Origin of the sequence: Algoriphagus sp. (assembly GCF_024305035.1) — a bacterium.
In the GTDB taxonomy this organism is placed as follows: domain Bacteria; phylum Bacteroidota; class Bacteroidia; order Cytophagales; family Cyclobacteriaceae; genus Algoriphagus.
In genome coordinates this window covers 1-105,519 of sequence record NZ_JAMWZB010000019.1, presented here as the reverse complement: position 1 = coordinate 105,519, position 105,519 = coordinate 1, and the positions used below count along the sequence as shown (strand labels likewise).

Annotated in this window: 87 protein-coding genes, 1 tRNA gene and 1 pseudogene; 45 read left to right on the top strand and 44 right to left on the bottom strand. The window is 42.5% G+C overall.

The genetic code is table 11. The features are described from left to right. Nucleotides 1-283 precede the first annotated feature (283 nt). From Q0L00_RS12365 to Q0L00_RS12325, 9 genes are all read left to right on the top strand, one after another. Complete coding sequence (locus tag Q0L00_RS12365) at nt 284-910, top strand: hypothetical protein (RefSeq protein WP_297337192.1); 627 nt, start codon at nt 284-286, stop codon at nt 908-910. A gap of 71 nt (nt 911-981) precedes the next feature. Beyond that, the gene (locus tag Q0L00_RS12360) at nt 982-3,408 is read left to right on the top strand and encodes a heavy metal translocating P-type ATPase metal-binding domain-containing protein (RefSeq protein WP_297337191.1); all 2,427 of its coding nucleotides are present in this window, start codon (nt 982-984) and stop codon (nt 3,406-3,408) included. 1 nt (nt 3,409) lies between these two features. After that, complete coding sequence (gene ccoS / locus Q0L00_RS12355; RefSeq protein WP_297337190.1) at nt 3,410-3,598, top strand: cbb3-type cytochrome oxidase assembly protein CcoS; 189 nt, start codon at nt 3,410-3,412, stop codon at nt 3,596-3,598. Then, nucleotides 3,591-5,717 carry a cytochrome-c oxidase, cbb3-type subunit I gene (ccoN, locus tag Q0L00_RS12350; RefSeq protein WP_297337189.1) on the top strand — a complete coding sequence of 709 codons (2,127 nt, stop codon included), beginning with the start codon at nt 3,591-3,593 and terminating at the stop codon, nt 5,715-5,717. Before ccoS ends, ccoN begins: the two co-directional genes overlap by 8 nt. Nucleotides 5,718-5,729: 12 nt before the next feature. After that, a complete protein-coding gene (locus Q0L00_RS12345; RefSeq protein ID WP_297337188.1) occupies nt 5,730-5,915 on the top strand; it encodes a cbb3-type cytochrome c oxidase subunit 3 in 186 nt (61 codons plus the stop codon). Continuing rightward, a complete protein-coding gene (locus tag Q0L00_RS12340) occupies nt 5,912-6,844 on the top strand; it encodes a cbb3-type cytochrome c oxidase N-terminal domain-containing protein (RefSeq protein ID WP_297337187.1) in 933 nt (310 codons plus the stop codon). The genes Q0L00_RS12345 and Q0L00_RS12340 overlap by 4 nt, the downstream gene beginning before the upstream one ends. Nucleotides 6,845-6,896: 52 nt before the next feature. Continuing rightward, entirely contained in the window at nt 6,897-8,312 is a 1,416-nt protein-coding gene (gene ccoG, locus Q0L00_RS12335; protein WP_297337186.1) for a cytochrome c oxidase accessory protein CcoG, read from the top strand. A gap of 11 nt (nt 8,313-8,323) precedes the next feature. Next, on the top strand, nt 8,324-8,749 hold the full coding sequence (locus Q0L00_RS12330; protein ID WP_297337185.1) for a FixH family protein: 426 nt from the start codon (nt 8,324-8,326) through the stop codon (nt 8,747-8,749). Further along, complete coding sequence (locus tag Q0L00_RS12325) at nt 8,749-9,456, top strand: sulfite exporter TauE/SafE family protein (RefSeq protein WP_363318544.1); 708 nt, start codon at nt 8,749-8,751, stop codon at nt 9,454-9,456. Before Q0L00_RS12330 ends, Q0L00_RS12325 begins: the two co-directional genes overlap by 1 nt. Nucleotides 9,457-9,500: 44 nt before the next feature. Here the strand turns inward: Q0L00_RS12325 and hemN are convergent, their stop codons facing one another. The 4 genes from hemN to Q0L00_RS12305 form a co-directional block, all read right to left on the bottom strand. Further along, entirely contained in the window at nt 9,501-10,859 is a 1,359-nt protein-coding gene (gene hemN / locus Q0L00_RS12320) for an oxygen-independent coproporphyrinogen III oxidase (protein ID WP_297337184.1), read from the bottom strand. Between the two features lie 170 nt (nt 10,860-11,029). Then, nucleotides 11,030-12,073: a VWA domain-containing protein gene (locus Q0L00_RS12315; protein ID WP_297337183.1), complete on the bottom strand. Its 1,044-nt coding sequence runs from the start codon at nt 12,071-12,073 to the stop codon at nt 11,030-11,032. Then, nucleotides 12,070-12,954, bottom strand: coding sequence for a hypothetical protein (locus tag Q0L00_RS12310; RefSeq protein WP_297337182.1), 885 nt, complete (start codon nt 12,952-12,954; stop codon nt 12,070-12,072). The genes Q0L00_RS12315 and Q0L00_RS12310 overlap by 4 nt, the downstream gene beginning before the upstream one ends. Continuing rightward, nucleotides 12,947-13,825: a DUF58 domain-containing protein gene (locus Q0L00_RS12305; protein WP_297337181.1), complete on the bottom strand. Its 879-nt coding sequence runs from the start codon at nt 13,823-13,825 to the stop codon at nt 12,947-12,949. The genes Q0L00_RS12310 and Q0L00_RS12305 overlap by 8 nt, the downstream gene beginning before the upstream one ends. Nucleotides 13,826-13,932: 107 nt before the next feature. On the opposite strand from Q0L00_RS12305, the gene Q0L00_RS12300 reads away from it, so the two are divergent. After that, complete coding sequence (locus Q0L00_RS12300) at nt 13,933-14,283, top strand: DUF4296 domain-containing protein (protein ID WP_297337180.1); 351 nt, start codon at nt 13,933-13,935, stop codon at nt 14,281-14,283. Beyond that, nucleotides 14,283-16,670 carry a Smr/MutS family protein gene (locus tag Q0L00_RS12295; RefSeq protein WP_297337179.1) on the top strand — a complete coding sequence of 796 codons (2,388 nt, stop codon included), beginning with the start codon at nt 14,283-14,285 and terminating at the stop codon, nt 16,668-16,670. Before Q0L00_RS12300 ends, Q0L00_RS12295 begins: the two co-directional genes overlap by 1 nt. Before the next feature lie 48 nt (nt 16,671-16,718). Here Q0L00_RS12295 and Q0L00_RS12290 read toward each other — a convergent pair whose 3' ends face one another. From Q0L00_RS12290 to Q0L00_RS12265, 6 genes are read right to left on the bottom strand one after another with little or no spacing between them, the layout of a single operon-like run. Further along, entirely contained in the window at nt 16,719-17,204 is a 486-nt protein-coding gene (locus tag Q0L00_RS12290; RefSeq protein ID WP_297337178.1) for a hypothetical protein, read from the bottom strand. Between the two features lie 58 nt (nt 17,205-17,262). Further along, the gene (locus Q0L00_RS12285; RefSeq protein WP_297337177.1) at nt 17,263-17,883 is read right to left on the bottom strand and encodes an ATP-binding cassette domain-containing protein; all 621 of its coding nucleotides are present in this window, start codon (nt 17,881-17,883) and stop codon (nt 17,263-17,265) included. A 2-nt stretch (nt 17,884-17,885) separates the two neighbouring features. Next, nucleotides 17,886-18,665 (bottom strand): acyl-ACP--UDP-N-acetylglucosamine O-acyltransferase, encoded by a 780-nt coding sequence (gene lpxA / locus Q0L00_RS12280; RefSeq protein ID WP_297337176.1) that lies wholly within the window; start codon nt 18,663-18,665, stop codon nt 17,886-17,888. Continuing rightward, nucleotides 18,662-20,056, bottom strand: coding sequence for a bifunctional UDP-3-O-[3-hydroxymyristoyl] N-acetylglucosamine deacetylase/3-hydroxyacyl-ACP dehydratase (locus Q0L00_RS12275; RefSeq protein WP_297337175.1), 1,395 nt, complete (start codon nt 20,054-20,056; stop codon nt 18,662-18,664). The genes lpxA and Q0L00_RS12275 overlap by 4 nt, the downstream gene beginning before the upstream one ends. Nucleotides 20,057-20,094: 38 nt before the next feature. Continuing rightward, nucleotides 20,095-21,117 (bottom strand): UDP-3-O-(3-hydroxymyristoyl)glucosamine N-acyltransferase, encoded by a 1,023-nt coding sequence (lpxD, locus tag Q0L00_RS12270; protein ID WP_297337174.1) that lies wholly within the window; start codon nt 21,115-21,117, stop codon nt 20,095-20,097. Between the two features lie 16 nt (nt 21,118-21,133). Then, nucleotides 21,134-22,366 carry an HD domain-containing protein gene (locus Q0L00_RS12265; RefSeq protein WP_297337173.1) on the bottom strand — a complete coding sequence of 411 codons (1,233 nt, stop codon included), beginning with the start codon at nt 22,364-22,366 and terminating at the stop codon, nt 21,134-21,136. A gap of 60 nt (nt 22,367-22,426) precedes the next feature. On the opposite strand from Q0L00_RS12265, the gene Q0L00_RS12260 reads away from it, so the two are divergent. The 3 genes from Q0L00_RS12260 to Q0L00_RS12250 are packed head-to-tail and all read left to right on the top strand — an operon-like array spanning nt 22,427 to nt 25,624. Continuing rightward, nucleotides 22,427-23,983 (top strand): bifunctional response regulator/alkaline phosphatase family protein, encoded by a 1,557-nt coding sequence (locus tag Q0L00_RS12260; protein ID WP_297337172.1) that lies wholly within the window; start codon nt 22,427-22,429, stop codon nt 23,981-23,983. Between the two features lie 8 nt (nt 23,984-23,991). Beyond that, nucleotides 23,992-24,432: a tRNA (adenosine(37)-N6)-threonylcarbamoyltransferase complex ATPase subunit type 1 TsaE gene (gene tsaE, locus Q0L00_RS12255; RefSeq protein ID WP_297337171.1), complete on the top strand. Its 441-nt coding sequence runs from the start codon at nt 23,992-23,994 to the stop codon at nt 24,430-24,432. Further along, nucleotides 24,413-25,624, top strand: coding sequence for an alanine dehydrogenase (locus Q0L00_RS12250; RefSeq protein WP_297337170.1), 1,212 nt, complete (start codon nt 24,413-24,415; stop codon nt 25,622-25,624). Before tsaE ends, Q0L00_RS12250 begins: the two co-directional genes overlap by 20 nt. A 1-nt stretch (nt 25,625) precedes the next feature. On the opposite strand, the gene Q0L00_RS12245 is transcribed toward Q0L00_RS12250, so the two are convergent. Beyond that, a complete protein-coding gene (locus Q0L00_RS12245; RefSeq protein ID WP_297337169.1) occupies nt 25,626-26,099 on the bottom strand; it encodes a response regulator in 474 nt (157 codons plus the stop codon). Nucleotides 26,100-26,300: 201 nt separating this feature from the next. On the opposite strand from Q0L00_RS12245, the gene Q0L00_RS12240 reads away from it, so the two are divergent. The 5 genes from Q0L00_RS12240 (at nt 26,301) to Q0L00_RS12220 (ending at nt 33,047) form a co-directional block, all read left to right on the top strand. Further along, nucleotides 26,301-28,568, top strand: coding sequence for an Rv1355c family protein (locus Q0L00_RS12240; protein WP_297337168.1), 2,268 nt, complete (start codon nt 26,301-26,303; stop codon nt 28,566-28,568). A gap of 4 nt (nt 28,569-28,572) precedes the next feature. Beyond that, nucleotides 28,573-29,259, top strand: a complete 687-nt coding sequence (locus Q0L00_RS12235; RefSeq protein WP_297337167.1) for a hypothetical protein — start codon at nt 28,573-28,575, stop codon at nt 29,257-29,259. Beyond that, nucleotides 29,256-31,355 (top strand): 7TM diverse intracellular signaling domain-containing protein, encoded by a 2,100-nt coding sequence (locus Q0L00_RS12230; protein ID WP_297337166.1) that lies wholly within the window; start codon nt 29,256-29,258, stop codon nt 31,353-31,355. Before Q0L00_RS12235 ends, Q0L00_RS12230 begins: the two co-directional genes overlap by 4 nt. After that, nucleotides 31,348-32,433, top strand: coding sequence for a hybrid sensor histidine kinase/response regulator (locus Q0L00_RS12225; protein ID WP_297337165.1), 1,086 nt, complete (start codon nt 31,348-31,350; stop codon nt 32,431-32,433). Before Q0L00_RS12230 ends, Q0L00_RS12225 begins: the two co-directional genes overlap by 8 nt. Before the next feature lie 74 nt (nt 32,434-32,507). Further along, nucleotides 32,508-33,047 carry an inorganic diphosphatase gene (locus Q0L00_RS12220; RefSeq protein ID WP_297337164.1) on the top strand — a complete coding sequence of 180 codons (540 nt, stop codon included), beginning with the start codon at nt 32,508-32,510 and terminating at the stop codon, nt 33,045-33,047. 16 nt (nt 33,048-33,063) lie between these two features. Here the strand turns inward: Q0L00_RS12220 and Q0L00_RS12215 are convergent, their stop codons facing one another. Then, entirely contained in the window at nt 33,064-33,522 is a 459-nt protein-coding gene (locus Q0L00_RS12215; protein WP_297337163.1) for a hypothetical protein, read from the bottom strand. Continuing rightward, nucleotides 33,509-34,114 carry an ACP phosphodiesterase gene (locus Q0L00_RS12210; protein ID WP_297337162.1) on the bottom strand — a complete coding sequence of 202 codons (606 nt, stop codon included), beginning with the start codon at nt 34,112-34,114 and terminating at the stop codon, nt 33,509-33,511. Before Q0L00_RS12210 ends, Q0L00_RS12215 begins: the two co-directional genes overlap by 14 nt. A gap of 62 nt (nt 34,115-34,176) precedes the next feature. Here Q0L00_RS12210 and Q0L00_RS12205 point away from each other — a divergent pair, with 62 nt between their 5' ends. Further along, the gene (locus tag Q0L00_RS12205) at nt 34,177-36,105 is read left to right on the top strand and encodes an AAA domain-containing protein (RefSeq protein WP_297337161.1); all 1,929 of its coding nucleotides are present in this window, start codon (nt 34,177-34,179) and stop codon (nt 36,103-36,105) included. A 76-nt stretch (nt 36,106-36,181) separates the two neighbouring features. On the opposite strand, the gene Q0L00_RS12200 is transcribed toward Q0L00_RS12205, so the two are convergent. Continuing rightward, nucleotides 36,182-36,718 (bottom strand): DUF4924 family protein, encoded by a 537-nt coding sequence (locus Q0L00_RS12200; protein ID WP_297337160.1) that lies wholly within the window; start codon nt 36,716-36,718, stop codon nt 36,182-36,184. 190 nt (nt 36,719-36,908) lie between these two features. Between Q0L00_RS12200 and lepA the strand changes: the two genes are divergently transcribed. From lepA to Q0L00_RS12155, 9 genes are all read left to right on the top strand, one after another. Continuing rightward, nucleotides 36,909-38,696, top strand: coding sequence for a translation elongation factor 4 (gene lepA / locus Q0L00_RS12195; protein WP_297337159.1), 1,788 nt, complete (start codon nt 36,909-36,911; stop codon nt 38,694-38,696). 291 nt (nt 38,697-38,987) lie between these two features. Continuing rightward, nucleotides 38,988-39,869: a tetrahydrofolate dehydrogenase/cyclohydrolase catalytic domain-containing protein gene (locus tag Q0L00_RS12190; protein ID WP_297337158.1), complete on the top strand. Its 882-nt coding sequence runs from the start codon at nt 38,988-38,990 to the stop codon at nt 39,867-39,869. A 78-nt stretch (nt 39,870-39,947) separates the two neighbouring features. Next, nucleotides 39,948-40,029 (top strand) — tRNA-Leu (locus tag Q0L00_RS12185). Nucleotides 40,030-40,125: 96 nt separating this feature from the next. Beyond that, nucleotides 40,126-40,665: a DsrE family protein gene (locus Q0L00_RS12180; protein ID WP_297337157.1), complete on the top strand. Its 540-nt coding sequence runs from the start codon at nt 40,126-40,128 to the stop codon at nt 40,663-40,665. Between the two features lie 136 nt (nt 40,666-40,801). Then, on the top strand, nt 40,802-42,685 hold the full coding sequence (locus tag Q0L00_RS12175) for an amidophosphoribosyltransferase (RefSeq protein ID WP_297337156.1): 1,884 nt from the start codon (nt 40,802-40,804) through the stop codon (nt 42,683-42,685). Nucleotides 42,686-42,803: 118 nt separating this feature from the next. Continuing rightward, on the top strand, nt 42,804-43,856 hold the full coding sequence (locus Q0L00_RS12170) for a M42 family metallopeptidase (protein WP_297337155.1): 1,053 nt from the start codon (nt 42,804-42,806) through the stop codon (nt 43,854-43,856). Nucleotides 43,857-43,935: 79 nt separating this feature from the next. Beyond that, nucleotides 43,936-44,892, top strand: a complete 957-nt coding sequence (locus Q0L00_RS12165; RefSeq protein WP_297337154.1) for a phosphatase domain-containing protein — start codon at nt 43,936-43,938, stop codon at nt 44,890-44,892. After that, nucleotides 44,889-45,761, top strand: coding sequence for a diacylglycerol kinase family protein (locus Q0L00_RS12160; protein WP_297337153.1), 873 nt, complete (start codon nt 44,889-44,891; stop codon nt 45,759-45,761). Before Q0L00_RS12165 ends, Q0L00_RS12160 begins: the two co-directional genes overlap by 4 nt. A 141-nt stretch (nt 45,762-45,902) precedes the next feature. Continuing rightward, nucleotides 45,903-46,628, top strand: a complete 726-nt coding sequence (locus Q0L00_RS12155) for a DUF1080 domain-containing protein (protein WP_297337152.1) — start codon at nt 45,903-45,905, stop codon at nt 46,626-46,628. 802 nt (nt 46,629-47,430) lie between these two features. Here the strand turns inward: Q0L00_RS12155 and Q0L00_RS12150 are convergent. The 4 genes from Q0L00_RS12150 to Q0L00_RS12135 all read right to left on the bottom strand — a co-directional run bounded on the left by Q0L00_RS12150 (nt 47,431) and on the right by Q0L00_RS12135 (nt 56,868). Beyond that, a complete protein-coding gene (locus Q0L00_RS12150) occupies nt 47,431-50,064 on the bottom strand; it encodes a valine--tRNA ligase (RefSeq protein ID WP_297337151.1) in 2,634 nt (877 codons plus the stop codon). A gap of 263 nt (nt 50,065-50,327) precedes the next feature. Continuing rightward, on the bottom strand, nt 50,328-51,707 hold the full coding sequence (locus Q0L00_RS12145) for a RagB/SusD family nutrient uptake outer membrane protein (protein WP_297337150.1): 1,380 nt from the start codon (nt 51,705-51,707) through the stop codon (nt 50,328-50,330). Nucleotides 51,708-51,719: 12 nt separating this feature from the next. Then, entirely contained in the window at nt 51,720-54,698 is a 2,979-nt protein-coding gene (locus tag Q0L00_RS12140; RefSeq protein WP_297337149.1) for a SusC/RagA family TonB-linked outer membrane protein, read from the bottom strand. A 280-nt stretch (nt 54,699-54,978) separates the two neighbouring features. Further along, complete coding sequence (locus Q0L00_RS12135; RefSeq protein ID WP_297337148.1) at nt 54,979-56,868, bottom strand: CocE/NonD family hydrolase; 1,890 nt, start codon at nt 56,866-56,868, stop codon at nt 54,979-54,981. 235 nt (nt 56,869-57,103) lie between these two features. Between Q0L00_RS12135 and fahA the strand changes: the two genes are divergently transcribed. After that, complete coding sequence (gene fahA, locus Q0L00_RS12130) at nt 57,104-58,375, top strand: fumarylacetoacetase (RefSeq protein WP_297337147.1); 1,272 nt, start codon at nt 57,104-57,106, stop codon at nt 58,373-58,375. Nucleotides 58,376-58,444: 69 nt separating this feature from the next. Here the strand turns inward: fahA and Q0L00_RS12125 are convergent, their stop codons facing one another. Both Q0L00_RS12125 and Q0L00_RS12120 read right to left on the bottom strand, forming a co-directional pair. Continuing rightward, entirely contained in the window at nt 58,445-59,224 is a 780-nt protein-coding gene (locus tag Q0L00_RS12125; protein WP_297337146.1) for a glycerophosphodiester phosphodiesterase family protein, read from the bottom strand. 210 nt (nt 59,225-59,434) lie between these two features. Then, nucleotides 59,435-60,004, bottom strand: coding sequence for a flavodoxin family protein (locus Q0L00_RS12120; RefSeq protein WP_297337145.1), 570 nt, complete (start codon nt 60,002-60,004; stop codon nt 59,435-59,437). A 114-nt stretch (nt 60,005-60,118) separates the two neighbouring features. On the opposite strand from Q0L00_RS12120, the gene Q0L00_RS12115 reads away from it, so the two are divergent. Then, complete coding sequence (locus tag Q0L00_RS12115; RefSeq protein WP_297337144.1) at nt 60,119-60,784, top strand: FAD-binding oxidoreductase; 666 nt, start codon at nt 60,119-60,121, stop codon at nt 60,782-60,784. Nucleotides 60,785-60,854: 70 nt separating this feature from the next. On the opposite strand, the gene Q0L00_RS12110 is transcribed toward Q0L00_RS12115, so the two are convergent. From Q0L00_RS12110 to Q0L00_RS12085, 6 genes are all read right to left on the bottom strand, one after another. Continuing rightward, the gene (locus Q0L00_RS12110) at nt 60,855-61,766 is read right to left on the bottom strand and encodes a sugar phosphate isomerase/epimerase (RefSeq protein WP_297337143.1); all 912 of its coding nucleotides are present in this window, start codon (nt 61,764-61,766) and stop codon (nt 60,855-60,857) included. A 141-nt stretch (nt 61,767-61,907) separates the two neighbouring features. Next, complete coding sequence (locus tag Q0L00_RS12105; protein WP_297337142.1) at nt 61,908-63,146, bottom strand: DUF4153 domain-containing protein; 1,239 nt, start codon at nt 63,144-63,146, stop codon at nt 61,908-61,910. Between the two features lie 89 nt (nt 63,147-63,235). Further along, nucleotides 63,236-63,961, bottom strand: a complete 726-nt coding sequence (locus Q0L00_RS12100; protein WP_297337141.1) for a DoxX family protein — start codon at nt 63,959-63,961, stop codon at nt 63,236-63,238. Between the two features lie 59 nt (nt 63,962-64,020). Continuing rightward, the gene (locus Q0L00_RS12095) at nt 64,021-64,344 is read right to left on the bottom strand and encodes a hypothetical protein (protein WP_297337140.1); all 324 of its coding nucleotides are present in this window, start codon (nt 64,342-64,344) and stop codon (nt 64,021-64,023) included. Nucleotides 64,345-64,416: 72 nt separating this feature from the next. Further along, nucleotides 64,417-64,710 (bottom strand): transcriptional regulator, encoded by a 294-nt coding sequence (locus Q0L00_RS12090; RefSeq protein WP_297337139.1) that lies wholly within the window; start codon nt 64,708-64,710, stop codon nt 64,417-64,419. 1 nt (nt 64,711) lies between these two features. After that, on the bottom strand, nt 64,712-65,326 hold the full coding sequence (locus Q0L00_RS12085) for a hypothetical protein (RefSeq protein ID WP_297337138.1): 615 nt from the start codon (nt 65,324-65,326) through the stop codon (nt 64,712-64,714). A gap of 200 nt (nt 65,327-65,526) precedes the next feature. Between Q0L00_RS12085 and Q0L00_RS12080 the strand changes: the two genes are divergently transcribed. After that, nucleotides 65,527-66,186, top strand: a complete 660-nt coding sequence (locus tag Q0L00_RS12080) for a hypothetical protein (protein WP_297337137.1) — start codon at nt 65,527-65,529, stop codon at nt 66,184-66,186. Between the two features lie 32 nt (nt 66,187-66,218). On the opposite strand, the gene Q0L00_RS12075 is transcribed toward Q0L00_RS12080, so the two are convergent. The 4 genes and pseudogenes from Q0L00_RS12075 to Q0L00_RS12060 all read right to left on the bottom strand — a co-directional run bounded on the left by Q0L00_RS12075 (nt 66,219) and on the right by Q0L00_RS12060 (nt 70,436). Next, the gene (locus Q0L00_RS12075) at nt 66,219-66,572 is read right to left on the bottom strand and encodes a DUF4260 domain-containing protein (protein ID WP_297337136.1); all 354 of its coding nucleotides are present in this window, start codon (nt 66,570-66,572) and stop codon (nt 66,219-66,221) included. Between the two features lie 129 nt (nt 66,573-66,701). Next, a complete protein-coding gene (locus Q0L00_RS12070; RefSeq protein WP_297337135.1) occupies nt 66,702-67,895 on the bottom strand; it encodes an esterase in 1,194 nt (397 codons plus the stop codon). Between the two features lie 86 nt (nt 67,896-67,981). Continuing rightward, nucleotides 67,982-69,817 (bottom strand): annotated as a pseudogene (locus tag Q0L00_RS12065) (alpha/beta hydrolase-fold protein). Between the two features lie 136 nt (nt 69,818-69,953). Then, nucleotides 69,954-70,436: a DCC1-like thiol-disulfide oxidoreductase family protein gene (locus Q0L00_RS12060; RefSeq protein WP_297337134.1), complete on the bottom strand. Its 483-nt coding sequence runs from the start codon at nt 70,434-70,436 to the stop codon at nt 69,954-69,956. A gap of 195 nt (nt 70,437-70,631) precedes the next feature. Here Q0L00_RS12060 and Q0L00_RS12055 point away from each other — a divergent pair, with 195 nt between their 5' ends. The 4 genes from Q0L00_RS12055 (at nt 70,632) to Q0L00_RS12040 (ending at nt 74,105) form a co-directional block, all read left to right on the top strand. Continuing rightward, on the top strand, nt 70,632-71,342 hold the full coding sequence (locus Q0L00_RS12055; protein ID WP_297337133.1) for a metallophosphoesterase: 711 nt from the start codon (nt 70,632-70,634) through the stop codon (nt 71,340-71,342). Nucleotides 71,343-71,414: 72 nt separating this feature from the next. Further along, nucleotides 71,415-72,761, top strand: a complete 1,347-nt coding sequence (locus Q0L00_RS12050) for an amidohydrolase family protein (RefSeq protein WP_297337132.1) — start codon at nt 71,415-71,417, stop codon at nt 72,759-72,761. Between the two features lie 472 nt (nt 72,762-73,233). Beyond that, nucleotides 73,234-73,572, top strand: a complete 339-nt coding sequence (locus Q0L00_RS12045; protein WP_297337131.1) for a hypothetical protein — start codon at nt 73,234-73,236, stop codon at nt 73,570-73,572. Then, a complete protein-coding gene (locus Q0L00_RS12040) occupies nt 73,542-74,105 on the top strand; it encodes a hypothetical protein (protein ID WP_297337130.1) in 564 nt (187 codons plus the stop codon). Before Q0L00_RS12045 ends, Q0L00_RS12040 begins: the two co-directional genes overlap by 31 nt. Nucleotides 74,106-74,642: 537 nt before the next feature. Here Q0L00_RS12040 and Q0L00_RS19705 read toward each other — a convergent pair. Continuing rightward, entirely contained in the window at nt 74,643-74,924 is a 282-nt protein-coding gene (locus Q0L00_RS19705; RefSeq protein WP_363318543.1) for a DUF4160 domain-containing protein, read from the bottom strand. A gap of 113 nt (nt 74,925-75,037) precedes the next feature. On the opposite strand from Q0L00_RS19705, the gene Q0L00_RS12035 reads away from it, so the two are divergent. From Q0L00_RS12035 to Q0L00_RS12000, 8 genes are all read left to right on the top strand, one after another. Further along, the gene (locus Q0L00_RS12035) at nt 75,038-75,913 is read left to right on the top strand and encodes a carbon-nitrogen hydrolase (RefSeq protein ID WP_297337129.1); all 876 of its coding nucleotides are present in this window, start codon (nt 75,038-75,040) and stop codon (nt 75,911-75,913) included. A gap of 4 nt (nt 75,914-75,917) precedes the next feature. Next, entirely contained in the window at nt 75,918-76,991 is a 1,074-nt protein-coding gene (locus tag Q0L00_RS12030; RefSeq protein WP_297337194.1) for an agmatine deiminase family protein, read from the top strand. A 613-nt stretch (nt 76,992-77,604) separates the two neighbouring features. Further along, the gene (locus Q0L00_RS12025; protein WP_297337128.1) at nt 77,605-77,802 is read left to right on the top strand and encodes a hypothetical protein; all 198 of its coding nucleotides are present in this window, start codon (nt 77,605-77,607) and stop codon (nt 77,800-77,802) included. A 108-nt stretch (nt 77,803-77,910) separates the two neighbouring features. Beyond that, nucleotides 77,911-79,140, top strand: a complete 1,230-nt coding sequence (locus tag Q0L00_RS12020) for a carboxypeptidase-like regulatory domain-containing protein (protein WP_297337127.1) — start codon at nt 77,911-77,913, stop codon at nt 79,138-79,140. Nucleotides 79,141-79,144: 4 nt separating this feature from the next. Continuing rightward, nucleotides 79,145-79,798 carry a hypothetical protein gene (locus Q0L00_RS12015; protein WP_297337126.1) on the top strand — a complete coding sequence of 218 codons (654 nt, stop codon included), beginning with the start codon at nt 79,145-79,147 and terminating at the stop codon, nt 79,796-79,798. Between the two features lie 22 nt (nt 79,799-79,820). Beyond that, nucleotides 79,821-80,351, top strand: coding sequence for a redoxin domain-containing protein (locus Q0L00_RS12010; protein WP_297337125.1), 531 nt, complete (start codon nt 79,821-79,823; stop codon nt 80,349-80,351). Next, nucleotides 80,335-82,491, top strand: coding sequence for a peptidase domain-containing ABC transporter (locus Q0L00_RS12005; RefSeq protein WP_297337124.1), 2,157 nt, complete (start codon nt 80,335-80,337; stop codon nt 82,489-82,491). The genes Q0L00_RS12010 and Q0L00_RS12005 overlap by 17 nt, the downstream gene beginning before the upstream one ends. A gap of 774 nt (nt 82,492-83,265) precedes the next feature. Then, on the top strand, nt 83,266-84,396 hold the full coding sequence (locus Q0L00_RS12000) for a 6-bladed beta-propeller (RefSeq protein ID WP_297337123.1): 1,131 nt from the start codon (nt 83,266-83,268) through the stop codon (nt 84,394-84,396). Between the two features lie 156 nt (nt 84,397-84,552). On the opposite strand, the gene Q0L00_RS11995 is transcribed toward Q0L00_RS12000, so the two are convergent. Genes Q0L00_RS11995 through Q0L00_RS11980 form a run of 4 tightly spaced genes read right to left on the bottom strand, consistent with a single transcriptional unit; the run spans nt 84,553 to nt 88,806 of the window. After that, a complete protein-coding gene (locus Q0L00_RS11995; RefSeq protein ID WP_297337122.1) occupies nt 84,553-85,755 on the bottom strand; it encodes a serine hydrolase domain-containing protein in 1,203 nt (400 codons plus the stop codon). A 23-nt stretch (nt 85,756-85,778) separates the two neighbouring features. After that, on the bottom strand, nt 85,779-86,468 hold the full coding sequence (locus tag Q0L00_RS11990; protein WP_297337121.1) for an ABC transporter ATP-binding protein: 690 nt from the start codon (nt 86,466-86,468) through the stop codon (nt 85,779-85,781). Next, on the bottom strand, nt 86,465-87,721 hold the full coding sequence (locus Q0L00_RS11985) for an FtsX-like permease family protein (RefSeq protein ID WP_297337193.1): 1,257 nt from the start codon (nt 87,719-87,721) through the stop codon (nt 86,465-86,467). The genes Q0L00_RS11990 and Q0L00_RS11985 overlap by 4 nt, the downstream gene beginning before the upstream one ends. Before the next feature lie 2 nt (nt 87,722-87,723). Further along, a complete protein-coding gene (locus Q0L00_RS11980) occupies nt 87,724-88,806 on the bottom strand; it encodes an efflux RND transporter periplasmic adaptor subunit (protein ID WP_297337120.1) in 1,083 nt (360 codons plus the stop codon). A 120-nt stretch (nt 88,807-88,926) separates the two neighbouring features. On the opposite strand from Q0L00_RS11980, the gene Q0L00_RS11975 reads away from it, so the two are divergent. Further along, nucleotides 88,927-89,826, top strand: a complete 900-nt coding sequence (locus Q0L00_RS11975) for an alpha/beta hydrolase (RefSeq protein ID WP_297337119.1) — start codon at nt 88,927-88,929, stop codon at nt 89,824-89,826. Nucleotides 89,827-90,438: 612 nt separating this feature from the next. Here Q0L00_RS11975 and priA read toward each other — a convergent pair. From priA to Q0L00_RS11930, 9 genes are all read right to left on the bottom strand, one after another. Then, nucleotides 90,439-92,958: a primosomal protein N' gene (gene priA / locus Q0L00_RS11970; protein ID WP_297337118.1), complete on the bottom strand. Its 2,520-nt coding sequence runs from the start codon at nt 92,956-92,958 to the stop codon at nt 90,439-90,441. A gap of 4 nt (nt 92,959-92,962) precedes the next feature. After that, the gene (locus Q0L00_RS11965; protein WP_297337117.1) at nt 92,963-94,990 is read right to left on the bottom strand and encodes a thioredoxin domain-containing protein; all 2,028 of its coding nucleotides are present in this window, start codon (nt 94,988-94,990) and stop codon (nt 92,963-92,965) included. A gap of 29 nt (nt 94,991-95,019) precedes the next feature. Continuing rightward, complete coding sequence (locus Q0L00_RS11960; protein WP_297337116.1) at nt 95,020-96,033, bottom strand: GSCFA domain-containing protein; 1,014 nt, start codon at nt 96,031-96,033, stop codon at nt 95,020-95,022. Nucleotides 96,034-96,067: 34 nt separating this feature from the next. Further along, nucleotides 96,068-96,493 carry a DUF1801 domain-containing protein gene (locus tag Q0L00_RS11955; RefSeq protein WP_297337115.1) on the bottom strand — a complete coding sequence of 142 codons (426 nt, stop codon included), beginning with the start codon at nt 96,491-96,493 and terminating at the stop codon, nt 96,068-96,070. Nucleotides 96,494-96,496: 3 nt separating this feature from the next. Next, a complete protein-coding gene (locus Q0L00_RS11950; protein ID WP_297337114.1) occupies nt 96,497-98,563 on the bottom strand; it encodes a prolyl oligopeptidase family serine peptidase in 2,067 nt (688 codons plus the stop codon). Nucleotides 98,564-98,678: 115 nt separating this feature from the next. Continuing rightward, a complete protein-coding gene (locus Q0L00_RS11945; protein ID WP_297337113.1) occupies nt 98,679-99,155 on the bottom strand; it encodes a DUF1016 N-terminal domain-containing protein in 477 nt (158 codons plus the stop codon). A gap of 3 nt (nt 99,156-99,158) precedes the next feature. Then, a complete protein-coding gene (locus tag Q0L00_RS11940; protein ID WP_297337112.1) occupies nt 99,159-100,457 on the bottom strand; it encodes a D-alanyl-D-alanine carboxypeptidase in 1,299 nt (432 codons plus the stop codon). Nucleotides 100,458-100,516: 59 nt separating this feature from the next. Then, nucleotides 100,517-101,929, bottom strand: a complete 1,413-nt coding sequence (locus tag Q0L00_RS11935; protein ID WP_297337111.1) for a SusD/RagB family nutrient-binding outer membrane lipoprotein — start codon at nt 101,927-101,929, stop codon at nt 100,517-100,519. 21 nt (nt 101,930-101,950) lie between these two features. Next, nucleotides 101,951-105,043 (bottom strand): SusC/RagA family TonB-linked outer membrane protein, encoded by a 3,093-nt coding sequence (locus Q0L00_RS11930; protein ID WP_297337110.1) that lies wholly within the window; start codon nt 105,041-105,043, stop codon nt 101,951-101,953. Nucleotides 105,044-105,519: the final 476 nt, after the last annotated feature.

Here is a 105,519-nt window from a genome sequence, read left to right as displayed (position 1 = left end):
ACTGGGGTTACACCCGGGAGAGTAGGTCGCCGCCACATTATTAAAAAGCCAACAGCAATGTTGGCTTTTGGTGTTTTAAATCCAAAGACAAAAGCATCATAGAACCAAAAACCAGTCGCTGTCTTCTTGGAAAAAAGATGCTGGGTATTCATTATTTTTTCATGGAAATGGATTCGGTTGGTTCTAGTTTTTTTTAATTACCTGATTTTTATCAGTTTTTCTGCTGGATTTAGTCAGGCCCTATGAAATGGCTTCCTGGTAGTTTTGGATCAAAATTACTGCCATGGAGATCAAAACCTCGTACGCTGCTCAATTCCATCTTCCCGAAGAAATTTTAACTGAATATTACTGTCCTCAGTTAGCGGTTGATTTTTTTCCGAAAGCCAAGGAAAAAGCTTTTTGCAGTACAGAGCGAAATCCATTCTTAATTAGTGTAGATCTTTATAAGGTCCTAGATTGGCTTCATGGGAGTGATTTACCCAAACCTTTGGAAAAAGAGGTTTGTACTATTCCTGTTTTGCTATATGTCCCCGATTTTTCAAGCCAGCACCTGCTTTTCCATTATGATGGGACGCCAGAATCCGCTCATCTGATCAAAAAATTCATTCACCTTTTTGCAAACCTAATCCAACAGAGTAAAGCCACTATTATTTCCCCGAGTTTTATTCCTAAATCCAAGATCAGGGAAGAACAAGAAATTATCCAACTTGTTTCTCAGGCCACTCAGGAGACCAGTTTTATTAAATTTAATTTTACCCGGATTGGAGACTTTTGGTCTTATGCCGTGAAGCACAGTTGTACCCTTTTGGTTACTACTAAAAATTACCAAGCAGATTTGGCAAAAGTGCTTTTTCATTTTTATAAAGGGAGTATGTGGAGTGCTAAGCTTTCCTTCTATCTCTCAGTTTAAATATCCTTTTGTATGACTTTCATCATGTTTTTCATGCGTTTTATACCCTAATTTTAAAAAAAAGGAATCCAATGCCAACTACCACACAAAAATCCGAACTCAAATGTTACCACTGTGGTGAACAGTGTGAGCAGGATAGCCTGGCGATAGGTGAGAAGATTTTTTGCTGTCAAGGATGCAAGCTTGTCTTTGAGGTATTGGCTGAAAATAATCTTTGTACCTATTACGATCTTGAGTCTTTTCCGGGCGAAAGCCAAAAATCCAAAACGTCTAGGGCAAACCGCTTTGATTATTTAGAAGACCAAAGTACGGTAGATCAACTTTTGGATTTTAAGAATGAAAGAGAAAGTCATGTTAGCTTTTATATTCCCCTGATTCATTGTGCATCTTGCATTTGGCTTCTTGAAAATCTTTATCAGGTGCATCAAGGGATAATTTCAAGCCGTGTAGACTTTATCAAAAAGAAAGTCCAAGTCAAGTTTTTAAATGAAGGAATAAGCCTTAAGGAATTGGTGGGGTTGCTCTCCATGCTCGGCTATGAACCTAAAATCAGCTTGGCGGCCATTGACCAGAAGAAAACATCAACGGTAGACCGCCGAACGGTGAAACGGCTGGCTGTGGCAGGCTTCTGTTTTGGAAATATGATGTTATTTAGTATCCCTGAGTATTTTTCTGAAGCCGAATTGATAGCTGAAAATTTCCGAGGACTATTCAATTACTTAAATGTGATTTTGGCTTTGCCAGTGGTTCTTTATTCGGCCAGTGACTATTATTTATCTGCCTGGAATGCCTTTAAACAGCGACAGATTAACATGGATGTACCCATCGTATTGGGAATTATTGCCTTATTTTTTTATTCCCTATGGGAAATATTTGCATTAGGAAATGGCGGATACATGGATAGTCTTGGAGGACTATTGTTTTTTCTTCTTTTGGGAAAAGTTTATCAGCAAAAAACATTTGCCACACTGGAATTTGACCGGGACTATAAATCCTATTTTCCCATCGCGGTGACCAGATTAGTACAGGACAGAGAAGAGGTTATCCCGGTGACCAAGCTAGAGGTGGGAGATTTGATTTTAGTACGAGATGAAGAACTAATTCCCGCCGATTCTCTTTTGATGAGTTCCTCTGCCTCAATTGATTACAGTTTTGTGACCGGTGAGGAAGTCCCCGTTTTAAAAAGGAAGGGTGAGTTGATCTATGCAGGGGGAAAGCAAAAAGGGGAAGCGGTGATCCTGACAGTTCAAAAGTCTCCTTCTCAGGGTTATCTGACAGATCTCTGGAATAATGAGGCATTTGAAAAGGGGAAAGAGAAACTTCTGGAACCTCTTTCTAACCGGATTTCCGGTGTTTTCACTTGGACCGTTTTGATCATAGCTACTGGGGCTTTCGGGTTTTGGGCAAGTTCAGATATGCCTTTGGCGGTAAAGGCATTTACCTCAGTTTTGATTGTAGCTTGCCCCTGTGCCTTAGCGATGTCCACGCCATTCACGTTGGGAAATTCCCTTCGGATTTTTGGCAGGAGCAAATTTTACTTGAAAAATGCCAGTGTGGTGGAGCGAATGGCGCTGATTGATACGGTTGTTTTTGACAAAACCGGGACACTGACCGACCCTAAAAGAGCGAAGGTTGATTATCAGGGTGACCCCTTGTCGGAGGAAACAAAATCGATCTTGAAATCTTTGGTTTCCCGATCCAGCCATCCCTTGAGTCATCGAATCAACTTTTGGTTAGGAGAAATCCCCTCGCTCAACTTGGATGGAGCCGAGGAACAAAAGGGGAAGGGGATTCAGGCGTATTACAAGGGTCAATTAATCAGATTGGGATCTGCAGCCTTCACCGGCTTCTCTTCCAGTCATTCTAAAGAAATAGGCAACTATGTTTACCTGGTGATTGAAGGGTTTGAAATAGGCTATTTCCGAATTCTATCCGGATTGAGGGCAGAGGCTGGTCAGGTAGTGAAATCGCTCGACCCAGCTTATGAACTACATTTACTTTCAGGAGATCATCCTCATGAACAGGCTTCTTTAAAAGAGAAGCTTGGCCCCTCGATTCATTTTAATTTTCTCCAAAGCCCAAGTGATAAACTCGATTATTTGGGAAAATTGAATCAATTCGGTCGACAGACGTTGATGGTCGGAGATGGGTTGAATGACGCCGGAGCGATACAGAAAAGTAGGGTTGGGGTTGCCCTGACTGACACCATTACCCATTTTTCCCCAGCCAGCGATGCGATCTTGGATGCTACTGCTTTTCATCTAATTCCCAATTTTCTGGGATTTGCAAAGCAGAGTCGGAAGATAATCAAATTGAGCTTTGGTCTGAGTTTTTTATACAATGTGGCCGGAGTCTCACTGGCGGTGCAGGGCATATTAAGTCCTGTGATTTGTGCAGTTTTGATGCCTTTGAGCAGTATTTCCGTGGTGGTATTTACCACCTTGGCAACCAATGTGGTGGCGTGGAAACGTGGATTGTTAACCCCAAAAAATAATTGATATGGAAGTCATCTTTCTTTTAATAGCCGTCAGTTTAGTCTTGGCCATTACATTTTTAGTCTTGTTTTTCAAGGCTATGAAAGGTGGACAATTTGACGACGACTACACTCCCTCCATTAGGATTTTATTCGATAATCATAAGAAAACAACTAAAAAAGATCAACCAACAAAACCTAAGTCCTATGAATGATACGATACTGGATAGGTTCCATTATGACAATAAGATTGTCAAATACTTTGGAGCTGCAACGATTATCTGGGGCCTCATCGGGATGCTGGTAGGGGTTTTGGCCGCTACCCAGTTATTTCTTCCCGAGGCCAATTTGGGCAATCCTTACACGACCTTTGGAAGGATAAGGCCCCTTCATACCAATGCGGTTATTTTCGCTTTCGTGGGGAATGCGATTTTTGCCGGGGTATATTATTCCATGCCACGATTGCTCAAAACTCCCATGTGGAATGAGGCCCTGAGTTGGTTTCACTTCTGGGGATGGCAATTAATTATCGTAGCAGCGGCGATTACCTTACCGCTCGGACTTACTACGTCTAAAGAATATGCCGAACTGGAGTGGCCCATTGACATTGCCATCGCGGTAGTTTGGGTAGCTTTTGGTGCCAATATGATTGGTACCCTTATCAAGCGGAGGGAACGCCATATGTATGTCGCTATTTGGTTTTACCTGGCCTCCTTTGTGACAGTTGCGGTGTTGCATATTTTCAACTCTTTTGAGCTACCGGTTAATTTTTGGAAGAGTTATTCAGCGTATGCCGGAGTACAGGATGCCCTGGTACAGTGGTGGTACGGGCACAATGCGGTGGCCTTCTTTCTGACTACGCCATTCTTGGGATTGATGTATTATTTCCTTCCCAAGGCCGCGAATAGACCGGTTTACTCTTACAAGCTTTCAATTGTCCATTTCTGGTCCTTGATCTTCATTTATATGTGGGCAGGACCGCACCATTTGCTTTATACGGCCCTTCCTGAGTGGGCTCAGGTATTGGGAACCGCATTTTCGGTAATGCTGATCGCTCCTTCTTGGGGAGGGATGGTGAATGGATTGTTGACCTTAAGAGGAGCTTGGGACCGGGTGAGGGAAGAACCTGTATTGAAATTTATGGTAGTCGCTATTACCGCTTATGGGATGGCGACTTTTGAAGGGCCGATGCTTTCCTTAAAAAATGTAAATGCCATTGCGCATTATACCGATTGGATTGTAGCTCACGTGCACATTGGAGGGTTGGGATGGAATGGTTTCTTGACCTTTGGGATGTTGTACTGGATGTGGCCAAGGTTATTCAATACGACCATTTATTCTAAAAAACTGGCCAATACACACTTTTGGATCGGAACCTTAGGCATTCTTTTCTACGCTTTGCCCATGTATGTGGCTGCATTTACTCAATTTTTGATGTTGAGAGAATTTGATGAAATGGGAAGATTAGCTTACGGTAATTTTCTTCAGACAGTAGTTGAATTGGTGCCCATGTATATGTTGAGAGCCTTTGGTGGTTTGCTTTACCTATCTGGAGCGGTAATCATGGTTTACAACATGTACAAGACTGCCAAAAAAGGAGTTTTTCAAGCTTATGAAGAAGATCAGGCACCAGCCCTGACCAAAAGCTACAATGCAACCGGGGAATTCTGGCATCGGGCCTGGGAGCGAAAGCCGATATTCTTCACTGTCCTCTCGACCCTTGCTATAGCGATCGGGGGGGCCATTGAGATTATACCCACCATTTTGGTCAAGTCAAATGTACCCACGATTTCTTCAGTGAAACCTTACACTCCTTTAGAATTGGAAGGAAGGGATCTTTACATAGCTAATGGCTGTGTGGGTTGTCATTCTCAAATGATTCGACCTTTCCGATTTGAAACCGAGCGATACGGAGAATATTCCAAAGCGGGTGAATTTGTCTATGACAGACCATTTCTTTGGGGCTCTAAACGTACAGGACCTGATCTCCACCGAATCGGCGGGAAATATCCTGATTCTTGGCATTATTTCCATATGGAAAATCCGGCCTCGATGTCTCCCGGCTCCTTGATGCCGCCTTATCCCTGGATGACGACCAATTTGATGGATTATTCGGATCTCCCAGCAAAAATTCGAACTCTTCAGAAACTCGGTGTACCCTATCCTGAGGGCTACGATCAGCAAGCCATGCAGGATCTCGATCAGCAAGCCAACCAGATTACCGAGAACCTCAAGGAGTCTGGTGTTGAGGTCTTACCCCATGCTGAGATTGTGGCTCTGATTGCTTATTTGCAGCGCCTAGGAACCGATATTAAAACTTCAGCATCCAATTAAACTCCAGAAATCATGTATAAGGAAGTATTAAGATCAATCGAAAATATAGAAATCTACCCGATCATTTCCCTGCTCATTTTTGTGCTGTTTTTCCTCGGTGTATTCATTTGGGTGAAAACAATGCCAAAAGATTTGGTAGATCATTTGAAGTCTTTGCCTATGGAAAAAGACGAGGACCAAACCACAGAAAAGCCATGAAAAAGTTATTGTTCCTCACTGTGATTGTAAGCTCCCTTTCGGCCAATGCCGTATGGGCTCAAAGCGAATCCTCCACCTGGTATACGGATCTTCAGGCGATGGATTCCAGCCAATTGACGCTGTTAATCATTCTGGCAATAGTTCTCGGTGTCATCCTTTTACTCTTGGTTTTGATGGTTTACTTGATGTCATTCATGCAAGCCATTATTCGTAAAGAAAACCCAGAAGCAGCCCAGCAGCCCAGCTGGTGGGAGAAGTTTAAGGAGCGATTCGTCACCGGTAAAATGGATGCAGTCGGAGGACTGGAAGAGCGAAAAAAAATGATGTCCGATCACTCTTACGATGGAATTACCGAGTTGGATAATTTTATGCCGCCCTGGCTACAGTGGGTATTTACATTATCGACCGTTTTCGCAATTCTCTATTTTGTCCATTATTCGGTTCTCGGTACTGGAAAAACAGGAATAGAGGAGTATGAGGAAGAATTACGTATTGAGGCTATCGTGGCCGAGCAAAGACAAGAAAACATGGCCTCTTCAATTGATGAAGAAAATGTAACCTTTGACAGCTCCGAGGAAGCCTTCAGTATCGGTAAATCCATCTTTGAGGTGAATTGTGCTGCCTGTCACGCCAACGACGGGGGAGGAGGCGTTGGTCCCAATTTGACCGATGAATATTGGATTCATGGCGGCTCGATCCAGTCTATTTTCTCAGTAATTAAGTATGGGGTAGTTAGCAAAGGAATGGTTCCTTGGGAAGACCAATTGACGCCCCTGGAGATTCAGCAAGTTTCCAGTTATATCATGAGGTTGAAAGGCACTGCTCCTGCCAACCCAAAAGAACCTCAGGGGGAGCTTTATGCCCCAGAAGAAAACTCCTCTGAACCAGAGGAAGTGACAGAAGGTACCAGTGAAGCGGTTAGTTTGTAATAAATTGATGACATCGGGAATTTATTCCCGATGTCTTAACTCCTAGTCAGCAATGGCAAAAAATAACCCCCATTTAAATCCGGAAACTTTCAGGGATGCCCTGGCCACGGTCAAAGAAGATGGTAAGCGAAACTGGGTTTATCCTAAAAAGGTAAAGGGTTTCTTTTATCGCTACCGAACCTATCTTTCTTGGGTTTTATTGGCCATTTTATTTGTCGGACCATTCATTCAGGTGGATGGTCGACCTTGGCTTCTCTTCAATATTTTTGAGCGAAAGTTTATCCTATTTGGTGCTGTTTTTTGGCCACAGGATACCCATTTGCTGATTTTCTTATTGCTGATCTTCTTTGTGTTTATTATTCTTTTTACCGTTGTTTTTGGCAGAATTTGGTGTGGTTGGGCTTGTCCTCAAACCCTTTTTATGGAACTAGTTTTCCGTAAAATAGAATACCTAATCGAAGGAGATGCCAATCAACAGCGGAAACTCAATGAAGCTCCTTGGACAGCAGGAAAAATTTCAAAAAAGGGAATAAAGCTGAGTGTTTTTGCATTGATTTCTTTGGCTATTGGTCATTTGGTCATGGCTTATTTGATCGGAATAGATCAAGTATTGGAGATTGTTTCCCGACCGCCGGCTGAGAATTTGGCTGGATTTATAGGCCTAATTGCCTTCTCAGGTATTTTCATGTTTGTCTTCACCTGGTTTAGAGAGCAGGCCTGCATTGTTGTCTGTCCTTACGGTCGATTGCAGGGCGTGTTGCTGGATAATAATTCCATCAATGTGATGTACGATTATGTCAGGGGGGAACCTCGTGGACCCATCCGGAAAAATGAAAAGGCAGAGGTTCACAAAGGCGACTGTGTGGATTGTACGCTTTGTGTTCAAGTTTGTCCCACCGGAATCGATATCCGAAATGGCATACAGATGGAATGCGTCAATTGTACCGCTTGTATGGATGCCTGTGATGAAGTCATGGTCAAGGTAGACCGGCCTAAAGGGCTCATCCGATATGCTTCTGAGAGTAGTATTAAAGAAGGTGTTCAGAAATTGATTACCAATCGGGTAAAAGCCTATTCGGTGGTTTTGATCTTGCTCATTGCTGCATTCATTACTTTGATTGCTACACGGGATGTATTTGAGGCTACGATCACACGGTTTCCGGGGATGACCTATCAGTTGCGAGATGATCAAACTGTGTCCAATCTGTACCAAATCACCTTGATCAATAAAACCTTTGAAGCACAAGAGGTGAATTTAGCTTCCCTGCTCGCTGGGTACCGAGTGGAAAAAGTTGGTGATCAGAATTGGGTTTTGGAGCCACAGTCAAAAATGGAGGGGCGATTCTTTTTAGTGAAAGATCAGGCTTCGGTAGATTTACCGCAAGAGGAAGTTCCTTTGTCTCTTACCCATGATGGAAAAGAAGTCGAACAAATCAAAACGAGCTTTATGGCTCCCGTATACAAATAAAATTTAGGGGTATGAATTGGGGAAAAGGAATTGTACTAACCATCATCGGATTTATAGCCATCGTGATGACGATGGTTGTAATTTCTGTACGAATGGATGGGATTGAATTGGTTACCGATAATTATTACGAACAGGAAATCAAATACCAAGATCGAATCGATGAAGAAAGACTGACCTTGGCTTTGGAAAGAACGGTGCTGGTTTTTGACCCGGATACCAAGTCGGTGATTTTGGATTTGCCGGTAGGTTCCAAAGGAAAGCTTAATCTTTTCCGACCTTCAGAAAGAGCCTTGGATCAGGAAATGACTGTGGAAATTGAGGAGCGTGGGAAAAAACAAGTTTCCATTAGACATTTGAAACCAGGCTATTGGCGAATTCAGCTTTCCTGGACCGAACATGGCAAAAATTACTATCAGGAAAAGAAAATTACATTGTGATGATATTTTGGACTGCATTTCTGCTCGGGTTTCTCGGCTCTTTCCATTGCATGGGAATGTGTGGTCCGATCGCTATGGCAGTCGGAAGTACCAAAGCCCATTCCTATCTGCTAAATAAAATTCTTTACAATCTGGGAAGAAGCGCCACCTATGCCATGTTGGGATGGATCATCGGTAGCCTGGGCTTTACGCTTTCCTTGGCAGGTTTTCAGCAGTGGTTCTCCATTTTGATGGGAATTGTCATTTTAGGAGTAGCCATTAGTTATAAAAAATCCGATCAACTTCTCACTCATCCACTTTTCTCGGGAACAGTCAAATGGATTAAAAACAAACTTTCTTTCTTGTTGAAGAAAGGTGGATCCTGGGCCTTTTTCGCTACCGGTTTGGCCAATGGACTTTTGCCTTGCGGAATGGTGTATCTGGCACTGATCGCTGCTTTGGGTTTGCAAAGTCCATGGCTGGGTGCTACCTACATGTTTTTCTTTGGCTTGGGGACTATTCCTTTGCTTTTGGTTTTGATGTATTCGGGAAGTATCATCCCCTTAAAACTTCGGATGAATTTTCAAAAAGCCATCCCCTATGTAGGAGTGCTGATTGGTTTGATTTTCATCTTCAGAGGCTTGGGTTTGGGGATCCCGGGATTGAGTCCGAGTTTGGAAGTTTTTAATTATGGTACGGCCCAATTTGAAATCACGATGTGCCATTGATTGGGTCATCGTGATTTTTCAGGGATTTTGAATGAAACTTTATGTTAAATCGCCTTACTGAACGAAAGCTGTTTTGAGCTTTTTTGAATCAACTTCAGATCAAATTGCATGCAAATTGTTCGGATCAATGCCATTCCCATTTCAGAAACTCGGATTGATTTTCCTGTGAATTCTAAGAGTCCTTCGAATTGCATTTCTTGTAATTTTTCCAAGTTCTCTTGGGGAAGTTGATCTAAAATCTCTTCTGGAATATAGGCTTTACCGGTACAAATCAATTCCAAAATAAGCGCCTTGATTTTAAGGTCTTCTTCACTGAGCCGATGTCCTTTTTGGAGAGGCCAATGTCCCTCTGATAAGTTGTTTTCGTAGCTGGAAATTGATTTTTCGTTTTGGGCGTAAGCCAGATGAATGTCACTGATGCTACTGGCTCCCAATCCAATCAATAGGGTTGAAGGGGATGTGGTATAGCCCATAAAATTCCGGTGAAGTGTGCCTTTTGCCTTGGCTAGGCATAGTGGATCGTCGGGTTGAGCAAAGTGATCCATGCCGATTTCGGCATAACCCATTTGGATTAATTTTTCCTTACCAAACTCATAAAGCGCTCGTTTCTGCTGCTCTGAAGGAAGGAAGCTTTCATAACTCCGTTGTGCAGGAAAAGCGCTCGGCACATGAGCGTAGCTGTAAAAAGCGATCCGATCTGGAGCGAGCTTGGCTACCTGTTCAAAAGTAGCCTCAAGGGTCTGTAAACTCTGATGGGGAAGCCCATAAATCAAATCAAAATTAACCGAAGTGTAGCCTGTTGTTCGTGCATTACGAGTTGCTTCTTCAACTTTTTCCACCGGTTGCAATCGGTGGATCGCTTTTTGGACCCTGGGATCAAAATCCTGAATTCCATAACTTACCCGGTCAAAACCCAACTTGCCCAAAACGCTCAAATGCTCCAGAGTGGTGTTGTTTGGATGTCCTTCGAAGCTAAACTCCTTGTGCTCTAGGATTTCCACATTTTTTAAAATAGCACTCAAAAGGTGGTGAAGGGATTCCGGGCTGAAAAAGGTGGGCGTTCCGCCTCCAAGGTGAATTCCCGCCAATTTTGGTTTTTCACCAAACAAGGCTAGGTACTTTTCCCATTCGCTCAACACTGCTTTCAGATAGGGGGACTCAACTTGATGATTTTTGGTAATTCGTTTGTTGCAGCCGCAATAAGTGCATAAGCTTTCGCAAAAAGGCAAGTGGAGATACAGGGTAATCCCTTCCGATTTTCCATAAAGTTGGAATGATTTTTTCACCAATTCTTCCCAGTTTGCTGCATTTAGGTTGTTTTCCCAAAGTGGAACTGTCGGGTAGCTGGTATATCTCGGGGTAGGTGTATTGTATTTTTGGATGAGCGGAGCGGGGAGATTCATACGGTTGCTTTTGACAAAGTTGACCTGGGAAAGGGTGAAAAAAGCTGACCAAATTAATCCGATCACCTGATAAAAATCAGGATTTTTATCGGGTGAATTTCTGGCTTCACTAGTTGGGTGTCCAGTCTAGGAAATGCAATTAAAGCTGCTTTTTAAGAAGACTCAACCTATCAATCCAACAGGAAGTTGTTGAGGAAACTGCTCTTGAGCATTAACCAAACCAAGAAGAATAAAATCCCCCAAAAAAGATAAACCCGATAGTAATCCGTAGTTTCCTTGTATCGGTTTTCGATGATTTCAGTTTTTTCTAAAGTGTCGATCTGATCAAAAATAGTTTGCAGGGCATTTCCGTCCGAGGCTCGGAAAAATTCACCCTGAGACAAATTTGCGATTTCTCGTAGCGTAGTTTCATCGAGGTAACTTTCCACCATTTGTGGGCGTCCAAAAAAATCTGTCCCGTAAGGGACCATTCCGTCTTTTCCGACCGCGATGGTGTAAATTTTGATATCCAGAGCGGCGGCTAATTCTGCGGCAAAAAGCGGATCTACATTTCCGGCATTACTTTCCCCGTCGCTTAGCAAAATCATCACTTTGGAAGCCGATTCGGCTTCTTTCATGCGGTTGGTTCCCGAGGCAATGGCCGAGCCGATAGCAGTACCCTTAGCCTCCATCATGTCAAAAGAAATTTCACTGATGAGTTCTGTGAGTAACTTGTAGTCATTGGTCAGGGGTGCTAAAGAATAGGCTTCTCCGGCAAAAACGACCATTCCGATCCGATCTCCCAGACGGCCGTTTATAAAATCAATAGCGGTGTTTTTTGCAGCTTCGAGTCGATTGGGTTTAAAATCCTGCAGGTCCATGGATTCTGAAATATCCATCACCAACATAATATCAATTCCTTCGGTATATTGCTCGACGCGTTCATTGCTTCGCTGGGGTCTGGCTAAGGCCAAAATCAATAAGGTTAGTGCCAAAAGAAATACTCCGGTAGGAATCAGCCTGAGGTATGTCCAGGGATTGTTTTGAGCGATTCGTTTGGGTAGCGAAAGCTCCAGTACCGGGTTTTTAAGAAATTTGATAAATTTTCGAAGGATCATCAACAAGGGGACCACCCAGATCAAATTCAAAAGTAGGGGTTTTTCCCACTCGTAGGTGCTGAAGGTCTCCGGCAAAAACCACGACCAGCTAAAAAACTCAGTTAGTTGCTCGATCATGCTTTAATTTGGCTTAATTTTTCCTGATATTTTTTCCTTGCTACTTCAAGAAGGTATTCATTGGCTTCTTGATATTCACCTGTTTTTCCAGCGTAAATAAGAATCTCTACCACACGAAGCGAGCTGAAAACCTTCGTATCATTAAGATTTTGTCCGATTTCACTTGCAGTCCATTCTTTGATTGGCAAGGAAGTAAGTTGCTCGAGGTAGCCTTTCCAAAGACCCAGTAATTCATCACCTGCTTGGGTGGTCTTTTGTTCTTCCAGTTTCTGGGTAGATAGGTTCCACTGCTTTTCAAATCTAGCCCACTGTCGTTTGGTATTTCGCTCGGTCCAAAGCTTTTTGATTCGATCGGCAAACAACCCGTAGAGCAAGCCAAGCAGAAAAACTAAAATCAATGCCCCAATGCCTAACAGAATCCAATTCCAGCGTTTTTCAATGGGCTGGTAGATATTATTTTCCTGAAAAACCAATTGCTCTGGGATACTGTCCAGTGTCAATTTTAACTTCAGTTCGGCTTCCAACGGAAAATGAGCGATGCTATCGTATCGGTTTAATTCATAGACTGGAAGCGTCAGATACGTACTGGGTTCCAAGGAGAAATTGGAAAGAAAATAGACCGTGCTATCCTGGGTAATGCTGTCAGTGGTAGAAGATATGTAGGTTTTTTTTTCCAGCAAAACAAAAGGGTCAAAATCAAAAGTCGAATCCGGAAAGATAAGTTGTTTGTTTTGAGGATAGGTAGCCTTGAGTACAAAGCCGACCCGTTCGCCGAGTTTTGCCGAATCCTGCATAAAATAGCCGTCGATTTGCACCTGTTGCTGAGCAAATAGCGAGGAGAAAGGAAGCAGTATAAAAATGAATAACCAGATTTTACCCACGTTTCATGCTTTTGTTTCGGTACTTGAATAATTCAATAAGAGGAAGAACAATGTCCTGGGTAGTATCAATCGCCAAGTAGTTGATTTGATTTTTTTTGCAGAGTTCTTTTAAGCGATCCCGTTCGGTTGTAAAGGTATCGGCTATTTTTTTGGAAAAGCTACCGAAAGCCGTATTCACCCAAGTTGTTTTTCCTTTTTCTTTATCGTAAACAGGTATGATCCCTAAAGCTGGTAAGGCCGACTCCCGGGGGTCGGTCAGCTGAATCGCCACCAAATCATGTCGCTCGGCCAAGGCCCGGAAGGGTCGTTCGTATCCTTCGTCGATAAAATCTGAAATCACAATAATTATACTTCGCTTCTTAATTAAGTTTAGTGCAAAGGTAAACATGGCATTCAGATCCGTTTTCAAGGAATGATTTTCATGATCAAAAATTCCACGGATCATCTTGATGCCTTGCTTTCCCCCTTTGGCTGGCAGGATGATTTTTTCTTTTTGATCAGAGAAGCTCACCAGTCCCACCTGACTTCCTTCAAATATCGCAGCTAAGGTGAGTACTCCGCTAATGACTTTCCCTTGATCAATTTTCTTGTTTCCAGCTTGTCCAATATCTTGACTTCCAGAAATATCCAGTAGAAAATAAACCGATTGATCTTTGTCCTCTCTGAAGGTTTTGACAAATGTACCGTGGCCCTTGGCAGAAACTTTCCACTCGATGGTCCGTACATCATCACCGTATTGGTAGGGTCTGAGATCGTCAAACTCTAATCCGGATCCCTTGAAAATCGACTGATATTCTCCCTGTAAGTGATTGTTGGCCACTTTCCGGATCATTATTTCATATTTTCGGAGCTTACTGAAGAGCTGATTCATCCTTGGGTGATTTGAACAGCCTAAGTTATGGTTCTGCGAGCAATTATAAAATTTCCCTTACAGGAAGGGTAAGAAGATTATCCGTTAAAAAAACCTAATTTTGTACTGTGAAAAATTATTTAGCTCTTGTCTTAACGATCTTTTACCTGATTTCATGCAGTGAGAAGGAGTCTATTGAGGGTGTGCTTTCCGAGGATAAAATGGTGACCGTTTTAGTAGATATTCACCTGACTGAGGGCATCGCCAGTGCGATGCCGGTTCCCTATGATTCCTCACAGACTCTTTATAAATTGATGGAACGGGATGTTTTTTTAAAACATGAAGTCTCAGATTCGGTTTTCAACGAAAGCATGAGATATTACCTTCAATACCCTGACCAAATGGATCGAATTTATGCCCGTGTGATTGATTCTTTGGTCGTTCGTGAGACCAAGCCAACCAGCGAAGAAAAACGTTAATGTTATATCCCGATAATCTCGAACAGAAAATAAATTTTCAGAAGATCAAAGATCTGCTCAAGGAAGAATGTACTTCTGCTTTGGGAATGGATTACGTTGACAAAGTTTCGTTTTCTTCAGATCCCAGGCTCGTTCAGAAACTGCTCGATCAAACCGATGAATTTCTCCAAATACTGATTTCAGGCGAGCACTTTCCCAGTTCTAATTTTACAAACCTGAATCCATTTTTAGAAAAAGCAAAACTGGAAGGGGCCTTTTTGGATCAGGAAGAATTTCATGAGATCAAACTTTCTTTGCAAACCCTTCAGGGATGCTTGCGGTTTTTTGCCAAAAATGGGGAATCTTATCCAGCCCTAAGCCAGTTGCTGGGACTGGTGATTGATTTGGATATGGGATTGCTCAAGGCGATCGAATTGATAATTGATGAGAAAGGAAAGATACGCAGCACTGCCAGTAAGGAGCTTCAACTGATCAGAAATCAGATATTATATGAAGAAGGCAGACTCCGCAAAGTGATGGATCGGGTTTTCAAAGAGGCTCGGGCCAAAGGTTTGACCCCGGAGGATGCGGCGATAACAATCCGATCGGGGAGATTGGTCATCCCGGTGGCTGCCGAAAATAAGCGGAAATTGCGGGGATTTATCCATGATGAGTCTGCCACCGGACAAACCGTTTACATGGAACCAGAAGAAGCCTTGGACATCAATAATGAAATCCGAGATTTGGAATACATGGAGCGCAGGGAAATCATCAAAATTCTCATCCAGCTCACAGATCGACTTCGGCCTTCCATTCCATTGCTTCGAAAAGCGACCAATTTTCTTGGATTGATCGATTTCATCCGTGCTAAGGCAAAATTTGCTCAAAAAACAGGAAGTGTTAAACCTGTCTTGGTCCGAGAGCGAGTGATATCCTGGACACAAGCAAGGCATCCACTTTTGGAGTTGGCGCTGAAGGCTCAAGGGAAAAAAGTGGTCCCTTTATCCATTGAGTTAGGTGGTCAGCATCGTCTTTTGGTGATTTCCGGCCCCAATGCCGGCGGAAAATCAGTGACGCTGAAAACTGTAGCTCTACTGCAGTATATGCTCCAAAGTGGGCTTTTGATTCCTGTTCATCCAGACTCCAAAAGTTCTCTTTTTGATCATTTCTTTATCGATATCGGGGATGAACAAAATTTGGAGAACGATCTGAGTACCTATTCATCTCATTTGATGAGTATGAAATACTTTACCCAGTTTGCCAATAAAAAAACCCTGCTTTTTATTGATGAATTTGGGACCGGAACCGAGCCACAGTTTGGAGGTGCAATTGCCGAATCGATCTTGCTTTCTTTGAATAAAGCCGGAGCTTTTGGAGTAGTTACCACTCACTATGGTAATCTCAAGCAGGTGGCCAGTAAAAATCAAGGCTTGGTCAATGGGGCGATGCGTTATGATGTTGAAAAGCTTGAACCACTTTATCAGTTGGAAATCGGCAAGCCAGGCTCCTCTTTTGCTTTGGAAATTGCCTCAAAAATCGGAGTTGCGCGAGAAATTTTAGATTATGCCAAAGCTCAAATCGGAGAGGATCGGGTTCGTTACGATCGCTTGTTAACTAAGCTCGAAAACGAAAAAAACCAATATGCTGAGTTACTGCAAGAGGTTAAACAAAAAGAAAAACTCCTCAAAACCCGTCTGACAGAGTATAATGAGTTGAAGGAAACGATTGATCAAACCAAAAAACGCTACATCCAAGAAGCCAAATTGGAGGCAAAACGGATTTTGGATGAGACCAATAAAAAAATCGAAAAGACGATACGGGAAATTAGGGAGGGCAAAGCCGAGAAAGAAAAAACGCTTCAGTTGAGAAAGGAACTGGAAACTTTTAAACAGGAGATAAAGCCCGAAAAAACGACTCTAAAGGACCCTGAAGTTAAGGTTCTGGGAGGGAAAATTGAGGTTGGCGACTGGGTACGATTAAAGGATAATGGAGCGATTGCCCAGGTTTTGCAGCTGAAAGCCAAAGAAGCAGATATTTCCATCGGTGAATTAAAATCCACAGTGAAGTTGACACGTTTGGAAAAGATTTCCAATACTCAAATAAAAAGGGAGCAAAAATCAGCAAATAGTCGTACAGGATTTAGTACTACGCAAAAGATGATGGACTTTTCTCCCAATCTTGATTTAAGAGGGAAAAGAGGAGAGGAGATTTTGCCTTTAGTTCAGAATTTTATCGATGATGGGAATATGCTTGGTGTCAAGGATCTTCGGATTGTCCATGGAAAAGGAGATGGGATTTTAAGGGAGATCACTCGAAATCTGCTGCGGACTATGGCTCCGGTGAGAAAAATGGAGGATGAGCATGCCGACCGGGGTGGTGCGGGCGTAACTTTGGTGACCCTTAAATAAAAAAAGGGAAGCCGCTGACTTCCCATTCTATTTTTTTTAAATGACGGATCAATTTTTGACTAGATTGAATACATAATTACCTGAAACCGCAAAGTTTTCCCCGACTCTTGCCTCTGGGGCTGGAATGTTAAATTCCAATCTTAGGTCATCTCCATTGACCGTGAATGAAATTTCTCTTCCTGCTGCTGGTCGAGTTCCGGTTAAGGTAATTTTATCAAAATTAGTCCCAGCAAAACTCCAATTCCCAGAATTGTCAAACAAGTCGTTGTTGTTTCGAGTGGTGTAGGTCTGAGAGGATCCTGAATTGAGGATGATTTCGAACCCTTCGTAAAGATCAGTCACATCTGTCCCACTTCTGGTTACTGATCCTCCGTTTGAAATTTCCCAAGTTTGGGAACCTGAACCGGTTAGCGCTTCTATGGCGATTTCTTCCTCTGTCTGCTGGGGTGGAGGAGGGGTAGGGTCTCCTCCGCAAGAAAAAGAACCGATTAAAATAAAGGCCAGCAGGCCTAATCTAAACAATGATATTTTCATGAGTTTCCTTTTATGGAATATAAAATTAATGATATGGATGGAAGATCAAAGACTTGGCTCATTTATAATCTTCCAAAGCGATCTTTTGTTGACAAAATTCAAATTCTCGGGGCTCGTTGGAGCAAACAATCAAAATCCGATTTTTTGTAAACTGCTGAATCATTTCCAGATACCAGGCAATTCCTTTCTTATCTAGATTTGAAGTGGGTTCGTCCAAAAACACGATCTGTGATTCTGAAAAAAGAGCCAGTCCCAGTTTTAATCGCTGTTTCATTCCGGAAGAAAATAGTCCGACTTGCTTATCCATATGCTGATCCAAATAAAGGAGTTGAGCAATGGCTGAAAGTTGGATGCCCGCTTTCAACTGTTTGAATTTAAAATGAAATTGAATCAGTTCTCTTAAACTCAACTCTTCCGGAAGTTCCATATAGGGGGCGGCAAGGGTCAATTTATAAAACCAATCCGAATCCTGTATTTCAACTAAGGATTCCGTATATCTGATTTTTCCCGAGGTCAATGGAATTGCTCCGGCAAGGCATTTGAGCAAGGTTGATTTCCCCGATCCATTACTTCCAGTGATGGCCAATGAGTCTCCGGTGACTAATTCAAGGGAGAGATTTTTAAAAATCCATTCGTATTGAAATCGCTTCGAAGCTTCTTCTAGATGGATTTTCAGCATACTTAATTGATATAACCTTTCATGACACCTCGTTCAGATGAACGGATAAAGTTGAGTATTTCATCGCGTTCTTTTGTGGCAGGGAGGTTGACTTCAATTTCTTCCAGGGCTTTACTGTTGTTAAGGCTGTTGAGGAAAAGATAGCGATATACCTCTTGAATGTGGGCAATCGTTTCACTGGAAAACCCTCTTCTGCGTAGTCCAAGTGAATTGACCCCGGCGTAAGAAAGAGGTTCGCGAGCAGCTTTCGTAAACGGAGGAACGTCTTTTCTTACCAAAGACCCACCTGAAATCATGGAGTGCATTCCTACTTTTACAAACTGATGAATGGCACTTGATCCGCCGACTATCGCCCAGTCATCTATTGAAACATGTCCTGCAATTTGTACTGAATTGGCGATAATAACATTACTTCCAATGACACAGTCATGAGCAACATGGACATAGGCCATCAATAAACAATTGCTTCCGATGACGGTCGTTTGTTTATCTACCGTTCCCCGGCTAATGGTGACGCATTCCCGAATGGTTGTATTGTTTCCAATCACTACGGTGGACTCTTCCCCCTGAAATTTCAGATCTTGTGGGATTCCTGCGATAACTGCTCCTGGGAAAATTCTGCAGTTTTCACCTATTCTGGCCCCCGGGAAAATGGTTACATTGGGGCCCACCCAGGTATTATCGCCAATGATCACATTATCATGAATCATGGTAAACGGGTCGATGGATACGTTTTTCCCAAGCTCTGCCCCCGGATCAATATGTGCTAATGGGCTAATCATGACTCTTTTCGCGTTATACTTGCTGTCATTACAGCCTCACAGACTAAGGTGTTGCCCACATAGGCTTCTCCCCTCATTTTTGCGATTCCCCTTCGGATCGGAGCTAAAAGTTCACATTTAAAAATCAATGTATCTCCTGGAAGAACCATTTTTCGGAATTTACAACTTTCGATTCCAAGAAAATAGGTCCAATAGTTTTCCGGGTCATCTACTGTGCTCAAAACCAAAATTCCTCCAGTTTGGGCCATTGCTTCCACCTGAAGTACACCAGGCATTACAGGGTTCCCGGGAAAGTGGCCCATGAAAAACGGCTCATTCATGGTGACATTTTTTACTCCCGCCACGATAGTGTCATCTAAATAAATGATTTTATCAATCAACTGAAATGGGTAACGATGAGGAAGAATATTACTTATCTGATTGATATCCATTACCGGAGGAAGTTTCGGATCGTAATGCGGGATATGCGAGGCACCCGCTTTTTCCATTGCTCGTTTTAATTTTTTAGCAAAAGCAACATTGGCTGCATGACCTGGTCTGGCAGCCAGAATTTGGGCCTTAAGTGGTCTTCCGACCAAAGCCAAGTCTCCGACCACATCGAGCAGTTTGTGTCTTGCAGGTTCATTTCGATAGCGGAGATCCACGTTGTTTAGTATTCCCTCTTTTTTTACCTCAACCCGTTGTTTGTTAAACATTTTGGCCAGATTTGCCAACTCTTTTTCTTCTACTACTCGATCCACCACCACGATGGCATTATTCAGATCTCCCCCTTTGATTAGATTGGAGTTATACAGCATTTCAAGTTCATGCAAAAAACAGAATGTTCGACAGGAAGCGATTTCGGATTTAAACTGCGAAATGTCTGTGATCGAGGCATGTTGGCTTCCTAAAACTGGGGAGTTGTAATCCACCATAACGGTCACTCGGTAATTATCGGTAGGCAGTGCAACCATTTCTACCTCCCGCGAGGGATCTTTGTATTGAATGCTTTCCTGAACTTCAAAAAAACGTCTCAATGCATTTTGCTCCTCCAGTCCGGCATCCTCTAAAACATCAATAAATTGGATGGATGAGCCGTCCATGATCGGGGGTTCGGGTCCATCCAGTTGAATCAAGACGTTGTCTATTTCCATTCCCACCAAAGCTGCCAGTACATGCTCCACGGTGTAAACCCTTGCGCCGTTTTGCTCCAAGGTGGTTCCCCGGGAAACATCCACCACCAAATCACAATCTGCATCCACGGTGGGGTTGCCTTCCAGGTCAATTCGCTGGAATTTGATCCCGTGATTAGGCGGGGCAGGTAAAAAAGTCATATTGGAAATTACTCCGGTATGGAGCCCAACTCCCGATAGTTCGACTTGCTTCTTAATGGTGTGTTGTTTTACTTTCATTTCTTCTTCAGCCTTTTCAAATGCATTGGGGCGCAAAATTAAGGCTTTTTTTCCAGTTCTTTGATTCGATTTTCAAGTCCCTCCAAGTTTTTGAAAATGGTGTAGGATTTCAGGAAGTTTTTCATGTCCATGGCCATGTAGCCAAAAAGAGTTTGACCAGGCTTTTTAATGGTTTTACTGATGCCTGAATTGGCACCTATGGTGGTTTGGTCTGCGATTTTGATATGGCCTACAATTCCCGCTTTGCCGGCGATAACGCAGTTTTTACCGATTTCGGTCGATCCCGATATACCGGCTTGAGCAGCGATTACCGTATTTTCCCCGATGATGACATTGTGTGCGATTTGAACTTGATTATCGATTTTTGCTCCTTTTTTGATAATCGTCGATCCCATGGTCGCGCAGTCTATGGTGGAGTTGGCCCCGACGCTGACCCAATCCTCCAAAATTACATTTCCGATTTGAGGGATGGCTTTGTAGCTTCCATCTTCCTGGGGGGCAAAACCGAATCCATCTGAACCAATAACTGCTCCGGGGGAGATTTCACAGTGAGATCCGATTACCGTATCAGCACAGATTTTTGCACCAGCATGAATTACGGTATGGTCCCCGATTTTGACCCGATCCCCGATGTAAGCTTGAGGATGTATTTTTACATTTTCGCCTAGTTCACAGTTTTTTCCAATATAGGAAAATGCTCCTCTGTAGCCGTTTGGTCCTATTTTGCTACTGGGGTCCAAATGAGAGGGTTCTTCTACACCTGTCAAGGCAGATTTGGATAATTGCACATAGGCTTCTAACAATTGCGTAAAGCCGGTATATGCATCTTTTACCCGAATCAAGTTGGTGCGAAATGATTTGGTAGGTTTAAACCCTTCTGAAACAATCACTGCCGTGGCCTCTGTGGTGTAGAGGTAGGGTTCATATTTTTCATTGGAAAGAAAGGAGATGCCCCCTGACTTTCCTTCTTGGATTTTATCCAGCCGGCTGACTTTAAGGGAAGTATCTCCTTCCACTGTTCCGTTTAGAAGAGAGGCAATCTGTCCTGTGGTAAATTCCATAGTTTCTCTGATGGATTTAGGAGTTTAAATTTAGGCTTTTTGCCTTACATATGTAGTGTTTCTCAACGATTTTACTCATTACTTTGATATTAGGAAGGTCTGCTGCTTGAGCGACATCAATAACTTCTCCTTTTTTGGTCAAAATATTAATCCGGTCTCGGGTCAAGTAACCATAATTGCTTACCGTTCCACTGGAGAAGAAAAAAGGCAAATCAGACTCGGGTATTCCCAGCTTCATCCGGGTTTTTTCCTGAAGCTCGGCAATTTCACCATCACTAGGTTTTTCATTGCTGAGCCTGATTTTGAATAGATTTCGAGTCAAAAACATCTGTGAAATATTTCGCAATATATAATCGGGATGTCTTTTCCAGAGTTTAATTGCTCCCCAAATGTCAAAATCGTCGAGTTCCAGAAATATTTTCAATAAGCCTTGATTGCTTTGAAAATCCGCTAAGGTAAGCTCATGGGACAACAAATAGTCAAACTCATCTGAAATCATAAAGTTTGTCCCGGATTGTCTGAGGTGCTTGGCACGGGTGATCAGATTTATGAGCATTTTCTCAGCGCTGACTGTGGTTTTGTGCAGATAGACCTGCCAATACATTAGCCTACGGGCGCTTAAGAAGTTTTCGATCGAATAAATTCCTTTTTCCTCAATGACCACTTGATCATTTTTGACATCCATCATTTTGATGATTCGATCCGCACCGATTGTTCCTTCGGATACCCCGGTGAAAAAGCAATCCCGCTGAAGATAGTCCAAGCGATCGATGTCCAGCTGACTGGAAACGAGTTGGAAAAAAAACTTTCTTTCGTATTGATTCTTAAAGATTCTTAAAGCTAGGGTTAACTTGCCACTAAATTCTTGATTGAGCAGTTCTAGGGTAAGTAGAGAAAGCAACTCATGAGGTACGGATTTTAACAGGCTGTACTCCAGGGCATGGGAAAACGGTCCATGCCCCACGTCATGTAGAAGAATAGCAATCAGGGAAGCTTCGTATTCTTCATCGCTGATCTCGGTACCTTTATTGCGTAAGTGATCTAGGGTGATACTCATCAGATGCATGGCTCCGATGGCATGGTGAAAGCGGGTATGGTGAGCACCTGGATAGACAAAATCAGTCAAACCCAGCTGCTTGATTCGGCGTAATCTCTGAAAGTAAGGATGATCAATAATGGCAAAAATCAATTCACTCGGAATAGTGATGAAACCATATACGGGGTCGTTCAGTATTTTCTGGCTTTTCAATGAAGGCCTGTTTTTGTTTACTCAAAAGTAATTATAATTTTAAAAGAAACGGAAACCGAAATGTCCCAAAAATCAAAGATCCTTTGGGCAGACGATGAAATCGACCTGCTTAAGCCCCATATTCTTTTCCTAGAACAGAAAGGCTATGAAATCACTACGGTAAACTCCGGGGTGGATGCCATAGAGGAGGTGGAGTCCCATCATTTTGATGTCATATTTCTTGATGAAATGATGCCGGGGATGACAGGACTGGAGACTCTGCAGCAAATCAAACAGATTAAGCCTCAAATTCCTGTGGTGATGATCACCAAAAGTGAGGAAGAGCATATCATGAATGACGCTATTGGTGGTAAAATAGCCGATTACCTCATCAAACCTCTCAATCCCAGCCAAATTTGGCTCTCGGTCAAGAAAATCTTGCAAAACAGACAATTGATCGAGGAAAAAACCACGCTTAACTATCAGCAGGAGTTTATGCAAATCAGCATGGCTCTCGGCGATGCAGTGGATCATGAGGATTGGGAGAATCTGTATAAAAAATTGGTTTATTGGGAGTTGCAGATTGATGATACCGAAAATAAAAGTATGCAGGAGGTGCTTGAAACACAAAAAGTGGAGGCCAATGCTTCTTTTGCCCGGTTTATCAAAGAAAATTACCTCGATTGGATGGAGGAGCGGAATCTGGATAAACCTTTGCTTTCACATCAAGTGATGAAGAAAAAAGTTTTTCCTCGATTAAAAGAACAGACCCCATTGTTTTTTATCGTGATCGATAATCTTCGATTTGATCAATGGGAAGAAATTGAGCCGTTGATCGTGCCTTATTTCAACATCCAAGAAAAGGAATCCTACTATAGTATATTGCCCACCACGACAGCCTTTGCCCGAAATGCCTTATTCAGTGGGATGATGCCTTCGGATATGGCGCGATTTTATCCCAATTTCTGGGAAGATGAGGATTCTGATGAAGGAAAAAATAATTTTGAACCCGATTGGCTGAAAATCAACTTGGAAAAAAACCGGATTCCGTACAAATTTTCCTATTCCAAAATTATTCAAACCCAACAGGGTAAATCCGTATTGGATCAATTTCATGCCATGTTGGGCAATGAATTGAATGTATTAGTCTATAATTTTGTGGATATGGTTTCCCATGCGCGGACAGACATGAAGATGATCCGGGAATTGGCCCCCGATGAATCAGCGTACCGGTCCTTGACCAAAAGTTGGTTTGAGCATTCGAGTTTATTCGAACTCTTGAAAAAAATTCATCAGGCTGGGGCAGCGGTCATCATCACTACCGACCATGGGACCAAGCGAGTCAATAAACCTTATCGGATTATCGGAGATAAAAATGTCACCACAAATCTTCGGTACAAGCAAGGAAAAAATTTGAATTTTGAGTCCGGAAAAGTATTTGAAATCAGAAAACCGGAAGAGGCCAAACTTCCCCGACTCAACGTCTCCTCGACCTACGTGTTTGCCGTGGAGGATTATTTCTTTGCCTACCCGAACAATTATAATTATTATGTCAATTACTACAAAGATACATTTCAACATGGCGGGGTGTCTTTGGAAGAAATGATTGTACCGATTGTGTACCTTACCCCTAAATAGAAATTAAATTGGTCGAGCGAACATATCAACTTCGGGAATTGGATTCAATTGCAAAGGAATTGGTCATTGCAGCAGGACAGGAGCGAATTTGGGTTTTTCAGGGGCAAATGGGGGCAGGGAAAACTACCCTAATCAAAGCCTTGAGTAGACAGTTGAAAGTAGTAGACCCGGTGAGTAGTCCCACTTTTGGGATAGTAAATCAGTATGAGACGGAAGACTTTCAGCCCTTGTACCATTTTGACTTTTACCGCATCGATGATCCATTGGAAGTATTGGAAATCGGGGTAGATGATTATTTTTATAGTGGAAATTATTGCTGGATTGAATGGGCTGAGAATCTCGGTGGATTTATCCCGGAGCAATTTTTTCTGATTAAATTGGAAGTTCTATCTGAAGACCAAAGAAAGATCACCTACCAACACCTCAACTATGCCCACAGAAATAAATGAAATCCCCGCTGTAGGATTGATCCCCAAGGAGGCTCCGGCCAAAGTAAAAAAAGGAGATAAAGCTCTAATTATTGGTTTGCCAAAGGAACAATCCTCGGAAGAAAAGCGAATTGTTCTTACCCCTGAGTCAGTGGGGTTATTGACCAATAATGGATTGAGGGTGGTAGTAGAAACTGGGGCAGGCCTTCAGGCTAAATTTACCGATCAGGATTATTCAGATGCTGGGGCAAAAGTGGTTTATAGCTCAAAAGAAGCTTTTGAAGCAGAAATCGTACTCAAGGTGGACGCCCCGACGCTTGAGGAAATCGCTGAAATGAAAACAGGAGCTTGTTTGATTTCGGCCTTGCAAGTGGGAAGGCAGTCCAAGGAATTTATTGAAGCGCTCAATTCAAAAAAAATCACGGCTTTGGCCTATGAATACTTAGAGGATAAAGTAGGAGGTATGCCGGTAGTCCGTGCCATGTCAGAGATCGCAGGGAGTACGGTAATGTTGATTGCTGCAGAATACCTGTCCAGTGTCAATCAGGGAAAGGGTCTGATTTTAGGTGGGGTTACAGGAGTACCACCTACTCAAGTCGTGATCGTCGGGGCAGGAACGGTGGCTGAATATGCCGCACGTACAGCGTTGGGTTTGGGCGCAAATATTAAAGTTTTTGACAATCACATTTATAAACTCCGCCGATTGAAGCAATTGCTGGGTCAGCAAATTTATACTTCTACGATTGATAATTTGACTCTAACCCAAGCGCTTTCCGAAGCGGATGTGGTCATAGGGGCCCTGCGAGCAGAAAAAGGCCGGAATAAAATCGTTATCTCAGAGGAGATGGTGGCAAACATGATGCATGGGAGTATCATTATTGATGTCTCTATTGATCAGGGTGGCTGCGTTGAAACCGCTCGGATGACTTCGCACAGTGAACCTGTGTACAAGGAGCATGACATTATTCACTATTGTGTCCCCAATATCGCTTCTCGGGTAGCTCGGACGGCTTCTTGTTCGTTGAGCAATATTTTTACGCCCATTATTTTACAAATGGCCGATCTGGGGGGAGCAGAGGAAATGATATTTAATTACCGATGGTTTTTGCGAGCCGTATATACCTACAGAGGAAGCTTGACCAATGCGTATTTAGCAAAAAGATTTAATCTTAACCATAAAGAGTTACAATTGCTATTGGCTGCTAGGTATTAATTTAGGAAAGGAGATTTTGTCGAAGGAGAAATTCAAGCTGGTCATTTGCTTTAATCAGTGCCTGAGTAAGCCGTTCGTTTTCTCGTCTTAAGGTGTAGATTTCATAAGCGTTTTTGATCACGGTGCGGAGGTAATCTTCCTCCCATGGCTTGGTGAGATAGTGGTATACCTGACCTTTATTGATCGCATCGATCACCGCTTGAATATCAGTGTATCCAGTGAGTAAAATTCTAATCGGATTGGGATAAATAGGAATAATAGATTCCAAAAATTCCACCCCGGTTTTCTCTGGCATGCGCTGGTCGGTAATGATGATATCGATGTCTTCCTTGGAAAGAATATCCACTCCTTCTTGAGCTGATATTGCCAAAAATATCTTGTAATCTCTTCTGAAAGTAGCCTTAAATGCCTGAAGATTATTTTCTTCATCATCTACGTACAGAATCTTTATTTTTTCTTCTGATGTGGTTTCCATTTATTTCCGGCAAATAAAATTTTAAAAACTTATACTAAATAATTGTTTTTTTTACTTAAAAACAAACTATTTCTTTTAACCCGAAAACTTGATCGAAATGAAAAAATCAACAATAATTGATAAATTATCACTAAAAATAGTTGAGTTTATAAATCAAAAACTAACTTTACAAGGCTAATCACCAGTAGGTACCCTATTCATATGTTTCCATTGTTCCACCATGATCCCCAAGATCAGGTAAAGCCAGTTTTTTTTGATCCAGCTAATCCAGAGGAGTATCGAGTACTCCAGGAGTTGAAAAATAACCCCTCTGTGACAGTTTTGGACCAAATCGAAAGTCAGGTTGGGGACTTGATTAAAGCTAGAAACCCTTCTAAAAATTTTGAAGAAAAGGAACTTAAAGAGAAAATTTCCTCGTTTTTTGAATCTAAGGAAAAAGAGCGCTTTGGAAATTGGGTCTATTTTCCCTGGAAATCCACCCTGGTCCATTTGTTACATCGAGAGGACTTTATCCAGGTTCGTACTTCCCGAAACAATTATAAAATAACACCTGAGGAGCAAGCAAATCTGGCTTCCAAAAGAATTGGAATTGTTGGGTTGTCCGTGGGGCAAAGTGTGGCCTATGCCATAGCGCTGGAGCGAGGTTGTGGGATTTTGCGATTAGCGGATTTTGACACACTGGAGCTTAGTAATCTGAATCGAATCAAAGCCGGAGTGACAAGTTTGGGCCTGGAAAAGACGGTCATTGCAGCCCGGGAAATTAGCGAGATTGATCCTTACTTGGAGATTGAGCTTTATCGGAAAGGTGTGTCTGAGGAAAATATCGATGATTTCTTAACCCAGGACGGGCAGTTGGATTTGTTGATAGATGAATGTGATAGTCTGGATATTAAAGTTTTGCTTAGAAAAAAAGCGCAAGCAACTGGGATCCCTGTGATTATGGAGACCTCAGATCGGGGCATGCTTGACGTAGAGCGGTTTGACCTAGAGCCAAATCGACCGGTTTTCCATGGATTATTGGGAAATGTTAACCTGGAATCTCTAAAGGGGTTATCCACTACTCAAAAAGTAGGAATTGGGTTAAAAATCACCGGAACCGATACCCTTTCGCCTCGGATGAAAGCTTCCCTTCTGGAGGTAGGCCAATCGATCAGCAGCTGGCCACAGTTGGCCTCAGCGGTGTATCTTGGAGGAGCAACTGTTGCTCATGTAGGCCGAAAATTACTTTTGGGAGAAACGGTACAGTCGGGTAGATATTATGTAGATCTGGATGAACTCGTAAAAATTGAGACTCCCGTTGAGACCATGCCTGTTCCTGCACCCCCGGTCGTGGGAGGGGAAGTAAAAGATAAAATTGCAACCAATGTACTTCCTTCCGGCTATTTGCTCAGCCAGGCTGAATTAGCTGAATTAGTCACTTTTGCCAACTTAGCCCCATCTGGCGGAAATATTCAGCCGTGGATATGGGTTTTTGATCAAAAGGGGGTTCTACACTTGATCCATGATCAAGTCCGGAGTCATTCTTTGCTGGACTTTAAAGGAACCGGTTCTTTGATTGCATTTGGTGCAGCTCTTGAAAATATCCGTCTTTTTGCCGGGAAAAAGGGGTTGGAAATTGAGGTTATTTCCCAAATAGAGAAATTTGAGCAGGAATGTATTGCCAGTATCCGTTTTGTTTCCAAACAGGATTCTGTGATTGAGGCCCCATACCTGAATCTGGTAGATGGGGTGGCTTTACGCTGTACCAATCGAAAAAATACCAAAAGAATGCCTTTGGATCCCGGATTGGTTAGCGACCTCATCACCATGGCAACTGAGGAAAATATGATTCTGGAGAATTTGGATTCGAAAGAAGATTTGGAAAAATTAACCCAGGTTATTGGGGGGATGGATCGAATGCGGCTCTTTCATGAGCAGGGATTGCAGGATTTTATACAAGAAGTCCGGTGGACTGAAAAAGAAGCCAAAGATACCGGAGATGGAATCGACATTGCCACCTTAGAATTATCTGGAGCGGAACGGGCCGCAATGAGTCTGTTAAAAGATCCGAGGACGGTCCGGTTTTTTAGAAAATTCCTGATGGGCTATGGTCTGACCAAAATTTCTCAAGAAACCTTGATGAGTTCATCTGGGATTTTTTTGTTACAAGCGAAGGACTTCAGCCCTTCGACATTTTTGAATGCCGGAAAGGTGTTGCAGCGGATTTGGATCAAGGCCAATATGGAGGGGATTAGCTTTCAGCCGGTGACCGCAGCGATGTTTATCTTTCATAAACTGGCTATGGATGAAAATCATGGGTTTGGGGACGAGGAGGTTGAATTAATCCATCAATACAAAAAAGAATTCAATACCTTGTTTAATAAAAACCTAGATTACAAAGAAATCTTTATGTTTAGGTTAAATATTGCCGGAGAACCATCCGTACGGTCTTATCGGCGAGATTTGAGTGAAACCTTACTTGTTTTATGATTTTATGTTTAAGCTGATAGCATTCAAGGCGGTGGATGATCCAGAGCGATGTGAAAAGTTCATAGAAGGACATCGTCAAGTTTTGGAAAGTATCGGGGTAAAAAAAGTCACCTCAGCGAGTGACACATGGGTGAATAACCCGGATGTTATCGTGGTGATCGTTGAATCGGAGGAGGATGGATTGATTTATGGAGGTGCCAGGATTCACAAAGCGAATGAGCGATTTCCATTGCCGATGGTTGAAGCCATAGAAGAGCTGGACCATACCATCAAGGATGTGATCAGCAAAGATTTGGATGCGGGTACCGGAGAGATTTGCGGTCTTTGGAATTCACGCAAAATCACAGGCTTGGGTATTGGAGCTATTTTTATGTCAAAGGCTTGCTTGGCCTTGACTCCAAAATTAGGACTAACTTCGCTCTATGCCTTGTTTGCGCCCACCACTGTTAGGCTTGGTCTGGAAATGGGCTATGAAATTTTGACTCAGGTCGGCAATAATGGGACCTTTTATTACCCGAAATTAGACTTGATTGCCACAGCAATGAAACTTCATGATGCGGTAGGATTGCCCAAAATGGCCGATGAGATACGGGCTTCAATTTTTGAAATTAGAAATAACCAACGCTTGATTATCCGGGAAAATTACAGAGGAAAAGATGTGACACTAGATTATACCTCCTATATCGAATGAAATTAGATAAAATTTACCTACTGCTTGTCGTCCTGTTGGCAGTATCATGCGGGCAAAAGGGAAGTGATTTTCATTATTTGGGCTGGACTCCCTCCTCACAGGAAAAAAGAGCGATAAGTGAAGTCATCACACTCCCCAATGAGGAGTTCAATTCTGTGGACGGAGATTTTCTTTCTTTAGGGTATTCGGATGAAAGTTTTTGGATTAAAATCCAATTAAAAAGTGATTATTCGGCTGAGGAACGGGTTTTTCTTTCATTTGGCAATCCCATGTTGAATGAAATCGATGTTTATGACCAACAGGGACGGCTGCTGGAAAAAGTGGGTAGGATTAATTTTCAAAAAACAGACTTCAATTCATTTTTTAACCGGATAGACATTTCAGAGACTGACAGTAAAGTATTTTACGTCAGGGTCAAAAGTTTTGGGAATAATAATATCCCCATAGAATTGATAAAGGAGTCAGATTCGGGATTATCCTTGGATGAGCGGAATGTCTTATTTGGCTTATATTTTGGCATTGTGATCGCCATGTTTTTTTATAATCTATTCCTTTGGGCATCTACCAAAGACTGGATTTATGGGCTTTACATCACCTATATTTTCTTTGTAGGATTGACCCAGGGAATATTAGGCGGATATGTAGACTCTTACTTTTGGCCGAATAATTTGTTTTTACGAGAATACAGTTTTTATATCAGTACAGTTTTGGTCAATATAGTGGGGATTTACTATTCACTGAAATTTCTAAAAATCAAATCCTTCAATCGGAAAGTTTATAAAATCGGCCAAGGCATCATTTCGGTTTATTTATTCATATTACTGGCCTTCTTATTTGATTTTGGCATTGGTCAGGTCAAATTCCGATTACTTCAGATTTTCTTGGGGATAGTTCCCTTGTTTTTGCTTTCTATTTCTATTTATTCACTCAAGAAAGGATATCGACCCGCAAAGTTCTTTTTGATTTCCTGGTTTTTATTGATCTGCAGTATGATTATTTTTCTTTTAAGTGATCTAAATATTTTGCCCCATAACTTTATCACCAATTACATTTTTACCTTCGGTTCTGCATTTGAGGCGTTACTCCTTTCCTTTGCACTAGCCGATAAAATCAACATTTTGAAGAAAGAGAAAGAAGCAGAACAGCTTGAGCGTTTAAGAGTGTTGAAAGAAAATGAATCCCTGATCAAGGAACAAAATACCTTGCTAGAAGATAAAGTCCGGCTGAGAACTGATGAACTCGAGCAAGCTTTGAGAAACCTTCAAAACACCCAAAGTCAGCTGGTCAGTCAGGAAAAAATGGCTTCACTTGGGCAGTTAACCGCAGGTATTGCCCATGAAATTAACAATCCGATTAATTTTGTGAGTTCCAATATTATGCCACTAAAACGTGATGTGGCCGATATCATGGAAGTGATAGATTTTTATAGAAATACGGCCACTAAGGAGTTTACCCCAGACTCCATCAAAAAAGCCAAACAGCTCGAAGAGGATCTGGAGCTGGATTATGTGCTTGAGGAAGTGGATCAATTGCTCAAAGGGATGGAGGAAGGAGCAAAGCGTACGGTTGAAATCGTAAAAGGATTGCGACTTTTCTCGCGAGTGGATGAGCAGGATATCAAAAAAGTCGACTTGCATGACGGCATCAACAGTACCTTGATCCTGTTGAATAGCTCTATCCCCGGGAAAATCCGGATTGTTCGAGAATTTGCTGAGCTCCCCATGGTCGAGTGTCTTGCAGGTAAGATCAATCAGGTTTTCATGAATATAATCAATAATGCGGTTCATGCCTTGAGTGATCACATCGATGAAATCAATGATCCGAAGATAGAAATTAAAACCAGGTCTATGGGTGATGCGGTGGTAGTAGAAATAAAGGACAATGGACCGGGTATGCCAGCGCATGTTAGACAGCGGATTTTCGAACCTTTCTTTACTACTAAATCTGTAGGAAAGGGGACAGGTTTGGGGCTTTCGATTGTTTATTCTATTATTGAGAATCACAAAGGCACACTGGAGGTGGAAACTGAGGTGGGCAAAGGGACTACTTTTATCATAACGCTACCTATTTATCAAAGCACATCTAAGTATGAATAGCAACATTCATGTGCTCTACATTGACGATGAGGATAATAATCTCAAGTCATTTCGGGCCACGCTGAGAAAGGATTTTAAGATTTTTACTGCCATAGACGCAGAGGAGGGCTTGAAAATAGCCCAACAGGAGGATATCCATGTGGTTATTGCAGATCAACGCATGCCAGGAATGACGGGGACGGAGTTTTTTGAAAAGCTCATCGAAATTAACCCAGATCCCATTCGGATTTTATTGACGGGTTATTCGGATATTGCCAGTGTCATCGATGCGATCAATAAGGGTGAGGTTTACCGGTTTATCGACAAGCCCTGGAATATTGAGCAGATCAAAAATTCAATTAAGAATGCGGCCGATATTTTTTTTATGCGCCAAGAATTGAAAGAGAAGAACGTTCGTCTTCAAAAGCTGCATAGTGAAATGAATCAATTTGTTTACAGTCTTTCACACGAATTACGAGGTCCGCTGATGAGTATTTCAGGAGTTTCCAAATTGGCCAAAATGGAAGTTTCCGATCCTCAGATTTTGGAATATTTTGACATGATCGACACGGCAACAACCAAGCTTGATGATTTTATTTATAAAATGCTGGACTTTTACCGTTCCACAAAAATTGAGCATAAAATTTCCGAAATCAACTTTGCCGAGGTAATCAATCAGCAGATGGAGGCCTATCAAGCTAAGTTTGATTTGAGCCATTTTCATATCGAAACTCAGATCAATCAACAGGTACCCTTTTATTGTGACGATTCCAAGATCCGGGTGATTTTAAATAACCTGTTTAGCAACTCTGTGCAGTTTCAAAAGCATGAACCCGGAGAAAAACGGATTGCTTTGACCGTAGATGTCAGCGAAAATGAAGCGACGATCTTGCTTGAGGATAATGGAATAGGGATAGATGACAAGCATCATCCTGAGGTTTTTAATTTATTTATGCGCGCCACTCAAAAAAATGTAGGCACGGGTTTGGGGCTTTATATGGTCAAAGAAGCCGTGGAACAACTCGGAGGGACTGTTTCGTTGGAATCCATGCTTCATGTAGGGACTACTTTTCGAGTGATTCTACCAAGCCTTAAATGACCGGTATAATGGGGATTTTTTAAAGGAAAGCGTATCTTTGCAGCCTAACTTTTTATAAACAAAAGCAAAAAATTATGATAAATCCTTGGCATGATGTCAATATAGGCAAAGACGCCCCTGAAATTGTCATGGGCGTGGTGGAGATACCCAAAGGCAGTAAAGGTAAATATGAGCTGCACAAAAAATCAGGCATGCTGATGCTGGATCGTGTATTGTTTTCAGCCGTTCATTATCCTGCTAATTATGGATTTATTCCACAGACCTTCTGTGAGGATCATGATCCATTGGATATTTTAATTATTTCTCAAATTGATATTCCTTCCATGTGTTTGGTTGAGGCTAAAGTGATTGGTGTCATGCGGATGGTCGATGGTGGCGAGGCCGATGACAAAATCATTGCCGTGGCAGCCGGTGACCAATCGGTCAATTACATCAATGACATTGACGAGCTTCCTCCGCACCTGATGAAGGAAGTTCACAGATTCTTTGAGGACTATAAAAAATTAGAAAATAAGGAGGTCAAAGTAGAGGACTTTCTGGGAAAGGAAGATGCTTTACGGATCATTCGGGAAAGTATTGAATTGTATGATAAAAATTTCCGAAATCAACGCTAACCGAAAGCCTGAGCAATCAGGCTTTTTTGTTTTTTACCTCTTTTTTAGCCACCTTTTTTCGAAGGTATTTCACCAAATCTAGGTAGGCCTCATGTTCATGATTGGATACCCTGATAGACTGATGATCCGAAAAAGCTACCGTCAGCTGTCTAAATTCTTTTTTATTGGCCAGAACCACCTCTTCCTCCCAAGCCAAAATATCGGCGATGGGATAGGCTTTTTGATACCCTCGAAGGGGGAGTTTGACAATAATCTGATCTCTGCCCGCGGTGATAAAACGAAATCCAGCCAGCATTTTCACCAATAGCATCAGCAGCACCAGAGTGATTAAGGAAGCTGCGATGAGGTAAAACCAAAGCCCAAAGCTACCGGTATATGCGAAGTCTCTGAGAATGAAAATCAGGCCCGCCAGTAAAGCGATGACAATCAATCCAAGTGAGAAATAAGTGGAGCCTTTGGGTTTAATGACGACCATGTGCGTTTTTGATTTCTTGAAGTTTTGCGAATGCAAAAGTCTCCAATTCCTTGAAAAAAGCGAAGAAAATCACCTGAAATTGAGGTTCATATTCCACAAGTGCCAAATGGGCTACCTCCATTTTGGATTCGAATTTGGTCCGATTGGACATTCCTGTCAATGACCGCTGGATGCCCTCAATCTCTCCATAGTGGAGCAGCCAATTGTCTTTTTTCATAAAGGAATACATGTAAGAAAATCGCTCAGGGACTACCTCTAAATACCGATCTAACGTGGAATAGGTGTCTTGAATAAACTCCGGAAGTGGTCTGCTGGAAAAATTTTTCCAGTTTTTGACCAAAAAATAATCAAAAAACACATCTGTGATGACAGTGGAGTAATGGCCGAATTTTTTGCGCAAATAAGATTGTCCGGCCTTTACTAAGGGGTGGGAATCGGTGAAATAATCAATTTCCCGATGAAGTAAAATTCCCAACATAATCTCATCTTCGAACTCATTGATTTGTTTTCCTTTGACAAAATCCGCAATAAAATTCCCTACCAGGATTTTTTCCTGTCCAAAAGATAAGAAGGCATGCGCGAGGAAATTCATACGTAGTTTTGTTACAAAAACACAAGTGCTTTTGATTAGTTTCGTTGACAAATTACACATTGATGGACAAAGTCACCGAGGAATTAAAAAAAGGACTGAAACTTTTAAAGCAGGAATGGCAAGAGGACCTGGCTCAATACAAGAAGAAATTTTTAACCACTTCGCTTGCTGATAAAAAAAGGGAAGGCATCACCTGGCACCCCATTCAAGTTAAAAAAGTGAAAATCGGAATGGGCGAGCGACTTTTGGTCGAAATCGTAAGACTAGATCAAAGCCAGAATTCTTCTTTTCAATCCGGAAAATCTGTCGCCTTCTTTTCCACACAAGAGGGCTATGCCCAACAGGATACTCGAATCAATGCCGTAATCAATCAGGTCAAAAAGGACGGGATGATTGTGACGCTTCAAGCAGATGAATTGCCCGAATGGATGGAGAGTAGCCGCTTGGGAGTAGATTTGCTCTTTGATGAGGCAAGCTATCGGGAGATGGAATTCGCCTTGAAAAAAGTGATTTCTCCAGAAAGTCAACGGCTCAAAGAGCTCAGAGAAATCCTTTTAGGCGATCAACAGCCCCATTTCAGTGAAAAAACACGAGCAAAAAGCCCTTTGCTCAACGACTCCCAAAATCAAGCCTGTGCCAAAATCGCCCAGGCCAAGGATGTGGCCATCATTCATGGCCCTCCGGGTACCGGTAAGACCACCACGCTTATTCAGGCCATTCAAGAGGCCGTGGAAGCGGGCAGGTCTATTCTTGTTTCCGCTCCAAGTAATGCAGCGGTAGATTTGCTAGTTGAAAAGTTGACCGATTTGGGGATTTCCACCCTTAGGCTGGGCCATCCGGCTCGGGTGGAGGAGAAGATTCTCAATCAGACCCTGGATGCAAAAACAGCCTATCATGAATCGTACCGAGACCTGAAAAAGCTTCGCAAAGACATCGATCATTACCTCAAACTGGCTAAACAATACAAGCGAAATTTTGGTCCCGAAGAACGTAGACAACGCAAATTACTTTTTGACGAAGTAGGACGAATTAGAGAAGCGGCCAAGCATCTGGAAGAATATATTTCTTTTGATATTTTTCAAAAGACTCAGGTCTTTGCCAGTACCCTAGTCGGAGCCTCTTCTCATCATTTGAAAGGGATGGTATTTGATGTGGTCTTTATCGACGAAGCCGCACAGGGATTGGAGGCGGCCACTTGGATCCCCATTTTAAAGGCAAAAAAGGTAGTCTTTGCGGGAGATCACTTGCAACTTCCTCCAACGATCAAGTCCTACCATGCAGCAAAAGAGGGATTAGCTATGACGCTTATGGAAAAAGTGATCCAGCGAAAGCCTCAGGTAGCTGAACTCCTGCAAGTGCAATATCGGATGAAAGCTGAAATCATGGGCTTTTCCAATGATTATTTTTACGGAGGAAAATTGCATGCGGCAGAAAATACCACGCAGCATTTCTTTGAAAATGAATCGGTATTGGAGTGGATCGATACTGCGGGGGCGGGCTACACCGATCGGCAGGAGGAGGAAAGTCTGAGTACTTTTAATCCTGAAGAAGCTGTATTCGCCTGTACCTATTTGAATGAAGGAATCAAGCGGATTGGGCTATCAAAATTCAAAGAAAATGGTTGGACCATCGGTCTGATTGCGCCCTACTCAGCACAGGTGAGGTATCTGCGTTCCTTGATTTTCGAAAGCTATGATTTTCCCAACCTCAAGGCTTTCGCTGACTTGATTACGATTGATACCGTGGATGGATTTCAGGGCCAGGAGCGGGATTTGATGCTGATTTCCCTTACCCGATCCAATGAGAGGGGAGAGATCGGTTTTCTGGCCGATGAACGTAGAATGAATGTGGCCCTGACCCGTGCCAAGCGCAAGCTGATTTTGATCGGAGATAGTAGCACCTTGGCTGTCCATCCATTTTTCGATTCTTTACTGGGTTATTTTGAGGAAAAGGGAGGTTATCGAAGTGTTTGGGAGTTTATGGCCGATTAAAAGTTGAACAATTGAATGCTTTTTGATTGAACCCCTTAGCATTCCAGTTAATAATTTTCAAGGCTCCCAACTGCAGTCAATTCTTCGAAATTCGTTCCTGCTGATAGACCAAATTCAACAAACTCAACACTTCTCCAAAAGCTTCCGCAGATTTCACTTGCACATCGGATACCTTCTTTCCCAATAGCCGGCAAAGGAGTAGCCCGTAAACGCCATTGAGGCAAATCTGGATTTCGTTTCCTAAGTTTTGCCCTTCCGCATCCTTCACTGCCTGCAAAATATAGGGCTTTGCTTTTTGATAGGTTTCGAAATAGGTTTTGTCAGTTTTAACGAGTTGCCAATGAATTTGAGAGAGTTCCTGAACTAGTTTTTGGCTTTCTTCCAAATGGCCATTTTCCTGGATTCCTTCCTTTTTCATTTGATTTCTGAAGTCCTGATACCAATGAAAAATCCCCTCTTTTTCTCGATCCGAAACCGGAAAGTGTGCAACCACATATTGCTTAATTTCTTCCAGATTTCCTTGAAAAGACCGGATGAGATCCTCCTGTTGGTAGAGGTAAATAATGTATTCGGCGATGTTTTGGGATTTTTTGCTTTCGGCGACTGACTTCATGATTACCTGAGATTTTGAAACAAAGTTAAGAAATGCAGAAAAATAGTTTTGCCGGGGGGTAAAAGACAAGGCTTCGTTAAGATAGTTTGCAAAGCTAATCAGATCATTTACCATTTTGCTGTTCTGCTATTTCCCCTAGTTTCAAGGAATATTCTCCTTCTTTTTCCCTATTTTTGCGGCACAAATGCTTATGAAAAACATTAGAAATTTCTGTATCATCGCCCATATAGATCATGGGAAGAGTACATTGGCGGATAGATTGTTGCAGGAGACCCATACGGTCGCAGATCGGGATATGCAGGATCAGTTGTTGGATAATATGGACTTGGAGCGGGAGCGGGGAATCACCATCAAGTCTCATGCAATCCAGATGAAATACATGCATGAAGGGGAAGAATACACGCTCAATTTGATTGATACTCCCGGGCACGTAGATTTTTCCTACGAAGTGTCTCGGTCCATTGCGGCCTGCGAGGGCGCATTGTTGATCGTGGATGCCTCGCAGGGCATTGAAGCTCAAACCATTTCCAATCTGTATTTGGCTTTAGGACATGACCTGGAGATTATTCCAGTCTTGAATAAAATTGACCTTCCTGGTGCAGACCCGGAGTCAGTAGCCGATGAGGTGATCGATTTAATCGGTTGTGACCGGGAAGAAATCATTTTAGCTTCCGGGAAAGCAGGAATTGGAATTGACGATATTCTAAAAGCAGTCGTGACTCGTATCCCTGCTCCTACCGGAGATCCTGATGCACCGCTTCAAGCCATGATTTTTGACTCGGTTTATAACCCTTTCCGAGGCGTGGAGGTGATATTCCGGATTTTCAACGGTACGTTTAGCAAAGGAGATAAGATTAAATTTGTCAATACGGGTCGAGAATACGAGGCAGACGAAATCGGAATTTTAGGGCTCAATCAAATTCCCCAGCAAACCATGTCTGCCGGAAATGTGGGGTATTTGATCTCGGGGGTGAAAGTTGCCAAAGAAATCAAAGTTGGAGATACCATTACCCATATTAAGCGTCCTTGTGAAAAAGCCATTCAGGGATTTGAAAATGTCAAGCCGATGGTTTTTGCGGGAATTTATCCTGTAGACACGACTGATTATGAAGAATTGAGGGCTTCTATGGAAAAACTTCAGCTCAATGATGCTTCCTTGGTTTGGGAACCTGAAACTTCTGCAGCCTTAGGATTTGGTTTCCGCTGCGGATTTTTGGGAATGCTTCACATGGAGATCATTCAGGAGCGATTGGAGCGGGAATTTGACATGACCGTGATTACGACAGTGCCCTCGGTGCAGTTTAGAGCGCTCATGACCAATGACACCTATCAGGTAATCAATGCTCCTTCAGATATGCCTGACCCTACCAAGTTCAAACACATCGAGGAGCCTTTCGTCAAAGCTTCCATTATCACAGCCTCCGAATACGTGGGGCCGGTCATTCAGCTTTGCATGGACAAACGGGGTCAGATCAAAAATCAGGTTTACCTCACAGCCGAACGAGTGGAATTGCAATTTGATATGCCTTTGGCAGAGATCGTATTTGATTTCTTTGATAAGCTGAAGACCATTTCCCGGGGATATGCTTCATTGGATTACGAGTTGAAAGGCTATCAGCCTTCGCATATGGTTCGGCTCGATGTGATGCTCAATGGAGAAGCGGTCGATGCACTTTCAGCAATTGTGCACCGAGATAAAGCTTACGAATGGGGAAAGAGGCTTTGCGAAAAGTTAAAAGAACTGGTACCTCGTCAGATGTTTGAAATTGCGATTCAGGCGGCCATTGGTACTAAAATCATTGCGCGTGAAACCGTAAAAGCGCTTCGTAAAAACGTCTTGGCGAAGTGTTACGGAGGTGATATTTCCCGGAAGCGTAAGCTTCTTGAAAAACAGAAAAAAGGTAAGAAACGCATGAGGCAGGTCGGAAACGTCGAAGTTCCTCAGGAGGCCTTTATGGCGGTGTTGAAGCTGGACTAATAGTTCTACCTACCTCATTAATTTTCCTTCATCATCCCGTAGTCATCAGTGAATGTTTAGTCATTTGAAGAAAATTATTTTCTTCGAATACAGAACACCTGGAGTTGCCTTTTGAATAATTAAAAAACAAATCTCCAGAAGGAGTTAGACGGGATGCCTTCGATTCATTGGAGTGTTATTCATGGATTTTCGATGGGAAACAGTAGGGAAACTCCGGAAAGAAATAACAATGACTCACTAGTGAATCACGATCAGCAAATGGTGAGTTTCCAAGTTTAAAAAATAATAACCATGATAGTAATCGACGGTAAAAAAACCTCTCAGGATATAAAAAGTGAAATCGCAGCACGGGTGGCTGAGATCAAAACGGAAGGAGGGAAAATTCCGCATTTAGCGGCAATTCTGGTCGGAAATGATGGAGCAAGCCAAACCTACGTGGGGGCTAAAGTAAAATCCTGTCATGAAATTGGCTTTGAGTCCACGTTGATCCGGTTAGAGGAAACCGTATCAGAACAAGAATTGCTTCGGGTTGTGGAAAAGGTCAATGAAAACCCTGACATCGACGGATTGATTGTTCAACTACCCTTGCCAAACCATATTTCTGTTGAAAAGGTAACTGACAAGATTAAGCCGGAAAAAGACGTGGACGGTTTCACTCCGGCAAATGTTGGACGGATGACCTTGAATTGGCCGGCTTATGTGGCTGCCACACCTTATGGAATCGTGGAGTTGCTCAAGCGCTATGAAATTGAGACCTCCGGTAAGCACTGTGTAGTCATTGGTAGAAGTCATATTGTCGGTAGCCCAATGAGTATTTTAATGGCTCGAAATGGTAACCCTGGAAACGCCACGGTGACCTTGACGCACAGCCGGACGCAGAATTTGAAAGAAATCACCCAAACTGCAGATATTTTAATTGTTGCCATTGGGAAGCCTGAGTTTGTGACTGCAGATATGGTTAAGGAAGGGGCGGTGGTTATCGATGTGGGGATTCATCGCATAGCAGATTCCAGCAAAAAATCCGGTTTTAGACTGATCGGTGACGTGAAGTTTGATGAGGTTTCCCAAAAAGCTTCTGCAATTACGCCAGTTCCGGGAGGGGTTGGACCGATGACAATTGCGTCTTTACTTTACAATACCCTGCAAGCGGCAGAGAAGAAAATTTATCCTTAGGTCTTAAAATTTATTGAAAAAGCCCAAATCGGGTTTGCTTCGAAAGTTCTAGCTTTCTACTTTTGCAAACCCTAATCTGCGCACGTGGTGAAACTGGTAGACACGCCATCTTGAGGGGGTGGTGCCTTCGGGTGTGGAAGTTCGAATCTTCTCGTGCGCACAAAGCCTTTCCGATTAAATTGGAGAGGCTTTTTTTGATTAAAGGTATTAAGGGATTTGGATTTTTGTTTACTTTTCCTTTCTCAAAACCATTGCTATGAAAAAGAACCTATTGCTCTTTGCTTACTTCCTGCTTTTGGCTAGTTTTCCAACATGGGCTCAAGTAGCACAATTCCCAATAGTCAAAGGCTATGGAGGGATTTTTGAAATTCCGGATGCAACTGAGCGACCTGATCCCAGTTTGGAATATAAAATATTGGTTGATTTAATTTCTGGGGCAGATAATCCTGCTCAAATTAATCGGTATGTCGATAATGTTGCCCGTCTGATGAATTTACATGGCTTGGCTGGCGTTCCAAAAGAAAGACTTCATGTCAAAGTAGTGGTTCATGGTGGAGCTGTTTTTAGTATTTTGAACCATGAAAAATATCAAGAGCGTTTTAAGACGGATAATCCCAATTTAAAAGTATTGGATGCTTTAAAAGAAGGTGGGGCCGAAATTTTGGTTTGTGGGCAGTCCCTGATAGCCAGAGGGTTTACCAAAGAGGATCTTTGGCCCGATGTTGTGCTAGCGCACTCCATGCTCACGACGGCTACCACCTATGTGCCTCAAGGCTATGTGATGCTTCGCTTTTAAGCAATTGGACTTCAAAGTATAAAGACTAAAATTCTGGTTTAATTCTGTGATAATTTTATTGGAACTTTTTCGAGGGATTATCTTTTTATTAAGCTTAAATTTGAACTCTCAAATATAAACCCAGAAAGGTTCTCCAATGAGTGACGCCATCAAACACGAATGCGGCATAGCCATGGTTCGGCTCCGAAAATCACCCCAATATTATATTGATAAATATGGGACACCGGCCTACGCTTCCAATCGCATGTACATTCTGATGCAAAAACAAATTAATCGCGGACAGGATGGAGCAGGTGTAGCTAACGTAAAAATTAACACCAAACCCGGTACGCGATACATCAGTAGGTATCGGTCTATTGAGCCTTCAGCCGTAAATTACATCTTTGATAAGATTAATAAAAAGTACAAAAAGGCGAAGAAAATAGGTGGGGAAAATGCCCTTAGCGATGCGGAGTGGCTTAAAGAAAACATCGCTTTTTCAGGAGAAGTCTGGCTGGGACATCTTCGTTACGGAACCCATGGTGAAAACAGCATCGAGACCTGTCATCCGTTTTTGAAGCAAAACAACTGGCGAAGTCGAAACCTGGTCATGGCGGGGAACTTCAACATGACTAATGTGGAAGATCTTTTTAGCAAGCTGGTTGAGTTAGGGCAGCACCCCAAAGAAAAAACCGATACAGTCACCGTCATGGAGAAAATCGGACACTTCTTGGATGAAGAGAATCAGCGGATTTTTGACAAATACAAACATCAATATTCCAATGAAGAGATCACCCACTTCATTGAAGACGAACTAGACGTAGCAAGAATCTTAAGGCGTTCTTGCCGGGATTTTGACGGTGGGTATGCAATGGCCGGATTGATTGGAAACGGTTCTTCTTTTGTCGTTCGAGATCCATCGGGTATTCGTCCTGCTTATTATTATGCCGATGAAGAAATTATCGTGGTGGCCTCCGAGAAGCCAGCGATCAAATCAGCATTTGATATTGATTTTAAAGCGATCAAAGAAATCAAGCCAGGTCATGCTTTGGTGATCAATAAAGACGGTTCCTACACGGAATCCGAAGTGATGCCAGCCCGAGAAAAGAAATCCTGTAGTTTTGAGCGGATTTATTTTTCAAGAGGTACGGATCCGGATATTTATCAAGAGCGAAAAAATTTAGGAAAAGCATTAATTCCCCAGATTCTTAAAGCCATTGACTTTGATCTGAAAAATACAGTCTTTTCTTATATCCCCAATACCGCCGAGACAGCCTTTTTGGGTTTGATCGAAGGGTTGGATGAATACTTGGTTGCCAAGCGAAAAGAGGTATTGTTGGACGGGAAACCCCATGTTGGGGATTTGGATGAATTGCTCAGTTTCCGTCCTAGAGTGGAGAAACTGGTCAGTAAAGACGTCAAGCTAAGAACGTTTATCACCAATGATGATGATCGGGATACGATGGTATCCAGTGTTTACGACACCACCTATGAGGTGGTTCGACCGGGGGTGGATACCCTAGTGGTGATTGACGACAGCATCGTTCGGGGTACAACCTTAGAGAAAAGTATTCTCACGACTTTAGATAAACTAAATCCCAAGAGGATTGTGATCGTTTCCTCTGCTCCTCAGATTCGATTCCCAGACTGTTATGGAATTGACATGTCTCGAATGAAAGAATTTATCGCTTTCCGTGCAGCATTGGCATTGGTCAAAGAGCGAAAAATGGAGCCCATTCTGGATCAAGTGTATGACTTGGCGATTGCTAATCCCCTGTCCACGGAGAATTTTATCAAGCGGGTCTATGCCCCATTTACTGACGATGAAATTTCCGATAAAATAGCAGAAATAGTAACAGCGCCCGAGCTGAAAGCTGAGGTTTGTGTCATTTATCAAACGGTGGAAAATTTGCACAAGTGTATTCCAAATCATCTCGGAGACTGGTATTTTACCGGAGATTATCCAACCGATGGAGGTACACAGGTGGTAAATCGAGCCTTTGTCAATTTTATGCAAGGGAAGACGGTTCGAGCATATTAAATTCTACATTACCATACTCGCGGCGCTAGGATTAAAACTTAGCGCCTTTTTTAATCAATTAAAAAAATAGTTAGGGATAAAAATTGTATTTTTAGCCTTGAATTGCTAAACGAATAGGATGGATATAAATGTAAAGTTGCTCAAGCAAATCTGTGAAATTGCCGGTGCGCCGGGCTTTGAAAAGAGAGTGCGGGATTTGGTTATTGAACTGGTCACTCCTCATGCCGATGAGGTCAAAACAGACAATCTTGGAAATGTCATTGCGTTAAAAAAGGGAGCTCGAAATCCGGATGGGAAGCGGGTCATGGTGGCAGCCCACATGGATGAAATCGGCTTTATGGTCACCCATATCGATGAAAATGGCTTTGTGAGATTTCATACCCTAGGTGGGTTCGATCCTAAAACCTTGACAGCTCAGCGGGTAATCGTCCACGGCAAAAAAGATCTCGTAGGAGTAATGGGCAGCAAGCCAATTCACGTGATGAGTCCGGAAGAAAAAAATAAATTACCCAAGACTTCCGATTTTTTTATCGATTTGGGAATGCCAAAAGAGGAGGTGGAAAAGTATATTTCCATCGGAGATCCGGTGACCCGCGATCGGGAGCTGATCGAAATGGGCGATTGTGTGAATTGTAAGTCCATTGATAATCGAGTGGCAGTTTTTATCTTAATCGAAGCGCTAAAAAAACTTAGAAATCCGGCCTACGATGTTTATGCCACTTTTACTGTACAGGAAGAAGTAGGAATTCGAGGTGCAAATGTAGCCGCACATGGAATTAACCCGGATTTTGGAATTGCGTTAGACACCACCATCGCTTTTGATGTGCCCGGTGCTCAAGCTCATGAAAAAGTCACCGAACTCGGAAAAGGAACTGCAATTAAAATCATGGATGCCATGACAATTTGTGATTATCGAATGGTGGACTTCATGAAGAAAATGGCCGAAAAGGAAAAAATCACCTGGCAACCTGAAATACTTACTGCCGGTGGAACGGACACGGCAGGCGTGCAGCGAATGGGAAAACAAGGAGCGATTGCAGGTGCGATTTCCATTCCGACCCGACACCTTCATCAAGTAATTGAAATGGCACATAAACAGGATATCGCGGACTCCATTGAATTGTTGGTGACTTGTCTGGAAAACCTGGATACTTTTGATTGGAAGCATTGATAAAAAGACCCCGAATAATCGGGTTTTTTTTTATCATACAATCTCCTATCTTTTTAACATGGTTTTTAAAAATAAATTTTTGAAATGGATCGGTAAACTGGATTTGATTCAGATTGAGCCTTTTTTGGCACTTAGCAATGGAACTCAGGTTTACATCAAGGGAAGGGTGATTTCAGCCTATAAACAAAGCCGCCCAAAAGCCCGGAATAATTCTTTTAAAAATATCTTGGCTGCCATTAGGCGGTATGCCGTGACGAGTATCCCTGAAACTACCGTGCTCATTTCGAAAGGTGATAGCGAGGAAAAAGTGACCAGTGATCAGGATGGGGTTTTCGAATGCGTACTTCCCAGTTCGGGTGAAACTCAAGTGCAGTTTTCATTCCCTGAAAAAGAAGAAGGTATAAACTACCAAGAGTCAGAAATTCCGATCTATGAGGTTCATTCCTCTAATGGAGTGATTTCTGATATTGACGATACAATTTTGATTTCCCATGCCACTCAAATTGGAAAAAAGTTTTGGCTTTCCGTTTCCAAAAATGCCTATACCCGTCGGCCATTTCCAGGGGTTTCCGAGTTTTACCAAAAGCTATCTGTTCATGGTAATACGGAAGTGTTTTATGTTTCGAGTAGTGATTGGTCCTTATTTGATTTGATTCGTGATTTTTTAGAATTTCGAAAAATCCCATTGGGCCCGATTTTATTAAAGGACAAACATATTAACCTCAAAAACATCTGGACTTCCGGAGGAGGAAGCCACGACCATAAATTTGATAAAATCCGCTTTCTTTTTTCCTTCTTTCCCGAAATGAACTTTATTTTAGTCGGAGACAGTGGACAGCATGATCCGGAGATTTATGCTCAACTCAAGGAGGAATTTCCAGATCGGATTAAAACGATATTTATCCGTGAAATCAAACCCAATCATTTTATTGAAGAAAAAAGAGATTATCTTCAAGCTACTTTGGGATTTCACTTTGTGAAAACAACCCATGATGCAATTCAACTCGCCAAAAACCTCGCGCTCTTTTCCTCATGAATCTCAAGGCACTCTTAGTATTCAATCCCAAATCAGGCACCGGAGAAGTTACCTTAACGGACTTAAAAGAAAGAATAACAGCAAATCTGATTGGCTATGACCTGTTTGATTTCCAAACCACAGGTGAAAATGATGCCTTGAAAATAAAGCATCAGATCGATGAAATTCTGCCTGAATTGATCCTCATCGCCGGAGGTGACGGTACGGTCAAGCTTGTCGCCGAAAGTTTGAAGGAGCCCATTCTGATGTCGATTTTGCCACTGGGCTCCGCCAACGGCCTTGCCAAATGCTTAGGGATTGATCAGCTGGAAGATGGTTTGGATTCGCTTCGTAGAATGAAGAAAATCTCCATGGATGCAGTAGATATCAATGGGGAGTTGTGTTTGCATTTGGCTGATTTTGGATTCAATGCCAGACTGATTGAGGAGTTTGAGCAGCAAGAAGGGCGGGGAATGCTGGGGTATATAAAAAGTTCGTTTTCACAGCTTTTTTCAACAGAAAAATCCACTTTTTTGATTCAGACAGAGCAAAAACAATGGGAGGTCAAGACTCGGATGCTGTTAATTGCCAATGGGGATCGTTTTGGTACTGGAGCAGTAATTAATCCAACTGGAAAATTGGATGATGGAAAGTTTGAGCTGATTTCACTTAACATCGAATCTTTGGAGGATTTTCTGGATGTGTCAAAAAGTCTGATTTCGGGAGAAATGGGTGATGGGGATGGAATTCAATCCTGGTCCCTCACTTCCTGTAAAATCAAAAACACTGCAGGAGTGAAATTTCAGATTGACGGGGAATTGAAAGGAAATCCAGAGGAAATCGAAGTAAAAATAGATCCCGGACGTTTTCAATTCATCACCAGACCATAAGCCAAAAATCTCGCTTATTTCAGTCCATTGAATTGCTTAATTTTACCCACTAAGAAGACTATGAAGATTTCCCTTTTCCCAACATTGACCTTTTTCCTCTTTTTATTCAGTGTTTCTTGTACGCAAAAACCGGGTAACTCAATGCAGGAGCCTACCCAAGAGACGAATTGGATTCAGCTGTTCAATGGTCAAAATTTAGAGGGGTGGATTCCGAAAATCCATCATCACGAAACAGGGGAGAATTATGCCCAAACGTTTCGGGTGAAGGATGGAATTATCGAAGTGAATTACGAGGACTACGATGCTTTCGAAGAGCGATATGGCCATTTGTTTTTTGAAAAACCCTTTTCCAATTTTCATTTGAAATGGGAGTATCGATTTACGGAACAGTGGCTGGAAGATGCCCCAATTTATACCTACCGCAATTCGGGGATCATGTTTCATTCTCAGGCTCCGGAAACGATTTTAAAGGAACAGGATTGGCCGATTTCAGTGGAGTATCAGATGCTGGCTGAAGAGAATGCGGGACAGTCAAGACCTACGGGAAACATGTGTAGCCCGGGGACTGATGTGGTTTTTGATGGACAGATCGATGAGCGGCATTGCATTAATTCCACTTCGCCGACTTTCCAGTGGGATGAGTGGGTGAAAGCAGAATTAATCGTATACGGAGACTCTATCGTGCATCACCTAGTCAATGGCGATACAGTTCTCACGTACAGCAAACCTCAAATCGGCGGTGGTGTCGCCAATCGGTATAATCCTGCCATCAAAGTCGATGGGACCCCACTCAAGTCAGGCTATATCGGGTTGCAAAGCGAGGGACAGGGGGTGTTGTTTCGGGAGATTAGAATTCGGGAGCTTTGATTATTTACGTTAATACTCAAAGGGTTTATAAATCCCTATCAGATCCTAAATACTGAGATAATTCCTTTTGAAAAAGATCAGGATGAAAGGATAGAGTTTCTCATATCATGGGATTTTCCTCGTTTTATTGAGATGTTTCCCAAGTCTGGATGATCAATCAGATGCAGTACGAAAGATCGATCTTGGAAGGCAATAGCATGTCATCCAACTCAGTTCAATTTTTGACAATTTTTTGAGACTAAATTGCTTTTCTGCCAAAATAGGATCCATGTCGGATTTGTTTGCATTATCTTGGAAAAAACCTAAATAGTAGCTTTTCCCACCTTTCCCAACGTTTTGAAAACGGCTTGAATTTCATCGAGGGTTTCAGTCTTGAGACCAAATTTAAACTCAGGTTTCATCGTTGAGTTGAGACATTTTTTTTCTTCTTTCTTTTTAAAGCGTTAAAAAGTTGAAAATAAGCCTCAAAAATCTTTGAAACTATGCTCTCTTCGATTCCTTGATTAAAGGAATGTGAAGATTGATTTCTATTTTTAAACCTCTCCATCCGGCCTTCTCCATCTTGAGCCTTTCCTTGACCTTTTGAATCGGATACTTCCCAGCAATTGGATAGCAAAAAAGCATTTTCCAAGAACCGAAGCGCTTCGTATGATTAGTCAGCAGTACAGGCTAACATGTACTCGAGTTCGTATTTCAGCTTAGACCTAAAAATCTGAAACGCTCCATACCACGATATTTCAAAAAAATCCAGCGTTTCTCGACACTGGATTTTTTGAATAACTCAGCAATTGATTTGTTATCATTATCCCAACTTCGTCAAACTCTCCTCCAGAGCCTTGATCTTGGCTTCAGCATCGGCTTGTTTTTTCTTCTCATTTTCCACGACTTGAGCAGGAGCGCCAGCAACAAATCGCTCATTGGAGAGCTTTTTCATCACAGAGGCTAAAAATCCTTTGGTGTATTCAATCTCTTTTTGAAGATTCGCCTTTTCTTCCTCAATATTAATCGAGTCACTCATCGGGATAAAGCATTCGTCGGATTTGACTACAAAGCTCATCGCATTTTCTACTTTTTCGGAGAAACTCAAGGAGGAAAGATTGGCCAACTTGACCAGCACAGATTCAAATTGATGGTAAAGTTCTGGGGTTTTTGTGTTGATCGTCAGTTCAAGGGATTCTTTTGGAGACATTCCTTTGGAAGCCCGGAGATTTCTAACTTGAGAGACAACTTCAAAGACTTGTGCCGCGTCATCGATGGTTTTCTGATCAAATTCTTTTACCTCTGGCCATGGAGCTAAAATCAAGGATTCTCCGACACTTCTTTCTTTGATTTGATGCCAAAGCTCCTCGGTAATAAAGGGCATGAACGGGTGGAGGATTTTGAGTACGTCTTCGAATAGTTCGATGGTCCGGTCGTAGGTTTGCTGATCGATCGGATGCTGATAGGCAGGCTTGATCATTTCCAGATACCACGAGCAGAAGTCATCCCAAACCAGTTTATAAGTTGCCATTAAGGCATCTGAAATGCGGAATTTCTCGAAATGCTCGTTGATTTCTGCCAAAGCCTGCTGGAACCGATTTTCAAACCAGCCGATTGAAGACGTATTCGACCTTCCCGACAAGTTGGGGTCGATTTCCCAGCCTTGAACCAAGCGGAAGGCATTCCAGATTTTATTGGCAAAGTTTCGTCCTTGCTCGACTAACTTGTCATCGTAGGGCAAGTCATTTCCTGCAGGGGACGAGAAGAGCATTCCGGTACGGACTCCATCGGCTCCGTATTTAGCGATGAGCTCAAGTGGATCGGGAGAGTTGCCGAGGGACTTTGACATTTTTCGTCCTAATTTATCCCGCACAATTCCGGTGAGGTAGACATTTTTGAAGGGCTTTTCACCCAAGTACTCATATCCGGCTATGATCATCCGAGCGACCCAGAAAAACAGGATTTCCGGTGCAGTCACCAGGTCATTGGTCGGATAGTAATAGTTGAGTTCCTCGTTAGGCTTGCCCGTTGAAAATACTTCGGTATCAAAAACCGAAATGGGCCAAAGCCATGAGCTGAACCAGGTGTCGAGTACATCCTCGTCTTGCTTGAGATCTGCCAAGACGTAGTTGGTTCCAAATTGGCTGTTAGCAAGTTGAAGGGCTTCCTGTGCTGTTTTTGCAACAACAAATTCTCCATTTGGAAGATAGAAGGCAGGGATCCGATGTCCCCACCAGAGTTGGCGGGAGATACACCAGTCTCGGACATTTTCCATCCAAGCCCGATACATATTTTTAAACTTGGGTGGATGAAGTTGAATGACATCCTCCATGACCGAGGAAAAGGCCGGTTTGGTGATTTCATCCATTTTGAGAAACCACTGCAGGGAAAGTTTGGGCTCAATTACCGCATCGGTACGCTCGGAGTGACCGACATTGGATTTATAATCTTCCACTTTATCCAGTTGCCCGATTTCATCAAGTAGTTTGGCAACCTTTTTTCTGGCTACAAAACGGTCTTCTCCAATGAGAATCTGGGCTTTTTCATTGAGGGTTCCATTGTCATTGAGAATGTCGATTACCTCCAGCTTATGTTTGATTCCCAATTCGTAGTCATTGATGTCATGGGCCGGAGTGACTTTAAGGCAACCCGTACCAAATTCCATGTCTACGTAATCATCTTCAATTATGGGGATAGCGCGATTGATTAAAGGAATGATTGCTTTTTTACCTTTAAGATGGGCAAATCGTGGATCTTGGGGATTGATACAGATGGCTACGTCGGCCATGATGGTTTCAGGGCGTGTAGTCGCAATGGTTAAAAATTGATCCGTTGTCCCTTCAATTTTATACTTGATGTAATAAAGTTTGGAGGCGATTTCTTTGGTAATTACTTCATCATCCGACAGGGCGGTTTGTCCTTTGGGATCCCAGTTGACCATTCGGATTCCACGGTAGATTTTACCTTTTCGATATAAGTCCACAAAGACAGTCGTGACTGCTTCACTCAGGTCCGCGTCCATGGTGAATTTTGTCCGATCCCAGTCACAAGATGCCCCTAGTTTTTTGAGCTGCTCAAGGATGATCCCTCCATATTTTTCTTTCCACTCCCAGGCATGGTTGAGAAATTGCTCTCGGGAAATATCCTTTTTTTCAATCCCTTTTTCTTTCAGCAGGTTGACGACCTTGGTTTCTGTCGCAATCGAAGCGTGGTCCGTACCTGGAACCCAGCAGGCGTTTTTCCCTTGCATCCGTGCCCGACGAATCAGCACATCCTGAATGGTATTGTTCAGCATATGTCCCATGTGGAGGACTCCTGTGACGTTTGGCGGAGGGATGACAATCGTATAGGGTTCTTTGCTTGGGTTTACTTTGGAGGAAAAAAGCTTGTGCTCCATCCAGTAGGTATACCATTTGGCTTCCGCCAAACTGGGGTCATATTTGCTGGCAATAGACATAAATGAGTGATTGATTTTCGATCTGCAAAAATAGGGGAAAAAGAGGAACTGACCTTAAGCGAATAGAATTGATCGAAAATAAAAATGATCACTCATTAAAACCTATGCTTTTTCGATGAAAATAAAAGTGCTTCCAATGAACATTCAATCTTTCAATTTTTTTTCAGTTAAATCATTAAGGTTTATTCAGGGCAGGACAATTTCCTGAAGAAAAAAATGACCGGTATTTCTGCCGGTCATTTTAACAAAATTAGATCATTGAGTTAGTTACCCACATACTCATCCCAACTCAATTCTGCCTGAGGATGGGGGAATTGTTGGAAGATTGTGCCTCCGTCAAAACTAGTAGGGATTTCATCCAGTCTGCCGTATCGACGAGCATCGATCCAACGATGGCCCCAAGGCTCAGCCCAGAGTGAATACCTTCTTTGGTAGAGGATTTCATCAATCAACGCATCTTGGGAAGTCGCTCCCTCATAATCTCCAAGTCCTGCGGCATTGCGGATGATGTTAATTGCTTCAACTGCCTCATCAGTCTGGTTTAAATTGGCATGCGCTTCAGCTTTCAGTAGAATCAATTCTTCATTTCTAATGAAAGGAATGGATTCAGTATTGCTCTCCCATCGTGCGTCTTGATGTGTTCCTTCCAATGCGCCTGCATCAGTGGTGACGATAACTGGTTGGTCTCGCTCCAAAAACTTGTTTTCCACTCGTAAATCACCCGGAGTAGCGTCTTCTAAGACAGAAGGATGCACTACAACGATTGTATTTACAGCGGCATTTGGGACATAAAAGAGGGGGTTAAATATATCAGGAGAAGCTCCATAAGGATGGGATGGGCCTGCATTCAAATCTCCTCCCAAATCCATGAAGGAAGCATCCAAGGCACTGAGAACTCCCTGCCAATCCTGACGATAAGCATTTAATCTGGCTGTAATCGCCCGGTTGACCTGACGCAATCCCTCAGTGGTATTGTAGCCGTCAAATCCCCTGGTCAAAGTGAAAGGAAAGGCCCCTGATCCTGCTGCCTGTAGAGCCGCATCACCCTCGTCCAAAATGGCTTTGATGGCATCCAAAGCATCTGAATAGGGAACGAATGGCCCCGGATTTAATGGGTCGGCTACGTCTATTCGGATTCCGTTTTCATAAACAAAATTCGCCGGAATCATAAACTGATACCCTTGAATGGTTTTGGCAAAACCCGTTACTGCGCTTCTTGCCGGAGCTTGGATGTTTTCGGTGTTTTCAGCAGCGGCTATCAAGACATCAGCTTGTTTGATGGCTTGATAAGGAGCCGCCCAAGAGCCTCCTCCTGTATTTCCAAATCCAAAATAGGATCGGTCTGGTGTTCGGCCATTTTGTCCTAACCAATCAGTCTGAAATCTCGGGTCAGAGGCATTGAGGTACCAAATTTCACGTCCGAAGGTGTTCCAAGCCTGAGAAACGTTGGTGACATATCCTCGGTGTCTGGATTCAAGTCCAGTAATTAAAAATTGGATCTGTTCTCGACTAGCGTTATTGGATACGGACCCTACGGATGGATTGTTTGGATCCTGTATTTCGTCCAATTGAAACGGATTACAAGCTACTAATGTGCCTGCTATCGCAATGGCTTTACTTATATTTTTTAGTGTATTTTTCATGATTTTGCCGGTTTAGAAGTCAATAGTTAAGTGGAAGAACACCCTTCTCGGCGTTGGATATGGTGCGATGTCGACGTTGTTGGCAACCGCCTGAGCACCAAATGTAGAGGTCTCTGGGTCATACCCTTCGTAGTCGGTAAATAGGAAGGCATTATTGACCGAAGATCCTACCCGGATGTTTTGAACGGCATTGCCAAACCAGTCATTAATAGTTGCTCTTGGAATGGTGTAATACAGACCAATTTCACGGATTTTGACAAAAGAGGCATCCTGAACCCATCTTGCCGCATTATTGTAGGGTTCTGGTTCGCGCTGACGTCCATTGGGAATTCCATCGCCATTGTCATCGTCAAACCAACCATTGGTAGTACCCCCACCGTCAGTGAGGAAGGAAGTCAAGTTAATATTATCCCCACCTTTTCTCCAATCGACCAAAACTGAAAGCTCGAGCCCTTTAAATAGGTTGATGCTATTGAAAAAGGATAGGTTAAAATCTGGTTGGGAATTTCCCCAAATCGTAAATCCTCCTGGAGTGTCAGGGTCAGCTGGTGTACCCACGATAGTAGTCGGAGAAAAGCCTTCTGCATACAGGAAGGTTCCCAGTCCCGCTCCAAATGCACCCGCTGTATAAACGGGAATTCCCAATCGAGTCATTTCGATTTCATTCTTCCAGTATAAGATTCTGGAAAACCAACGGACATTGGACTTCTCTAGGATTGTTCCAGAGAGTCCGATTTCTACCCCTTTGTTTTGAAGCTCAGCTTCATTACTTGGTGTGGTGTTTACACCGGTGGATGGGGAAAGATTGAGGTTTTGGAAGTTGTTTTGAGAGTTTTTGACGTAATAGGTCGCTTCCAAACTCAATCGATTATTAAAGAAACTAGCATCCACGCCAAATTCAAGTTCGGTAGCAGTTTCAGGCCGGATACTGGTATTTCCCACTTGGGTAGAAACTACCGATCCTAAAAGGCCACCGATGTTTGCACCATTCAACGGAGTGAACGTTGCTCCGAAAGTTACTGGCCCCGCGGTTTCACCGTAAGCAATTCGTGGTTTGAGTTGATTGATGAAAGAAGAATTCCAGAAGTCAAAATTCGCCAAATTGATCGCCACGGATGCCCTGGGGAAAGAGTAGAATTGATTGGGGTCGCCATTTAATGTTGATTTGTCCCAACGTATACCGACTGTTCCGATAATTTTATCTTCGAAATTTGCTTCCTGTTGTAAGAAGACACCAGCTTCCTGTACTTCCGATATAAATTCCTGGTTGATTTGCTGAATGGCCGCTTGAAGCAGGTTTGTTTGCCCTGGGACAAGTCCACGACCTCGATTGAACAAGGCGTTTTCATTGAAATCCAATCTCACCAATCCAGCTTGAGAATTCATGTTAACCCTTCCCAGGTTCCAGTTGTAAACTAAGGCAGCCTGGAAATTGGTGTTAAAGCTTTCTTGCTTTCCTTTCAATAAATCCCCAGGATTTGCCTGTGCTCGTTGAAATTGCAGGAATTCAGGGAGGTATACCATGGTCCGGTTTTGTAAGAAGTCCAATCCACCTGAGAAGGAAGCCTTAAGGAAACTATTGCTGGTTTGGAGTAGATCAATATCCAAGGTGAAGGCCTGAATAAAGCGATTCACTTGAGCATTATTAATTCCATTATCGGTGACCGCAACTGGATTTTCTGAAAAGTAGGGGTTAGTGGGGTAGGTACCGTCTTCGTTTCTTCGCAAGTCAAAGTAATTGGGAACATAGGCGATGCTGTATCCGATGGATGCACCACTGTTGTTTTGGTTTCCGGTAAACCCTCGGTCCGCATCGGTCTGAATGTAATTTGAGGAGACACCAAATCTGATTTTATTGGAGATTTTATGGTCGATATTGGCTCTCACCGAGTATCTTTTGAAACCGGTATTTCTCACCGTTCCTTCTTCATCGGAAATATTTCCGGATACGAAGAATTTGGTTTTATCATTGCCTCCGGAAACATTGATCCGGGTATTGAGCAGGGTTGCTTGATTATTGTAAAAATAATCCTCGTAGTCAATGAAATTTCCGGAAGCCTGGGCGGCTCTGAATCGTTCCAGTTCTATTGGTCTTCGAGCCTCAGGAAAAAAGAAATTGATTTTTTCTTCGCTCCAGTCATCTGTTCCCAGTAATCTGAGCGGCTGGGCAAATCCGATATCCTGAGAAAGTGAAACCGTGGTACGACCTTCAGCACCTCTTTTAGTTGTAATGATAATTACCCCTGCATTTGCACGAGTACCATAAATGGCAGCAGCCGAAGGGCCTTTCAATACTTCGATTGTCTCAATGTCGGCAGGGTTTAAATCTGCCAGTCGGTTGGCTCCATCATCCTGGTTGCTTCCTCCAGCACCCGAAACCGTGGCGCGGCCGGTACGCTGGGTGGCATTACTGATGTAAACCCCATCCACGATGATTAAGGGCTGTGAGGCACCGGTCAAGGTTGAGATTCCCCGCAATTGGATCGACATTCCACCACCTGGGGCTCCACCATTGGATCGGATCGTGGCTCCTGCCACTTTACCATATAGGGCTCCGTCTGTGGTTTGGATGGTCGTCGTACCGGTTAAGTCTTTTGCCGAAACAGTTGAGACCGCATTGGCGAGATTACTTCGTTTTACTGAAGAGGCCAATCCTGTGACCACTACTTCATCTAGATTGGTGGCATCTTCCCGAAGCGTAATATCAATATTGCTCAAGGAAGAAGAAACCTCTACCTCTTTTGAGAGGTAACCAATGGAAGATACCACTAAAGTGGCCCCTTCATTGGTAGGAATATTGATTGTGAAATTCCCGTCCAAATCTGTAACGGCACCGGTGGTAGTCCCTTTGACCAGGAGGCTAGCTCCAATCAGCGGATCTCCATTTCTTTCATCTTTTACCGTCCCTGAGACGGTATACTGTGCCCATGCCCACCCTACGGAGCACCATAGGAACAGGAGGGTAAGTGATAGTTTGTAAAATCTGGTCATATTGTTTGATTTAATTGATGACCTTAATTTCCTAAAAATCTATCATATTCCAATTTAAATTTTAAGGATTTGAGTTAAATATGATATAAACAGGTCGATATTATCCGTAATTGTTACTTTATCTTTTAAAAACATTACTTTTTGGATAATTTTTTAAAAATCTGTTGAACAATCTCTTTTCGATTAATCAAAATCATTTTTTAGGATTCAAAGGATAACTTTTAGGCAAAAAAAAGACCGGCATTTTACCGGTCTTCGATTTGATTTCTTTAAGGACTTGTTATTTCTGAATCATTGGTAAGACGATTCGGCTTGGATGAATGCCTCCATGATGAATAGAATTGGTGGCAATTTTAGCCTCAGTTTCATCGTAATTATTCCCTCCGGTATTCATATTTCGATCGAATCGGGGGAAATTGGAACTACTGACTTCGATGCGGATGCGATGTCCTTTCTCAAAATAATTGGAAGTACTCATCGGAGTCATTTTGATTTCATAAACTTTTCCATCTTCCATCCAGACTTCTTTATCATATCCTTCTCGATAACGTACTCGCTGGATCGTTTCGTCCAAATTATAGGCTTTGCCATCTGGGTAAACATCGATCAATTTAATGGTGACATCGGTATCCTTGACATCAGAAGAAAGGTAAAGGTAGCTCTCAATAAATCCAGAAACCTCAACTCCTTCTTCGAGGGGTTCTGAAGTATAGACCAAAATATCATCTCTGAGCTCCATTTCACTTTGATCAAATGCTCCGCCTTGGACGGCATTTCCCGTACAACAGACATTTCCACCGTAGGAATTGACCGGATTCATCGGATCGTATTTAAACGTGTCTTTGGCTTGGGATTTTGGCTTTTTGGCTACTAATTTTCCATCGCCATTTCGAGTGTTGGCACTGCCCTCAGAATCCAGGTAAAACTCGGTCATTTTTGCTTCAGCAGGCGGCCACACATCCGAGGATTGCCATTCATTGGTTCCCATAGTGAAATAAGTGACCTTGGGCAATTGGTCAATTGTGCTGCTCTCTTCACCTTTTAGCCATTTATCAAACCATGCGGTGATGACTTCATCATAATTCCAGCGAGCATCACCTACACTTCGCTCCCCAATGATGGTGTTTTCTGTTGCGCGGGTGTAGGAGCAATGAAGAACCGGTGCGATGACCAAATATTGATTGTCCCGGGCCATTTGGCTAATGGCATTTTCCCGTGCGTGATTATAGAGCGCAATATTGGGAGATGAAGAAACATCGTACCAAGACACAAACCACATACTTGGTTTGTCAAAAGGCATGTTGTCATGGTAAAGTCCGCCTTGAAACCACCGAGGATCATTGGGTTTGCGGGTGATCATTTCTTCGTAGATACCTTTCGGTCCATTTTGATTTTTGATGATGTCCTGTACGGGCAAATGTGCCAATCCCTCTTTCCAATCTACTCTCGGGTACTCCGGAGCCATGTCATAAAACCGTTGCAATCGTAGCAAATCTTCCTGGCCGATTCCATCAGGCAATTTGGGCGCCATCGGATCATGCTGGGTGCTGTAGAGCCAAGCGGTAAAAAGCATTTGACCCGCTCCTCCGCGGTACCAGTTGCCCTGTTCGACAAATTCCCCAATTTTTCCTACTCCTGCCCCATATCCTTGGGGCACTAAAGCAGCTAAAGCGGGATGGTCAAGGGAAGCCGCCGCCATTTGCCATTCGGCAGTAGAGGAGCAGCCCAATAATCCGATTTTGCCATTGCTCCAGGCTTGGTTTTGCATCCAATCAAAGGCATCGTAACTGTCGGTTAGCGGGGTGCCGAGAATATCCCATTCCCCTTCGGAAAAGAATCTTCCCCGTTCGTTTTGAACGACATAGGCATAGCCTTTTTTAACCCAGTCCAATGCGCTCTGCATGGTTCTGGTGCGCAATTCTCCATCTCCGTAGGAGTTGAAATTGTAAGGTGTTCGCGAAAATACGATGGGTACTTTTTCATCGGTTTTTGGCCGATAAATATCGGTGGCGAGTCGATTTCCATCACGCATCGGCATCATGACTTTTTGGTCAATGATGGCGATTTCATCCAGTTGCTCCAAAATCGATTTTTCCTGAGCAAAACCTTCGATTTGAAGGAAAATCAGCAACGAAAGAGCAAAGAATTTAAAGGTTTGTGTTTTTATCATAGTTTAAGCAATTGATTCTATTAAGATAAAAATTGCCTTTGAATTTTTTGTCCCAAGATTGATGAATGGTTGGTTTTTACTTAGAAAAAAATTCAATCAAAAAAATAAGAAACTTGCATTCACTTGAAAATGACCTAAGTTAAGATGTTAAATTTCTACTTTCTTCGGAATAGTCTCGAGCTTTGCTTTCGAATTCCTCATTAAAGGCTAAATTTGCGATTCAATAATTTTTGCCATGAGTGATACCAAGACAAACACCCTGGAAACTTGGGTGGAAGTACCCAAAAGTTCTGATTTCACGATTTACAACCTTCCTTTTGGGATTTTCAAAAATAAGCGATTGAGTCCTCGTGTAGGAATTGCCATTGGTGATAAAATCGTGGATTTGAGTATTCTGGATCAGGAGGGTTTCTTTTCGGATATGTTTCTACCCGAAGGAATTTTTCTCACCGATTCGCTCAATGAGTTGATCGGATTGGGAAAAGTGCAAACCAAAAAGATCAGGGAAAGAGTACAGGAATTACTTTTAGCGGATAATGAAAAGCTGAGGGATCATTCCATACGTGGCAAAGTCATGGTCAATCGCAAAGAGGCGGAGATGCTTTTGCCTGTCAAAATCGGAGATTACACAGATTTTTACAGCTCCATGGAACATGCCACCAATGTCGGTAAAATGTTTCGGGATCCTGAAAATGCACTGCTTCCCAATTGGAAGCATTTACCAGTGGGTTATCATGGGCGTGCATCTTCAATTATTCCCTCGGGAGTAAATATTCACCGCCCAAAGGGACAGTTTAAAGATCCCGATATGGAAACCCCCGGTTTTGGCCCAAGCAGAAGATTGGATTTTGAACTTGAGTTGGCGTTTATTACCGGAAAATCCACTAAGCTAGGAGATTCGATTTCCACTGAAGAAGCCGAAGACTATATTTTCGGATTTGTACTGTTTAATGATTGGTCGGCTCGAGACATTCAAGCTTGGGAATACGTTCCGCTGGGACCATTTTTGGGTAAAAGTTTTGCCTCATCCATCTCTCCATGGATCGTGACGATGGAAGCTTTGGAGCATTTTCGTGTTGCGGGACCGGAGCAGGATCCGGAGGTTCTGCCGTATTTGCACTGTGAAAAAGCACATGGTTTTGACTTGCAGCTTGAGGCTTATATTCAACCCGATGGCGTGAAGCAAGCCACCAAAGTCTGCACTTCCAATTTTAAATACATGTATTGGAATGTTGCACAGCAACTTGCCCATCATACCGTTAACGGATGCAATATTAATGTCGGGGATATGATGGCTTCTGGAACAATCTCTGGACCCACAGAAGATTCTTTTGGTTCTATGCTGGAGCTAAGCTGGAAAGGCACTAAACCTGTCAAGCTCGATTCGGGCGAAGAGCGGAAGTTTCTCGAAGATGGAGATACGGTGATATTGAAGGGTTTTGGAGAAAAAAACGGAATCCGTGTAGGTTTCGGAGAGGTGAGAGCGAAAGTATTGCCCGCTAAATAACCTGTTTTTCCAAAGTGGATAAAAAAACCGGCAATCGCCGGTTTTTTTGGTTTGGGTCGGAGGTTTATTTCATTTCAAATTAATGAGCTCAAGGAGCAATTCGGGCTCATCCGTTGTGATGAAATCCACATCTTGGTCCAAAAGCCATTTCATGTCTTCGGGGTCATTTACCGTCCAGGCATTGGTAGTTAACCCCAGGTTTTTTGCTTCAGCGATCCATTCAGGTTTGGATTTAAGCAGCCGGATATTGTAATCAAATCCGAAAAACCCTGCTTCTTTCAATTCTTCAGGTGATTTATCTCCGGTCAGGTAGGCCACATTGGCATTGGGATCCGTTTGGATTGCTTTTAGCCCGCCCTCGTAACTGAATGTGATGTAATCAACCCATTTCTCAGCTTGAAGTTTTTGGACCATTTTGACGACCTCTACGCCGATTTTTTCACTACGGGCAACGGAGATACCAGAGGGCTTAAATTCCAAAATCAATTTGGTTTTTTCTTGCTTCATTCCTTCTTTGAGGTATTCTTCCAGCGTGGGAATTTGCTCACCATTGGGGTGAGTTTTGCTAAGTAAGGTTTTATAGGGGACCTGTTCGATTTCCAAACCTTCAAAATCCGCATCGTGATTGACGACCAAAACACCGTCTGCTGTCATCCATACATCAAATTCGGTCCCTTCACAGCCAAGCTGAATAGCTTCCCTTAACGAAGCAATGGAGTTTTGTGGATGATTTTGTGCCTTCCAAGCTCCACGGTGGGCAATAACTTTATTTTTTAAAAAGCTTTCTTGGGCCAGAACTGAGGTACTCAAAAGTGCCATAAGAAGGAAAGTGAAGATTGATCGAATCATAGACTATGGAGGTTTTAGAATTTAAAATTATCAATTCTGGCCTTCTTTTAAGGGCTCTTTATCAAAATTCACACTAATTTGATGTGGAGTTGAAATAGCGGTGGATTCAATCCTTCTTCCTTCCCCTCATTTTAACCACCAAATAACCTATTGCGATTAAAAAGTGAAGTACTAGAGCGACAGCAATTATCTGAATCAAAGCTTTATCATTCATTTACCGGTGTGGGAGGAATGGATTTTTTTAACCCATTGGGCAACTCGAATGCCCAGCCCTTTTGCTTTTTCCAAAAAAAGGGGATCGACTCCTTCAAAGGGACCTTCATCCGTGATGGCAGATGCTCCAAAGGCAGATTCAACTTCGTTTCCACCTAAGATTAACATCCCATGAATCAACATGGCCCGGTGAATACTGTGGAGGACTGCTTCCTCGCCCAAAGAAATTCCCCCGCCGCTGCAAAAAGCCGCACCGATTTTGTCTTTCAGTAGTCTACCCTCGAAAGGCCAAGAATTAAGGAATGCTAGCAGTTCAGGGGCTGGATTTCCATTGTAAACAGGGGAGCCTACGATAATAGCTTGAGCATTTAGTAAATCTTCCGAATTGACCTCATCGATGGGCTTGAGAAGGGCTATTTGATCTTCAGACGCAATTCCATTTGCGATTTCTTCAGCCATTTTTTGAGTAGAACCTGATTGACTGAAATAGGCAACTAAAATGTGTTGTTGAGCAAATCCAAAAATTGGGATCAGGGAAAGGAAAAGTAGAGTGGACCATTTTTTCATTGGTATATTGTTGATTGATCGGAGGAATCTTTGGAGAGAAAATGACTTTTTGTAGTAGGTTTGAACAAAAGTAATCGTATTCGTATTTTTAAGATAAACCAAAAAACACATTTTATGGCAGATACTGTTAAGATTTTAGACATTCTTTCCTTAACCCACGACGTGAAGCAGTTTACCGTCGAAAAGCCGAAGGGATATCAATTTATCCCCGGTCAGGCAACAGAGGTTGCGATAAATAAGGAGGGGTGGACCGAGGAGAAAAGACCTTTCACTTTTACTAGCCTTCCAGACGACGACCACCTGGAATTTGTGATCAAGTCCTATCCTGATCACGATGGGGTAACCAAGGAAATAGCCAATTTGGTGCCTGGAGATGAATTTATTATTGATGAATCTTGGGGTGCAATTCAATACCATGGACGGGGAGTGTTTATTGCCGGAGGGGCAGGAGTGACGCCTTTTATTTCCATTTTGAGAGATTTGAAAGTAAAAGGAGAATTGGAGGGTAATCAATTGATCTTTGCCAACAAAACACGAAAAGATGTCATTTTGGAAGCTTATTTTCATGAACTTCTCGGGGATGATTTTATTTCAATCCTAGATCAGGAAGATCTTGAAGGGCATGAAAAAGGTCGGGTGACTATGGAGTTTTTGAAGGAAAAAATTGAAGATTTTTCTCAGGAATTCTACGTTTGTGGACCAGACCCGATGATCAAGGCAGTTTCTTCTGCTTTGGAAAATCTTGGTGCCAATCCAGACGCAATTGTATTTGAAAAATAAAAACTGGACTAGTGAATGAAAAAAGCCAACTTCTCAAAAGGAAGTTGGCTTTTTAATTATTCACTGAAATTTATTGAAAGCCAATTTTCTTAAGACCTTCTTGGCTGATTTTGATGGCTTCCAAAGGATCCAAATCAAATGTATTGTCTTGCTCGACAAGAAAATACTCCATTCCTGATTGATCCTTTTGGGCAAGGATTCTAGCAAAGTCAATATTCCCCGTTCCGACCGGTGCAAAGTTGCCTTCATCGTTCATGTCCTTGACATGCCAAGCCTTGAATCGACCTGGATACTTTTCGAAATAGGCCAAAGGATCTGCCTCCGCTTTGGTAACCCAAAAAAGATCCATTTGATAGTTCACATGCGCTGGATCGGTATTTTCCAGAATGTAATCAGTCAAAATTGTTCCATCTTCCATCGGCTTGAACTCGAAGTCATGGTTGTGGTAAAGTAACTTTAATCCAGCTTCGCTGCATTTTTCACCAAGAGTAGTAAGAATAGTGACCAATTCCTCTTTGGTGCCTTTCATGCCCATGCCTTCTGGACCTGCGGTAAACATGCCCATCGGAGGAACAGGAATAACGAAATATTCGAATCCGGCTGCTTTAGTAGCGGCAATTTGCTCATCTGCATTCTCGAGGGTGACTCCACCCATGTGGGTACTTTTTGGCTCCAATCCGAGTGATTCAAGGTAAGATTTGAATTCGGTAGGTTCCATTCCGTAAAATTTCCCATCGGCATACCCTGCTGCTTCTATGTAAGCATATCCTGCCTCAGCCACTTTTTGAAGGGTGGCTTTTGGGTCCTCAGACATGGCGTCTCTAACGGTATAGAGAGCCAACCCTCCGATTCGTTCTTGTTCCTTATTTTCGATCACTTCTGCTTCAATGTTTTCTTCATTGGAGCTTGAGCTACCGCAAGCGGTTACCCCAAGACTTAAGGTGATTGCTAGTGCTAAGTTCCAAATAGGTGATTTTTTCATGTGCTTTTTGTTTGAGTTGTAAAGGTCGTCTCCAAATTAAGAAAACTGGGTGTTTATTAGGTAATAGGTTTGTTTTCGAAATGGAAAGATATTGAAAAGGGATGGGAAATCCTGTGCAATTTCCTTTATCTCTATTTTTTTCTATTCAAACCCGAAAGCCCAGGGAAATACAAATACCACAATCATCGTCCACAAAACGTAAACCGGAAGGTAGTTGACCACTATCAAGCCCACTTGATGGAGAGAATGGTCTTTTCGAAGGGTTGTAATCAACCTATGGCAAACCAAAACCAAATGAATCAGCATCAGAATATTGACTCCCAATACCGCGAGCCGATTGGGGGTGAGGCCATACTCAGTAATCCGAAATGCAATCGCTGAAAGTGCCACCAGGTTAACCAATACGGTTGTGATAGAAAGGAACACTAAAATCCAGTGGGAGGTTTTTCCATTTTGCCCCGCTGCAGACTCGGTAACCGAAAAGAAAATCAGTGCCATCACTCCGATCAGCAATAGATTGAAAAGCAGCAGAAATTCCCGGTCATTATAGGGGTCTTTGCCAGCATAGACTATGGCTCCCAGGTAAAACAAGAGCATAATCAAAACTAGGGGAGCAAAGATTTTGGCTATTATGGGTGGGACTTTGTTGACCAACTGTGGGTTTGTTTGAGTAAGGTGAGTGGCGATAAGCGGTGCTGCTACCAAACCAAATAAGCCAATATTTTCAAAGTAGAATTCGCTAATTTCCAACCCGATCAGGCTGAATAAGCCGATTGTGATTCCTGAGAGGAGCATTCCCGCCAAACCCAATACGGCTCCCATAATGACTGCATCTCCATTGAAATTAAGGAATTCCAATCGCTTGAGTAGATTTTTGGGTTGGACTTCTCCAAATACAAATCCCAACACTGCCCAAAGCAGTAAGGGTAAATGAATGCAGGCCAAAATTAAGGTGTCACTTTGTTGGTTCTGTGGAAGGAGATTGATGTAAATCATCGAAGCTGCCAGGATCACGATTGGAAGCCAAAGGGATCTGAGCGGAATTTGTTTTTTGCGAATAAAATAGAGCGAAACAAAGGGGAAGAGGAGAAATCCCATATTTCGGGGATAGAAGAACTCTTCTTTCCAGGAGAAGAATTGAGGGGATTTTGCAAATAACCAGGCGAGTGACGCTAAAATGAGGAGAAATCGCCAGTCTTTAATCGATCCCCAGCCTACTGAATCGGAGCTGAAGTTGAGGCGGGCATACCAAAATTCGGCTACCTCTTTACCCTTAATTTCAGGATAGACGGATAGAAAAGCCTTTTTAAATTCGACCTTGTTGGACCGGTAGAGTTTTTCCAAATCCCCAGGTTCATTGATGTGTTTTAGGATATCCATTTGATTGTAAATTTTTGAATTGTTAAACTGGAAATCAGTGCCAAAAGGCATTATCTGCTCCTCTGAGCCACTAAATCTCGGGATAGTTATTATTTCTTGCTTTTCTCTAACTCCTCTAGGCAGTCGTCAAGGGGATTTCCATCCCGGTGAATGCATTCGCAAAAGGCAAAACCTGCCGCTTCTTGATCGGAATGGGCATATTGTGACTGGCAATCCTTCAGGGAGTTTCTGGGTAGAGTTTGAAAACCGGAGTTGGCAGCCCAAATAACTAAAGCCACCATGGCGGCTACTCCCAAGAAAAAAGGAAAGGGGAATTTAGTGCTGTATTTTTCCGGTTTTTTTAGACTTGCTTCTTTCGAATACCTTGTGAAAGGGATTATGTACCGGAGTTGGTCGTAGTGGTAGGCCAGGATGTAAAGATTAGCCAAGACCATTAACGGACTTGTGACCATGGATCCTTCAAAGCGGACCGCATAGGAAAGAATCCAGATGTTCACAATAATCGGCAGATACAGGAGCGCACCCAGCGTGATTGTTCTGGGAATTAGAAGCAGGATAGCTGCCTGAACTTGGGCATACCCTACAAATGTGTAATAATAGCCCGTATGGTGGAGGGCTTCTAGATAGGCTCCCATTGGATGGAGCGGTGATAATCCACTGGCAAACCGCTCTCCGATAATTTTCACCACTCCGGCTACAATAAAAGCATAGGCCAAAGTGACTCGGCAAAAGATCGAAAATATCCAGTACCATTTATTTTTTCTCATCTGGAAATAGAATGATTCCAACGCATTGAGCTGTTCTGAAGGGGTCATCTTGTTCTTCTGTTTATTAGCATCTGGATAGGAGGTGGAGTGTGGAAATGGTTGCAGACTTAATTAAAGTGTCCGGTGAAATTGAAAGCGAGTACGGCACTCAACCAAATTGCGACAAAATAGATTAGGGTACTGAAGATGACCGCAATGAGCTTTTGATTTCCCTTCGGAAACCATTTGAATCCCATCAGAAAAAAGAAAATTCCTCCCACGGCACCTCCCAGCGGGATAATGATCAAGGGGTAGTACATCCATGATTCAAAGAGATCTTCCTTGGTAATGATGACAAAGAGCAACCAAGCCAAAGGTAAACTTGCACCCAATAAAGCCGGCAAAAGCAATTTTTTGGGGCTGGAAGGCAATAGAGAAGAAGCGTTTTTCATGTTTATTGATTTTAAGTTGAATTGATTTATTTTGAAAGTGCTTTGAATTTCAAAGTGAATAACTAAAATTTTTTAGATTTTATTTTTATTGATTAAATTTTCAAGAAAATCCAAGTGTGCTTGGAAGGCTTTTTTCCCGGCAGGACTTGCCGAATAATTGGTCAGGGGCTTTCTTCCGGCGAAGGTTTTTTCTACTTCGATGTAATCGGCATTCTCCAAATGGCGAAGGTGGGAGGCCAAATTGCCATCGGTGACTTCCAGGATTTCCTTGAAGGAATTGAAGTCATAGCGATCATTGACCATTAAAATGGACATGATTCGGAGTCGAATGACGTTCTCAAATGCCTTGTCGTAAGTTCCCTTCACGTTATCGATCGTATCGGTAATACATCATTGATCCATAAATCACATGGAGCACACCAAAACCAAGTGCCCAACAGATCAGCCCATAATCTGGAAAAAAGGCCGCGAGAATACCGAGAATCAATTGACCAATGCCTAGATTTCTGATTTCTCCCAAGGTAAAATGTGAAGCGCCGATTAGCCCCAATCCGTAAAAAACCAAGGTGGCAGGAGCGATTAACTGATAGGTGTTTTCATGGATGAGCGCAAAGGAAAATAAACCGCCAGCAATCACTGGAATGAATAGAGCCATTAAAAACCGTTTGCTGGCAGGTGTCCAGAATTTTTCGGCTTTTCGCTGGCTTTTGCTTTGACTTAACAGATAGGCCGATCCAATGGCTAACAGCAAAACCAGGATGGCTACAGCCAATAAATGGGTTTGCAAGTCTGCCGGTGAATTTGCCTCAAATTCAGTTCCGTAGCTGGTGGAGGGAAAGTAAATCCAATACCAAGCAATCCCGGCACCGATAAAGGCATAAATTCCTGCCATTACTCCGGCCAGTCCACTCAAGGACAGAAATCGGGTGCTCCGTTCCATCATGGCTTTGATTTCGGCTAATTCTTGTTCTGGTTTTTTCATATTAAAAGTACTTTGTGATGCAAAGTAAAAGAAGATTTTTTAAAATCCATACTCCCAAAGATTTTTTTTTGAATCCAAAGCTTTACCAATCCAAAAAAAACTATGGAGGTTATTTTTTGATGTTGGGTTGATTTAGGGCATTTGACGTATGGTGTTTTTTTTAGGATTGGTCTTCCTTTGATTTAAATTAAACCAATACGATGATGCAAAAGAAAGTATTTCCTTGGATTTTAGGGCTAATGATGATGGCTTTGATCGTTTCCTGCACGGATAGTGAAGAGATGGATCCGGACGATCCCCAAATCAGCAATGATTTGAATTTTGAGTTTACGTTAACGGGAAATGAAAGTAACTATTCGATGAAAATCGATGGAGTGGAAGTTCAAAATTCGGCCGAAATTCTTAATTCTTTGAATACAGATAAATCCATTTCCCTGAATTTCTGGGGGCCAAACTTTGATTTTGATTTTGCGGGAATTAGCTGGATTCCTTTGGGTAAGGGAACCTACCAGACCGGTCATAATCTCGGGACGGGAAATGGGACAGAGGGCAATGATTTGTTTATGGTCGCCTTTGTTAAGCAGGATGGTGAAAAGCATTACGCTTATTCTTCTCATGCCTATGGCTATTTGGAAGATGAGCGTATTCCGGGTTCCTCCTGCACGGTTGAAATCATCACGTTTGAAGGAGGTCAAACCACCTATGAATTCATGAATGGTACTTACAGTTTGTTTATTGGTACTGTAGAAGGGAAATTTGCGGGCACCTTCAAAACCAAAGAAGGTAAGGAAGTCAACGTGACCAATGGGCAATTTAGGATTGTGCGTGAACTCCCTCCCGGGGCAGTGGTCCTGGATTGATGTTAAAAGGGCTTTTCTAAAAAGGGAAGTCCTTAATTTTTTCCGATTTTTCCAAGATGGGTGAATTTAAAGCCTTTTTCATATTTGAGTCCATACCCCAGCGTTCGATCAAAAGCTATATGGGAGAATAAAATGATACCTGCCACCTGGAAAGCTTGGAACTCGAATAAAATACCAGATCCAAAAACCAGCAAAGCAATGCCACGATGATGGAAAATATTATATATCCAAGCTCCAGGTTTTTCACCTGCCAAATACCCCAGCATCCCAATATCAGGTAAAAAGAACAGCCCGGCAAACCACCACCAAGAAAGACCTGTGAGTTGGAAAGCGTAGCTGCCCAGGAGTAAGAGGGTTAATTCTTCCAGTTGGATCAGTATTTTCATGGGATAGGAAAAGAAATTTTGTAAAAGTATAATTTTTAAATAAAACCCTTCAGGTTTGATGGCTAAGGCAAGAAGAAAAAATGCCATCCTTTTGGGATGGCATTTGATGGGCTTGAATTTGTCTAATTCTTATTGGAAAAGCAGGGGTGCAAATTGACTTAAGTATACTCTCCAGTTTCTCCAGGTATGTCCGCCTTCACTTTCCACATACTCATAGGGCATGTTCATGGCGTCTAGTTTGGCTCTGTATTCGGTGTTGGCCTCGTAAAGGAAGTCTGTTTTTCCGATTGCAATCCAATAGAGCTCATACCCATTGTCCATTTGGGCCTGAAGCGTCTCATCAAAGTTGCTATACACTTTACCGGTGGCATCTTCTCTGGGCATGATGGCAGCTGAAAATAAGCCCATGTAGTCGAATGTATTGGGATAATACCTGGAAATATGAAGCGTATGATAGCCACCCATCGACAAGCCGGCTATGGCGCGGTGAGCTTTGTCGGCTTTTACGCGATAGTTGCTCTCAACAAAATTGATGATGTCCTCAAAAGCACCTTCGTAGGTTCCATCCATGGTATTGGGGATCATAAAGGTCGGTTTATAGAAATTTTTGCTGCCTTCTCCTGGTGCTCCGTCCTGGATCACATTGCCATTGGGCATGACCACGATCATAGGTTTAGCTTTACCTTGAGCAATTAGGTTATCCAAAATTTGTGCAGTCCTTCCCAGGTTGATCCAAGCTTCCTCATCTCCTCCTGCACCGTGCAATAGGTACAAAACCGGGTAGGTTTCCGTGGACTTTTCGTAGCCTGGTGGCGTGTAGATCGTGATTCTTCGATCCATGTTTAAGCCCGGGGAGTCGTACCATCGGCGAGTCACCGCTCCATGAGGAATATCATGAGTCAAAAATAAGTCTGCATGACCTCCTCCGATAATAAAGATATTCGTAGCCGTTCCCACATCCCGAATTAAAAATGGGTTATTGGGGTCGGTAGTTTTAAATCCATCCACAAGAAAGGAATAGGTATAAAGTTCTGGGCCCAAAGTATCGGTAGTCAAAGACCAAACGCCATTCTCGTCTTTGGTCAGTTTGGCTTTGCCCGGTCCATCCATGGGACCTCGGGGTGTTTCTACTTTTACGGTAGGGAGAAAATCTCCTGTCACTTCCACCACATCTGCATCGGGGGCAAAAAGGCGAAACGTGACCGTTTTATCTTCGTGGACTTCGGGAGAAATAAGTTGCTGTGCATTAAATAGGGCTTCCTGTGCAAAGCCAGAAAGGCAAAATGCAAGCAAGGCAACAGGGAAAAGGAATAGGTTTTTCATGGGTCTTAAAGTTCTATTGTTTCATTTTGGAAAAATAGAAAAAAGGAAAGTAAAAACCTATTTTTTACTTGGTACAGTGAGGTGGATCAATTGATGTTTTTTTTGTCATAAACCCAGCCTTCCATCTGGGACAGTCCTGGAGTGGATCCTAAGAAAAGCTTTCCGGCTGCTTGATCTCCTTTAAGTTGCCACAGATACCAAAGGGTAGCTACTTTGGCAAAATCACCTCCGAAAGGTTCTCCATACGTGCCCCCATGGCCTACGTTGAGGTTTCCGACAAAAATGGGAACGTGATTGATCCGATCAAAATCATCCATTCCATTTTCGTATGCGATATCGGATTTCCCTCCCAAAAGGTAAAGCGTGGGGGTATGGATTTTTGCAAGTTGACCCTTAGTGACTTGTGGCATTCCTGGCATTCCCTTGCCAGCATCCTTTAAAACACCACTGTTGAATACGCCAATGGTGGTGATTCTCGGATCGTGAGCGACTTCCAGAGTCTGTAACCCTCCGCATGACATCCCACTCACAGCAATATTTTTGGTATCGATCTTTTGAAAATACGGACTTTTTGGATCCGAATTCTGTGCTATTGCCCAATCGATGGCATCGAGCAGTTTTTGAGATTTGGAGCGTACATCAGTTTGCTTTGGAAGGGTTCCGATTGCGATGACCAAAAAGCCATGTGAAGCCACTTCATTGAGGAAATTGACATGCTCCCACGGCGAATCAAAACAAGCGCCATTTCCCCAAGCGATAATGGGAAGTTTGGTAGTCTTTGGAAAGGGACTGAGATCCTGTGGTCTGAAAATGGTGTGTGTCGGAAGAGAGGGTTCACGGATTATCAGGGCCGGGAAATTTCCAGTACCGCCATTTTCGACGATTTCCGAGACAGGTTGCTGATCAAAGACTAAATTTTCTGAAAAGAAAGGTAGTGCTTTGGTTTTGATTCGTTCAGCAATTCGATTGAGGTGATCTCCTTCATAACTTTCATAAAAATGAGGAATTCGATATCCCTCTAGGGTTTCATGCAGTTTTTTGGTGGCTTGGCTGATTCCTACGTCTTGTAATCCGGCATCCATTCCGATCGCTTTCAGTTTTTTTAAATTATTGATGTATTGATCCACCATGTTGAGCGTTCGGTTGGCGATGATTTTATTCCTTACATCTGGTCTAGGTTCACCGTTTTTAGCGGGTAAGTCCAGATAAAGCGGCGGGTTTTGAGGATTGGGAGAAAAGGCTGCAGCAGTAGCCAAAACGGCTATTTCAAAAAAGGAGGTTCCTTCCAATTGCTCCGGCGTCATGCTTTCGAGCTTTTTCATCAATTCAGGATCGGTATTGCTGCCTCCATCCATACAGCAGGGACTTAAGGCGTAAATGGAGGAAAAAACATCGGGAAATTTCATTCCTAAGCGAAGCGTACCGTATCCACCCATGGAATGACCGGCAAGTCCACGACTTTCTTTTTTCGGCAAGGTACGGTAATTGGCATCCACATATTCCACCAATTCTTTTGCCACGAAGGTCTACCAATCCCCAATTGTTGCTGAATTGGCATACATACTCCCCTTGAAGCGGTTATAGGCATTGGGCATGACCACGATCATTTCTTTGGATAGCTCTTCTGCGAGGGATTCCTCGATGACATGTTGAAGATTGATCCAATGATCTTCCCATCCAAACCACTGAGAATCCGTATCAGTAAATCCATGAAGTAGGTAAAGTACAGGGAATCGCTGATCAGCATTTTTCTGATAGGAGGGTGGAAGATAAACGCTTACCTCCCGATCTGCGGGGTCTCCGATAAGGTTTCCTTCCAAGGCAAGGCTATGGACTTTAATCCGTTCCTTGGTGCCTTTTTGGGCAATGGCAAAATTGAGACTAAGGAGAAATAAAGCGGTAAAGAGAAAAATCTTATTCATAGGTTTAATGGGTTTAGGTTAGGCTTAAAAATATGGTTTTTGGCGAACTCGTCCTATTGGGATAGGTAGGTTTTGTAGATTAAATTCAGCGGATTAGCCATCTACCAGGTAAAATAGAAGGAAAAATAACTTTTACTTAGAGGAGTAAATAGCTCAAAGCTCCCAAAAACCCAAAGAGTCCCAGCAACCAAACGAGCCAATAAGGTTTGCGTTTGATTGGATTTTTGCCCCAAAAGGCAATCGTGAGTTGCATCAGGAATGGCCGATTTTTAGCGATGAAATTGTACCCCTGATTACTTAGCTGACGAAAGATTTTGGACTGCTGATACCATTTCTGCCAAAACGTACGGGGTTTCTTAAAATAGGCAAAAGTCCGAAAAGCCGATTCCGGTCCGCTAAAAACACTCCCGTCTTTTTCAATCAATCGGGAGGCTTTTTTGAATTCCTTGAGGGGAATGTCGGGGAAATTATCAGCAACTTCTTGGAAAGTTTGGTATTCCAATCCTCTGGTTTTACTTTTCCAAACCAGGATCCAATACTTACAAAAACCGCATTGTCCATCCCAAATAAATAAATCTTTTCTGGGGGGGAATTGTGTTTTTTGGATCGGGGCAAACATGGGGTTGCTTTGGGTAGTACACTTTACTACTATATACTAAATTGAAAGGAATAGGTTATGGTAATTGGCGTCTTTTCTGGGTGTTGGACTAAATCTAACTGGCTAAAAACCCCATTTCCTTTTCTAAAAACAGTACTTAAAGCGGGTTGAAAAAGAAAAGGGTTCTGTGTAAAAAAATTAAATGAAGAGGAAAACATGAAGTCCTTAGTGATTGGAGATGTGCATGGCAGGAGTGTTTGGGAGGAAATTCCCGAGCTGTTGACTTTTGACCGGGTAGTGTTTTTAGGGGACTATTTTGATGCAAAAGAGGATATTTCCGAAGAAAAACAAATCGCCAATTTTTTAAAAATCTTAAACTTAAAAAACTCCAATCCCGAGAAAGTCACCCTTTTGACGGGGAATCATGACTTGCATTATTTTCCATTTTCCGAAAATGTGTTTTCTGGCTTTTCTCAGGGGCTTTATTATTCGATTTCAGAAATGATGCATGAAGCCTATCAAAATGGAGTTTTGGAGGCGGTTTGCCTGATTAACCATTTTTTGATTACCCATGCCGGAGTCACCAAGACTTGGTTTACCGAAAAAATAGGAAATCCAGAAAAGCTTCCATTAGAGGAAATCAACGAGTCCATTGCTAAGCTTTGGAGCATAAGCCCGAAGGCCTTTGGATTTGACAATCGGGCAGGGGCCTGGCCGGATGGGGACAACATCTTTCAATCTCCATTTTTGGTTCGGCCTGGTTCGCTCAACCGTGACCGAATTCCCCATTGCATCCATGTGATTGGGCATACTCAGGTGCAGAAAATAACCATGATGGGAAATAACCTCATTCTTTGCGACGCATTAGGTTACTCGAGGGAAGCCTTGATTATTCGGGATTCCAAAATCATGGTGATGGAGTTTTGAGTAGCTTATCGATTTTATGTGCTGAAAAATGTAACTTGACTGTCTTTCCAAGATCCTAAAAGAAAACCCAATATGAATAAGCTAGTTATTGCATTTTTCCTCTTGATCGGTCATTCTGCTTTTTCCCAATCGCAGATTATCACTGGCGGTTGGGTGTTTGATACCGAGAGTAAAAGCTTTAAAAAAAATCAGGGGATCTACATTATCAATGGGCTATTTGGCACCGGAAACGAAAAAATTACCAACTGGCAAGTCCGAAACTTAAAAGACGACGATTACATTTTACCGGGATTTATCGATTTGCATGCCCATTATCGGGTAAGCTATGAGGGAAAAGCCTATGATGATACGGTTGCTATGCCCAAGATTTTTTTGGCAAATGGGATTACCAGTACTTTTCCCGCAGGAGAAATCGAACCGGAAAAAATGTGGGATTTACAGGAGGGAATCAATCGGGGGCAGCGACCCGGTCCCCGGATTTTACACTCGGGGCCTTATTTTGGGACAGCAGCACCCGATTGGGATCCGGAAATTCCCGAGGCGAAGATTCGGGAGCGAGTGGATGAATGGGCGAGGCGAGGAGCGTATGGATTTAAGGCCAAAGGAATCACCGCTGATCAGCTTCAAGTCTTGATCGATCAGGCCCACAAGCATGACTTGACGGTGACAGGTCATTTGAATTCGGGCTACCGTAATTCGGTCAACCCTCAGGAAGCAATCAAAATGGGAATTGATCGGGTGGAACATTTTCTGGGAGGAAGGCTTTTGGCTGATTCCATCGATGCTTATCAAAGCCTGAGGCAAATCGATCCAGCAGATCCGCGATTGGATGAGATTATTGAGTTGTATATAGAAAACGGAGTTTATTTTGATGCGACCCTTGCAACTTATGGGGCAATCGGCGGGGTGGATTCACCGGTTTTTTTCGATTTTGCTTTTGAGGAATTGTATTATACGCCTTTGGCTGATCGGATCATCAAGGCACATGAGCCATCTGCGTTCAATGAATTGTGTGCCCAAATCTATCCGGTCAAGCAAAAAGTCCTCAAGCGTTTTTACGAAGCTGGTGGTTTGATTACAGTGGGTACAGATCGTCCATTTTTGTTGGATAATTATTTAGGAAATGGGATCGGCGGATTCTTTATCCATCGAGAACTGGCCGCGATGGTAGAGATCGGAATTCCGGCCGCAGATGTGCTGTATTTTGTGACTCAGCAAAATGCTAAAGCACTGGGGATTGCCGATAAGGTCGGTAGCATCAGTCCTGGAAAGTGGGCGGACTTTTTGGTGATTAAAGGAAATCCACTGGAGGATATTACCCGTACCCGATCGGTGCATACAGTGGTTCGGGACGGGAGAATTTACGATTCCCAACGTTTGAAAAATGCTGCTAAAGGGAAGTTGGGGCCGGTGGAGTAAGAGAGGATACTCATTCCAAGTTGGCCATTAAGCTGTCTGGTTATGGAATTAAGTGTAGATAAAATTTGATTCATTCAATATGATTTTATGAAGATCCTTAACTTTCTCTTCAAAGACTTACCTTATGGCCAAAAAGAAATCCAAACCTCAACATAAAAAATTTAACCCCATAATACCTAAAAACCGGTAACGCAAGAGAACTACCGATTTATCAATGTCTTTTACCAACGAATTGGGAAGAAGTTAAAAAGTTTCCCGCCATAGTTGCCAGATAGCATATAAATGGTCATGTTACCTTTGCCTCTGTCTTGGTTGATTTATGGTGTACGGGTGCAAAGGATGTTTTATTTTTTGTAAATGAACCCGAAGCAATCTATCAAGATATTTTGAAAAACTATAGGAATATCATTTCCATTCAATTCAATTTGAATCGGTGTTCTATGAATTGGTCCACAACATAATTCTTGAATCCGTGGCATTTGCAGAGGAATTCGGGATTGAGCCACATGAGGACTTTAAATTTGCTGAATTAATTTTAGAGGAAGATTCAGTTGATTTTCCACGAATAGAAGTTCCCTTTGGCGAGGCAGGGAAGGCTCACCTTTACTCAACTGAAGACGATGATCGTACCCCCTATTTTGAACGGCAAATTTTGAAGTATGGGAAACCGGGAACTTTTCAAATTATTCGTAATGAATTCGCATCTTTATTTGATGAGGATGATCTGGATGAAGATGAGGATAGCGATAAATATTCAGTGTCCTGCTATGATGGGATGAGGTGGACTGGGAAGAATTCCATGATGAGATAAATCTGGATGAAATACCGAATGAAATCCTGTTGTACACCATTTCTCCTTACCCGGAATATGAGTATGATGAAATGATTGATGAGCCTATTTTTGCACCCTTTTTGGGTATCCAACATACTAAGGAGGCCATTGAGGAATTCCGTTACAGTAAAGAAGAATTCGGTTTCATGAAGGGTATTTATGAAAATCTTCAATTAATGAATTCAAAAGATAAAGCAGGTCATCTGGATTTGTTGAAACAAATTGAGACTGGTATCAATAATTTCCCAACAAACAGAATCTTGCATGATTACCATTGGGAGTATTTTCAACGAATGGGGGATTCCCCCAAGGCTTGGGAAATTGCAAAGGAGATGAAAGAGAAATTTCCTGATTACTGGTATAGCCTAAGTAGTCATGCTCAAACTTTGATTGAAATGGGTGAGGTGGACTCCCTTGCTGAGGCTATGAATCACCAGGTAACGATTCAGGGATTTAAATCCGAAAGAGAGATGTTTCATATCAACGAATTGCAGGCATTTTATTCCCCATGAATTTACTACTTCGCTAAAACAGGACAGCTAAGAATTGCAGTTTTCCTCTATAATTTTCTTCAGGATTATTTTGTACTTTTTTCCAATGATCTCCATCCACTTGTGGAAAATGCTCTTGTTGAAGCGATTCGAAAAATAGTTGAACCCTACTTTGTAAAAGTTCAGTCTAGAGAAGTGTCAAAAGTTGAGTTTGTAGATTTGATGATGGGAGAATATTAGGTTAAGAACGGAAAAACCTTTAAAGAATAAGTTATCCATAGAAGTTCAAAGCCTGTAGGGATTCAGTCGATAGTTTTGACATTCCAAAAAAACCATTTAATCTAGGCAATTAATTTAGAATCAAGAAGATCCTTATCCAAATCTTCCCAAAGAACTCCATCTCCTTGGCCAAAAAATCTCTAATTTGGGAGCTGAGTTTCTGAAGCCCCTCTCAGCTTTATTACCTTTCTAAAGGTATACTCACTTCCCTTCCGTCGGCCAAGAAATAATCATTTTTTCATGGTAAAAGATGCATCTTTTGCAAGATTGGATTTTAATTTAGTTAACGTGCTCATCCCAGCTTTTTGTTAGATTCTTTGTGTTGTTTTGAATCAAGATGCGAATTTCTCTAAGTTCAGGTGCAGAAAAGTTTTTTGTTGAAATTAGTTCAATAGAATGAAGAAGAAATTTTGCCGCTTTTCTGGACTTCTCAACATGCATGTGTTTTGGCAAATGGTCGGTAAGGTAAAAGAAAAATCTATAGCCTTTTATTTTTAAAATGATAGGTGTTTTACTTGAATTTAGCTCAGGTAATATAATAACTTGGGTTTTCCACGACAAATCACAATTTCAAATTAACAAACCCAGTTGAATTTTTAATTGCAACCCCGACCCCATTTGCCATTCCCCCATCCTCAAGGTATCTTTGTGACAGAAATAAAAAAACCGTAGCCGTGTCCAATAAAAACGTTAAAGTAGGTCTCGTTCAGCTCAGTTGCTCTGGAAATGTGGCCGAAAATATGGAAAAAACCATTGCAGGAATCCGTACTGCTGCCCAAAAAGGCGCTCAGGTTGTGGTCCTGCAGGAACTTTTTAGATCCCTTTACTTCTGCGATGTGGAGGACTATGAAAACTTCAAGCTTGCCGAAGCCATTCCCGGACCTTCTACCGAATCCCTAAGTAGCATAGCCAAAGAGTTGGGAGTGGTGATTGTTGCCTCACTTTTTGAAAAGCGTGCGGAAGGGCTTTATCATAACACCACGGCTGTCCTTGATGCAGACGGCACCTACCTGGGAAAATATCGGAAAATGCACATCCCGGACGATCCGGGCTATTTTGAGAAGTTTTATTTTACACCAGGCGATTTGGGCTATAAGGTTTTCCCGACCAAATTTGGAAAGATTGGCGTACTCATTTGCTGGGATCAGTGGTATCCGGAAGCCGCTCGGATTACGGCGTTGAAGGGGGCGGACTTTCTGGTGTATCCTACGGCCATCGGCTGGCACAAGGATCAGGACGATCTTACCAATGAGGAACAATATGGAGCTTGGCAGACGATTCAGCGTTCCCATGCCGTAGCCAACGGCATTCCTGTTGTTTCAGTCAATCGAACCGGCGTGGAAGGACACATGCAGTTTTGGGGAGGTTCGTTTGTGGCCAATCCATTCGGGAGAGTGGTGTACAAAGCCCCGCATCTGGAGGAGGAAATCCATGTGGAGGAATTGGATTTGACCGGATCGGATCGCTACCGTACGCATTGGCCATTTTTGCGGGATCGTAGAATCGATTCCTATGAGCCCATTACTAAACGTTTTCTCGACGAAGATTAAGCCGATGTCAGATATTTTCACACTTGCGCAGGAAGGAAAAGCAACTCCCGCCGAAATGGGTTATTATTTTCCTGCGGAATTTGCGCCGCAGGAGTCCATGTGGTTGTCTTGGCCACATAAGGAAGAAAGCTGGCCGGGTAAAATCGAGACGATTTTTGCACCCTATTCCCAGTTTATCCGAGAAGTAGCCCAAGGGCAAAAAGTCAATATCAACGTGGCCAATGAAGCCATGAAGGCTTTTGCTTTGGCACATTTGAAAAAGGCCGGTGCGGATTTGACTAGAATCCAATTTCACTTTTTTCCCACCAATGATGCCTGGTGTCGGGATCATGGTCCCGCCTTTGTGATCAACCCCAAAGCAGAACAAAAAAAAGCCATCGTCAAGTGGAATTACAATGCCTGGGGAGACAAGTATCCTCCCTACGATTTGGATAATCAAATTCCCATTCGAATAGCCGAATACCTCAACCTTCCTTGTTTCAGGCCTGGAATTGTAATGGAAGGGGGTTCGGTTGAATTTAATGGAAAAGGAACACTGCTGACTTCTACCGCTTGCCTGCTGAATGAAAATCGCAATCCTCACCTCAACCAAGACCAAATCGAACAATACCTCTGTGCCTATTATGGGGTAAATCACATTCTTTGGGTAGGGGATGGCATCATCGGGGATGACACAGACGGGCATATCGATGACATTACCCGCTTTGTGAGTGAAGACACGGTGGTGACCGTGGTGGAAGAAAATAAGGCAGATGCAAATCATGAAATTCTGGCCGAAAATCTAGCAATGCTGAAGAAAATGCGACTGGAAAACGGCAAGCAACTCAACATTGTGGAGCTACCCATGCCAAGTCCGGTGTACTGGGAAGATCAGCGACTGCCTGCTTCCTATGCTAATTTCTATATCGCCAATGAAGTGGTTGTGGTGCCGACTTTCCGGGATAAAAACGATCAGAAAGCCCTAGATATCCTTTCGGATTGTTTTCCTGGACGACGCGTGATCGGTATCGACAGTACCGATATCATCTGGGGGCTCGGATCCTTTCATTGCCTAAGTCAGCAGGAACCGGCGGTTTAGTAGGCAGGACTCAGTCGCAGTTTGCAGTGGCTATTTTGTCGGGCTGAGCACCGGAGCTACGAAAGTAGCGAATATCAAAGCTTGCAGCTTGTAATCTATGTCAATAATCTGTGTAAACCCTTGGATTCTTGGAGTTAAAGTGAAAATAAAAAGCTTAAGTCAAAAAGCTGAAATTTGGATTACTACAGATAGAACAAGAATCCGTGAAAATTTTGTGATTTTTTTTTGAAGGTAGAAGTCCTCTGTTTCGGCTATTCTATGTACAAGAATCAGAGGTCTGAATTTTTTTGAGGCGAACGATTCCGCACCAGTTTCATTGCATGGGAATTCCATTAAATTCATCGTTTGACTTTTCCAAGAATTGAAAACAATTTAAAAATAGTTGAAATACGATTAATTTTTTTGTTAGTTTAAGGTGTTCTAAAATAAACTAAGGAATAGGGGGGGGGTAAAACCTAAGAATTCAGAAGAATATTCCGAAAAAATCCGTTTTTCAGCTAGTACTTTTCCAAGAATTGCAAGTTTCTGATTATAAGTGATTTGGAAGTATGAACTAGAATACTTAAAATCATCCATCGATTTAATTATTTCTAACAATTAACCATTAACAACTATGGAAAAATTAACAAATGACCAGATGGAAAATCTGGTGGGGGGCACTGACAGATTCGAATATTGTACTACTTTAGCTACAATGTGGACTTCAGGGGGCTGGCAAGGAGGATTTAATCTATTTATGGAAACTTGGGGCCCCAATTGTGCCGCTTATGGTTATGATTTCGATGCTGCACCCCAATCGGTTGGAGGTTAACTCACAAAAAAAGTGTTTTCTTGAATCTAGAAAATTCCTCGGGGTCTGCCCCGGGGTTATTTATATTTATGAAGTTATTAAGTATTGTAAACTATTAAAAAGTTATAGGTGAAATATATCGTAGTTTTTGTTATATTTTTTTTCCCTTTGAAGGTATATTCACAAACTTCAAAAATATGGGGAAAAGTTGTGGATTCCAAAGACAATTCCTCTATAGAAAATGTTTCAATTTATATAAGAGATAGTAATCAGGGGACATTTTCAAATGAAGAGGGAAACTTTATTTTTACCTTCGATGGTGATATTACATCAATTATATTTCAAATTATCGGTTATAAACCTGTAGAGATTCTAATTTCTGAGGTTTCAGATAACATGACAATAAGAATGGATCAGGATCCATATTTTTTGCAAGAAGTATTAATCGAGGCTGATTCCTCATTGCAGATTATGCAAAATGCATTTTCAAGGATAAAACAAAACTATCCGAATAAACAACATTTACTAAAAGCATATTATAGAGAATCTGTTTTGAGAGATGATAATTATGTGAGATTTTTAGACGCGGCAATTGGAATAAATGACTTTTCCTATAGATCAGATCCATTAAGAAGAAAAATTGAAGTATATAATCTTCGCAAAAGTAAAAATTTCGTTGAAGAAAGTTTAATACAGAAATTATTTGCCTTATTTTTAAGTGATGAAAATGACTTTTTAATCAGTTTGAATTTCAGAGATATCTTGAGAAGATACCATCGAGAACCATCTTATTTTAGGGGTATTAATAAAGATTTGTTAAGCTTTTTTGATTTTAAGGTTGATTCAATTTTTAAAAATGGGATGGAACCCGTTGCGAAAATTTCTTTTTCTGCACCAACTGGGATGTTTTCGACCAATGGGTTCTTTTTAGTCAATTTAACAGATTATGCTATAATATCCATAGAGATGACCCGAGTGCCAACTGATCTTTTAACAAAGGATCTCTTTTTGAAAAAGGCACTTTCTAATTATTCGATCGTGGAGTATCGTAAAGTTAATGATAGATATTATTTGTCTAGGTTTTTTTCTCAAGGTACAGAAAACTTGGCTGCTATAGATTCAGATTCGAAAAGCGGTATTCAAGTATTAAAAATGGAACTTTGGGTAAATGAAGTCTTTGACAATAAGCGTTTTTTTGAGAAGATCAAAAATAAAAATAAGCTAGAATGGAAAGCTGAACTAAGAGATTTAGATATTCCCTATGATTCTGCTTTTTGGAAGTCTTATAATTTTATCCCGGATTCACTTGAATACCAAAAAATGGCACGGGATCTAGAAAATTTAAAATCCAATAAATAAGTATATGTCTCACTTTCTATCACCAATAAAAGAATTTGCGAGCCAGTCTTTTTGGAGAATTTTTATCATTGTTGCTGTACTTAATTTAATTTCAACACTAATCTACAATCATCTTGTGTGGTCTGAATTGGTATATTTGAATGAAGTAGGTCTTGAAGTTCCTAATGATAATTTTAGAAAAGGGAGCAAAACTCGATTCATGATTAATTTGACTGTGGATGCTTTTTCTCCATTATGGCTAATGATAAAAACTGGAATTGTTACAGGGCTTATTTATTTGGTTGCATATATTCTAAATGTAATAGTTGCCCCATTACACATTATGAAAAGTATATTAGCCTCCTATCTTTTTGTTATTTTAGGTGATTTGATCTCATCAGTGATTCTTTTATTTTTTTACCCACCTTTAGTTAAAAACCATATTTTGCATTTTTATCCCCTAAGTATCTTGAATTTTTTGAATTCAAGTTCTGATCTTAATCAATTTTATCCTATTTGGTCTAGAATTAATTTTTTTCAAATATTGTTTATTTTTTCATTATATTATTTATTTCGAACCCAACATAATATTTCCACTAAAAATTCTATGTGGTTGATTCTTTCGTATATTCTTTTTTATGGGTTGTTCTTAGTTTTATGGCTACTTATTTCTATTTAATAAACTACTTGTTTAAATAAATATGAACGCTAGAAAGTTTGTTTTTTTTTCATTGTCTTTAGTGGTTTTATTATGTTTTATTCTTATTTATTTGCAATTTTACTATCAATTTAGTCGTAAAAATTTGTTCATTGAAGTTCCAAGTTTAATTATAAATAATTTGGACGGTAAAATTGCAAACTTAAAGAATTTTACAACTGATATCCCTTCTGTTTTAATTTACTTCAATTCCTCCTGTCCGATCTGTCAGTCTGAGGCTGAGTTGATTAAAAGAAATTTTAGAGCGGATTCGCTCACCCGTTTTTTATGGGTTTCCTCTGAGTCGTCTGAGGATATCAAAAATTTTGCAGTACAATACAAGTTGGATAATTTGGATACGCACCGCTTTTATTCTGATACCCTTTTTAGATTAGCCTCTGCATTTAAGTTGACCGGAGTTCCCGCTACGTTTGTTTATGATGCTGAGGGTAATCTAGTGAATTATTCCTTGGGGGCGGTATCCATGTCAGACTTGACCCTTTCCATTCAAAAAGCCCATGATCGCTCCCGCTAAAATTCCTGTGGTTTTGCAGCAGGCGAGTTCCGACTGTGGAGTGGCCTGTTTGGCTTCGGTGATCCGGTATTTTGGAGGGGAGCGTTCGATAGAGCACCTACGTCTTCTTAGTGGCACAGCCATTCAGGGCACGACAGTTTTGGGTTTGGTGGAAGCTGCAAGGCAGTTGGGTATGGAAGGCGATGCCTTTCGGGTAAAGCAAATCAATTACCTGGACGATCTGGAGTTTCCTGTCATTCTTCATGTAGTAATCGATCGAAAGTTCAGTCATTTTGTGGTATGCTATGGTAAAAATGGAGAACAGTATCTGTTGATGGATCCGGCTTTGGGAATTCGATCGCTCACGGCCGAGAAGCTTTTGGATATCTGGCAAAGCAGGACGCTGGTACTGATCCGCCCCGGTTCGGAGTTTGAGACCTCGGAAAGTAGCCGTCAGAAAAAGAGAAAATGGATCTTAGACTTGATCCGTCCAGATTTGCTGATTTTGTTGATTTCGGGTTTTCTGGGTTTGCTTGTGACAGTCTTGGGGCTAGCTGTGGCGGTTTTTTCCCAAAAACTTATCGATGAGTTTCTGCCCAATCAAGCCTGGAAAAAGCTGAGTTTGGGTCTAGTTTTGCTTTTTGTTCTCTTGATCGGTAGATCGGTGCTCAGCTACTTGCGTGCTTCCATTTTGGTGCGTCAGAGTGAAGCGTTGAATCTCCGCCTGATCAGTGGATTTTTTGAGCAGTTGCTGGGATTGCCCAAGGTGTTTTTTGATTCCAGAAAAGTCGGGGATATCACCTCGCGGATGAATGATTCCCGCCGCATTCAGCGGGCGGTATCGGTATTGACTACCGAACTGATGGTGGATTCCTTTGTAGTAATTGTGTCCATGGTTTCGATAACCTTATACTCTTGGGAGGTTGGAAGTTTGGTGGCTATTTTTCTGCCGGTTTATTTTATTTTGGTTTACCAATACCACAGGCCAATCCAAAAGGGTCAGAAAGCGGTGATGGTCAGTTATTCGGGTTCGGAATCGGGTTTTATCGATACGCTTACCGGCATAGGAGCGGTCAAGGGGGAATCCAAAGAGGCATTGTTTATGAAAGCCAATCAAAGGACGTATCATCAGTTTCAGGAAGATGTTTTTGCATTGGGACAAGTCAGCAATAATTTGGGCTTGGTATCCCAACTGGCGGGTGTGGTATTTTTGGTTTCTGTTTTGGGTACTAGCTGCTATCTGTTGGCACAAAATCAAATGGAGCTGGGAGTCTTGGTGGCCATCAGCGGAATGCTGGGCATGCTGGTGCCAGCGGTGAACAAACTGGCCCTTGCAAATCTTCAAATTCAGGAGGCAAAGATCGCAGGGGATAGACTTTATGAGTTTGTACAGCTGAAGAAGGAAAATGTAGGAGAGGGGACGGAAATTCCGGAGAGAGTAACCCGGGTTCAGGTAAAGAACTTGAGTTTCCGCTTTCCAGGTAGAAAGCTGCTCTTTGACGGGCTTACTTTTGAACTAAAGAAAGGAAAGTTGAGTGTGCTATTGGGCGAATCCGGAGGAGGAAAGAGTACTCTAGCACAGGTTTTAATGGGTCTCTATGCGCCGGAATCGGGAAATATTCTTATCAATGGGGATAGTTTTCTACCAAGCTTTTCAAAAAAAGGCTGGCGTGAACAGATGGGGTATGTACCTCAGGAGATCAAGATTTTCAACGGGAGTCTGGGGTATAATCTCAGCTTGGATCCCAATCCGGCTGGTTTTGAACCGGTGGTTCGAAGATGTCAGGAGTTGGGCTTGCATGAATTTTTTGAGCGGATGCCTCAGGGCTATTTTACTCAGGTGGGAGAGGAAGGAGTGAATCTGTCGGGAGGTCAAAAGCAGCTGGTGGGCATAGCTAGGGCTTTGATTAAACGTCCTAAGGTACTTCTGCTGGATGAATTCACCGGATCTATGGATCGGATGACCGAGCAAAAAATGCTTGACTTGATCCTGAAGCTAAAGGAAGAGATACCAGTCTTGGTAGTGACGCACCGAATCAGACCGGCTCTTCTTGCGGACGAAGTGCTAATTTTGGATCAAGGTAAACTAGTAGAAATAGGTTCCCCCGAGCTATTGCTACAACGAGATAATCTGCTAGCAGCAAGTGTGTTCGTGATTTGACTAGCGCTTGATGAGGATGTTTTGACTAATTATTTTCTTAATACCCTTGTAATCCACACCGACAGCACAGATATCATTTTGGGGCTCGGATCCTTTCACTGCCTAAGTCAGCAGGAACCGGCGGTTTTGTAGGCAGGACTCAGTCGCAGTTTGCAGTGGCTATTTTGTCGGGCTGAGCACGGGAGCTACGAGAGTAGCGAATATCAAAGCTTGCAGTTTATAGTCCGGTCAATAATCTGTGTAAACCCTTTGATTCTGGAGCTAAAGAGAAAGTTAAAAAGCTTAAGTAAGAAACCTGAAAATTAGATTACTACAAGTAGATTAATGACCCATGCAAATCTGTGAATTATTTTTGAAGTAAGAAGGCCCATGTTTCGCCTATCCTCAATACAAGAGTCAGAAGTTTTAATTTTTCTAAGTTGAGCGACTCTGACCCTGTTTAGTAACAAGCGGCTTCCATTAAATTCATCGTTTGATTTTTCCAAGAATTTATAATAATTTAAAAATAGTTGAAATTCGAATGGTTATTTTGTTAGTTTAAGGTATTCTAAAATAAACTAAGGAATTTTTGGGGGGTAAAATCTAAGAGTTCAGAAGAATATTCCGAAAAAATCCGTTTTTCAGTTAGTACTTTTCCAAGAATCCCAAGTTTTTTGATCCTAAAGGATTTGGATGTATGGAACTGATTTTTTAAACTAGTTTGTTATTAATTATTTCTAACAATAAATCATTAACAACTATGGAATTGAGCAAAGCAAACGCCTTGCTCTTCTTTTGACCCATGAAAAAAAATACCTATTAGCCTCCATTTTTCTTTTTGCTTTTCTTACAAGCTGCCAAAACGTAGATCAGTCCCAGCAGAATTTGACGAGCTGGGATATTTCCGCAAGTAGTTCTTCAAGTGAAAAGTTATCAGAAATCATCCTTCCAGAATATTTGCTAATTCCGTTAGAGACTTCTTCAGAATCTTTAGTTTCCAAAATCGATAAGGTTGTCCTACACGAAGATAAAATTTACATATTGGATGGTTTTTCAGAGGCTCGTATCAAAGTGTTTGATACCTCTGGGAATTTTTTGCAACAAATCGGAAAAACTGGAGAAGGACCCGGGGAGTATAGAAATCCGGTTGATTTTTTCTTGAAGGACGGTTTCATCTTTATCTACGATAATCCAGACAATCTCCTGAAATACACGTTGGCAGGTGACTTTGTCGAAAGTGAGCGTACTGGTATCTCCGGGTTTAGGATAGAACCTAATCAAGATCATGGGTTTGCGATGATCGACGGGGGGACCTCATCAAACCTAGTGACAACGGATGAGCAGTTTGGTAAAATGCAATCATTTTTTCCATACCGAAGTCGATTTGTCGACCAAATCATTCTGTATCCACTCATTAAGACTCTAAATGGCGACTTGCTTTATAGGAGGTTTCTGAACGATACGATCTTTAAAATCGAAAAGAACGGGGTTCCGGTGCCCCATTTGTTTATAAACCATGGGGATAAGGCTTTTTCTCTGAAACAAAATTGGGGAGATAAAGCCATTAATGACGATGAGCTGGAAAATCTGACTAGTAACTATTCGGTGAATCAGCTTTACCTAGAAAATGATTCCCATCAACTGGTATTTTATTTTAGTTCCATGGCACCCTTCTTCGCAGTGCGAAATAAGGAGATAAATAAGTCTAAAGTCTTTGATTTTTTGAGTTTTGAGAATGATATTACCCTAACTCCAAACTTTGCCTTTACTCATGCTTCCGGTGGATACTTCATTGGAGTGGTAGATCCTGCCGCCGTGTTTATGGACAACAAGCCTGTAGAGAGTTATCCTAATAAAATGAGATTGGTATTAAGCCAGCTTGAGGATAGTGATAATCCTATTTTGCTATTGGCAAAGTTTAAATAATTCGCTACGGTTCATAATTGCGTCGTGCACAAAGATTGATTTTACAGTCTGGGATTATAACTAAATACAGGTCTATCGAAGAATGTGAGAATTAAGATGCTGTTTAGAAATGTATTAAAAGCTAAAAAGGCCCTTGATATTCAATGGCCTTTTGGTTTACTCAATAATAGCTTGATAGACCATTTGTCTCATTTTGTCACTATAATAATCGCTATACTGGTTTTTTTGGGTCATCAGAAAGGATACCATTTTCTCTTTAGGGTCGATAAAGAAATACGTGCAATAAGCTCCACTCCAAAAATACTGGCCTTCAGAGCCAAGTATATCTGCATCTGCCAAGTCGACCATAATTCCAAACCCCAATCCAAATCCATGCCCAGAGTCATAGGGAAGTCCCTCTATATGATTTTGGGTCATTAATTCAATGGTTTTGGGACTTAGGTATTGTTTTCCATTCCAATTTCCTTTGTTCAGAAGCATTCTGGCAAAAATTGAATAATCTAGAGCAGTGGAAAATAGCCCATGAGTACCTCCAAAAACTCTGTTTCCAGAAGTCTTGGTTTGATTTGGCATTTTGATAAGTTTCCCTTCCTTGGAATATCCATGAAGGGACACCATGCGTTTTGCCTGTTCATCGTTAAGGTTGTAACCCGTATCCTTCATATCCAAAGGATCGAAAAGTCTTTCCTTTAAGAATCGATCAAATGGCTGTCCTGAGAGAATTTCCACCAACCTAGCGGCTATGTCTGGAGAAGCAGAATAGTACCACTGTTCGCCCGGTTGCCCAATTAATGGAATACTGGCAAGTGCTTTTACCCGTGATTCAATAGTTTCATGAGGCTGAGCATAGAGGGCATCCCTTACATCGATTTCTTGTTGGGTAGATCCCAATCCGTGAGAAAAACCAGCGGTGTGACTTAGAATTTGTGAAATAGTAATCTTTTGCTTTGCTGGTACCGTTTCTCCATTTTTTCCATCCTCAGGGTCGTTTAAGACTTGAAGATTTTTGAATTCTGGAATATAGTTTTCGACTGGGTCTGTCAAGAAAAATTTCCCCTCCTCATATAACATCATCAAGGCCACTGTCGCAATCGGCTTGGTCATAGACTGAATGTAAAAAATTTGATCGCTTTGCATTGGGGTTTGAGCTTCAATATCGCTTAATCCATAAGCCTTTTCATAGGCCTTCTTACCGTCTTTGTAAATCAAAACGACCGCTCCGGGTATTTTTCCAGTAGTAATTTCAGTTTCTAAGAATTGATCATAGCGTTTGAGTCGTTCCTGTGATAATTGGCTTTGGCCTAGTAGGGCAGAAGCGCTGATGGCTAAAAAAAGAACAAATAGGGTTAATTTTTTCATAATTAATTTGGGATTAGTGGAATTTACGATTTAATCACCCTTCCATCCTCCATTTCAATGATCCGGCTGGTCCCTGCTGCAAATTCCGGATCATGGGTGACAATCAGCATGGTTTGATTGAATTCCTCAGCGAGTTCCTTAAACTTGTTGAAGACAATATCGGAGTTTTTCTTATCCAGGTTACCCGTGGGTTCATCGCCCATGATTAGCAAGGGGTCATTGATTAGCGCACGGGCAATGGCTACGCGTTGCTTTTGTCCACCGGATAGCTGATTGGCCTTTTTCAAGGCATGTTCTTGCATTTCAAAGATTTTGAGCTTATCCATGGCACGGTGCTCGAGTTCTTCTCTAGAATACTTGCCTAATTTCAAGGCAGGGATCATGACATTCTCCAAGGTAGAAAATTCATTCAACAAATAGTGAAACTGAAAGACAAAACCGATTTTTTCATTCCGGATGCGTGCCAGGTAATCGTGAGGTTTGCCTGTGATGAGCTCCTGATCCAAATGAAGTGTGCCTTGGTAATCGGTATCCATAGTGGATAAAATGTAGAGTAAAGTGGATTTACCACAGCCTGATTTGCCGACGATCGATACAAATTCCCCTCGATTGATGGTAAAGGAAACCTGCTTGAGTACTTGATTCTTCACCGGGCTGTAAAAGTATTTATCGATATTTTCGGCTTGCAGGACCGTTTTTTCTGACTTGCTCATTTTCCTCTGATTATATCCACCGGATCGACTCCACTGGCTTTTTTGGCTGGGAAATACCCCGCAAGATAAGTGGTGATCATGCTAAATATTCCTCCGATGAGGTAGTACTTTGGGTTGTAATCCACCGGAAAGGTTTTGATCGTCGGTAATGCTTCAGTTTCAAAAGGAACCTGATCGATTCCAAGACAGGCCAAAAAGCCAAAGATTAGACCTAAACTCCCGCCTACTAACCCGATGGTCAGAGCGATGGTGATGAAAATTCGGTTCACGTCCGAACCACTGAATCCAATAGCCTTCAGAATGGCAATCGTATCGAGCTTTTCATAGATCATCATATTTAGGATGTTGTAGATCCCAAAGCCGGAAACGACCAAAAGGGTGATGCCTACCGCATAGCTGATCAGTGTACGGATTTGGGTTCCCGTTTCAAACTGCGCATTGACCGTCTGAATGTCATCTGCATCGATCTCGTAAATGGTTTCTAGTTCTCGTGCCATGGGAGGAGCGAGCTCCAGGTTTTTGAGCTTGACCTGAATGTCTGTGATAAAGGAGGGAGGCTCACCTAGCATTTTCTGCACCGTAGAAATCGAAGCAAAGCTATTGGCGTTGTCAAAATCTCCTAGCCCAGATTGATAGTACCCAACTACCTTGAGTTGAATGCGGTTGCCTTGGGAAGTAGTGACCTGAATCACATCTCCGATATCAGCCAGCATTCGATCGGCCAGTCCTTTACCCAAAATAAGGGTATTGTTTTGAATCAATTCTTCCAGATTTCCAGCAGTTACATAATCTGAAAAAGCGAATAATTGAGTTTCTTTTTCCACATCGATACCATTGACCAAACCCGTCAGATCGATGGTGCCTACATTGAAAAAGACCTGAGAGGAAATCCTGCTACTCACACCCAAGACCCGTGGATCCTCCTCCAAATCCTGAATGATTTTGCTGGCATTGTGGATCGCTAAGCGACTGGTTGAGGGCTTGATGGAGCGGATGACATTCCACGCGCCGGCAAACTCTCTTTTTTGATCAATGGGTTGATTGGGATTGGGTTTGATTTCATTGTAAAAGCGAATGTGTGGCGTACGATTGAGTACCAATCCATCGAGCATGGTATTCAATCCATTCATAAATCCCAATAAAGCCACAAACATGGTGATGCTGAAAAGTACGCCGACTGCGGCTATAGCGGTTTGCTTGAATCTAGCTAGCATCAAGGCAGTAGAAATCTCAAAAATCAATGACCACTTCATCTTCATGGCTTGATGATTTCGCTGTTTTCAGTGATTCCTTTCAGAATTTGGGCAAACTGAAAATTCCGGATACCAACTTCCACGCTTACCGTATCTCCGTCTGTAAGGATCACCTGACTATCGTTGATTAGGTAATTTCTTGGGATGACTAAGGCATTTTCAACAAACGAAGTTAAAATATTTGCCTCCAGACTCAGGTTCGGATAGAGGGAGGGAGGGGGGGTGGTGAAAGTAGCCTCTACCCGGAAGCTTTTCGTTTTTGTATCCATGAGGGGATATATCTGAGTCACTTTCCCATCAAAAACAGAACCCTGGTAGCTATCCATCGTGATCGCAATTTCCTGGTTGATTTTCACCTTGGCGATATCGTATTCATCTATTTGCAGCTCCATGACAAACTCCTCTGCATCACCCAAAACGGCTACTACCGTCTGAGGGCCTACCATTTCGCCTTTTTCCTTGGGTAGGGAATAGACCCGACCATTAATTTGGCTTTTCAGTACGAAGTCACTTTCCAAAGCCCGACTGATGGCAGCTGACTTGGCAGCACTTCTGGAGTTGAATTCAATCTCACGCTCCACATCTTGATATCGAAACAGGGCCGACTGATAGTTGTTTTTAGAGTTTTCGTAAGCCAGTTCTCGCTGCTCCAATTCCACAATCGTTCCGATATTTTGCTTCCATAGCTTCTGCTGACGGGCGTAAAGTAGCGAGTCATTTTGCAGCTGGCTTTTTGCAAAATCAATGGCCAACTGAAGATCCCTCAGCTTACTTTGATTCTGTTGGTAATCTGCAAATGCCTGCGCCAATTCCGCGTTTTCTCTGCTTAAGCGTTCCCGTTCATTATACACCGCCAGAATGGGCGTGCCAGCTTCCACCAAGTCACCTTCCTTGACAAAAATCTCCTGAATAGGCCCTGTTCCGTTGGCAAAGGCTTCATATTGATTCAAGGCTTTGATATTGCCTGAAGCATAGACAGATTCGGTAATGTCGCTAATAGTCGGAGTGGTGGTTTCCTCCTCGTTTGACATACAGGAAAAAAGCCCCCAAAATGCCAAAATGCTCAGAAGTCTTGAATGGCCCATGTTCGTTTTGAAAAGAATAGCTACCAAAGAAAGCCTGTTTTATGTAGGATTTTCATGATAATTGTCAACTTACTCACAAATTCGACTCAAACAAAGGACTCTAATCACGGTTTTTAAAGGATGAAAAATTATTTTCAGTTTTTGCCAGCAATTCTGCTTTTCGCTATTCAGTCATGCGCTTTCAAAGGTGTGGTTCGGGAAAAGAGCATTCCCTACATCGAAGCTGATAATTCCTTCGGATTACCTGTCAAGGAGCTGAATGTTTTTTCACCTAAAAAGGCCAAAAACCTGCCTGTCTTGATTTTTATTCATGGAGGAAGTTGGAACGAAGGGCGAAAAGAAATTTATCACTTCTTGGGAAATCGATTTGCGCGTAGAGATGTGGTGACCGTCATCATCGATTATCCCCTGGCACCGGACTACCAAGTGGATGATATGGAAAGGGCTGCTGTAATGGCAGTAGACTGGGTGGAGAAAAATATTTCCAATTTTGGCGGAGATTCTGGGCAGATCTTTGTTTCGGGGCATTCGGCAGGAGGTCATTTGGCGGCTTTAGCTGCGATCAAAAAAAAGCCTTGGAATGAATTGGGTAGACCCAATCCCCTCAAAGGAGCTATCCTGAATGATCCGGCTGGCTTGGATTGGTATTGGTTTTTAGAGCAGATGCGGGATAAACCGAATGGTTCGGATAATTATGATGCTTTTACCGAAGACCCTGAAGTCTGGAAGACCTTTTCTCCAATTTACTTTTTGGATGAAAATGAAGTGCCCCTTTTGTTGATGGAGGGAGAAAAGACCTACCCGGGTATTCGGCTGACCGTGGAGCGTTTTCGTAAGAAAGCCGAAGAAAAGAAAGTGGACTTGACCTATTCATTCTACCCCAAAACCAAGCATATTCCCATGATTACCCAGTATTTTTGGACTTGGAAAAAAGGTTATGAAGATGTTTTGGGCTTTATTCAATCCCAAACCCAAGGCAGTATGAATAGGAGTTCCTCGGTAGTCAGTACGGGAAAGTAAGCTTTGCAAAGTTTTAGAAAGCCCATGTCTGAGGCGACCATGACCTCAATTGGAGGATATCCTGCAAACGGAATAATGGATGCTGCCCTCTAGATTTAAATGATTCTTTTCGAGGGATGACCGGCCTCTATTTTATCTCGGTCTGATGAGGTAAAAACACAAAAAATATCACGATATAATTGTGTGTTTTACCAGCTCCTCGCCTGCGCTAAGAACTACCTGTAGTATTGAATCCTGCAGAGTAAAAAAAGCCTTGAATTTTCCAGCTTTATAACTCTTCAAAAGGTTGGTTGATCAGTGGTTGTTTAGGACTTCTTTCCAATCCTAACCCTAAGTAAAGTCAATATTGAATTTTTGCAGTGACTTTATAAACCCACCCATGCCATGCCGTCGAGAAGCTGGATTTTTTGCTTAACCTTCTTTTCGAACTGTCCATCAACCAAACTAGTACCCCATTTTATTTTCTGGCTAGGCACTATTTGATTTTCTCAAAAAGCTTTTCATCGCTAGAAATAGTCAAGCGCTATTTCACGGGATGTGTATTTCTGCTTATGAAATCCTTTAAAATTAATTTGGCGACAGAAATTTCAATTTCAGATAATGACAGTTTGATTAACTCGGATCCACATCTACAATCCATCGAACAGCCCGAAAAGCCGGAATAGCTTGAAGCTCTTGTAAAATATCGCCCAATTTTTCTTTAAATGTAGTTTGGGTGGTTCCTGAGCGTTCCAATTTGATCAAGCTTTCGAATTGGTATTGATTTTTTATACGGCCGATCAGCCCTTTTTCAGGACCCAAATCAATTTTTTTTACAGGAATCTGTGCGATCTGCCGATGGAGTGCGATGGCTGCTTTTTCCGCAGTTTTAAAATCGCTGTGCCGGGTGGTAATTTTGACCAACTTGACATAAGGAGGATAGAAAAATTGCTTTCGATCCATCATTTCCTTTTGGAAGAAAGCTTCGTAATCTCCTTGGATCACCTGCTCAAAAAGCGGATGGGCTGGATTTCTACTTTGGATGATGACCTGCCCTTTTTCTGTTCTTCTGCCAGCTCTTCCAGCCACCTGAGTGATCTGTTGATAAGCTCGTTCTCCAGCTCGGAAATCCGGAAAATTTAATATCCGGTCACCATCCCAGATTCCCACGACCGTTACCCTTCCAAAATCCAGCCCTTTAGTGATCATTTGTGTACCTACCAAAATATCGATTTGTCCCGCTCCAAATTCATCTAAAATACGTTGATAGCCATATTTGCTGCGGGTGGTATCCAGGTCCATTCGCCCGATCCGAGCTTCAGGAAAAAGTAAAGTCAGCGATTCTTCAATTCGCTCGGTACCCATTCCCATGGTACTGAGTTGACTACTCCCACAAGCGGGGCAGGAACTTGGGACTTTTTCTTTATATCCGCAATAATGACAGCGAAGTTCCTCGGCAAACTGGTGATAGGTCAGGCTCACATCACATTGCACACATTGCCCGGTCCAGCCGCAGTCTTCACATTGGATGTAAGGAGAATAACCACGGCGATTTTGGAAAATAAGTACTTGCTCTTTTTTATCTAAGGCCTCCTGAATTTTATCTCGTAGCAGTCTGCAGGTATCCAGTTTGAGTAGATTTTTCTTTCGGTCTGCGGCCAAATTCGCTAAGTGAAATTCGGGAAGGGAGGCATCCCCAAATCGTGAGGTCAATTGCACATAGCCGTATTTTCCTTTGCTGGCATTATAATACGACTCAAATGAAGGAGTTGCCGATCCCAAAAGGGTTTTTGCCTGATGAATAAAAGCGAGCATGATCGCTGCATCCCTGGCTTGAAATCTTGGGGCAGGATCAAACTGTTTATAGCTCGACTCATGTTCTTCATCCACAATGATCAGTCCCAAAGAATCAAAAGGAAGGAAGATCGAAGAGCGCACGCCGACTACAAAGGAAAATCGTCCGCTCAAGACCCCATTCCAAACTTCCACGCGTTCGTTGTCAGAATATTTGGAGTGATAGACCCCCATTTTGGAACCAAAGACCTGTTGTAAGCGGCTCACAATTTGGGTGGTCAAGGCGATCTCTGGAAGCAGAAGCAAGACCTGAGAGCCACTCTCCAGTACTTCCTGTATGAGTTGAATGTAGATTTCGGTTTTCCCGCTTCCCGTGATTCCATGAAACAATACGGTGTTTTTATCCTCAAAATGCCCCTTGATTTTGTGAACAGCCTGGGTTTGGAAGGGGGAGAGTTTGGCTGCTTCTTTTTCGGGTTCTACTTCCCCGATTCGATTGATGAGTTGTTTAAAACTTTCAAAAATTCCGTTTTTAATCAGGGTTTTCAACGAACTTTCCGAATCTCCTTCCTCCAAGAGTTTAGCTTTATCCAGTCCTTTTTCATTCAATTCGGGAGAATTGAAAATGGGCACATCCCGCAAGTATTTAAGCAGGATGGATTCCTGTTTCGGCTTTTTAGCCAAATCCTCAAAAAGAGCTTCGAGGCTTTTTCTTTCGGTGACAAATTCTGCGGTAAGCCGTACCCGGGTTTCAATTTTTGGAGTATATTTTTCTTGGACCTTTTCAAAAATTAAAATGGCTTCCTTAGTCACCAAACTTTTCAGTATCGGATGAATGGTTTTGATGCCCAGTATTTTTTCGCAGTCCTCGTAACTTAACTCTGAAGTTTGCTCCAGTGCAGCTAATATTTTATCCTCCCGCTCATCCATGGGGTAGGGGGCATTTTCCCGATCAAAATTGGGATGGGCTTGAATTTTGGATTCACTGGAAAGCCGAAGCCCCGAAGGCAATGCCGCAAACATGACTTCTCCGATATGACAGCAGTAATAGTCCGACATCCAAACCCAAAACTGGATCTGATGGGGATTGACAGAGGGTTGAACATCGAGTACCTCCAGGATGGGTTTGGCTTCGTATGCCTGTGGAGCTTTTTGATGTACTTTTCCGATAATTCCGGTGAGGACTTTTTTTCTACCAAACTGAACGATCACTCTGGCCCCGATCTGGATTTCAGAAATAAGATTTCTAGGAATTTTGTAGGTAAACATTCTCGGAATGGGTACCGGCAAAATCACATCTGCAAATGAAAGTGATGCGGACGGTTGGCTAAAATCTTCGTCTCCAAAAAGGCTTTGCACGGAATTAGGTTAGATAGGGTAATTGACTGATGGCTTCCTCGACACTGCTGACTGGCCGCCGGCAGGCATGATCGAAGCAAACATAAATTAAGGCATTTCCCGCCGAATCAGGAGTTTTTCCTGCTAAAATCGGGGCGCTTTCTGTCGTTTTTTCTGACCATGCCACGATCAAATTGGAAAGATGTTTGTTGAGGAGCTCACCGGCCAATTTTTGGGCACCTTTTCCGACGATGGCAACCTCAGCGGTGGGAACGACAGTTTCCAACAACAAACTCGCCCAGTTGCAGAGAAAACCGGGTTCTTTGAGGATCATTTCCCTCATTTGATTGAGCATTTTTTGGGAAATCAAAGCATAGTGATCCTCATAGGTGAAAAGCGACAACCGGTGGAGATTTCGGGCCATGATGGAATTGGAAGCTGGAATTACATTATCAAAAAGCTCCTTTTTATTGGCAATGAGTTTTTCGGCTTTAGGATTGTTAAAAAAGAACAAACCATCAGCTTCATCAAAGAAATGGAGGAGACAAAAGTCGGTGAGGTTTTTGCCCAGATTCAGGTATTTTACCTCTCCACTGATTTCAAAAGCGCGAAGTGAAGCTTTGATTATTGCCGCATAATCCTCCAAAAAGGCAGGAGTATAGGCTTTGCCGTTCTTGTAACTACGATGAAGCATCCCATCACTAATCATTTTTTCATGGATGAAATCCAGATTTTTCAATCCCAGATCAAGCATCCTTTTTTCTCCCGTCGCGATAAAAGCTTGAAGCAAACCAGAACTCATCAGCCCATTCCAGCCGGCGATGATTTTATCATCTTTTCCAGGAAAAATGCGGGTATTTCGTTTTGCAAGTAGCTTTTTCTTGATCATATCCAGCTTAGATAATAGCTCCGATTCCTCCATTTTGAAGTCTGAAGCTATGGTGGAATAATCTTCCGTTTGAAATAGAATATTGACTCCTTCTTCCCAATTGCCGTGGATTTTAAGGTTATAAAGTTTGCGAAACCAGGGCATTTCATTGCCGATGAGTTTTTCCAATTCAGAATAGCGCCAAGTGTAAAATTTTCCTTCGACCCCTTCGCTGTCTGCATCCTGAGCGGCATGAAACCCACCCTCTTCGGTGAGCATTTCAGCCTCAAGCCAATTGGCGGTTTCGATGATTTTTTCGAGGAATAGCGAGTCTGGACTTACCTGATAGGCTTTAGCATACAATTCCAGCAATTGACCATTATCGTAAAGCATCTTTTCGAAGTGTGGAGCAAACCATTCTCCATCCACGGAATAACGGGCAAATCCCCCTCGGAGCTGATCGTAAATTCCGCCCATTCCAATTTTTCGAAGGGTAAAAAACACCTTTTCTTTTAAATCCTCCCGATGGGCTAGGAGGGAATAATCCAAGAGAAAATCCCAACTAGAAGGCATGGGAAATTTGGGGATCCGTTTCATTCCTCCCCATTCGGGATCAAACTGGGCGCTGAGTTTGCTGGCGATTTCGATCAGATCATCGGGATTGGCTTGGTCTTCACTCGGCTGAATGCCGTATTTTTCGACCTCGGAGCGTTTTAGACTATTCCCAAATCCCTCGGCACTTTCTGCCAACTGTTCCGGATGTTTTTTGAACGCATCGGCAATATTAGCCAGCAGTCGTGTCCATTGCTCATTTTTGAAATAAGTGCCTCCGTAGAATGGCTTCTGATTAGGCATCAAAAACACATTCAAAGGCCAGCCACCCTGCAAGCCCATGGCCTGTACCGCATCCATATAGATATTGTCCAGATCAGGCCGCTCTTCCCGATCGATTTTGATGCAGACAAAGTGGGCATTCATCAACTCGGCGGTGAGCTCATCCTCAAAACTCTCCCGCTCCATCACATGACACCAATGACAGGCCGAATAACCGATGGAAACGAGAATCGGTTTGTTTTCCACTTCGGCTTTCTTCAGAGCCTCGGGTCCCCAAGGATACCAGTCTACAGGATTATGAGCGTGCTGGAGTAGGTAAGGGCTTTGTGAATGGATAAGTCTATTGGGCATGGTGGTGAAGTTTCATTGTTGAAAAGAGCTTAGTCGGTGTCACCATGAACGGCGTCGAAGGGATTTTTCCGATCGTTAAGCGTAGTTTTTATTTTCTTGATTTCATTTGAAAAATCAAATTCAGCACTCATTCGTTCCAGTTTGATCAAGAGGTTTTGGAGAAACTTCCGATGAGCCTCACTTTCTGGATTCAAAGGCCGATGCCCCAATTCTCGCTGGATTTTTTCAATTTCGGAGACTTTTTCTCGGGTTTCTTTTGAAAAGAAAGTACTTGAAAATTGCTCCCAAATGTAGTTTTCGGCCTCATCTGTCGGATGAATCCGGTCTTCTTTGTAAAAACGATAATCCCGCAATTCATCCATCATAATTTCGTAAGAGGGGAAATAACTGACTTTCTTGGATTTTTTCTCCAATTCGTGGCAGAGTACCCGAAGAAGACTTTTGCTCAACTGATTTTCGGGAATGCCGTCCTTGATATGGCGAACCGGACTGACAGTAAGGACAATGTTGAGCTGAGGAAAAGCTTGGGAGAATTTATTGATGACATGGGCTAAATCAAAGGTCATTTTCTCCAAGGAAGAAAGATTCTTTTGAAAGAGTTTTTGAGGTTGTTTGTGGCAATTGGCGACCGAACCAAAGTCCTGATGCTCATAAATCCAGGCAGTGCCAAAAGTCAGGATCAAGTGTGAACCTTCTTTAAGGGATTCCTGGGTTTTTTGTATTTGTTGATTCCATTTTTCCTCCAGTTCCAAAGCACTTTTTCCACTCAAATCTGAATGCGCCGCATAATGAAAAAATAGTCCTTCCCGCTCCAAAATCCCCGATGGCTCTAAAGGTATCTGGGAAATTGAGTGATCCAACAGGTTTGCGAGAATGCTCGGGTGAAAGATTGTTCCAAAAGGATTGACCAATACGTTAAACTTACGCTCCTGCATTTTCTTTCCGATCACCTGCGCAAAGCAGGAGCCCATGCTCAGAATTTTTGACTGATGGGTAATGGGATGTTCTGCTGTCGGAATGTCAAATGATGTAAACCAATTCATGGGTTGAATTTAAGAAATCTTGATCCACGATGGTTTAATTCGTCGGATAGTTTGCCTTCATCCAATCATAGGATTCCTTGATCAATTGCCGCAAAACCTCTTCGTCTACATCAGCGAGTTTATTAATATACAGGCAGGAAGCTCCGGTTTTATGTTTGCCGAGCTGGGCAAAAAGGTCATCAAAACTTTTCTCCATACAGCCAAGCAGGTAAATGGAAAGAGAAGTCTTGCGAGGTGAAAATCCCACAATCAGAAAATCCCCTTCTCGACCGCTTTCATATTTGTAGTGATACTGCCCAAACCCAACGATGGAATCACCCCACATCACGGCTTTTTCACCGGTGACCTCTTCCATGATTTGTTTGATGCGGAATGCATCTTCCCTTTTTTTTGGGGATTCTACCTGATGGAGAAAATCTTCCACAGAAGCCTCGGTGGGTTGAGTTTTGTTTTCAGCCATGATCTAATCCATTAAGTGCTTTTTGAGAAAGTTAGCTGTTTCATGGGACACTCGGATCATATTTTCCCATTTCATCCAATGATGGGTGTCTCCGGGAATCAGTATGGACTCATAGGGCTTGTTCAATTCGTCAAAGCGGCGGATCAAATTGGTCGTTTGAGCCACGTTGACATTGCGGTCATCATCGGAGTGAATGAAGAGTACCGGACTGGTCCAGGTATCCAAATCAGCGATCGGGGAGGATTCCCATGCGATTTTTTTAGCTTCCTGGTAATCTGGAGCGATCTCATACCCTTGTGGTAAATCATAGCGGCTGTCCAGGTCATGTACTCCATGAATATCCACGCCCACCTTGAATAAATCCGAATCTCTTGCCAAGGCCAAAGCGGTCAAGTAACCTCCGTAGCTTCCACCATAAACTCCGATTTTATCGGGATCCACCTGAGGGAGATTGGCTAAAAATTCTCCTCCAGCCTTGATGTCTTGGTATTCGACGGCACCTTGGTAATAGGCATTTGTCGGTCGGTGAAAATTATAACCATAGCCAATGCCCAATCGGAAATTCACCGAAAGAACGACGAAGCCCATCTCTGCCAAATACTGATTTAAGGCATAGGTATTCGTATAATAGTCCATGTAGCTCCAGCCCAGAAGCATCTGACGCTGTGGGCCACCGTGGATGAATACAACGCCGGGCTTTTTTGCTGAACCCCCTTCTTTTTCAAATAGCTGCCCAAAAACGGTCGTACCATCTGGAGCAGTAAATTGTACCTGTTTTGGTGTGACTAATTTATCCTCAGGGAAATCCGATGGGATCAGATCGGCTTGAAGGAGCTTGGTTTCTTCGTCTTGTTTGAGAGTAACCAAATGCGGTCTTTTTGCGGTCGCTGAAAAATAGGCCAAATCCCCATTGGTCAAAGCTACGGGATAAGCTTCGATTCCTTCTCCTGAAGTTTCCCATGTCAGCTTTTTGTTGGCCAACTCCACCGAGCCGATATGCCTTCGGTCTTGATCTTCTTTTTCAGGGCCAAAATTTGCGGAAAACAGCACTTTTTCACCATCAGGACTGAGTTTGATTTGCTCGACCATGTAGTCTCCCGGTGTTAAAAGTGTTTCTGTTTTAGTCTTTAAATCCAAACTGTAGAGGTGTTGCCAGCCGTCGTGATAGGATTCAAACACCAATTCGTTTTCATTGGGATAGGAAAAAAAGAAATAGCGGTAGGAACCGGGGAGTGTTTCCGGTGCTTTCCAGAGCATCTTGGCTTTTCCACTTGTTAGGTCCGCTTGCCAGATTTCCCAGGGGCTGTGCCGTGGTTCTAAAAGGGGATAAGCTGCGCCGGATCCCCCAAGCGTTTTGATAAAGGCGATTTTGCTTCCGTCCGGGGACCATTTGGGCTGGGAATAGCGGTGAAAGGAAGGCGCGATAAACTGGATTGGCGTTTCTTCATCCCGGTAGATTCCGATGAGTTGATGCCCTCCTCGATTGACGGTGAAAGCCAAGCTTTTCCCGTCTGGTGAATATTCCATGGAATTGACATTCCCCTTGATTTCAAAAAGTTGTTTTGGAGCTTCTACGTGGTGGGCATTGGCTTTCCATACTTGCCCGTTTTTTAAAAATAAAATATCACTAAAATTGCCTAGGTGAATATTATCCCCTTCGCCAATTTTCTCGATCATTCGGGATGGGAGATCAAAGGCAAATAATTCTACTTTTGGGAGTTTGGCCAGATTATCGGCATTGACAGTGGAGGAAGCATTGCCTCCTCCATGGTCTCCACCGCGAACAAAGACCAAATGATTTCCTTCGGGGGTGAAGCTTAGCCCGCTGATTTCCTGTCCATCGTCTTGATTAAAGGATGTCAGTTTTTCGGGTTGGAAATCCGGTGCTTTGGCGTAATACACGTTCCGCTTTCCCTGCTCGTACATCACCCAGGCGAGCTGAGTTCCCGACTGATCGGCTGTGAGTCCGGAGGGAAAGGTGAATTTGCCTACTTGCTCCATGGTGAAGGATTGGGAGAAAAGGCTCTGCAATGAACAAAGGAAAAGGATAATAAGGAGGCGTATTTTCATAGTTCTAGTCTTTGGAAAGAAGGTTCTCAAGTTCGTATGTGAGTTCTTGGTTTTATGGAAGATAGAGTTGGTACTGGCTGACAAAAAGCAGTTGCAGTTGTATTTTGCCTAAAACCTACTCTTTGTCCTGACTCCATGCCATTCGATGAAAAAGCGTGCTTTTCATTTGGCGTTTGAGTCCCCGGGCAAACCAGTTTTCTTTTTCCCATGGTTTGGTGTAGAAACTGATTTCAAGCGGTTCTTCTGATTTTAAAATTTCATAATAGAGGCTCCACCCCAAATTGTGGGATAGTGTCCCACAAATTGGAAGAGCAAGGTAGAGTTTTCGAATATAGACCCAGTTTGATCTTCCAAAACCTTTACCGAATGCCAAAGTCAAATCTTTTGAAAGTGGGTTTAGCAAATTGGTTTCATACTCCGATTTTTCTTCTTCCCCCTGTTCAAACTTCACGATGTGCCTTCCTATTGGCCAGTAAGTCTGTGCCAAAATCGTATTTACAGCCCGTCCAGCTTGCTCTCTTCTGGCGATCAGAAGCTGACTGATTTCCTTCTTTAAAGAAATATAGCTGTTGGGTTGAGGTAATTTTTTCATATTTCAATACCTATCGTGGATCATGTAAAGGACTTTTTGCAGTTCCGTTTTCAATTCGCTGGAGGGAATCTGATAGTTATTCATCAGACAGGAAAAATGAAGGATTTTTCCGCTTTTGGTCAGCAAATATCCACTCAAAGCATTGGACATGCTCAGCGTACCGGTTTTAGCATAAATATAGGCAGGCTGCCCTGGATCTGCAGGATACCAACTTCGGATCGTTCCCGATTCTCCCCCTGCGGGGAAGTAGGCCTGGATTTTTTCCCATGGGACTTCCGCTCTGATTTTTCCCAAAAGGGCAATGATTGATCGTGGCGTAAACATATTTCTAGCGGAAAGTCCCGAACCATCATGCCACATGGGTTCGTCGGGCAGATCATCCAGCAGATTCTCTTTGGCATAATCGATTGCCTCTCGAGTGCTGAGTTCATTGTTGAGTTGATCGGAAACTAAGAGTAAGAGTTGCTCGGCCAAAAAATTATCGCTGATTTTCATCATTTGGGCATAAATGCTGTCTGCTGCAGCGGTTTGGAGTTTAAGGGGTTCCGAGTCTAGGTAATTGGAAGATTGGATCAGGGTAACTTTTTTACCAATTTTTTCTTCGAGTAAATTGGCTGTAAATTCTGCGGATGTCACAAATGGAATGTCCCGTTCAAAGGTTTTGCTGGATTCAGGGGTGAAGTATTCGTACTCATTTTTGAAGCGATTTCTACGAAAGGTTAAATAATCAGGAGGCCCAACAGCCGGTATCAATTTATTCTCAAAATAGGAGGGATAAGTGTTAAATCCGGCCATGGTGGAGTCCTTGGAGAAACGCACCACATTTCCATAAACCGGAAATGCCGACCGTTCGGTGGCATAGTAGGCATTGTACCAATCCCAGGACCAGCCTGGTCCAAATGCATCCACCTGATCAAAATTATCCACCAAAAAAAGATCTTTTTTAAAGGATTTCAAAAAATCGATAACCGTGCTGTCCTGAAAATCAGGATGGAGCAAACTCGGATCTCCTGTACCCCAAAAAATCAGCGAATCTCCACGTTCCAAGTAATTCAAGCCGTTGATTTTTTCATCACCGAGAATCGTATAGGAAGTGTAAAACGTAAAAAGCTTGGTGTTTGAGGCAGGAATGAAGTATTTGTCCTCATTGATGGCGCTGAGGGTTTTGTTTTTGACTGGATCGACTATCATTAAGCCCAAGTGTCCTTTTTCAAAAACCTCGGATTTACGAATGCTTTTGTTGATTTTTTGGACCGTGCAGGAGCAAGTGAGGATTAATAGTGCAAGAAGTATTCGATTCATAGGTGTAAAATAAAAAAAGTCTCCCGCTTATGCAGGAGACTTGATTAAATAATTAATTTTTATTGATCCCACCAGATTCGGTCCAGTAAGGTGACCTGAGGAACATTGTCCCCGTTTCGGCTGACCTCACTGTCTGGATAGGCTAGACGACGAATGAAATTTCCGTTTAGATTAGGATTCAAATTGGCAGGAAGGGTCATGTCTTTGTAGCCATAATCAAATCTTCGGGCATCATTCCAGGTTTCCGGATGAAGGAACATGGCCACCCACTTTTCTTTCATGATGTCATCTAAGGTCAAAGCTCCAGCTCCTACACCAACGCTTGGGTCGGCTAAATAGGTAGCTTTGTCCTCTTCACTTACGCCCAACATATCCATATGAGCTTCAATTCCGGAAAGGTAAGCCTCATAAGCTCGTCCCGGATCTGAATCCAAGGCTGCTTCCGCCTCAATAAACTTCAACTCCGCAAAGGTGGCAATCAGGATAGGAGATTGTTCGGAGGTGTAGAATTGCCCTGGAATCAGGGTAGACCGTGCGCCTTGCTCGGGGGCATCACCTCGTCCAGCACCATTGGGCACCCCGATAAATTCTCCATCATCCGTCGTGCCTACCATGAGGGGAAGGCGAGGGTCTGCCACAGGATAAGACGTTCCGTCCAATGCTTCAATAAATTGCTCAGAAATCCAGCCTCCTAAAAGCAGGTTTTCATTGTTGATCGCCACTTGGGCCCAGGGATTAAAGCGCTGCTCAAAGAAGGTAACTTGGGCATCATCTGCATTGGAAGAAAACCCTGCCGCAACAGCAGATAAAACCTCATTGGCATCATAAGAAGCACTGCCTTTGGTGTGAATCAAAAACCGGGCTTTAAGAGAGTATCCAAACTTGATCCAACTGTCAATGTCTCCTGCGAAAATAAAATCATCCCCGCCGATGGAAATAGCAGATTCAGTTTGAAGGTTTGCGATCCCTTGATCCAGTAAACTGATCACCTGATCGTATAGAATCTGATCATCATCGTAAGCCGGGGTCACTGTTTCAAAATTGAAACTTTCTGAGAAAGGAACATCGCCAAACAAATCAACGGTCATGCCCAAGTTTAAAGCCATTAAAATCTGGCCAGCACCAAGGTAATGATTGGCACCGGATTCTTCGGCTTTTCGGATGATCTCGTTGAGATCGGTCATCACATTGTAAAGGTTGAACCAAGTACCGCTAAAGTCCAATTGATCCATGATATCCGAACCGCTAGAGGGGTTTGGAGAGGCTAAGTATTGCACATAATTACTGGTAGCACTCCCTGCGCGCTGTACATTAAGCGCCGTTTCATAGGTGCTATTGGTCATTAATCCTGAGATGGGAGCATCTTCTGGATTGTTGGGATTTTCATTGACATCCAAAAAGGACTCACAAGCCGAAGCCAATAAGAGAATAGATGCTCCTAAAATCGCTGATAGTTTATTTTTAAATTTCATCTTTTTCGTGATTTAGAAGGTTTACAATCCCAAATTCAGGGTGAAGAAAACACTTTGTACGCCCGGGAATCCGAGTCCGGTAAATCCAACTGCATTACCTCCGGCACCGGCAGAAAATGATTCCGGATCAAAGCCATCCCATGGGGTGTAAAGGATGATGTTATTTGCCGCTACGGAAATTCTAGCCGTTCTGAATGGAGTTCGCTCGATCAAATTGGGCCGAAGATTGTAGGCTAAGGTGATGTTTCGAAGTTTGATAAAGCTGGCATCAACCACAAAATTTTCAGAAGTGGTTCGGTAATGATTTCTCCAGTATCCAGCTCCGTAATTTACTCCATCAGGGCCAACACCCTGCCCTAACCAAACTTCCTGATTATTCGGAGATCCGTCGGCAAGCACACCCGGGAATACCCGAAAATCATTTCTGGCCAAGGAAGCTTCTTGTTTTCCAAAAGCAGAAAGGAAGTTGTCAAACTGGCTGTATTGATCTACTCCCGCTCTGAAATCCACCAAGAAAGAAAGCTCAAATCCTTTGTAATTGAAATCATTTCTTAGACCTCCAAAAACTTTTGGAACGGCATTACCCAGGACCAGCTGAGAACCGGTTCGAACAGGGAAGCCATTTGCGCCAATTAACTGAGGTAGGCTACGGTCCAGGACTTCTGAGTCGGGATCTGCGTCAGGTCTTACGTAGCTGGATCCATAAATATCTCCATAAGGTCGGCCTTCTTTCAAAATCATGGTAACTGTACTTCCTACATAGCCAAACTGTGACCCCACCACGATTTGATCAATTCCTTCACGGATGGACACGATTTCGTTTTGGTTGGTGGTGATATTGGCGGTAACATCCCAGCGGAAATCACCTCGCTCGATTGGAGTTCCTCCCAGGACAATTTCCCATCCTCTGTTTTCGATTTCACCGGCATTGGTGATGTAGGAAGAAAATCCAGTCGCATCCGAGATTGGAACTGGAATGATTTGATCTTTTGCGTTTGACTTGTAATACGTTACATCCAGGCTAGCTCGGTTGTTCAAGAATGCCAGCTGCGTACCTACTTCCACCGATGTGGTTTGTTCGGGTCTTAACAGTGGATCCCCAAAGGTGGAGTTCCTTGAAAATCCGACTTGACCATTCAGCGGGAAAATAGCTGGAGATACAAAGGTGGCTCCAAGAATATGCGGATTAGTGTCTTTACCAACCTGAGCCCACGAGGCTCTCAGTTTTCCAAAAGTCACCCAACTGGGCATTTCCAAATGCTCGCTGAAGGCATAACTCAAGTTAATGGAAGGATAAAAGAAGGAATTGTTGTCCACAGGAAGGGTAGAGGAAATGTCATTTCTGCCGGTGATGTTAAGGAAAAGATAGTTTTTATAGTCTACCATTAAATCCCCATAGAAACCGACTAATCTTCTCATACTTTTACCTTGGGAGGCAAAGATTTGAGTCGTGTTATTGAGGTTATAAAATCCCGGAATTACAAAATTGGATCCGGTGGCAGTCACTCGGTCAAATCTTCTTTCGAAGACGTCATTTCCAAATCTTAAGGTAGTGTTCCAGTCCTCATTCCATTGTTTCCGAAGTGTGATGTAGAAATTGGAGGTTAAGTCACGACTGTTGATTCGGGTTTCTTCCAAAAATCCGGTAGAACTCAAGGCTACTTCTCCGTCTATTCCCATTGGACCTGGAGTGATTTCTGTTCGGGAATCAGAATAATTATCCATTCCCAATCGGTAGGAAAAGGTTAGCCAATCGGTCGGGCTATAGTTCAAATTGATGTTTCCAATGATGCGATTGACATTATCTTCATAAGTGGCAAAACGCGCATCATAAATGGGATTGGTGTTTGCATAGGTCTTCATGGTGCCATCGGGATTGATGTAGTCACGGACATCTTGTGTCTCTGACCAATACATCATTCGTTCCAAGAATCGATCGTGAGGCACACGATTACCACCCGAGTTGGTGTAATTCATGGAGCCGGAAAAGTTGAACTTTTCATTGACTTTGATCGTCCCGGAAAGTTTGGCACTGGTTCTATCCCAATTCGAAAATGGGATAATTCCTTTTTGATCCAGTCGTCCAATGGAGGTGTAAAACGTGGCGTTTTCGTTTCCGCCAGACACACTTAAGCTATTGTCAAAATTGACACCGGTATCGAAGGCTCGAGTCCAGTTGTCTTGATAGACATAGTTCGGATCGTTTTCCTCAGCGATATTTGCACCCCAAGAAGGCCAGAAACTGGAATCATCCCGCTCCCCGCTAAATCCCTGTCCATATTCTTTTTGTAACCTAGGTTTTTTGACCAGCTTATCAAATCCTAAGGAAGAGTTGAAATTCACTCTTATTTCTCCCGCCTTCCCTTTTTTGGTGGTGATGATTACCGCCCCATTGGCAGCACGTACCCCATAGAGAGCTGTTGCAGCAGCACCTTTTAGTACAGACATGGACTCGATATCATTAGGATTGATATCAGCGATTCTGTTTGACATACCCCGAGGGGTTCTATCATTTGCAGCTTCAATGGTAGAGTTGTCCACAGGAACCCCATCAACCACGAAAAGTGGCTGATTGTCAGCCGATGGATCCAGTGAGTTGATTCCCCGTATGATGATTCGGGCGGATTGTCCGGGAGCACCTCCTGAATTGGTGATTTGTACCCCGGCTACTTGTCCCTGTAGTGAATTCACAAGATTGGGTTGTCTGGATTTGGTGATGGCTTCTGCATCGATACTTTGGGCCGAATACCCCAAGGATTTTTTCTCCTGGGAAATCCCAAAAGCAGTCACGATCACCTCATCGAGCTGGGATTCCTCTGTGGCTAGGACCACATTGATGGTGGTGGTATTACCCACAAGGATTTCCTGACTTTCAAAGCCGATAAAGGAAAATACCAAGATCGATTCGGAGTTGGGTACGTTGATCGAATAGTTCCCGTCGATATCCGTGACCGTACCTGTCGAGGTCCCCTGGACTACGATACTGACACCCGGTAGGGGCTGTCCGTCTTCTTCTGCTGTTACTTTTCCTGATATCGTTTGCTGCGCAAATAGCGAGACGGAAGTCAGCAAACTCATCAGAAACAGCAAGGTAAACTTGTAGCTGTTTTTCATGTGTTAGAAAGGTTAGAATTTTGAAAATTGGTTTTATGTAGATTATTCAGGGTATTTGCGGTTTTTTTCTGTTTTATGAAATTGAACATTGCTGTATTCGCTCCTATAGAAATTTAAATTCAGATTTTCACTTGATTTTGAGCGATTTTGATCAAATGAGACAGCTTAGAAATTTGCTTAAAATCCATAGATGAATACATAAATTTTAAATTGGAAACTTAAAACATGCTTAATTTAAAAATAATAAGCGGTTAATTTAAAGAAAGGTGTTCAAAAAAATATCAAATTATTTCAAATAATAATTCTGCTCAAATAAAATTTGCTTTTGCTACTTTTTGCCAGAATTTATTTTTGTTTAGTGCAATAAAATGAAGTTCGGGCCAAAAAAAAGAGGCTGTCCGATTAGGGACAGCCTCATGATGGTGTGCCCAGCATGGGCGATAGCTATAGGGTGCAAGTCCCGAACACGCCTTGGC

Excerpts from the sequence above, each read along its gene's own strand:
- Q0L00_RS12365 (WP_297337192.1), top strand. The coding sequence starts at position 284 with ATGGAGATCAAAACCTCGTACGCTGCTCAATTCCATCTTCCCGAAGAA.
- Q0L00_RS12360 (WP_297337191.1), top strand. The coding sequence starts at position 982 with ATGCCAACTACCACACAAAAATCCGAACTCAAATGTTACCACTGTGGT.
- ccoS (WP_297337190.1), top strand. The coding sequence starts at position 3,410 with ATGGAAGTCATCTTTCTTTTAATAGCCGTCAGTTTAGTCTTGGCCATT.
- ccoN (WP_297337189.1), top strand. The coding sequence starts at position 3,591 with ATGAATGATACGATACTGGATAGGTTCCATTATGACAATAAGATTGTC.
- Q0L00_RS12345 (WP_297337188.1), top strand. The coding sequence starts at position 5,730 with ATGTATAAGGAAGTATTAAGATCAATCGAAAATATAGAAATCTACCCG.
- Q0L00_RS12340 (WP_297337187.1), top strand. The coding sequence starts at position 5,912 with ATGAAAAAGTTATTGTTCCTCACTGTGATTGTAAGCTCCCTTTCGGCC.
- ccoG (WP_297337186.1), top strand. The coding sequence starts at position 6,897 with ATGGCAAAAAATAACCCCCATTTAAATCCGGAAACTTTCAGGGATGCC.
- Q0L00_RS12330 (WP_297337185.1), top strand. The coding sequence starts at position 8,324 with ATGAATTGGGGAAAAGGAATTGTACTAACCATCATCGGATTTATAGCC.
- Q0L00_RS12325 (WP_363318544.1), top strand. The coding sequence starts at position 8,749 with ATGATATTTTGGACTGCATTTCTGCTCGGGTTTCTCGGCTCTTTCCAT.
- hemN (WP_297337184.1), bottom strand. The coding sequence starts at position 10,859 with ATGAATCTCCCCGCTCCGCTCATCCAAAAATACAATACACCTACCCCG.
- Q0L00_RS12315 (WP_297337183.1), bottom strand. The coding sequence starts at position 12,073 with ATGATCGAGCAACTAACTGAGTTTTTTAGCTGGTCGTGGTTTTTGCCG.
- Q0L00_RS12305 (WP_297337181.1), bottom strand. The coding sequence starts at position 13,825 with ATGAATCAGCTCTTCAGTAAGCTCCGAAAATATGAAATAATGATCCGG.
- Q0L00_RS12295 (WP_297337179.1), top strand. The coding sequence starts at position 14,283 with ATGTTATATCCCGATAATCTCGAACAGAAAATAAATTTTCAGAAGATC.
- Q0L00_RS12290 (WP_297337178.1), bottom strand. The coding sequence starts at position 17,204 with ATGAAAATATCATTGTTTAGATTAGGCCTGCTGGCCTTTATTTTAATC.
- Q0L00_RS12285 (WP_297337177.1), bottom strand. The coding sequence starts at position 17,883 with ATGCTGAAAATCCATCTAGAAGAAGCTTCGAAGCGATTTCAATACGAA.
- lpxA (WP_297337176.1), bottom strand. The coding sequence starts at position 18,665 with ATGATTAGCCCATTAGCACATATTGATCCGGGGGCAGAGCTTGGGAAA.
- Q0L00_RS12275 (WP_297337175.1), bottom strand. The coding sequence starts at position 20,056 with ATGAAAGTAAAACAACACACCATTAAGAAGCAAGTCGAACTATCGGGA.
- lpxD (WP_297337174.1), bottom strand. The coding sequence starts at position 21,117 with ATGGAATTTACCACAGGACAGATTGCCTCTCTTCTAAACGGAACAGTG.
- Q0L00_RS12260 (WP_297337172.1), top strand. The coding sequence starts at position 22,427 with ATGTCCCAAAAATCAAAGATCCTTTGGGCAGACGATGAAATCGACCTG.
- Q0L00_RS12250 (WP_297337170.1), top strand. The coding sequence starts at position 24,413 with ATGCCCACAGAAATAAATGAAATCCCCGCTGTAGGATTGATCCCCAAG.
- Q0L00_RS12245 (WP_297337169.1), bottom strand. The coding sequence starts at position 26,099 with ATGGAAACCACATCAGAAGAAAAAATAAAGATTCTGTACGTAGATGAT.
- Q0L00_RS12240 (WP_297337168.1), top strand. The coding sequence starts at position 26,301 with ATGTTTCCATTGTTCCACCATGATCCCCAAGATCAGGTAAAGCCAGTT.
- Q0L00_RS12235 (WP_297337167.1), top strand. The coding sequence starts at position 28,573 with ATGTTTAAGCTGATAGCATTCAAGGCGGTGGATGATCCAGAGCGATGT.
- Q0L00_RS12230 (WP_297337166.1), top strand. The coding sequence starts at position 29,256 with ATGAAATTAGATAAAATTTACCTACTGCTTGTCGTCCTGTTGGCAGTA.
- Q0L00_RS12225 (WP_297337165.1), top strand. The coding sequence starts at position 31,348 with ATGAATAGCAACATTCATGTGCTCTACATTGACGATGAGGATAATAAT.
- Q0L00_RS12220 (WP_297337164.1), top strand. The coding sequence starts at position 32,508 with ATGATAAATCCTTGGCATGATGTCAATATAGGCAAAGACGCCCCTGAA.
- Q0L00_RS12215 (WP_297337163.1), bottom strand. The coding sequence starts at position 33,522 with ATGGTCGTCATTAAACCCAAAGGCTCCACTTATTTCTCACTTGGATTG.
- Q0L00_RS12210 (WP_297337162.1), bottom strand. The coding sequence starts at position 34,114 with ATGAATTTCCTCGCGCATGCCTTCTTATCTTTTGGACAGGAAAAAATC.
- Q0L00_RS12205 (WP_297337161.1), top strand. The coding sequence starts at position 34,177 with ATGGACAAAGTCACCGAGGAATTAAAAAAAGGACTGAAACTTTTAAAG.
- Q0L00_RS12200 (WP_297337160.1), bottom strand. The coding sequence starts at position 36,718 with ATGAAGTCAGTCGCCGAAAGCAAAAAATCCCAAAACATCGCCGAATAC.
- lepA (WP_297337159.1), top strand. The coding sequence starts at position 36,909 with ATGAAAAACATTAGAAATTTCTGTATCATCGCCCATATAGATCATGGG.
- Q0L00_RS12190 (WP_297337158.1), top strand. The coding sequence starts at position 38,988 with ATGATAGTAATCGACGGTAAAAAAACCTCTCAGGATATAAAAAGTGAA.
- Q0L00_RS12180 (WP_297337157.1), top strand. The coding sequence starts at position 40,126 with ATGAAAAAGAACCTATTGCTCTTTGCTTACTTCCTGCTTTTGGCTAGT.
- Q0L00_RS12175 (WP_297337156.1), top strand. The coding sequence starts at position 40,802 with ATGAGTGACGCCATCAAACACGAATGCGGCATAGCCATGGTTCGGCTC.
- Q0L00_RS12170 (WP_297337155.1), top strand. The coding sequence starts at position 42,804 with ATGGATATAAATGTAAAGTTGCTCAAGCAAATCTGTGAAATTGCCGGT.
- Q0L00_RS12160 (WP_297337153.1), top strand. The coding sequence starts at position 44,889 with ATGAATCTCAAGGCACTCTTAGTATTCAATCCCAAATCAGGCACCGGA.
- Q0L00_RS12155 (WP_297337152.1), top strand. The coding sequence starts at position 45,903 with ATGCAGGAGCCTACCCAAGAGACGAATTGGATTCAGCTGTTCAATGGT.
- Q0L00_RS12150 (WP_297337151.1), bottom strand. The coding sequence starts at position 50,064 with ATGTCTATTGCCAGCAAATATGACCCCAGTTTGGCGGAAGCCAAATGG.
- Q0L00_RS12145 (WP_297337150.1), bottom strand. The coding sequence starts at position 51,707 with ATGAAAAATACACTAAAAAATATAAGTAAAGCCATTGCGATAGCAGGC.
- Q0L00_RS12140 (WP_297337149.1), bottom strand. The coding sequence starts at position 54,698 with ATGACCAGATTTTACAAACTATCACTTACCCTCCTGTTCCTATGGTGC.
- Q0L00_RS12135 (WP_297337148.1), bottom strand. The coding sequence starts at position 56,868 with ATGATAAAAACACAAACCTTTAAATTCTTTGCTCTTTCGTTGCTGATT.
- fahA (WP_297337147.1), top strand. The coding sequence starts at position 57,104 with ATGAGTGATACCAAGACAAACACCCTGGAAACTTGGGTGGAAGTACCC.
- Q0L00_RS12125 (WP_297337146.1), bottom strand. The coding sequence starts at position 59,224 with ATGATTCGATCAATCTTCACTTTCCTTCTTATGGCACTTTTGAGTACC.
- Q0L00_RS12120 (WP_297337145.1), bottom strand. The coding sequence starts at position 60,004 with ATGAAAAAATGGTCCACTCTACTTTTCCTTTCCCTGATCCCAATTTTT.
- Q0L00_RS12115 (WP_297337144.1), top strand. The coding sequence starts at position 60,119 with ATGGCAGATACTGTTAAGATTTTAGACATTCTTTCCTTAACCCACGAC.
- Q0L00_RS12110 (WP_297337143.1), bottom strand. The coding sequence starts at position 61,766 with ATGAAAAAATCACCTATTTGGAACTTAGCACTAGCAATCACCTTAAGT.
- Q0L00_RS12105 (WP_297337142.1), bottom strand. The coding sequence starts at position 63,146 with ATGGATATCCTAAAACACATCAATGAACCTGGGGATTTGGAAAAACTC.
- Q0L00_RS12100 (WP_297337141.1), bottom strand. The coding sequence starts at position 63,961 with ATGACCCCTTCAGAACAGCTCAATGCGTTGGAATCATTCTATTTCCAG.
- Q0L00_RS12095 (WP_297337140.1), bottom strand. The coding sequence starts at position 64,344 with ATGAAAAACGCTTCTTCTCTATTGCCTTCCAGCCCCAAAAAATTGCTT.
- Q0L00_RS12085 (WP_297337138.1), bottom strand. The coding sequence starts at position 65,326 with ATGAAAAAACCAGAACAAGAATTAGCCGAAATCAAAGCCATGATGGAA.
- Q0L00_RS12080 (WP_297337137.1), top strand. The coding sequence starts at position 65,527 with ATGATGCAAAAGAAAGTATTTCCTTGGATTTTAGGGCTAATGATGATG.
- Q0L00_RS12075 (WP_297337136.1), bottom strand. The coding sequence starts at position 66,572 with ATGAAAATACTGATCCAACTGGAAGAATTAACCCTCTTACTCCTGGGC.
- Q0L00_RS12070 (WP_297337135.1), bottom strand. The coding sequence starts at position 67,895 with ATGAAAAACCTATTCCTTTTCCCTGTTGCCTTGCTTGCATTTTGCCTT.
- Q0L00_RS12060 (WP_297337134.1), bottom strand. The coding sequence starts at position 70,436 with ATGTTTGCCCCGATCCAAAAAACACAATTCCCCCCCAGAAAAGATTTA.
- Q0L00_RS12055 (WP_297337133.1), top strand. The coding sequence starts at position 70,632 with ATGAAGTCCTTAGTGATTGGAGATGTGCATGGCAGGAGTGTTTGGGAG.
- Q0L00_RS12050 (WP_297337132.1), top strand. The coding sequence starts at position 71,415 with ATGAATAAGCTAGTTATTGCATTTTTCCTCTTGATCGGTCATTCTGCT.
- Q0L00_RS12030 (WP_297337194.1), top strand. The coding sequence starts at position 75,918 with ATGTCAGATATTTTCACACTTGCGCAGGAAGGAAAAGCAACTCCCGCC.
- Q0L00_RS12025 (WP_297337128.1), top strand. The coding sequence starts at position 77,605 with ATGGAAAAATTAACAAATGACCAGATGGAAAATCTGGTGGGGGGCACT.
- Q0L00_RS12015 (WP_297337126.1), top strand. The coding sequence starts at position 79,145 with ATGTCTCACTTTCTATCACCAATAAAAGAATTTGCGAGCCAGTCTTTT.
- Q0L00_RS12010 (WP_297337125.1), top strand. The coding sequence starts at position 79,821 with ATGAACGCTAGAAAGTTTGTTTTTTTTTCATTGTCTTTAGTGGTTTTA.
- Q0L00_RS12005 (WP_297337124.1), top strand. The coding sequence starts at position 80,335 with ATGATCGCTCCCGCTAAAATTCCTGTGGTTTTGCAGCAGGCGAGTTCC.
- Q0L00_RS11995 (WP_297337122.1), bottom strand. The coding sequence starts at position 85,755 with ATGAAAAAATTAACCCTATTTGTTCTTTTTTTAGCCATCAGCGCTTCT.
- Q0L00_RS11990 (WP_297337121.1), bottom strand. The coding sequence starts at position 86,468 with ATGAGCAAGTCAGAAAAAACGGTCCTGCAAGCCGAAAATATCGATAAA.
- Q0L00_RS11985 (WP_297337193.1), bottom strand. The coding sequence starts at position 87,721 with ATGAAGTGGTCATTGATTTTTGAGATTTCTACTGCCTTGATGCTAGCT.
- Q0L00_RS11980 (WP_297337120.1), bottom strand. The coding sequence starts at position 88,806 with ATGGGCCATTCAAGACTTCTGAGCATTTTGGCATTTTGGGGGCTTTTT.
- Q0L00_RS11975 (WP_297337119.1), top strand. The coding sequence starts at position 88,927 with ATGAAAAATTATTTTCAGTTTTTGCCAGCAATTCTGCTTTTCGCTATT.
- Q0L00_RS11965 (WP_297337117.1), bottom strand. The coding sequence starts at position 94,990 with ATGCCCAATAGACTTATCCATTCACAAAGCCCTTACCTACTCCAGCAC.
- Q0L00_RS11960 (WP_297337116.1), bottom strand. The coding sequence starts at position 96,033 with ATGAATTGGTTTACATCATTTGACATTCCGACAGCAGAACATCCCATT.
- Q0L00_RS11955 (WP_297337115.1), bottom strand. The coding sequence starts at position 96,493 with ATGGCTGAAAACAAAACTCAACCCACCGAGGCTTCTGTGGAAGATTTT.
- Q0L00_RS11950 (WP_297337114.1), bottom strand. The coding sequence starts at position 98,563 with ATGAAAATACGCCTCCTTATTATCCTTTTCCTTTGTTCATTGCAGAGC.
- Q0L00_RS11945 (WP_297337113.1), bottom strand. The coding sequence starts at position 99,155 with ATGAAAAAATTACCTCAACCCAACAGCTATATTTCTTTAAAGAAGGAA.
- Q0L00_RS11940 (WP_297337112.1), bottom strand. The coding sequence starts at position 100,457 with ATGAATCGAATACTTCTTGCACTATTAATCCTCACTTGCTCCTGCACG.
- Q0L00_RS11935 (WP_297337111.1), bottom strand. The coding sequence starts at position 101,929 with ATGAAATTTAAAAATAAACTATCAGCGATTTTAGGAGCATCTATTCTC.
- Q0L00_RS11930 (WP_297337110.1), bottom strand. The coding sequence starts at position 105,043 with ATGAAAAACAGCTACAAGTTTACCTTGCTGTTTCTGATGAGTTTGCTG.